Origin of the sequence: Catellatospora paridis, from assembly GCF_009720365.1 — a bacterium.
In the GTDB taxonomy this organism is placed as follows: domain Bacteria; phylum Actinomycetota; class Actinomycetes; order Mycobacteriales; family Micromonosporaceae; genus Catellatospora; species Catellatospora paridis.
The window spans coordinates 88,434-170,241 of the sequence record NZ_ML769323.1; the positions used below are offsets into that span (position 1 = coordinate 88,434).

Sequence of the window (81,808 nt, forward strand, 5' to 3'; positions counted from 1 at the left end):
CCGGCCAGAAGGAGGCCCAGAACCTGCTGCAGGCGCTGCCGAAGATCGACGCCGTGTGGAACCACGACGACGACCAGGGCATCGGCGTGCTGGCCGCGATCACGGCGGCCAACCGCAGCGAGTTCTTCATGGTCGGCGGTGCCGGCTCGAAGAAGGCGATCGAGGACATCGCCGCCGACAAGACCGTGCTCAAGGCCACGGTCACCTACAGCCCGTCCATGGCGTCGTCGGCGATCTCGCTGGCCCGCCTGATCGCCCAGGGCCGGGGCATGTCCGACCTGGTCGAGCTGCAGGTGCCCAAGGAGGTCATCCTGGCCTCTGAGACGATCACGAAAGAGAACGCGAGCACGTACCTGAAGCTCGGTTTCTAAGCCCGACATGGTTCGCCCGCACCAGCGGGCTCGGTAACGGAGGAGCCCACCCCGTGTCCACAAACGACAACAAGGAACTGCGGGTCGGCATGGTCGGCTACGCGTTCATGGGCGCTGCGCACTCACAGGCGTGGCGCACCGTGAACCGCGCGTTCGACCTGCCCCTGCGGGTCCGGATGGCGGCGGTCTGCGGCCGTGACGAGGCCAAGGTGTCCGAGGCGGCTGACAAGCTCGGCTGGGACGGCTACGTCACGGACTGGCGGGAACTGATCGCCCGGGATGACATCGACGTGATCGACGTCTGCACGCCCGGCGACAGCCACGCGGAGATCACCATCGCCGCGCTCGCTGCGGGCAAGCACGTCATGTGCGAGAAACCGCTGGCGAACTCCGTGGCGGAAGCCCGGGCGATGGTCGATGCCGCAACCGCGGCGCGGGAGTCGGGTATTCGTACGCTGTGCGGGTTCAACTACCGGCGCGTGCCGGCGGCGGCGCTGATGCGTCAGATGGTCGCCGCCGGCAGGCTCGGGGTGATCCGCCACGTGCGTGCCGTGTATCTCCAGGACTGGATCACCGATCCGCAGTTCCCCCTGGTCTGGCGGCTTCAGCAGGAGCGCGCGGGGTCCGGGGCGCTCGGCGACATCGGCGCGCACATCATCGACCTGACCCAGTACGTCACGGGCCAGCAGATCACCGGGGTGAGCGCGCTCACCGAGACGTTCATCAAGGAGCGGCCGATCCCGAGCGAGACGAGCGGCCTGGCCGCCACCTCGGCCGGCAACGGCCAGGCCTTCGGTCAGGTGACCGTCGACGACGCCGCGCTGTTCACGGCGCGGCTGTCCGGCGGCGCGATCGCCACGTACGAGGCCAGCCGCTTCGCCATGGGCCGCAAGAACGGCCTGCGGGTCGAGATCAACGGCTCGCTCGGCTCGCTGGTGTTCGACCTGGAACGCCTCAACGAGCTGGAGTTCTACGACGCGACCAGGCCGGCCGTGGAGCAGGGCTTCAACCGGATCCTGGTGACCGAGCCCGAGCACCCGTACCTGTCCGCCTGGTGGCCGCCCGGCCACATCATCGGCTACGAGCATTCCTTCACCCATCAGATGCGCGACTTCGTGCAGGCCGTGGCGGAGGGCTCCGACCCTCACCCGTCCTTCGAGGACGCCCTCGGGGTGCAGCTGGTGCTCGAGGCGGTGCAGAGTTCCGCCGCGTCCGGGTCCGCCTGGACGCAGGTGGCGCACCCCGCCGTTCCGGTCGCGGCCTGACCGCACCGGCACCGAACGTGGGAGGGCCGGTCGGACGCCGACCGACCGGCCCTCTCGCCCAACGACTTCCGTTCGACGCACCTGCACTCCCGCACATGATCGGAGAGCGAACACATGCCTCGACCCATCACCCTGTTCACCGGCCAGTGGGCGGACCTCCCGTTCGAGGAGGTCTGCCGGCTGGCGTCCGAGTGGGGCTACGACGGCCTCGAGATCGCCTGCTGGGGCGACCACTTCGAGGTCGACAAGGCGCTGTCGGACGAGACCTACATCCAGCGCAAGCGCGCCCAGCTCGACAAGTACGGGCTGAGCGTGCACGCGATCTCCAACCACCTGGTCGGCCAGGCGGTCTGCGACAACCCGATCGACGAGCGGCACAAGGGCATCCTGCCCGCCCGCATCTGGGGCGACGGTGAGCCGGAAGGCGTACGGCAGCGCGCCGCCGCCGAGATGGCCGACACCGCCCGCGCCGCGGCCAAGCTCGGCGTGAACACCGTCGTCGGCTTCACCGGCTCGCCGATCTGGCACTTCGTGGCCATGTTCCCGCCGGTCCCGCAGTCGATGATCGACGCCGGGTACGAGGAGTTCGCCCGGCGCTGGCACCCGATCCTCGACGTCTACGACGAGGTCGGCGTGCGCTTCGCGCACGAGGTGCACCCCAGCGAGATCGCGTACGACTACCACACCACCCGCCGCACCCTGGACGCGCTGGGCAACCGGCCCGCGTTCGGCCTGAACTGGGACCCGTCGCACATGGTGTGGCAGGGCTGCGACCCGGTGAACTTCATCCTCGACTTCGCCGAGCGGATCTACCACGTGGACTGCAAGGACACGAAGGTGCGCATGGGCGACGGCCGCCGCGGCATCCTGTCCTCCCACCTGCCGTGGGCGGACCTGCGCCGGGGCTGGGACTTCGTGTCCACCGGCCACGGCGACGTGCCGTGGGAGGACTGCTTCCGGGCGCTCAACTCGATCGGCTACGACGGTCCTATCTCGATCGAGTGGGAGGACGCCGGCATGGACCGCCTCGTCGGGGCTCCCCAGGCGCTGCAGTTCGTGCGTGGCCTCCTCTTCGACCCGCCCACCGCCTCGTTCGACGCGGCTTTCAGCTCGGACTGAGTCTCGTCACCCGCCGGCCGCTGCTCCCACGTGACGGCCGGCGGGCCCGCACCACCCGTGTGAAGGCGCCCAGCCCGGCGCCCGGACAACTGCACAGCCAGCAAGCGCACCACCGCCCGCCTCGCAGCGGGTGAGCTCCTCCGAACACGCACCCCCGTGTTCGTCCCCGGGGGACGTGATCGGCGCACGGCCCCTTCCGTCTGCACAGGAAGGAAAGCCATGCCCTCCGTCCGCCCCTCCAGGCGGCGAAGGCTGCTCGGCGTGCTGCTGTCCACAGCGCTCGCCGTCACCGCAGCCGCCGCCTGGCCCGGCACCGCCAGTGCCGCACCGGACTTCACCGTGCTGGTCTTCTCCAAGACCGCAGGCTTCCGGCACGACGCGATCCCGGCCGGCATCGCCGCGATCCAGGCTCTCGGCACCGCGAACAACTTCGCGGTCGAGGCGACCGAGGACGCGGCCCAGTTCAACGACGCCAACCTGGCCCGCTTCAAGGCCGTGATCTGGCTGTCCACCACCGGCGACGTGCTCGACCCGACGCAGCAGTCGGCGTTCGAGCGCTACATCCGCGCCGGTGGCGGCTACGTCGGCATCCATGCCGCCTCCGACACCGAGTACACCTGGCCCTGGTACGGCAACCTGGTCGGTGCGTACTTCGCCAACCACCCCGCGCCCGCCAACGCGACCGTGAAGGTGGCCGACCACGTCCACCCGTCGACGGTCTCGCTGCCGGAGCGCTGGAACCGGTTCGACGAGTGGTACGCCTACCAGTCCAACGTGCGCGGCAAGGCGCACGTGCTGGCGACGCTCGACGAGACGTCGTACAGCGGCGGCACGATGGGCGTCGACCACCCGATCGCGTGGTGCCAGAACTACGACGGCGGCCGGGCCTGGTACACCGGCGGCGGCCACACCCAGGAGAGCTACGCGGAGGCCAACTTCCGGGCACACCTGCTCGGCGGCATCCGCACCGCGGCCGGCGCCGTGGCGGCCGACTGCACGGCGACCGTGAGCAGCAACTTCTCGCAGGTCACGCTGGCCAAGGGCGTCGCCGAGACGGGCGAGCCGATGGGCCTGACCGTGCTGCCCGACCGCGGGGTGCTGCACACCTCGCGCGACGGCGTGGTCCGGCACACCGACGTCAACGGCAACACCAAGGTCGCGCTGACGCTGGCCGTGTACTCCCACGACGAGGAGGGCCTGCAGAGCGTCAAGGCGGACCCGAACTTCGCCACGAACAGGTGGGTGTACCTGTATTACGCGCCCCCGCTGTCCACGCCCGCCGGGGACGCCCCGTCCACCGGCACGGCGGCGCAGTTCGCGCCGTTCAACGGGGTGAACCGGCTGGCCCGGTTCACGGTGCGGGCCGACAACACCATCGACCCGGCCACCCAGGTGACCGTGCTGGACGTGCCGACCAGCCGCGGCATGTGCTGCCACGTCGGCGGTGACATCGACTTCGACGCCCAGGGCAACCTCTTCCTGTCCACGGGTGACGACTCGAACCCGTTCGACTCGGCGGGCTTCTCGCCGCTGGACGAGCGCACCGACCGCAACCCGGCCTACGACGCGCAGCGCACGGCCGCCAACAGCAATGACCTGCGGGGCAAGGTGCTGCGCATCAAGCCGTCCGCGGCGGGCGGCTACACCATCCCAGCGGGCAACATGTTCGCGCCGGGCACGGCCAACACCCGGCCCGAGGTGTACGCCATGGGCTTCCGCAACCCGTTCCGGATGAGCGTGGACAAGGCCAACGGCGTCGTCTACCTCGGCGACTACGGCCCCGACGCGGGCACCGCCGACCCGAACCGCGGCCCCGCGGGACAGGTCGAGATCGCCCGGATCACCTCGCCGGGCTTCTTCGGCTGGCCGTACTGCTCCAGCTTCGGCGACGCGTACAACGAGTACACGTTCCCGTCGGGTCCGTCGCTGCCGAAGTACAACTGCGCGGGCGGGCCGGTCAACAACTCGCCGAACAACACCGGCATCACCCAGCTGCCCCCACTGAAGCCCGCGTGGGTGCCGTACAACGGCGGGACCCCGGCCGACATGGGCGGCGGCGGCATGGCGCCGATGGGCGGGCCGGTCTACCGGTACGACCCGAACAACACCAGCCCGGTGGCATTCCCGGCGTACTACAACGGCACGTACTTCCACGGGGAGTTCGGCAGCCGCTGGATCAAGAACTTCGTGATCGACAGCGCCGGCAACTACCTGAAGATCAACCCGTTCCCGTGGACCGGCACGCAGGTCATGGACATGGAGTTCGGCCCGGACGGCGCGCTCTACGTGCTGGACTACGGCACCTCGTGGTTCGGCGGCGACGCGAACTCGGCGCTCTACCGCATCGAGTACGCCCGCGCCGGCCGCCCGCCGATCGCGCTGGCCGCGGCCAACCGCACCTCGGGCGGGGCCCCGCTCGCGGTGACGTTCTCCTCGGCGGGCACCTACGACCCGGACGGCAACCCGTTCACCTACGCCTGGGACTTCGACACCAACGGCACGGTCGACTCGACCGCGGCGAACCCGAGCTTCACGTACACCACGGTCGGCCAGCGCACCGCGACCCTGACCGTGACCGACAGCACGGGCAAGTCGGGCAACGCCAGCGTCGTCATCACCGTGGGCAACTCGGCCCCGGTCGTGACGCTGACGACGCCGGCCAACGGTCAGGTGTTCAGCTTCGGCGACCTGGTCAGCTACTCGGTGACGGTCACCGACGCCGAGGACGCCACCATCGACTGCAGCCGGGTCAAGGTCAGCTACATCCTCGGCCACGACACCCACGGTCACCCGGTCACCAGCAAGAACGGCTGCTCGGGCACGATCCAGACCACGCAGGACGGCGAACACGACACCGCGGCGAACATCTTCGGGGTGTTCGACGCGGAGTACACCGACAACGGCGCGAACGGCCAGCCGGGTCTGACCACCCACGCCACCAACGTGGCGCAGCCCCGGGTGCGCCAGGCCGAGCACTTCGGCGCGAGCCAGGGCATCCAGCCCAGCGCGAACGCCGGGGCCAACGGCGGCTCCGCGGTCGGCTACATCGACAACGGGGACTGGCTGTCATTCACGCCGTACCACCTGACGGGGGTCAACACCGTCTCGGCGCGGGTCGCCTCGGCCGGGGCGGGCGGCACGATCGAGTTCCGGGCCGGTTCCGTCACCGGGCCGCTCGCGGGCACGTTGACGGTCGCGCCGACCGGCGGCTGGGCCAACTGGGTCACCGTCACCGGCACGATCACCCCGCCGGCCGGGTCGAACACGCTCTACGTGGTGTTCAAGGGCGCGGCGGGCTCGCTGTTCGACATCGACGAGTTCACCTTCGGCGGCGGCGGCACCCAGCCGCCCGACCCGGGCGGTGACCTGGCGCTGAACCGTCCGGCGGTGGCGTCCAGCACCGAGAACGCGACCTACCCGGCCTCGGCCGCGGTCGACGGCCAGGCGGCCACCCGCTGGGCCAGCGCGTTCAGTGACCCGCAGTGGATCTACGTGGACCTCGGCTCGTCGAAGACGATCAACCGGGTGAAGCTGACCTGGGAGGCCGCCTACGGGTCGGCGTACCAGGTGCAGACCTCGAACGACGCGACGAACTGGACCACCGTCCGCAGCGTGACCGGCGGGGACGGCGGGGTCGACGACCTCACCGGCCTGACCGGCACCGGCCGCTACGTGCGCATCAACGGCACGACGCGCGCCACGGCCTGGGGCTACTCGCTGTTCGCGTTCGAGGTCTACGGCGGCGGCACCACGCCGCCGCAGCCGGTCAACGTCGCACTGAACAAGCCGACGCTGACCTCCAGCACCGAGTCGGCGGCCTATCCCGGCTCGGCGGCGGTGGACGGCAACGCGACCGCCACCCGCTGGTCGAGCGCGTTCGCGGACCCGCAGTGGATCCGGGTGGACCTCGGCCAGACGTACAGCATCTCCCGGGTGAAGCTGACCTGGGAGGGCGCGTACGGGTCGGCGTACCAGGTGCAGACCTCGGCCGACGGCACCACCTGGACCACCATCCGGTCCGTGACCGGTGGCGACGGCGGCGTCGACGACCTCACCGGCCTGACCGGCAGCGGCCGCTACCTCCGCATCAACGGCACCACCCGGGCCACCGCCTGGGGCTACTCCCTCTGGGAACTGGAGGTCTACCCCTCCTAGCCAGTTGAAGGAAGGGGACCTTCTTAACGCTCCGCGTTAAGAAGGTCCCCTTCCTAACGCCGCTGAGGACATGATCGCCGTTTCCGGTCGAAACCCGCGGTTGAACGCCACCTCGCGACCTGAAACAGCGATCTTCCCGGCTGCCCGGTGGCGGGGTGCGGGCTCGACGGGCCTAGGATCGGCGGTGGCCTGGGCGGTTGTGCGGGCGGCAAGGGTGTGGGGAGTAGCGGCGGTGCGGCAGGCGGGTGTGGCGGGCGGTCGTGCCGACGCCGACCTGGACCGCGAAGCGATGAGGCGCTCCGTCGCGGACGGCCGCACCGCGCCCATGGACCCGGACCGCGAGGCGAGGGTGCGTTCCGCCGCGGTCGGCCGAAAGGAGGCCGCGCCGATCCCCGCGGAGCTGGCGCAGGCGTATCGCCGCTGCCAGGACCTGCACCGCCGGCACGGCCGCAGCTACTACCTCGCCACCCGCCTGCTGCCCGCCTGGAAGCGCCCCCACGTGCACGCGCTGTACGGCTTCGCCCGGTATGCCGACGAGATCGTCGACCGCACCGACACGGGCACCCCGCGGGACCGCGCCCGGCGGCTGCGCGACTGGTCCGGCCGCTTCCTGGCCGGGCTGCGCGGCGAGCCCGTGGACGATTCGCTGCTGCCCGCCGTGCTGCACACCGTCGAGGTCTTCGACCTGGCCCCGGCCGACTTCGCGGCGTTCCTGGACAGCATGGCGATGGACCTGACCGTACGCCGGTACGCCGACTACCCGGCGCTGCTGTCGTACATGGAGGGTTCGGCGGCGGTCATCGGCACCCTGATGCTGCCGGTCCTGGGCCCCGCCGACGCCGTCGCGGCGCGCGAACCCGCCCGCCAGCTCGGCCTGGCGTTCCAGCTGACCAACTTCCTTCGCGATGTCGCCGAGGACCTCGCCCGCGACCGCGTCTACCTGCCCGAGGACGACCTGGCCCGGTTCGGCGTCACCATCGCCGACCTGCACACCGCCGCTACCGAGCGCCGGGCCACCCCGCAGCTCAAGAGCCTGGTCGCCTACGAGATCAGCCGCGCCCGCAGCCACTACGCCGCCGCCCTGCCCGGCCTCGACCTGCTGCCCGGCCCGTCCCGCACCTGCGTCCGCGCGGCCTACCTGCTCTACGGCGCGATCCTCGACGAGATCGAGCGCGCCGACCACGATGTGTTCACGCGCCGCGCCGTCGTCCCGGTCCACCGCCGCGCCCGCCTCCTCGCCCGGGCTCTGCGGGGCTGAGGCGGTGCGCCTTCCCCACGGCGGTCTTCCGCCGCAGCGCAAAGCCGGTCAGACGTGAGGAAGGGCACCTTCCATAACGCGGCGCGTTAAGAAGGTGCCCTTCCTTTGCACTAGCAGCGGGGGACGCCGGGGATGAAGCCGTCGTATCCCGTGTAGACGTAGGCGTCGGAGATGAAGCGGCCCGAGCCGATCCGGTCCCAGATGGTGCTGGTGCCGTACGTTCCGGTGACCGAGGTCCCGGTGGTCTGGCACTGGATGGAGACCGTCGCGCCGTCGTTCACGGTGCCGACCGAGGCGTAGCCGGTGCCGGGGCCGGAGCGCACGGTCAGCGGGGAGCCCGCGGTGTTGACGGTGCCCTGCGCCGCGCCGCCGCCGCAGCCGTTGTCGCTGGTGTAGTTCTTGGTGCCCCAGTAGAGCGCGGTCACGCCGTTGAACTTGACCTGGATGGCGGAGCCGCCGGAGCGCTGCTCGTAGTGCAGGTGCGGGCCGGTCGAACCGCCGGTGGTGCCGACGTATCCGATCACGGTGCCGTACTTCACGGTCTGGCCGACGGACACGGCGAAGGAGTTCAGGTGCGCGTAGTACGTCGTGTACCCGCTGCCGTGGTTGATCCGCACGTACTTGCCGTAGCTGGTGTCACCGAGGTTGGTGACCACGTCGACCGTGCCGGGCGCGCTGGCGACGACGGGGTCGCCCGTGTCGTCGGTGCGGTTGAAGTCGACGGCGTTGGCGGGGCTGTGGTTGGTGCGGGTCTGCCCCGACCACACCTGGTTGCAGGGGAAGGGGACCTTGAAGGTCGGGGCGGCCAGCGCCGGGGAGGCTTCGACCAGGACGGCCGCGCCTACTGTCACGGCGGCCAGGGCCAGGCCCAGGACACGCTTGATGTGCATGGGTTCTCCAATCGGGTGCGGTGCGTGCGGGGGCGCAGGGTCAGGCGCAGTGTTCGAAACCGGAGGTGTAGCTGGTGCCGCCGGCGCTGCCGCCCCACTTCACGCAGCTCGGCGCGGTGCGGATGACCGGCCCGGCGTAGTAGGAGAAGCTGCCGGAGTCGGTGGTTCTGTTCGACCCCTGCGGTTCCAGGAACGCGCTCGTGGTCGTCGGGGTGCCGACGCTGGCCATCTTGAGGGTGATGACGCAGTTCTGGCCGGTGGAGCCCTTCCACAGCAGGTTGGTGGTGCCCGCCGTGCCCAGCTTCACCGAGTCGATGATCTGGAACCCGCTGCCGCACTCGGCCGCCGGGTCGTATGAGGTGGCGCAGTTGTTGCTGGTCACGTTGGCCGAGCCGTAGCCGAAGGTGCTGCCGTTGAAGACGGCCTTGATGATGTGCGACTGCGACCGGTCCGGATAGCGCACCTCGTAGTGCAGGTGCGGCGAGATGCCGTTGCCCGGCTTGCTGGTGTTGCCGACCGAGCCGATGGCCTGGCCGCGCAGCACCGCCTGGCCCGCGGTGACGGCACGGGTGTCGAGGTGGGCGTAGTAGGTGAAGTAGCCGCCGCCGTGGTCGATGACGATCAGGTTGCCGTAGCCGTTGACGGAGCCCTGGTGGGCGGAGACCTCGACGGTGCCCGCGGCGGCGGCGACCACGGTGTCACCGAGGTCGGCGGTGGCGGTGGAGCCGCGGTTGAAGTCGATCTCCCAGGAGACGTGGGCGCTGCTGTTGCTGCTGTTGCCGTTCCACGTCTGGCCGCAGGGGAAGGGCAGCTGGAAGGCGGGCGCGGCGTGGGCCGGACTGCCGAGCAGCACCGAGCCCGCCACGCCGAGGATCAGCGCGGCGATGCCGGAGAGCAGCTTCTTCGGTCGCATATGGACGGTTCCCTTCCGTGGGGTGGTGGAACAGGAAGCCCGATACTGCGCGGGGTGACCACAGCGTCGCGACAAGCCCTCCAACGTTTCTCCAGAACCACTACAGCCGTTCAGCTCAGTGCTCTGGTCCGATCAGTCGAGCACGCGTAGGCTCAGGCGATCGATCACGGATCGTGTGGGTGGTTGGACGATGTCGGACCGGCTGGAACTGCGCATCCTGGGCTCCTTCGAGTTGACCCTGGGCGGCGCCGACGCACCCGTGGGCGGCGTGAAGCCGCGTCAGCTGCTGGCCACCCTGGCGCTCAACCATGGCCGCACCGTGTCGGTGGACCAGCTGATCGAGGTGCTGTGGGGCGAGGACCCGCCCCGGTCCGCGCTGGCCAACGTGCAGACCTACGTCAGCGCGCTGCGCACCCGGCTGGGCGAGGACCGGCTGCGCCGGCAGGCGCCCGGATACCGGCTGGAGCTGGACTGCGCCGAGCTCGACCTGCTGCGCTTCGAGGAGTACGCCCGGGGCGGTGACCCGGACAGCCTCGACGCGGCCCTGGACCTGTGGCGCGGCGAGCCGGTGGAGAACCTGCCCGCCTCACCGCTGTGGCGCGCGGAGATCGATCGGCTGGTGGAGCGCCGGCGGGCGGTCCGGCAGACCCGGGCCCGGCTGCGCATCGAGGCCGGGCAGCCGGCGGGGGCCGTCGACGAGCTGCGCCGGCTGGTCGCCGAGGAGCCGCTGCGGGAGGAGGCGTGGTTGCTGCTGGTGACCGCGCTGCGCGACGCGGGGCACCGGGCCGAGGCGCTGTCGGCGTACGCCACCGCGCGCCGCACGCTCACCGAGGAGCTGGGCGTGGAGCCGGGCGAGCCGCTGCGCCGCCTGCACCGCACGCTGCTGGTCGAGCAGGAGGGCCCGGCGGTGCTGGGCGCCCGGCTGGACGGCGCGGCCGCGCTGGTGCTGCGGGGCCTGGCCCAACTGGGCATCGCCGCCACCCCGGCCTGGGTGCCCGCCGCGCTGCTGGACCGTCCCGATGCGACGGGGGTGCTCGCCGCGCTCGACCGGGCCCGGCTGCTGCGGCCCACCGGCACCGACGAGCTGGACCAGCCGCGATACGGGCTGCCGGTGCTGGTCGGCCTGCTGGCCCCGGACCTGCCGGGGGAGGCGATCGGCGCGGCCCTGACCCGCGCGCTCGGCGGATACCTGGCCCTGGCCGAACGTGCCGCCGCGGGGCTGCCGCCCCAGGTGTTCGGCCCTGGGGTCACCGTCGCCGCGCGCTGGCCGGTGCCCGGCGCGGCGGAGCTGTGCCACGATCCGGTGCGCTGGTTCGCGGCCGAGCGGGAGGCGCTGCTCGGCGCGGTCGAGGCGGCCGCCGCCAACGGGCTGTCCGATCTGGCCTGGGAGCTGGCCCACGCCATGGTGGCCTGGTGCGACATGGGCGGGCACACCGCCGAGTGGGAGCAGACGCACCGCACCGCGCTGTCGGCCTGCCGGGCGCAGGGCAACCTGCTCGGCGAGGCGGTGACCCTGCGCGGGCTGGGGCAGCTGCACCTCTACCGGGACCACTACGAGGAGGCGTCGGAGGCGTTCAGCCGGTCCCGGCTGCTGTTCGCCCGGCTGGGCAACCTGTGCGGGCAGGCCGCGGCGCTGGCCGGGCTGGGCACCGGGCACCGCATCCGGTCCGAGCACGGCGAGGCGCTGGACTGCTACCGGCAGGCGCTGGAGGCCTACCGGCTGCTCGGGCACCGGCACGGGGAGGCGTACTCACGCGGCGCTCTGGGGATGGTGTGGCTGGCCAAGGGCGACCTCGCCGAGGCGTACCGCGACTTCACCGCGGGGCTGGCCATCGCCGAGGAGATCGGCGACGGGCACCGGGCCGCGCTGCTGACCCGCCAGCTGGGCCTGGTCCGGCTCCGCAGCGGCGATCCCGCCCACGCGCGGGCGGACCTGATCGCGGCGCTGGACCGGTTCGCGGTGCTCGGCGACGCGCACTGCGAGGCCTACTGCCTGACCGACCTGGCCGGGCTGGAGGCACCCGAGGTGGCGGTGCAGCGGCTCACCCAGGCCTTGGAGATCTTCGAGCGTATCGGCGACCGCCGCGCCCAGGCGCAGACCGCGCGCCGCCTCGGCGAACTGCACCGCGGCGACGAGCGCTTCGGCCTGTCCGACGCCTACCTGGCCGAAGCCCGCCGCCTCCAATCCACCGTCGAGATGTCCCGCACCCCGCTGTAAGGAAGGGCACCGTCGTCTCGCGTCAGCGAGACGAGCTGCGATTCCGCACATCGCCATGGGTGGAGGAAGGGCACCTTCTTAACCTCCGGGCCACGCCTGGCTGCGGGAATGTCAGCGGCCGCGGAACGTGCGCCGGTACGACGACGGCGAGGTGCGCATGCACCGGCTGAAGTGGTGCCGGAAGGTGGCCGGTGAGTCGAACCCGACCGCGGCGGCGACCTGCTCCACGGGGGAGTCCGAGGTCTCCAGCAGGGCCAGGCTTGCCGCCACCCGTTGGTCGATGAGCCAGCGGATCGGGCTGGTCCCGGTGTGCCGGGCGAAGTGGCGCAGGAAGCTGCGCGGCGACATGCGCGCGTGCGCGGCCAGCAGGTTCACCGTGAGCGGCTCGGTCAGGTGGTCCAGCGCCCACGCCATGGCGCGGGCCACCCCGTCGTCGTCGATCACGTCGCGCACCGGCAGCTCGATGAACTGCGCCTGCCCGCCGTCGCGGTGCGGCGGCAGCACCAGCCGCCGGGCGACCGTGTTGGCGATCTGCGCCCCGTGGTCGCGGCGCACCAGGTGCAGGCACAGGTCGAGGCCGGCCGCGCTGCCCGCGCTGGTGATCACCTGGCCGGTGTCGACGTAGAGCACGTCGGGGGTGACCTCGACCAGCGGATGCCGTTCGCGCAGCAGCGGGGCGTACTTCCAGTGCGTGGTGGCCGCGCGGCCGTCCAGCAGGCCCGCCGCGGCCAGCGCGAACGCCCCGGAGCAGATGGAGACCATCCGCGCGCCCCGGGCGGCCGCCGCGCGCAGCGCCTCGACCAGCGCGGGGGAGACCTGGGCGCGCACGTCCGCGACCCCGGGCACGATCACGGTGTCGGCGGCGGCCAGCACGTCGAGGCCGTGCCGGGCGGTGATCGAGAAGCCGCCGACGGCGGGCAGCGGCTCCGGGGACTCGGCGCAGACGTCGAGGTCGTACCAGGCGAGGTCGAGTTCGGGGCGGGGCAGGCCGAACACCTCCACGACGCAGCCCAGCTCGAAGGGCGCCATCCCGGCGAAGGCCAGCACCGCGATCCGGTGCCGGGTGCGGGTCTCCAGTGCCACCGGCGTACGCATGGCGAGATCTTAGCGGACAGCGGCGTTCTCGCCACTTCTGAGCGTTCCGCCTGCTCGACAGGATGGAGTCAGCGATCGACCAGAAGGAGTTGCGCATGTCCACCGCAGTCACCACCTCCGCAGTGCTCAGCACGCCCCCCGCCGCCACCGACGTGGCCGCCGCCCACTTCGCCGCCCGCCTGTCGTTCGAGGCCGACGTGTCCGACGTGCACGCCGACCTGGCCTCGGGAACGCCGGGATTCGTGCTCGTCGACTCCCGCTCACTGGCGGCGTGGGAGCAGGGCCACCTGCCCGGCGCGGTGCATCTGCCCACCGCCCAGATCGCGGCGCGCGCCGCCGAGGTCGTGCCGGCCGGCAGCGTCGTGGTCACCTACTGCTGGGGGCCGGGCTGCAACGGCGCGACCCGGGCCGCGCTGGCCTTCGCCCGGCTGGGCTACCAGGTCAAGGAGATGCTCGGCGGGTACGAGTACTGGGTGCGCGAGGGCTTCGACGCGCAGACGTTCCTCGGGCTCCGCAAGCACGATGTGGACCCGCTGACGGCTCCCGCGAGCGGTGCTGCCTGCGCCTGCTGAACCAACGCATCGACATCGGTGAGGGTGGGCCATTGACGACACGCCGAGCCTATATGGGGGCGCTTTCACCGGGGTGCCACTAGATGTAGTGTGAGGACATCGCTGGTCCACCCCTCCGGTCCCCCTCGGGACCGGGTCTCGGGGTGCGCGCGAGCTGCCGCAGGGCGGCCCGCGCAGAGGGAATCCGGTGCGATTCCGGAGCTGCCCCGCAGCGGTGAATGGGAACGAAGCCGTCCCGCGCCCCTCCCGCGAAGAGGGATGTGGACAGCACTGGGCCGGTCCGGCCTGGGAAGCGACGGCGTAGGGGGTCTACGGCAGCACGGCGTCCAGCTGTGCGGCCCGGCCGTGCCCATGAGCCCGAAGACCTGCCGGCGTGCGCGCCGCGGACCATTCCGCGACGCGCCCCGACCCATCCGCGCCCAAGCCCGGCACGCCGCGACGCGGCGTACAGGGCCGGACCCGTCCCGCAGCGTCGCCCTCGCGACCGCCGGGAACCGGGGATCCGTCGGCGTGGGCAGGGACGGGACACCGGGCCGCGCGGGATGGTCCACGGTGGACGGCACGCACCCTGGATCATCGGGGTGGTGCTGTCCGCGTGCTCTCCCGCGCTTCGACGAGGGGGAGCGCACGCTTTGACCAGCACCACCTTCCGCAACACGGCCGAGACCGGCGAAGCCGGCTCCGGCTCGGAGACCGCAACCAGGTCGCAGCAGGCGATGCCCACGGAGTCGCTGGCGGGCCTGCTCGCCGCAGCGGCGCAGGGGCTGCCCGACGTGGACCACACCACCGTGCTGAACCCCGTGGCGGCCGGCGTCTGGCCCGGGGCGACCGAGGCCGACCTGCGGCTGCGCGCCATCGAGACGGCCGCCGCCCTGGTCGCGCAGGAGCCGTCGTACAGCCGCCTCGCGGCGCGGCTGCTCACGGTGCACATCGCCGCGGAGGCGGCCACCCAGGGCGTGACCGACTTCCCGAGCTCCGTGCGTGCCGCACACGCCGCCGGGCTGCTCGCCGACGACCTGGCCGCGTTCGTCGCGAGGCACGCCGACGAGCTGGGGGAGCTCGTCGACCCGGCCGCCGACGAGCGCTTCGAATACTTCGGGCTGCGCACCGTCTACGACCGCTACCTGCTGCGGCACCCGGTGACCCGCAAGGTGCTGGAGACGCCCCAGCACTTCCTGCTCCGGGTGGCCTGCGGCCTGATGGGCGAGGTCGGCGACGCGGGCACGGCCGGTCGGCGGCTGGCCGGCAGCACCGCCGAGGTGGCCCGGCTGTACGCCATCCTCAGCCGGCTGGCCTACCTGCCCAGCTCGCCGACCCTGTTCAACGCCGGCGCCCGGCGTCCGCAGCTGAGCAGCTGCTTCCTGCTGGACTCGCCGCGCGACGAGCTGGAATCGATCTACGAGCGCTACGGGCAGATCGCGCGGCTGTCGAAGTACGCGGGGGGCATCGGGGTGGCCTGGAGCCGGATCCGGTCCCGGGGATCGCTGATCCGCGGCACGAACGGGCTGTCCAACGGCATCGTGCCGTGGCTGCGCACCCTCGACGCCAGCGTCGCCGCGGTCAACCAGGGCGGCCGGCGCAAGGGCGCGGCCTGCGTCTACCTGGAGACCTGGCACGCCGACCTGGACGAGTTCCTGCAGCTGCGCGACTCGACCGGCGAGGAGAGCCGGCGCACCCACAACCTGCACCTGGCCAACTGGGTGCCGGACGAGTTCATGCGCCGGGTCGAGGCCGACGCGAGCTGGTCGCTGTTCGACCCGAAGGACGTGCCCGAGCTGGTCGACCTGTGGGGCGACGAGTTCGACGCCGCCTACCGGGCCGCGGAGGCCGCCGGGCGCGCGGTGCGCACGGTCCAGGCCCGGGAGCTGTACGGCCGGATGATGCGCACCCTGGCGCAGACCGGCAACGGCTGGATGACCTTCAAGGACGCCGCCAACCGCGCCTGCAACCAGACCGCGGTCGCCGGCAACACCGTGCACCTGTCCAACCTGTGCACCGAGATCCTGGAGGTGACCAGCGACGGCGAGACCGCGGTGTGCAACCTCGGCTCGATCAACCTGGCCGCCCACCTCGGCCCGGACGGCGTCGACTGGGACGCCCTGCGCGACACGGTGCGCGTCGCGGTACGCGTGCTCGACCGCACCATCGACCTGTCCTACTACCCGACCGGCGAGGCGGCCGGGGCCAACAACCGGTGGCGGCCGATCGGCCTGGGCGTGATGGGCCTGGCCGACGTGTTCGCCAGGCTGCGCCTGGACTTCGACTCACCCGAGGCGCTGGCGCTGTCCACCCGCCTCGCCGAGGAGATCGCACTCGCGGCCTACGACACCAGCGCCGACCTGGCTGCCGAACTGGGCGTGCACCCGTCGTACGCGGACACCCGCGCCGCCCGCGGCGTGCTGCACCCCGACCACTACCCGGACGCGACCCGCACCCGCCCGTGGGCGTGGGACGAGCTGGCCGCGAAGGTCGCCCGCACCGGCCTGCGCAACTCGCTGCTGATCGCCATCGCGCCCACGGCCACCATCGCCTCGATCGCCGGCTGCGCCGAGTGCATCGAGCCGCCGGTCGCCAACGTCTTCAAGCGCGAGACCCTGTCCGGCGAGTTCCTCCAGGTCAACCGCTACCTGGTCGAGGAACTCAAGGCCCACGGCCTGTGGACCCCGGCCCTGCGCGAACGCATTCTCGCCGCCGAAGGCTCCGTCGCCGCCATCCCCGAAATCCCCGCCGAACTGCGCAAGCGCTTCCGCACCGCCTGGGAACTCCCGCAACGAGCCCTCATCGACCTGGCTGCCGCCCGCACCCCCTTCATCGACCAGTCCCAGTCCCTGAACCTCTTCATGGCCTCCCCCGACATCGGCAAACTCTCCTCGATGTACGCCTACGCCTGGCGAAAGGGCCTCAAAACCACCTACTACCTCCGCTCCCGCCCCGCCACCGCCATCGCGCAGACAACAGTAAGGAAGGGCACCTTCCCATCTGTTTCTGTGGAGGAAGGGCACCTTGTTAACGCCGCATCCGCCGCGAGTTCGGCGGATGTCGCCGTGGCAGGCGGCGCGTCTGGACAGCCGCTGCTGACCGCGGCGAGTCCGATCAACCTGAACCTGGAAAACCCCGAGATCTGCGAGGCCTGCCAGTGACGACCGACACCAAGAAGATGCTGCTCGACCCGGGCCTCGACCTGACCCTGCGGCCGATGCGCTACCCGGACTTCTACGAGCGCTACCGCGCCGCCATCCGCAACACGTGGACGGTGGAGGAGGTCGACCTCGGCAACGACCTGCCCGACCTGGCCGGGCTCAGCGCCGGGGAACGGCACCTGGTGAACCGCCTCGTCGCGTTCTTCGCGACCGGCGACACCATCGTCGCCAACAACCTGGTGCTCAACCTCTACCGGCACATCAACGCCCCCGAGGCGCGGCTCTACCTGAGCCGCCAGCTGTTCGAGGAGGCGGTGCACGTCCAGTTCTACCTGACCCTGCTGGACACGTACCTGCCCGACGACGAGGAGCGGGCCCAGGCGTTCGACGCGGTGGAGAACATCCCGTCGATCGCCCGCAAGGCGCAGTTCTGCTTCGAGTGGATCGACTCGGTCTTCGACGTGCCCGAGCTGACCACGGCCGACGACCGGCGGCGCTTCCTGCTGAACCTGATCTGCTTCGCGGCCTGCATCGAAGGCCTGTTCTTCTACGGCGCCTTCGCGTACGTCTACTGGCTGCGCTCGCGCGGCCTGCTCGACGGGCTGGCCGCGGGCACCAACTGGGTGTTCCGCGACGAGTCCATGCACATGGACTTCGCCTTCGCGGTCGTCGACACGGTCCGCGCCGAGGAGCCCGAGCTGTTCGACGACGAGCTGGGCAAGGCCGTGACCCGGATGCTGGAGGACGCGGTCGACGCCGAGCTGGCCTTCGCCGAGGACCTGTGCGGCGCGGGCCTGCCCGGCATGACGCTGGCCGACATGCGGGAGTACCTGCAGTACGTCGCCGACCAGCGGTTGGCCCGGCTGGGCCTGCCGGCCCGGTTCGGCTCGCGCAACCCGTTCCCGTTCATGGCCCTGCAGGACGTGCAGGAGCTGGCGAACTTCTTCGAACGCCGGGTCACCGCCTACCAGGTGGCGGTCACCGGCACGGTCAGTCTCGACGAGGACTTCTGAGCCTCAGCTTCCGGCCAGAATGGCGGAGAAGCGCTTCTCGGCGAGGTCGAACTGGGCGAAGATGTGCGCCTTGACCTCGCCGAGAAGCGGCGTGTCCGGCCGGGCCACCAGCTCCCGCAGCAGTGGGACCAGGGGCTGGTACTTGGTGGCGGCCCGCAGCACCTTCGGGCCGATGGTGTGGATGACGCCGACGCCGTTGTCGGTGAAGTCGGAGACCTTGATGATCCGCGCCCACGGGTCCACGTCCAGCGACTCCACGACGTGTTCGCGATACTGCTCGTCCTTGTCCCGGTCGAGGTCGTACTCCGGGTTGGTGACGGCGTTGACCAGCTGCGCGACCCGCGGGCCGAAGCGTTCGGCGAGCACGGCCAGGGCCTGCTCCCGGGGCGGCGGGCCGCCGCGGTGCGCCCGGCCGACGATGCCCCACGGCTGGTCCTCGACCGAGTCGTGCAGCAGGGCGGCGACCAGCACGTCCCGATCGGTGATCCGGTAGTACGTGATGATCCGGATGGTGACGCGCAGCAGGTGGTTGAGATACGGCTCGCGTACCCGCCGCTGCTCGGCGTGCAGCCCGGCGGCCAGCTCCAGCGCCTCGGCGAGCACGGCCTGGTCGGCGGCGGGCAGCCGCTGGATCTCCAGGGCGAACCGGTCACGCAGTCCCTGCTCGCCGAGCACCTCCGTGATGGCGTGCAGGGGCATGGTCATGAGGTATGCCGGGGCGTCCATGCCGCCGTTTATATCGGATCAACGCCGCTCGCGCGCTCCCTCCGATCTGGACCGAGGTGACCGCCGGGTCCCGTGTCGGTGTTGCGACACGGGACCCGGCGGTCAGCGGGGCGTTCGGCGGTCAGCGGGGGATCTTCGTGCGGTTGCGGTCGGCCAGTGACCGGGCCAGGCTGAACGGCGGGTTCACCGGCGCGGGCTGGTCCGCGTTCGCCCGCGGACCGGGGATGACGGTCCCGGGGACCTGCGCGCGGTGGCGCACCCGGTTCGCCTCCACGCCGTCGAACTCCTCCTGCGTCATGGCCTGCAACGCGTTGAACGTCACACCGATCAGGCACAGCGCCGACAGCAGCACGATCGGCACGATGAGCACGAACGGGCTGAGCCCGGAGACCTGCCCGGTGCCGCCGGCGTCCAGGGTGATCCGGATGGCGGCCATCCCGGTGTAGTGCATGCCGCAGACGGCCAGGCCCATCACCGCCGCGGCGGCGATGATGGCGCGCATGGTGGAGACGGTCACGGTGAACCACAGCGCCACGGTCGCGGCCACCACGGCGATCACCACGGACGCGCCGACCAGCCCGAAGTCGTAGCTGACATGCCCGGCGACGCGCATCGCGGCCATGCCGCTGTAGTGCATCGCGACCACGCCGAGCCCGGTGAAACCACCGCCGGCCACGATCCGGGTCGCCGAGCGGCGGCCCTGGCCCGCGATGAACAGGCCGATGCCCACGGTGACGACCGCCAGCGCGAGGCTGATGAACGTGACGACCGGGTCGTAACGGACCGGGCTGTCCGGCACGTCGAAGCCGATCATCGCCATGAAGTGCATGAGCCAGATGCCGGTGCCGCCGATGGAGAGCGAGGCGATGACCAGCCAGCGGGCCCGGCGGCCGGTGGTGGGCGCGCGGCGGGCGCGGGCTGTGCAGACCAGGCCGAGCAGTGAACCGATGAAGGCCATCAGGTACGCGGTCACCGGGTTGAACCAGCCGTACGCGAAGTGGTGCACTTCTGCCATAGGAGCGCCTCCGAGCGTTGAGGAGGATGCCATTGCGCCACGAATGTTGCTCACGCAATCGCACAGCGTGTCCGTGTCCGCACTGTCGATCACCGCTGGCGCACGCCGGGTAGCGTCAGCGGCATGGCAGGCACGAGTGCGTCGGTGGTCGCCCTGGTCGGCATCGACGGCTCGGGTAAGACCACCCAGGCGATACGGCTGGCCGCGGCGCTCTGCGCGGCCGGGGTCACCGCCCGGTACGGCCGCAACGCCGGCGGCCGGCGCTTCCTCGGGCGGGTCGCCCGCAGGTTCGGCCGCGAGGATGCGGTCTCCCTGTTGGGTCGTCGCGGCCTGCTCACTGTCGAGGCGGTGCTGCGCTGGCTGGCCATCGCCCGGTCACTGGTGACGGCGCGGCTGACCGGTGCGACGGCGGTGATGGACCGCTACACCCCCTGCCAACTGGTCAGCATTCGGGCACATGACGGCGGCAAGTGGCTGGCCAGGACGGTACGCGCGGCGTATGCCCCGTTCCCCCGGGCGGCTGTCATCATCTTTCTCGACGTCCCGCCCGAGGTGGCATACCACCGGGTGGAGCAGCGTGGCGAGGACCACGAAGACATCGAATACCTCAACGCGAGCTACGCGGCCTACAAAGACGTACTGTCGGATGCGGTACACGTCGACGGCAGCGGTGATCCGGACGCGGTCGCTCAGGCCGTCTGGGCGGTCGTTTGGCCGGTGGTGAAACGCGGTTTGGCAGTTGACGCGGGGCTGTCATGAAAGTAAGTTTCAACCGTGGCGAAGAAGTCGAAAGTTTCCGAGGAGAATGACGGCGCTCGCGCCGGTCAGGAACCGGCCGGGCTGATCGTTCAGATCAACGGTCTGCTGCCCGCGCTCTCCCCGGCCGAACAGCGCGTGGCACGGCTCGTGCTCGCCGATCCGGCCGCCTCGGCCCGCCGCACCATCACCGACCTGTCCGCCGCCGCGGAGACCTCCGAGGCGACGGTCATCCGCTTCTGCCGCTCCATCGGCATGTCGGGCTACCCGCAGCTGCGCATCCGGCTCGCCGCCGAGGCCGCGCGCCGGGTCGAGCCGACCGACTCCCGGGTGGTCGGCGGCGACATCCCGCCCGGCGCCGACATGGCGCAGATCATCGCCACCATCGCCTTCAACGACGCCCGGGCGGTCGAGGAGACCGCCGAGCAGCTCGACCCCGAGGTCTGCGACAAGATCGTGGACCTGCTGGTGAAGGCGTCCCGGGTCGAGGTCTTCGGCGCCGGCGCGAGCGGCTTCGTCGCCGCCGACTTCCAGGCCAAGCTGCACCGCATAGGCCGCATCGCGTACTACTGGCCGGACCTGCACACCTCACTCACCTCGGCGGCCCTGCTCGGCCCCGGTGACGTGGCGCTGGGCATCTCGCACACCGGCACCACCGCCGACACCATCGACGTGCTGGAGCGGGCCAAGGCGGCGGGCGCGGTGACCGTGGCGCTGACCAACTTCCCCCGCTCGCCGATCTGCGACGTCGCCGACTTCGTGCTGACCACCGCGGCGCGCGAGACCACCTACCGGTCCGGCGCGATGGCCAGCCGGCTCGCCCAGCTCACGGTCGTGGACTGCCTGTTCGTCGGGGTGGCCGCGCGCACCCGCACCAAGGCCCGCAAGGCGCTCGAGGTGACCGCCGAGGCGGTGCGCGGACGACGCCTGGGCACCACGCGCCGCCGGTCCGGCGATGCCTGAGCTGCCCACCGGCTCGCTCCCGGTGCGTGTCGACGCCCCGACGGAGCGGCGCTACGCCCCCAGCGCCGATCTGGACCTGCTGGACACCCGCCAGATCCTGCGCGTGATCAACGAGGCTGACCGCACCGTCGCCGAGGCGGTCGGCGCGGTGCTGGACCCGCTGTCCGTGGTGGTCGAGGACGCCGTCGCGGCGTTGCAGCGCGGCAACCGCGTGCACTACGTGGGCGCGGGGACCTCCGGCCGGCTCGGCGTGCTCGACGCCGCCGAACTGCCGCCGACCTACAATGCCCCGCCGACCTGGTTCTGCGCCCACATCGCCGGCGGCCCCGGCGCGCTGCTGGCCGCGGTCGAGGACGCGGAGGACGACGCCGTGGGCGGCGCGGACGAGCTCTCCCGCTGCGCCCGCACCGGGGACGTCGTCGTCGGCATCGCCGCCAGCGGCCGCACGCCGTACGTGCTCGGCGCGCTGCGGGCGGCGGGCGAGTTGGGCTGCCGGACCGCGCTGATCGCGGCCGACCCGCACGCGACCGCGTCGGCCTGGGTGGACGTCTTCATCGGCGTCGACACCGGCCCCGAGGTGGTCACCGGGTCGACCCGGATGAAGGCCGCCACCGCGCAGAAGCTCCTGCTCAACGCGTTCTCCACGGCGGTGATGGTGCGCCTGGGGCGGGTGTTCTCCAACTTCATGATCGACGTGGTGCCGACGAACGCCAAGCTGCGCGGCCGCATGCTGAGCATGCTCGTCGAGGCGACCGGCCACGACGAGGAGGACTGCCGCCGCACGCTCGACGCGGCCGGCGGCGACCTGCGCGCCGCACTGGTCGCCCTGCTGGCCGGCCGTGAGGTGGCGGCGGCCCGCGGCGCCCTGGCCGGACACGGCAACCGCGTCCGCGACGCCGTAGCCGCCCTCACCGAATAAGCCCCCCGGCCCGCCCCACCTCTTGGTGGCTGCGGAATGCATGATCGATGTTTTGTGTCGGAATCTGTGCGCTGACCGCAGTTTTCGGCACGAAACAGCGATCACCCCCGAAAGGCCGACGATCACCGGCCGAAGAGCGGCCGATCCCGGCTGAAAGGCCCCCTGGGCGGCGCCGAAAGAGGGTCGATCCCCGTTCGAGTGCCGTCGGGCGGCAGGCGGGTGATCCCCTTTCGCGGGTTCTTCGTGGCCGAATGGGTGTGCTTCTCACTCGATGGGGTATGTGCGTCCTGCGTTCGAGTGGGCGAGATGTGGAACCGTGCAATAGCGCGCGGGCTCGAGCGTCACAAGAAATGGCGACGCAGGTCACAGCGTTGTAGTGAGGTGGATCGCTGTATGCTGTGACGCTCCGTGGTGTCATAAATAGGGCATTGCGGACCGGTTGGCTCGCTTCCAGCGAGCCGCTATGTCGGTATCAGCGAGTTCACAGCTTTTCGTGACAGTTTCGATGGGCAACGCGGAATCATCTCCGGGCGTCATCTGTTGTGAAGGTGTCAGTACCGCAAGGCCCTGCGGCGATTACGTGGGAGGGACCCGAACGTGGAGAACATGACCATGCTGCGCACCGACCAGGTGGCTGAGGAGCGAGACCTCGTCGGTGTATATCTGCACGAGATCTCGCGTACTCCGCTGCTCGACGCGGCGCAGGAGGTCGACCTCTCTAAGGCGATCGAGGCAGGACTATATGCTGAGCATCTGCTGGAGGCCGACAAGCTCAAGCGCGGGCTGAAGCGCGACGAGCTCGAGAAGCTGGTTGCCGAGGGCAGCCACGCGAAGGACCTCTTCATCCGCGCGAACCTGCGCCTGGTGGTGTCCATCGCCCGACGTTACGTCCGCTCCGGCATGCCGATGCTGGATCTGATCCAGGAGGGCAACACCGGCCTGGTGCGTGCCGTCGAGAAGTTCGACTACGTGAAGGGCTACAAGTTCTCCACTTACGCGACCTGGTGGATCCGGCAGGCGATCAGCCGTGCCATCGCCCAGCAGGAGCGCACCGTGCGGCTGCCCGTCCACCTGGTGGAGGACGTCAACCGCATGCGCAACGTGACCCGGCAGCTCACCCGTGAGCTGGGCAGCGACCCGGAGCCGGACCAGATCGCGGCCGCGCTCGGCGTGACCGTCGAGCGGGTGACGGAGCTGATCCGCTGGTCGCAGGACACCGTCTCGCTCGACACCCCGGTCGGCGACGACGGCGACACCAACCTGGGTGACCTGGTCGCCGACCGCGACACGCCCAGCCCGGAGGAGATCGTCCTCTCGGCGCTGGAGCGTCAGCGGATCGAGGGCCTGCTCAACCACCTCGACGACCGTTCCGCCGGCATCATGCGCGCGCGGTACGGCCTGGAGGACGGTCGCGAGCACTCGCTGACCGAGGTGGCGTCGCGGTTCTCGCTGTCCCGTGAGCGCATCCGCCAGCTGGAGATCCAAGCACTGGGCCGGCTGCGCGAGCTGGCCCGCGCGGAGGGCCTGCAGTCCGTCTGACCTGACCCTCTCCCTACTGACGAAGAAGCCCTCTCCCGAGGCCGGGAGAGGGCTTCTTGCCGTGCTGATCCGGGTTACAGGCGCACCCGGCCGTAGCCGTAGGGGCTCATCATGTCGACGCTCGCGACCTTGACCACCTCGCCGCTGGTGGGCGCGTGGATCACCTTGCCGCTGCCGACGTAGATCGCCACGTGCCCCAGGCCCGAGTAGAAGACCAGGTCGCCTGGCAACAGCTGAGAGCGGCTGACGTGGGTGACCTCGCGCCACTGCGTCGCGGCCTGGTGGTAGAGGCTCACGCCCGCGGCACGCCACGCGGCCAGCGTCAGACCCGAGCAGTCGTACCCGCTCGGCCCGTCGGCGGCCCACACGTACGGCTTGCCCAGCTGCTTGTACGCGAACGCGACGGCGATGCCGGCCTTGCCCGTGTACTGGGGAATGGAGCCGGTGTAGGTGGACGACTTCTCGTCGACCAGGCCCGCCTTGCGGCGCAGTTCCTTGAGTTTGGCCAGGTCCCGCTCGATGCCCTTGCGCTGGGTCTCGACCGCGGTGAACCGGGTGGTCTGCTCCTGCAGCCGCGCGTCCAGCGCCGCCTTGACCTCGAACCGGTCGCCGGCCGCCTGGTGCGCCTCGTCGATCTGGGCCCGCTGACTCGTCGCGAGCTGGTCCAGGGCGCTCAGCCGGGCCAGCAGCTTGCCGTCGCCGGCCGAGTCCAGCAGCGCGTTCAAGCCGCTGAACGATCCGGTGCGGTACGCGGTCACCGCGATCTGCGCGACGTTGCCCTCCGCCTGGTCGGCCTTGACCTCCAGCGGGCCGAGTTCACGTTCGAGCGCGGCCGCCTCGGTACGGGTCTGCTTGAGTTGCGTGTTGAGCTTGTTGTACTGCTCGACGACCTTCTCCAGCTGGTCGGACTTCTCCGAGATCTGCTTGCGGAGGTCGGCGGCGCTGGGCGCGGCGTGCGCGGGCGCGCCGGTCGCGAGCAGTCCGATGATCAGTGCACCGGCGGGGGCGAGCAGGCGCGCGGCAGCGCGCCAGCCCCTGCCATGGGGGGATGACAAGGTGTGGCCCTTCTCCGTAGCCGCCTACCGAGTTAGCTGACGGGTTCGGGCGAAGGGCGCCCTACTGCGATCACGGAAAGTGACCGCTGATTCACCCCGATAACCTGGGTCCCCGGCTCGCCCCACCCACACGGGTATCGATCTTCACGATCGCTTGGCGACTCGGCGGCGCTGGTCCGGTGCCACCCGGGGGTGGGCGGCGGACAACCGTTCCAGTGCCCGCCACGGTAACCCCGGGATCGGGCAGGCCCAAGTGCGTAATGGGCGAAGTGCCCGAGCTGGTAATGGATTGCGGGAAAAGTTCCGTCACATTAGGTGATTCCTGAACGCACATTAGGTTCAAGGAACGTGCCAATCTGACAGGTGGCTGATTGGCAGACTTCACAACGATGCCTGTCTCGGTCACACTGAGGTCACGAGGCAGCCGGGAGTCCACCGACGGACGGCTAAAGCGGCGGCTCGCGAACGCGAAAGACCGACACCCGGCGGCCACCGGATGTCGGTCCACAGCTCCACCACACGCCAGGTGTCGCCACCTCCGCGGGCACCACCACCAGCCGGGCCCGCGCATCGAGCAGTTGGGAGACTTCCATGGAGCCTACACGGGCGCCGGAACGGCCACCAGAACAAGCGATCGTGACCATCCGCCCCGGGCTGCACATCTCGTCGACCTGCTTCCAGGTCGGCGGGCGTCACTTCACCCTCAGCGCCATCGAGAACGTCCACACCCGACAGGCCGGGCACGACCCGCTGACGCGTCGCGCCGGAGCGATGGCCGTGGTCGGCATGGTCCTGCTCGGGGCGTTCGCGCCGCTGCTGCAGCCGACCGGCATCGTCGCCGCGGTCGCCGTGCTCAGCGGCCTGGCCGTGCTCACGCTGATCAGCGCGCGGCGGCGGCCGCGGCGGCTGGAGCTGTGGGCCGACTACCACGGGCATCCCACCCAGCTGTTCGTCAGCGACGACTGGTGGCTGTTCCACGCGGTGGAGCGCTACCTGCGCCGCAGTCTCGTCGAGGCACGGCTGGGCCACCTGACCCTGCCGCGGCCCCGGCCGAGCCGCGGCGTGCCGCACCCCTCGAACATGCACCCCTCCCGGCTGACCCCCGGTGGGAGCCGGGCCGGCTGGGAACGCGCCGCCTGACCTCTTTGCCTCAGCAGACGGGACGTCGCCGCACACCGCGGTGACGTCCCGTCCCCCGTGCGGGGCAACTGCTGCCGCTCACTCGGTTCTGATGACGGTGAACGCCTCGGCGACGCGGCCGGGCAGGCCGAGCGACTCCGCCAGGCCACCCAGCCGCTCGCGCAGCATCACGTCGAGTTCGTGCAGGTGGGACGTCTGCGAGACGTGTGCTCGCAGCGCGGCGAGCTTGCGGTCGAAGGTGTCGGTCACGTCGACCGCGTGATCGGGGTCCGGGCCGCCCGAATACCAGATCTCCCGCACGGTCCAGGCTTCCAGGCCGGCCGCGCCCAGGTCGGGGTGCGCGAACGGGTTGCGGGCGTCGGGGTAGACGGCGCAGGTCACCGCCTCGCCCACGGCCAGGTGGTCGGGGTGGCTCGGCCCGGCGATGCGGTCCCAGCGGCGCAGCGGGGCGCTGGTCAGGATGCGGTCGGGCCGGGCCCGCCGGATCGCGGCGACGAGGTCCTTGCGCAGGCCCAGGCTGGGCGTGACCGAGCCGTCGGCGTACCCCTCCAGGAAGTCGACCTGCTTGACCCCGACGGCGGCCGCGGCGGCCCGCTGCTCGGCCTCGCGCAGACCCGGCATCTCGTGCCGCGGCGTCTCGTCGAAACCGCCCGCGTCACCCCTGGTGACCAGCAGATACGACACCTCGATGCCCTCGTCCACCCAGCGGGCCACCGTGCCTGCCGCGCCGAAGTCGACGTCGTCGGGGTGGGCGAAGACGCACAGCACGCGCTGCACGTCGTCGCAGGGTGTGGCGGAGACAGGGAAGCTCATGCCGCCGAGCATATGCCGCACGCTGCGGCGGGCCGCCAGGCGGTGATCAGCGGATGTCCCCGGCGACCTCGGCGATGAACGCCAACGAGTCGGCCTCGTTCAGCGCGATGCCGTTGAGTTTGCGGAAGGTGTCCCGGTACGGCGCGGCCACCTCGCCGCGGTCGAGGAACTGGCCCCGGTCGGGATCGCCCGCCAGCGCGCTGTTGAGCTCCAGGTAGACGACGTCCTCCCCGAACGGGAAGGACAGCAGCACGAACGTCGACTCCATGGTGTGGATGCCGGTGGCCAGCGGCAGCACCCGCAGGTGGATGTGCGGGGCGGCGCCCAGGGCGACCAGGTGCAGCAGCTGTTCGCGCTGCACGCCGACGCCGCCGTTGATGCGGCGCAGCACGGCCTCGTCGAGCACCGCGTGGATCTGCGGCGGGTCCTTGCGCTGGAGCACGTTCTCCTGCCGGCGCAGCCGGATGTCGAGGTAGGTGTCGTGGTTGAGGCTGTCCTGCTCGGGCATGCGCAGCCCGGCGATCACGGCCCGCGCGTACGCCTCGGTCTGCAGCAGCCCGGGCACGACCAGCGACTGGTACATGGACAGCGCCGAGGCGCCGTCCTCGAGGCCGATGTAGGTGGCGAACCGGCCCGACATGACCTCGCTGCCGTACTGCGTCCACCACGAGCGCTGGCGGGAGGCCCGGACCAGGCTCTCCATCTCGGACATCTCCGAGGCGTCGTCGATGCCGTAGAGCTGCATCAGCGCCCGCACGTCGGTGACGGTCATCCGGACGGTCCCGTTCTCGATCCTGATCACCTTCGAGAGGGACCACTCGAGTTCGGAGGCGACCTGCTCCTGGGTGTAGTCGGAACTCTCCCGGGCGGAGCGGAGTGCGTGTCGTAGCCTGAGACGGGCGACCGCCGGGCTCTGCGCGCTCACGTCGATCTCCGCCTTCCGTCCCCGCGCCACGGATGGAACCGCTGGCGAAACGCCGTATGGCTACTTGCGACCATTCTTTCGGACGAGTTTACTGTGGGCGCAGCCCTGCGCGCCAACGACAGGTGTGCCACCTAAGGCGCCAGGGCTGAAACTCTTTATACATTCTGACCTGGAGTGAACCTATGACGTCTGTGCTGGGCGCAGCATGGCGCAAGAGCGACCGCTGCGAATCGGCCCACTGCGTGGAAATCGCAGACCTGGGCACCACGGGAGTCGGTCTTCGAGACTCGGTGAGTCCGGCGCAGCATCTGGTCGTGTCGACGGAGGCCTTCCGCGCCTTCGTGGCCGGCGTGAAAACCGGAGAGTTCGACCTGCGCTGACCTCGCTGGGATGAACAGGCTCCGGCCGGCACGCGTCGACGACGTGCCGGCCTTTTGCTTGTCCCGGACGCGAACGTGAATGTCCTCGCGCGAGTGGCCGTCGTTCACGACTCATGGCATGTTCGTGCATTCGCGGATATGTCACAGTGATGAACGGGGAACCGGAACGAGGCGTAAGGCGGTAGGCCATGTCCGAGAACCAGGACCGCCACTGGCGGCGGTCGTCCCGGTGCGAATCCGGGCATTGTGTGGAAGTGTGTTTCGACGGCGAGCTGATCCTCGTGCGCAGCTCGCGAGAGCCGGACGGCCCGTGGCTGACCTTCGACGCCGACGAGTGGCGGGCTTTCACCGCCGGACTCGCCGACGGAGAGCTGCGCGGCTGAGCACTAGTGCAGGGCGTTGCCGACGATGGTCCACAGTCGCAGCGACGCCTCCCGGGCGCTGGGCCGCGCCAGCGAGTTCTTGTCCATGCAGGCGCGGCACAGGTCGGAGACGGCCTGCGGCAGGCCGGGCACGGCCAGCACGGGGGTGGGCGCCAGCCGGCGCAGCGCCGTGGTGCCCTGCGGGCTGCGGTTGTGCCCGGCATACGGCGACTTGCCGGTGAGCACCTGGTAGAGCAGCGCGCCGAGGGCGTACACGTCGTCGGAGGGGTTCGCGTACTGCGGCATGCCGGTGCTGACGATGAGCTCGGCCAGTCCGAAGTCGACGACCTTCGGCCCGGTGGTGGTGATCATGACGTTGCCGGGTGTGAGGTCGCGGTGCACTACGCCGCGCCGGTGCGCCACGGCGAGCACGTCGGCGGCGGTGGCGGCGACCCGCACCGCGCCGGCCCACGGCAGCGGCCCGTCCAGCAGGACGCTGGTCAGCGCCTCGCCCTTGAGCAGTTCCAGGGCCAGGTAGCCGATGTCGCGCCCGTCCGGCCCGGTCTCCACGCCGACGTCGAGCACCTTGGGCACGTGCGGGTGGCGCAGCCGGTCGGTCATCGCGGCCTCGTGCCGGATCAGCCCGGAATAGCGGTCGTCGACCACCTTCACCGCGAGCCGGCGGCCGGCCGTGGCATCCACGGCCTGGTACACAGTGGATACTCCGCCGCGCGCCAGAGGCCTGGTCAGCACGTATCGCCCTGCCAGCGCCGTACCGATCGGGACCTCCACGGGCGGGATTCTTCCGCAATCAACCGCACAAAGCCATCAGACGTACTTGAAATCTTCGCTAAATGATTATCCGCCGACGCAGCTTCCCCACAGGCCACGCCGCTGCGCCCGCGCCTGCTCGACGGCGTCGTGCAGGTCCCGCTGGTGCGCCAGGTTGGGCCGGATCGCCAGCTCGCGTACGGCCCCGAGGGCGGCCAGTTCCCCGTTGACGAAACGGCCGTCGGCGGTCCACGCGTAGACCAGGCGGCGGCCGTACGGGTCGAAGCGCTCGGTGTCGGGCAGCAGCCACAGCCGCGCCCCGTTCGGGGCCAGCCGGTGCAGCTCGGTCCGCGCCGTCTCGGCCCAGCACTGCGGGCTGCCGTCGGCGCCGTGCAGCTCGGGCGCGTCGATGCCGAGCAGCCGCAGCTGGACCGGCTCGGTGACGTCGATCACCGGACCCGGCTGATCCGCGCTGACCTGCAGCGAATCGCCGTCGAGTGCGAACTCCACCCGCACCGGCTGCGCCCCGGCGGGCGGCCCGGTGGGGCGGGCGGACGGGCTCGGCGAGACCGTCCCGGACGGCGGCGGGGCATCGGGCCGGCTGTGGGCGTACCACAGCCAGCCACCCGCGGCGAGCACGAGCACCACCAGCCAGAACAGCGTCGCCCGCCACTCACGGCGTCGCCCGGTTTGTCGTGTTCGCACCACCGGCCCATCGTCGCACTGCCGTCCGGTGCCGCGGGCTTCGTCGCCCGTGCACGGGCGGGCTGCAGTTTCGGGGAAACTGCAGCCTCCGCCGGCCCGATACCTGCAGTTTCCCCGAAACTGCAGGCGCGGCAGGAGCGTGGAGTGACTTTGGTCGCGCAAGGTTTGGTTGTGCACAACCAAAATCATCGTTAGGTTCGGGGCATGACTTCTCTTTACACGGCTGTTGCGACGGCTACCGGTGACGGACGTGACGGCAAGGTGCGCAGCTCGGACGGGCTGCTGGAGGCGGCCGTGGCGACGCCGGTCGAGCTCGGCGGTGCGGGCGGGGCCACCAACCCGGAGCAGCTGTTCGCCGCCGGATACGCCGCCTGCTTCCACTCCGCGCTGCGGCTGGTCGCGCGGCGGGCCAAGGCCGACGTCGACGGCTCGGAGGTGACCGCGCACGTGGGGCTCGGCCGCGACGGCGCCGGGTTCGGCCTGTCCGTCACGCTGGAGGTCGCCCTGCCGGGCGTGCCCGCCGACACGGCACGCCAACTGGTGGACACCGCGCACCAGGTCTGCCCCTACTCGAACGCCACCCGCGGCAACATCGACGTGCAACTCGTGCTTCGCTGAGACCATGACCCGCGCCGACCGCCCGGAACCCGGTGACCTGGACCTGCAGAAACAGGTCTGCTTCGCGCTGTACGCGGCCAGCCGCGCGCTGACCGCGGTCTACCGCCCCGTGCTGGAACGGCTCGGCCTGACCTATCCGCAGTACCTGGTGATGCTGGTGCTCTGGGAACGCGGGCAGACCTCGGTCAAGGCGCTGGGCGAGTCCCTGCAGCTCGACTCGGGCACGCTGTCCCCGCTGCTCAAGCGACTGGAGGCGGCCGGTCTGGTGGACCGGGCCCGCGACCCGCGCGACGAGCGCTCCGTGGTGGTCAGCCTCACCCCGGCCGGCGACGGCCTGCGTGCGCAGGCCACCGGCATCCCGCGGGCCATCGCCGAGGCCACCGGCGTGCCCGCTTCCGAACTCGCTTCGCTGCGTGACACGCTGCGCAAGATCACTGAGGCGGCCACGGCCGCCCCGGACAAGGAGACGACGTGACCGTCGGACGTGAGATCCACCTGGCTTCGCGCCCCGTGGGCATGCCCACCCCCGACAACTTCCGCCTGATGGAGGTGGCGGTGCCGGAGCCCGCCGAGGGCCAGGTGAAGGTGCGCAACCTGGTGATGTCGGTGGACCCGTACATGCGCGGGCGGATGAACGACGTGAAGTCGTACGTGCCGCCGTTCGCGGTGGACGCGGTGCTCGACGGCGGGGCCGTCGGCGAGGTCGTCGAGTCGCGCTCGCCCGACCTGAAGCCCGGTGACCTGGTGCTGCACGGCTACGGCTGGCGGGAGTGGGCCGTCGACGACGCCCGGCGCTTCCGCAGGCTGGACCCCGTGGCCCCGCCGAGCGCCTTCCTCGGCGTGCTCGGCATGCCCGGCCTCACCGCGTACGTCGGCCTGCTCGACATCGCCGCGATGAAGCCCGGCGACACGGTGTTCGTGTCCGGCGCGGCGGGCGCGGTCGGCAGCCTCGTGGGCCAGCTCGCCCGGCTCAAGGGCGCCGCCCGCGTGATCGGCAGCGCCGGCAGCGCGGCGAAGGTCGCCCACCTCACCGGCGACCTCGGCTTCGACGCCGCGTTCAACTACCGCGACGGCGACGTGTCCAAACTGCTCAAGCAGGCCGCGCCGGACGGGATCGACGTCTACTTCGACAACGTCGGCGGCGACCACCTCACCGCGGCCATCGCCCGGGCGAAGCCGTTCGCCCGGTTCGCGCTGTGCGGCGCGATCTCGGCGTACAACGAGCCGGTGCCGGGGCCGGACAACATGGCGCTGCTCATCGGCAAGCGGCTCACCATGCGCGGCTTCATCGTCTCCGACCACAACGACCGCATGCCCGACCTGATCCGCGAGGTCGGCGCCTGGTACGCGGCCGGCGAGATCAAGGCCGAGGAAACCGTGGTCGAAGGACTGGAGAACGCGCCGGAGGCGTTCGCCGGCCTGCTGCGCGGAGCGAACACCGGCAAGATGGTGGTCAAGCTCTAGCCGTCCGGCGGTCGTCACGGGGCATCGCACAGCGTGACCGGTCACTAGGATGCCCCGGTGACGATCATCGGCCTGCCCGCGCCGTCCCCGGCGGCTCACGCCGTGGCCTTTCCCGAGGTCGAGGACGCGCGGGCGTGGTGCCGTGAGGGTGACTGGAACGCGCTGTCCGCCATGTTCGCGCGGTTGCGGACGGTCGACGACGTCTACTTCATGGCCCGGATCGTGGGAGACCTGCCGGAGGCGGACGCCTTTCTCTCGGACGTCGCGTCGGCGCAGCCGTCGGCGCCGCTGCCCAAGGTGCTGCTCGCCGCGCGTGCCATCGGGCTGGCCTGGCAGGCCCGCACCGGCGCGCGGGCGCAGCATGTCAGCCGGTCGCAGCTCGACCAGATGCACGAGCACCTGCGCCGTGGCGAGCAACTGCTGATCGAGGTCACCGCCCGTGACCCCGCCGACGGCGCCGCCTGGGCGCTGCGCATCACCAACGCGCGCGGATTGGAACTCGGCCAGGCCGAGGCCAGGCGGCGCTACGACCGCCTCGCCAAGCACCATCCGCACATGCACGGCGCGCAGGCGCAACTGCTCCAGCAATTGTGTCCGAAATGGAGCGGATCGTGGGAGTCGGCGTTCGCATTCGCACGGGCATGTGCCGCCGATGCGCCCGAGGGCGGCCTCAACGCGGCGCTGATCGCCCAGGCGCACATCGAGTACTGGCGGGAGCTGGACGGCAGCGAGCGGTCGGCCTACTTCCGCCGCCCCGACGTCGGGCAGGAACTCGCGACGGCCGCCGCCCGGTCGGTGCTGCACCCGTCGTACCGGCCGGTCTACGGCTGGGTGACCGCCCACCACCACTTCGCGGCGGCCTTCAGCCTGGCCGGTGACCACCGGCGGGCGCGCGCGCACTTCGACGCGCTCGGCGACCTGACCGACCGCTTCCCCTGGGCCTACCTCGGCGATCCGACCGCGCAGTTCGCCGAGCACCGTGCCCTCGCGGCGGGGAAGGGCTGACCCGTGCTCGAACTGACCGAGGTCGACGGGGTGCCCACCCTGGTCGCGCCGTCCTCCGGGCAGGCGGCGGCAGGTCTGATCTTCCGGGTCGGCCAGGCCGACGAGACGCTGCCGCTGCACGGCGTCACCCACCTGGTGGAGCACCTGGCACTGCACGACAGCGGGTTGTCCGACTACCACTACAACGGCGAGACGACATCCGTCTACACCCACTTCCACCTGCGCGGTTCCGAGTCCGATGTGGTGGGATACCTCGGCAAGGTCTGTGCCGGGCTGGCCGACCTGCCGATGCACCGGCTCGAGATCGAGAAGGAGATCCTGCGCACCGAGAGCCGCAGCCGCGGCGGCACCACCACACTGCCCCTGCGGCGGTACGGCGCGCGGGGCTACGGCCTGCCCAGCTACCCCGAGTGGGGCCTGGCCCGGCTGCGCCCCGAGGACCTGCGCGAGTGGGTGGAGACCTACTTCACCCGCGACAACGCCGTGCTGTGGATCGCCGGCAGCGGGGTCCCGGCCGGCCTGCGGCTGCCACTGCGGCCCGGGGTACGCCGTCCCGCGCCCGCGCCCACGTCGGCGCTGCCGGCGACGCCCGCCTGGTTCGCCGGTGACGACACCAGCGTGGTCTTCAGCGCCGTGGTCCGCCGCAGCACGGCCGCCAGTGTCTACTCCGGAGTGCTCGAACGGGAGCTGTTCCGCGACCTGCGGCAGGAGGGCGGCTACTCGTACACCGCCACCGCCACGTACGAACCCCGCGGCGACGGCTTCGCCACGGTCACCGCGTACGCGGACGCGCTGCCGGAGAAGCAGGGGGCCGCGCTCGGCGGCTTCGTCGACGTGCTGGCCCGGCTGCGGCACGGTGCCATCGACCCGAGCGGCGTCGCCGCCGTACGCACGAAGTCCCTGGAGAAGCTGAACCACCCCGAGATCGAGGCGGCCCGCCTGCCCGCACACGCCCTGAGCCTGCTCACCGGCCAGCGCAACCTGACCGTGGACGAGCTGCGGGCGGAGCTTTCGGCCGTCACCGTCGAGCAGGTGCACGCGGTCGCCGCCGAAGCCGTCGCCGCCGGGCTGCTGCAGACGCCCCACCGCACCACGGCCGACTGGGCCGGGTTCGCCGCCGCCCCGACGTCGTCCGCGCACGAGGCCGACGGCAACCGCCACCCGCACCGGGAGGACGGGGAGGTGGAGCTGGTCATCGGGCCGGACGCGACGAGCATCGTCCGCCCCGGCTCGTGCGCCACGGTCCGCTACGACGCGTGCGCGGCCATGCTGACCTGGCCCGACGGGGCTCGGCGGCTGATCGGCGACGACGGCATCGTGCTGCACCTGGAACCCGCCATGTGGACGGCGTCGCCCGTCGAGCTGGCCGTGCTGGACGCCGTCGTCGAACCGTCCCGGCACCTCCCGATGCCACCGCGCGATCCGGCCGCGATCCCCAGGCCCGGTGCCGGGCGGGCCGCTGCCGCCCGAGCCGGCGCCGGTGGCCGCGACAACCCGGGCGAGATCATCGCGATCGTGCTGCTCCTGCTGGTCGCCGTCGCACTGGGCGTGTTCGGCGTGCTGCAGGCCGTCATCGCCGCCACCACCGGCGGCAGGCCGCTCGACCTGTCGCTGCTCGGCGGCGCTGCGGTGGGCGCCGCCCTGTTCGCGACGCCGGTGGTGCTGCTGCTGCGCCGCCGCCGATGACACCGCGGCACCGGACCTGAGACGCACCGCGCGCCGGCCGACACCGCGGGGGGACACCGCCCAGGAAACGAGGTCCTGGGCGGTGTCGCGGGCTCAGCCCTTGAGCTTGCCCGTGCGTGCCGGGTCGAAGCTGGCGATGCAGGTCACCGCGCGGTCGCCGCCCGCCCAGCTCTCCGCCGTCGGGTAGAGGTAGTACGTGTCCACGGCCGGGTCGTCCACGGCGGCCGGGGCGTACGACTTCAGCAGGTCCGCGCAGCGCGGGTCGGCCTTCTTCTCGATCGCCTCGATGCCGGGGAAGCTGGTCTCGGTCAGCTTGAACTCGGCGTAGACCTCACCGTCGTGCGGCTCGGTGCACGGCACGACCGGCAGCTCCTCGATCTCGTCCTCGGTGCTGAGATCGTTGAGGCAGTCGCCGATGCGTAGCGAGTGCACGGACGTGTCGTCGCCGGTCGTGCCGGTGGTGCCGGTCGTACCGGTGGTGTCGGTGTTGGCGGCCACGATCGCCACGCCGATCACGCCGCAGATGACCAGCGACCAGATCGTGCTGAGGACCAGGCCGGCCACGGCCATGCCCTTGCCGTTCTGGTTGCGCTTCTTGATCTGCGACAGCGCCACGAAGCCGAAGATGAAGCCGAGCAGGACACCGCCCATGACGCCGAAGACCAGCGAGGCGATGGCGAAGCCGTTGGTCCCCGACGGCGCCGGGGGCACCTGCTGGTAGGGGACGCCGTAGCCGGCGGGCGGCGTCTGCTGCGGCGGGGCGCTGAAGGGCTGGTTCCCGCCGTACTGCTGGCCGGTGCCGTACTGCGGACCCGTGCCGTACTGGGGGTTCGTGCCGTACTGCGGATCCGTGCCGTACTGCGGGTTCGTGCCGTACGGCGCGAAGGGGTCGGCGGGCGGGCCGGACTGTGGCGCGGCCGGCGGCGGCACCGGAACCTGCGGATATGGCGGCTGCCCGGATGGCGGCGGAGTCGGTTCAGGAGAGGGGTAGTTCACCGACGGAAGTTATCACCGCGGACCGACGCCACGCGCGTACGTTCTCGCGTGGCTGGACGGGTGAGCAGGTATTACCCGGCCCGCCCGGTGGCCGTGTGGAGGTGGTGCGCCCGGCAGGACTCGAACCTGCGACCTGAGGATTAGAAGGCCCCTGCTCTATCCAGCTGAGCTACGGGCGCGCGATTGAAGGCTACCGTGCGGGACGACCGGCGTGATCGGCTACCCGGCGGAAGTTGACCACGATCCTAGGGCAGCGACACGCCGCCGAACAGCGACTTATGTTCATGATCGACCCGGGTGGCCGGGGGTCAGCGGAGCTGGGTCTGGAGCCAGTGGGCGGACTCGGTGAAGAAGCGGTCGCGGGCGGGCTGGCGGGACAGGGTCAGGTCGTGCTTGCCGCCCTCGATGCGCACCAGGGTGACGTCGCGGCCCAGCGCCGGCGCCCAGCGCACGATGTGGTCGACGTTGAGCACGGCGTCGGTGTCGTGTGCCAGCTCCGACCACTGCCGCTGCCGGTATGAGGCCGTCGAGCAGCCGACGAACACCGGCACCTGCAGCCCCAGCCCGGCGTGCAGCCGGCGCTGGCCGCTGCGGATCGCCTTGAGCCAGGCCACCCGGACCGGGAAGCCGCTCACGGGCTTCCAGTCGACCCGGTAGTCCCACTCGCCGTCGTGGTCGCGGTGCAGGCTGCGGCCGTACAGGCCGGGCAGCTTCAGCGGCACCACCCGGTACGGCGCGCGCTGGGCCAGCGAGCCGACCGCCGACACCGCCGGGCGGCGCATGATCCACGGCGCGTTGATGTCGAAGAACGGGCTGTTGAGCAGCAGCCCGTCGACGAGCCGGGCGCCGGCGCGGGCGTGCGCCCACAGCGACGAGATGAGGCCCCCGGTGGAGTGCGCGGCGACCACCATCGTGTCATGGCCGTCCTCCTCGCGGATGATCCGCGCCGCCTCGTCCAGCTCGGGGAAGTACTCGTCCATGCTGCGGGTGAAGTTGGGCGTCTGGTGCGGCAGCAGGCTGCGCCCGTACTTGCGCAGATCGAGGGCGTAGAAGTCGTAGCCGCGCTCGACGAAGAAGTCGGCCAGGTGTTTCTGAAAGAAGTAATCGGTGAATCCGTGCAGGTAAAGCACCGCGCGGCGGGTGCTTTCGGGCGCGCGCCGACTGACCAGGGTCGCGACGACCCGGCCCTGGTCGTCGTCGGGGAGTTCGATGACCCGCTGCAGGTACGGCTCGCCCAGGATGTCGGTCTGCACGCCGCTATGTTACCGCGAAGTAGGGCCAGCCTTAACAGATCAACTCCATGATCAGGCGGTTATCCCCAAGGCGGGCGTCGTCCACAGCTCGCGGCGCGCGGCGATGGCTCGCCACCGCGCTCCCGGCGCACCCTCTGAGGCATCGGACGCCGAGAGGAGAAATGACAGTGTTCGACACGAACATCACGATTGTCGGACGCTGTATATCGCCCACCCGTTGTCGCAGGTGGGACGATATCTAGCCCTTTTCGTCGACCACGTGTTGTTCGACGACAGCAAATGTATGGCCACTGTTGGTCAAGGAGCGGACAGACCCGCTGGCGAATCAACGTGAAGCTTTTGCGGCAAGCGGATCTTCCGACTCCCAGCCGCGATTGAGCGAGTGGCTGGCGTTGATGCAGAATGACTGGATGCACTCGAAGGGTAATCGTGGGTGGTGGGGTTTGTTCGCTGCCGTAGTGGCCCTAACTGTCCTCGGCCTGTCCGGGCTGGTGTGGTTTCTTACAGGCGAGGGCTTGGCACGCTCCGATCAGTGGGCGAGTGCGATCGGGCTGCCATTGGCTGTACTGGTCGCCGTGATCCCTCTGCTGGTGTGGATCGTTCGGCGAGCCCGCGCCGAACCTGCGGTGCAGCCATCGAGTTCCGTCACGGAGCCTCGTGCCAAGTTCCACGTCTCGGCTGGGCGGGATGCTTACACGGCCGAACAGATGATCATAAACCGAAACAGCGCGAACTCGGCCCGCGAAGAGTCGGAGCAGTAGGAGCAACGTCGAGCCGAGCAACGGCAATCGTGCGACGGACCGCGGTGACCTCGTACCGAGCACCATGCTAATGAGTGATCTGACGAACGAAGCGCTGTCGAATCGAGGACACAAAATCGCGATCATGGTGTCGCTAGTGGAAAATTCACGAGTCTAAGCGACCGTCGGGTGGCACCCAGACGTCAGGAGACATTGTGGATCTTACCGTAGCGGAGATCGCTTGGACCGCGGCAAACGGGCTAATTCAAGCAATGACCAACGATGCATGGCTCGGCATCAAGTCGCGCATCGCGAAGATACTCGGTCGCGGGTATGCCACAGAACCACAGGCTGAGGCGCAACTGGAGCACACGCTACGAGCCCTGGCCAGTAGCGACACAGACGCTGACGTCCGAAAGATCGAGGTCGCAAGGTGGGCCGGACGCTTAGAAGCAATCTTCGCAACTGAGCCCGAGATATCGAAACACTTGAGCGAAGCGCTCGCCGAGCTGATTCCCGGCCAATTCCCTGTAGTGCACCAAGACGTATTGGCAGGACGAGATGCGTATACCGCTGGCAGGGATCAGTACATCAGGGGCGATGCGCGCGACTAGTCTCCAAAAGCCGTGATGTTTCAGATCGCCGAAGCGAGTCGAGATGCCTTTACGGCGGGCCGAGATCTTCACCTGACTTTTGGAAGTCCGGGCATACTACCGCAGCACGCCTCGAACCTTCGCGTGCGGCCGATTTTCATTCAATATCTCAATCCCGAAGTCCTGGCCTGCTATGGCATTGGTCGCGCGGAACCTTCCGTCCTGCCTAGGGCGTTGCATGCAACTCGCCTGGCGGTTCTCGCAACAGAAGGGCACCTGATCCTGCCTGCATCGTATCTATTCGAGGTGCCTTGCATGCCGAGGTTTCTAAGCAACGTATCTGCGTTGATTGAAGCGAGAGTGCTCAGATACTCTTCGCACCTCTCGGACCTTAATGAATATGTGCAACATAAAGCGAGCGAGTATCGGGCCGATAGCATCAACCCATACACCGGCCGGTTCGCTAAAGGGTCATTGGCTCGAATTGCCTGGCAGCCGAGATACGCAGCCGACACCGCCTCCGACATAGCACGGGAGTGGGATAGCGCCCTCACTCAGGGACTCCTAACGCCGTTGCTAACTAGCATTACCGCCCGCGAACCATCCCGCGCTCTTCAGTCAGAGCGGAGCCTAAGAGAGGTGCCAAATAGATTAGCCGGCCAAGCATTCATCGGCCGGTTTGTTCGAGACAGTCTTCCGTTCAGAATCAATCCGCATGAGCGAACAAAGATCGATCACTTTTTGTCTCGCGCCTATCTCTGTAGCTATCTTTCTGACCTTGACGCGAATCTGTTATCCGAATTCAGCTTTGGGCAACTAACGTGCGGCGTCGAACGTACGACCGAAGAGTTCGCTGGTCGTGTCCTCTCGGCGCATCTTATCGACCTGACGCTAAAGTGGCTAAGAATATACGAATATATTCACAAGGTGGCATCTTGGCCAGAGCTACTCTTGCTACGCGACACACCTGAGTTCGCGCTTGTTATGACTAAGGCGTTTGGGGCTAGTTCGGAACTGCGCATAGCCGCGGTTCGCGCCAACCAAAGACGACGGCAGGAACGCGCAACGACGTTCCAGGATGTTTTGGCGTCGGTAGAAGGCGTCGCAACCGAGCTAGCTCGTTTCTAAAGAGGACTGGCGTCGTTAAGTAGGCGGCGCTACAATCCCGACGAACCTCTACAAAGGAGATCAGATCTATGCTGCTGTCAGTTTACTGCTCTGGATCGATCATGAAAGGCAAGAGCGACGCCAAGAAGCTTTGTTGGACGGACACCGAGAAGGACGAGGTCAGGAACGGCGCTGCACCGAGTGAGGTCGTTTTCCTCAACCCTGACGATCCCATCACCGACCCCAACAACTCTCTCGGGCAGTTCGGAAGGGACATGTTCCAAGTCATGACGGCGACGGCGATTATCGTCGATGCGCGTGAGCGCCGCGGCATTGGCATTGGAGTGGAGATGGCGGCGGCCGCAACATTCGGCACGCCAGTCATTGTTGTGGCACCACGGAACACACTATACCGCTCGGATGTCCTTGAGTATCGAGGAACAACCGTCTCGAACTATGTGCATCCGCACGTTGCCTCGCTGGCTTCTTTTCTCGCCGATGATTTCGAGGAGGCTGGACGGTTCCTCACACAAGTACCGGTACACAAAGAGCCGCCTGTTAATACTCCTGAGTGGCTTGATCGCGCCATCGAAGAGTATCGGGAGAATGTGTTGCCCGGCGATGAGCCCATGCTGCAAGCGATGAAACTGCTGATGTCGACGAAGTAGGAGCCCCCGGGTGATTTCCGATAATGGCACGAGTACGGCAAAGGAAGTTGATGAAATAGCAGGTCTCTACATCGTAGAAAACCCTGCACTTGAACATCTCCTTTTCGACCGAAATTTGATGGGGATCGAATTTCGGAGAGCGTGTGCAGAGAGCAGCCGGCTAATGGTCGGCCATCTCCTCGACGAACTCGATCCCGACGTCACGGAACTCGTGATCCTAGGCAAAGGACTTGCTTATCAACTTGCATCGGCGTTCGATTCGTACGGGTTGAACTTGCCGACGAACCTTCTAGCTACAAGTCGCAAAGACGTGGAGGGCGACTCCGCATCAGTCGTGGTTTCTTACCGATCCCTCGATGCTGCTGGTGACAGCATAATTATCGGAGATACTGTCGCTTCCGGCGCTACTGTCGTAACGGCACTCAACGAGTATCGGAAGGTTCATGAGGTGCGCAGGCTACACCTGCTCTCCTTTGCGGGTGCGGTAGGAGGCGCGCGCGTGATCCTGGATTATTGCAGACGTCACGCTATCCAGGCTAAGTTGCTCTACGGATTGGCAGCGTTCGGGTTAGCTAAGAATGGTTTCGACCTTTCGTTCCTACATCCAGACACGCTGACAAAAGACGCCTATCGACAGAGGGCTGCAGAGCAATTTAATTCTAAGCCGGTGTCTGCAGTCGGTTGGGACTTTGGCTCACAGTACATGGCTCCCGATAAATACAGAGCCTTGTCGTGGGTCGAAGCGGAAATATGGGGACTCAGGGGCCACGAATCCCTCGCAATAGCTAGCCGGCCGCGTAGCTTCTCGGTCGTATCGAAAGAGTCGGATGCATTTGCCGGTATGGCGGAGTATCTCCGTGATCCGAGTGAGCTTCCGCCTAGCGATCAACCGTGACCTTCAACGAGGAGCAACCTATGTCAGGCGATCCGAGCCAATCGGCTGCTCGAGCTTTGGTCCGTACATTGAATTCGGACGCGTGGCCACGTACCCGGAATGCCACGCTTGCTTTGTTCGCGCAGACCGGGCAAGCCGACGAAATCGAACAACTGCTCGACCGATCTCGCAAGGAACTGGAGGAGAACGGCGGGTCCTTGTCAGTCCTACACCGCCTGGAGTTGGCGTGGGCGGCAACGTTCTCCGAACTTGCAAGGCGCAACGATCGCCCCGAGTACCTCCCGCAGTTTGCTGCGTCGCTTGAGAAGCTAGCTGAAGCACCTAGCCGCGGTGGCTTGATACAGCAGACCTTCGCTGCGCGAGATGCCTATACCGCTGGTGGCGATCAGCACTTCTCGGATCGTCGTGGGGAAAAATGATCTTCGTTGTCTACATGTCACAGAGGAACCTGATCGCGGCTTCTGCATCATGAACCTTCGTGAAACGCCATAGCGAATTAAAGTACGTGGCAATTTTACTTGCTTCTTGGTCTTCGGACCTGTAGCGCCTAATGAATTCGGCAGATGCGTCGTCGGGGCGAGGTGTCTTCGTTGGCATGGTGCAGCATGCCGCATTGCCCTCGCTTCCGCATGTACTGCAGAAAACCCTAGATTTAACGCGGGATATTGCAGTTGCCTCGTCAACCACCAACTGAATCCCGACAACCGTATGTTGCCCGTATCCGGCTTCCTGAAGTAGGCCCGGAATTGCTTTGGTCTGTGCAAGTGTTCTCGGAAATCCGTCAAACGCCAGTAAATTAGTTGTTGGCCTTTGCTTAAGTGCTTTGGCAGCTACTGTGACGTAAATCTCGGCTGGCATTGGCGTGCTCGTGAGCATGTTTTGCTTGATCTGGCTGCGAATCCCTATGTCGATCGCAGGATTGGTTTGCGCCTCTCGCAAAATTCTACTGCTATGTACGGTCTCGGCACCGATTTCGGCCGAGATTCTCCTGACTACTGTTGTTTTCCCGGATCCTGGCGAGCCGAAAACGAATAGGACGATACGGTCCAGGGAAGTCATGTCGGTCCTCGTTCGTATTGGTGTCAGATTCAAGTTGATTCGTACGCAAATTTTAGGCGACTAGACTACTGCCGTCCCTTTCAACCTTCGGGTTCCATAATCGTGCGATCTGTAACTCTATCGTGAGCGGGCGGACGCGGGACCTGCTGGCGGATGACGCCACGTGCATTCGGACTTCCTTCCTGGTCTGAACTAACCTGAATAGTTGACCACGCCTGAAACGAGGGTTAGGTGAGTGATCGTGAGGCGGCTGAATATCCATTCCTCATCGCAGGGTTTCGCCGCGAGTGGGGAGCATGGCGATCTATGCTCCTCACTCGGGGCGAAGATCCTGCTTACCACCGAGTAACTGGCTGAACCTTCTCGGGACCGAAAGGCCCAGGTTGGATCACGATGCGGTGTAGGACCGCTTTGAGGGCGTGGTGCCGTTCCTCCGTGGTAAACCGTCCCCACTCATCGCGGATGGTCCGGAAGGCGGGTAGAGGGTCTGCTCCCTCCGTGGTGAGCCGCTCCTCTTCTGCGTCTAGTTCGGCCGACGTCGCGGAGATCGCAAGCTTGATCTCTTCGCGCTGCTCTTTGTAGTCCTCCTCGTCTACCGCCCCATCGGTGTATGCCGCAAGTAGCCGCTTTCGCTTCATGACTAGCCGCGATAGCTCTCCCCGGAGGCGACCCACCTCTATTGCCGTTGCATCGGCCCGCGCGAATCGTCCAGCCTCTTCATCAACGTCTCCGTTGTTTGTCGATTCACGCTCGATCCATTCCATGACTGCCGACTCAAGGCGAGCGTTGGAGATTGTGTTGGAAGGATGCACCTTGGTGTCTTTTGCGTACTTGCAACTCCAGTTGAGATAATTCTTGCGACCAGATTTAACGGCAATCATCGGTCTGCCGCAAGCTTCATGACCGCAGACGAGGAGGGCGCTAAATGCGTGCGTCGCACGTCGATGGCGCACAGGTAGGCGGGCAGTCTCGGCGCGCCGTCGCTGGTACGCCTTCCATACACCCTCGGAAATGATCGGCCGATGAGCGCCCCTGCGCCATCTGTCGAAGTGTTCCGGGCGTCGTCCCGCCTGCGTGTCGCTCCGCTCGCGTATCAGGCCGGCTGCGAAACCGTTGTCAAGCATGAGCCGAATTGATGTGTCGGTCCATAGCTTGTTTTGCGTCGTTCGTAGTCCCCTGGCGTTCCACTTGGCTGCCAGTGAAACTAGCGACTTACCGGAGACGTACTGCTTATACGCGTCGCGCACTAGTTCAGCCTCGTCCTCTTGAACTATGTACCCGGTCTCGCGATTGTATGTGTAGCCCAGCCTCTTTTGTGTCGTGTGCGGCAATCCATCACGACGGCGCTTGCTGTGTGCTTCTTTCCAGCTATCGCCCATCTGGTTGCTTTGCAGCTCAGCGATGAGCAACATCTGATCGCGCGTGAAGCGGCCGACGCTTGTCGTTGGATCAAAGTCTTCCGTCGCCGCGCGGACGACGCCGCCTGCCTGCTCGGTGATTGCAAGATATAGGAGCGATTGCTGGAGATTTCGCCCCCATCGCGACCACTTCCAGAGAATCACGTACTTCCACTGGGAGGATTCAATGCCTGCGATCAGTTCGTCGATGCGGCGCTTGGTGAAGCTACGCCCGGATCGGTCGATGTCCTCGACCCGGTGCACGATGTCCAGGCCGTTGCGCTTGGCGAACGTTTCGATCTCGAACATTTGCAGCTCTGGGGAGATCATTTCTTCCCGGCCCATCACCGCTGAGACGCGGATGTAGGCAACCGCCTTCTTGTTGCCGCTCACGTCCGTCGTCCTCCTGCCCGCGCCAGGCGTTCGCGCCGGTGAGCCGCCGCGTGCGCCTTAGCCACGACGGTCCAGAACTCAGCCCAGCATTCAGCCTTGGCCGGAGGTGCGAGAGCTTCGCGCCGGATGGTGTGTGGGTCGAGGCCGCGACCAGCGTTGCCCGCGCACTGGATCGCGCTGCGGGGGGTCCTACGCATCGGCGGGACGCGCTTAGCCGCCTGAGTGCCACTCTGGGCCATGATCTCGCCTACTCGGGTGGTGGGGGGGTATAGGTCGGTTACGTGAGGGCTGGTCACGCATGCCTCCGGATTCGGATGTGGAGCGCGCCCGTGCTGTGGGCACGGGCGCGCTGGTGATCAGTTGGGGTTGATGAGACGGAGGTGGCGGGGGGTACCCGTACCAGCCGTACCAGCCGTACCACCGCTGGTGAAGGGTGGTACGGGATCTTGACTGGTACGGCTTGGGCCGTACCACGGGCCATCGCCGGGACCGTCGGTTTCGGGGTCGTTGCCGGGGTTCTCGCTGGTCGGCTGGCAGTAGCGCACCCATGCGTCTGTAAAGTCGGCGGCGCGGTATCCCTTGGCCTGCTCGATGGGCTTGCCGCCAACGTGGAAGGCACCTCCGAACCGGATGGTGTCGGATGCGATCTCGTAATCGCGCAGCAGCCCTGCGAGCTTCATCGGAGTGAGTCCGTTGTTCTCGTAGCGCGCCCACGGCGCTTCCTGGTCGGCCTTGAGCCGTTCGATCAGGGCCGCGGTCGGCAGCGCCTCGTCGGTGCCGAACGCGGTCCGGCAATCGGTGAGCAGGCGTACGCGGTCGGACTTGACGGCGTTCTTCTCGGCCTCGCCGGTGAGGACCAGGGCGGCGGCGCGGGCGCGGGCGGGCCAGGTGCCGCCGGCCGAGTCGGCGATGACGATCAGCGGTTCCCAGGTGTCGGCGGCGCGGTCCTCCAAAGGCATGACCGGCTCGGCGCTCTCCAGCTCGGTCAACAGCGGCTTGAGCCAGGCCGACAGCTCGGCGGACAGCTTGAGCATCTGGGGTCGGTCGCGCTTGATCCGCCAGGGCTTGACGGTCTCGTCGGGGGCGCGGCGGCGCATCTTGACGACCACGGCCCGGTCTTCGATCGTGTCGGGCATCTGCCCGATGCCCGCGAGGGCGGCCATGCAGAACGTTTCGATGGTCTCCACGCGTTGGGTGTTGGCGTCGTAGCGGATGGCGGGTCGTCCGCGCTGGTGGCCTGCGTTGAGCAGGCCGCGCAGGTCTTCGTTCTCACCCGCTTTCGGGCCGAAGATGGTGTCCGCCTCATCGACCAGAAGTGTGAGCGCGTCGCCCGCGCCGATGGAGCGGTAGACAGCGGCGGGGCTCGCGTTGACGGTCATGAGCGGGTTGTGGCTTGCGCCCTCAACCACGTCCAGCAGTCGGGACTTTCCGCAGCGCTTCTCTGGGGCGCGGATGACCAGGCGGGGCGCGTACGCCCATGCGTCCTGCGCGTGTGTCGCGGCGATCCAGAGCGTGACCGCGTCGGCGGCCTCCGGGCAAGGCAGGATCACGTAGCGCACGATCATCGCGTGAACCCGGTCGAGCAGGTCACAGCCGTCGATGTTGGGGCGTGTCTTGGCTGGTCGGGTCACACTGTCACTCCTTCTGCGGCGAACCCGTCTCGGATCGCGTTGGGCGTGGACTTGGCCCACGGCCAGCCTGCGGCGTCGCAGGCCGACACGAGAGCGTCGTAGGCGTCGGTGCTGGTGAGGTGGCCTGCGGCGACGATGAGGGCGGCGCCGCGTGCGCAGCCGTACAGCGTCACGCGGCGGCGGCCGTCCGGGGCCGCGCTGATGCGGGCGACCAGCGCGGCCATGAGTCGGTCGGGATGGGATATGGCCCCCCCGCTGCGCGGGGCCATCGGTTGGACAGCAGGACGTACGGGCGCGCGCCGCCGGACCTCGGCGACACAGGCGTCCACCAGCGCGGGGGCCATATCCCTGACCGGCTCGCTCGGGTCGTCCCAGCGGTACGGACGACCGGTGACCGGATGCGCCGATGGCGGCGCTACGACGTACCCGCCGTCAGCGCGTACGTCGATGCCCGGTCCGAGGCGCTTGCCCTGGTCGCACGGCACCGGGCGGCCGGGGTGGCGGTAGTACAGGTGCAGCCCACCGGAACCGGTGCGCACCCATCTAGTGGGCCGCGATACGCCCTGGGCGACCAGGGCGCGTAGCGATGCCATGCCGCCCGCGTCGGGGTCGATGTCGATGACGACCAGGCCGGAGGGTGCGCCGGTGCGGATGGCCAGCAGGCCGCGCGGGATACCGGCCACCATCGCCCGGATGCGTTGCGGGTCGGTGGTGGCCGCGTAGAACCCGTGACAGGTCAGGCACCGGCACGCCTGCCGGTCGTGCGGGACGCCGTCGAGCTTGGCCGCTTCGCAGGCAGCGCAGTTCGCAACGGGCCGTTTGGACCGGCCGAGCAGGAACACCGGCCAGCCGTTGGCGGCGTAGCGCAGCGCAGCCGCCAACAAGGAGTGAGCCGCCGCAGGCGGCCTTTCTGTACTTCGGGTCGGCGCGCTCACCGCGGGCGCTCCTTCGGCTCGTCGGCCGGGCCGAAGACGCGGTCGACGACGACGCGCGTCACGGCCAGCAGATGGCGGGCTTGAGCCCGGGCAATGTCCTCGTCGTCGGCCAGGTCGAGCACAACGCGTAGCTCTACCCGGTCGACTCCGCGCTGGTCGCGGTAACGGGTGGCGACGAACCGGCCCACGTCGGTGACCCACACCTCCGGGATGGAGGCGTGCTCTCCGCCGGGCAGGCGTCGGGCGGTGCAGTGGTGGGCGCGGGCGCACCAGCCGGGGCAGCGCTTCTCGCTGTCGGGCCGCACGGTGCGCCGGCCGGTGGTGAGTGCGTGTGTCATGTGGTCACCTCCAGGGCGGTGAGCAGGTGTTCTCCGATGAAGTGCGTGAACGCGGGTGGGATGGCCTGGGTGATGGCTTCGCGGTCGGTGGTCCAGCCGATGCCCATGGCCTGCTGCCACTGCTCGGTGGTGCCCTTGCCGCCTCCGTCGCCGTACACGGCGAACATGTCGCCCTCGTGCCGGACACCGGCCCGCCATCCGGCGACGCGGTGTCCCCGGTGGGCCGGGTGCGGCGGGACCAGCGTGGCGAAGCCGTGGGTCTCGAACAGGCGGTGACGGAACACGCGCAGCCCGAACATCAGCCCGCACAGGACCAGGTCGGGGCGCAGCGTCGCGCCGACGACGTTCTCCATGACCCACGGCCGGCCCGACGCGGTCAGCGCCGCCCGGGTGGGCGGGATGAGGTCGACGTGCTGGTCCGTCCAGCCGTCCCGGGTGCGGTTGGAGCGGGTCAACAGGCTGTGGTCCTGGCATGGCGGGCTGGCATGGATGGCGTCGAACTTCGCGCCGTGGGCCAGGGCGAACGCGACCGCGTCGCCCTGGTGGAAGTCGTCGCCGCAGTAGTCGGGGCGCGGCACCTGGTCGACGCCGGTGACGTGCCATCCGGCCCGCTGGTAGCCGCGGGTGGCTCCGCCGGCGCAGCAGTACAGGTCGAGCAGCCGGGGCCGGTTCATCGCGCGCCGCCCTTGGCTCGTGCGGCGCGGGCCGCCTCGGTGTTGGCGTTGTGGAAGGCGTTGTAGACGCGCCGGCCGATCCGCAGCCGCATCCGGGCACCCTTGCAGCGACGGCAGATGGTTACTCTGCGTAGAAGGATGGTGCGTCGGATGCCCGTTCCGTGGCAGGCGCGGCAGCGGGCGAACGGCAAGATCCAGCACAGGAGGACATAGACGAACGTTGCGGCTATGAGGGTGAGGGTAACGATCACTTCGGGTGTCACGGGGGGCCTCCACGGGCGGTTTTCGGGCCTATATTCGGCATGGCGTTACCCGTTACCTGGTCAGCGTTGTGGCAGGCAGCGGGGCGGTTGGAGGGGTAACGGCACGGGTAACGGAGGCGTTACCTTCACCCGTGCCGTTACCGGCGGCGTTACCTGGTTTCCGGCTGCGCCCGGCGGGCGAGGATCTCGGCCACGTCGGCCCGCCGGTAGCCCTTGAGGACCTTGCCGGAGATCTTCACTCCCTGTGACGGAACTGCGAGGGCGCGTGCCATGTCCGACAGCGCCTCAGCCGTGATCGACGGGTACGCGGCGGGCCAACGCTCGGTCAGTGCCGGCGCGGCCACCGACCAGTGCTGCCCGTGCTCGGCCGACACTTCGAGCAGGTCGGCCAGCAGGTCACGGGCCTTGGGCAGGTCGTTGCCGACCGGGCGCGCGCCGCCGCGCAGGGCGATGGCGCGGGCGATGATCGATGCGGCCTGTTCGGTGGTCGGGTACTGCGACAGCACCGACACCGGGGCAGGTCCGCCGGTCATGACACCCCAGCCCGCATCGTCCACGGGCTTGTAGACCGTGCCGGTGATCCCGCGCTTGTACATGCCAGTACCGAGGATCATGTCGTTCTCGACCTGGCCCTGCACCGACAGGCACCACCGGTTCGTCACGCACCGGGTGATGTTGGGCGGCAGGCTGTTCTTGTCCGGGATCTGCGTGGCCAGGACCACGATGATGCCCAGCGCGCGCGCCCGCTTGATCAGCCGTTCCGCCGCGTCAGCGGCGTCCTTGTCGGCGGCGAACAGCTCGTGCGCCTCGTCGATGATGATGACGATCGGGTGCAGCCCCGACCCGCGCTTGCGCGCGAGCTCCGGCGTGACCTTGCCCTCCGGAGCCTCCCCGCGCTGCTTGGCGGCCAGGATGCGCTTACCGCGCCGCTCGGCCTCAGCCAGCGCCCACGCCAGGATCGCCCCGCCCTGGCGCAGCGCCTCGTCATCGACACCGACGATGTACGTGGAGCACAGCGGCTCGAAGTCGAGGAAGTCACCCGTGCCCTTGAACTCTGCGATCTTGAATTCCACGGTGGGGTCGAGGGCGAACATGAGCGCCAGGGCGCGGGCGGCGTAGCTCTTGCCCGATCCGGGCTGGCCACCGATCAGGAACGAGCGGGCGAAACCGCTGGTCTTGACCGGCCGCTGACGCTCGTCGGAGCCGAACTCCTCGATGTTGAACACGCTGGTGACGGCGTTGTCGGCCAGCAGCGACCAGCGGGGCTTGCCCATCTTGGACGCGGGCTGGTAGCCGACCCACAGGTCGAGCTGTCCGGCGTGCTCAGGGCCGGGCGCGGGCCAGACCTGGTCGATCGGCAGGCGCAGCGCCGACGACAGCGCGGCGCGCTTCTCGATGGCCTTGACCGCCTCCACGCCCAGCGGCAGGTTCACCCTGGCCAGCCAGCCCGGACCGTCGCGGTGGATCGGAGACGGGAAGTCGAGCTGGCCGGGGTCGGTCAGGCCTTGGAGCTTGACCGCGACCAGCGCCGCGCGGACCTGCTCGGCGGTGAGCTTGGTGAACTTCGGCGTGTTCGACACCCGGTCGGTGATCGGCCGGTCGGCGGGCTTACCAGCCTGCGCCGCGATGGCGACCGCGCCCGCGGCTGCGGCGTACCAGCCGATCGGCGGGACCGCGCCGGACAGCTCCAGCACCACACCACCCATACATGCCGCCGTGCCGGCCGCGCCGAGCAGCATCCAGCGGGGCTTGGACTCCTTGGCGCGGGTGCGGTTCAGCGACTGCCAGGTGTAGGCGTCGTTGTGGTCGGCGGCGTGCTGGCGAAGCTTCCAGTTGCCCTCTTCCGCCTGCGCCCACACCAGCGCCCGGCGGGCGATTCGCCACGCCCCGCGCGGGGCGTAGAAGGCCATCTTGAGCCCGTATTTCGGGCCGCGCAGGGCGTGAAACGCCGCGTAGTAGCCGAGATCGTTGGACAGGGCGCGGATGGTGGCGCGGCGGGTGTCGGCCGACAGCATCCACGCTGGCACGAGCGGCACGCGGCGCGTCCGGCTGGTCACGTCAGCCCACGTCACCGACGCGGCGACGCTGTCGGGCTCGTCGACAGGCGCGCCCTGGTCGGGCCGATAGACGGTGTAGGACTCGGCGTCGACGGGCGCGGCCTGGCCGGGCACCGTGCGCTGGGTGGGCTCGTCGTCGTCGTTGAAGACAACAGGGGTCAGTGCCATGGCGCTACCTCCGGTCAGCGTCGATAAGGGCAGTGATCAGGCGTTCGTGAAGCTGGGTCAGCAGCCGGCCGCGCGGCATCATGGGCTGCTCGGCCTGCTCGCGCATGAGCAGTTCGGCGGCGGCGACCGCGCCGCGCAGCTCGGCGAGGCGGTTGGACAGCCACGTGCACATCTGCTGAAGCTGATCGATCAGGGCGCGCTGGTGGGCGATCTCGGCGTGCAGCGCCGGACACTGCCCGCACGGCTGCTGGTCGCTCACGCGCAACCCCCGATGTTCGGGGTGAAGGTGCTGGACATACTGGGTGCGCTCCTTCTGTGAGGGGTAGCGGGATACGGCCTGTCCGTAGAGAAGCCGGGCCGTGTCCCGCCTGATCACTTGGTTGACGCGGGTGATGCGGGGTTGTGGGACTATCGGCGAATGTCCGGACTGGAATTCGTCGCTGCCATGACCTCGGCGCTCATTTGGCCGGTGATTGTCTTGGCGCTCGTGCTCGTATTTCGCGGAACGATCAAGAACTTGCTGGCAGAACGCCCCACCCGTTTCCAGGCAGGTCCCGTCACCGCCGAGTGGGACCGTCAGGCCGTAAAGGTCGGCGAGGGTATTGACCTGGAGAACGAGACGCCGACCTCGCGCGCCGAACTGCGTCCCGAGGCTCGGCCAGCAGAGGTCATCGAGCTGGCGCACAGCAGTCCACTTGGCGCGATCATGGAGAAATCCGTGGAGATCGAACGAGAGCTGACGGAGAAGTTGAAGTCAGCCCAAGTCGAGTTCCGATTTCCAAGCACCATGCGGGGCCTAGCCGACATAGCTGCGAGGACCGGCCTCATCACCATGGGCCTCTTCAGCTCAATCGTCGGGCTTTCCCGAATGCGTAACATCGCCGCCCATGGCGAAATAGACGTGACACCGTCACAGGCCGTCGAGTTTGTAGTGCTGGCGGACGCCGTACTGACCGAGCTGCGTGGAACCTCGTGGTTCGTGCGCGGCGCATGACCCCAGACGGAGGCTCGCCGCGCACGGTGGTAGCCGGTCGGATCAGAACGGCGGCTCGTCGCCGCCGTTGGTCTCCCACGGGTTCGCCTCACCGGACGGCGCGGCCGGCGCGCCGCCGCCCGTGCGGGTCAGCTTGTTGACCTGCGCCGTCGCGTAGCGCAGCGACGGGCCGACCTCCTCCACGTCCAGCTGGAACGCCTGGCGGTTCTCGCCCTCCGGCGTCTTCCACCGGTTGAGCTTCAGGCGGCCGGTGACCACGACGCGCGAGCCCTTGACCAGGGACTCAGCGATGTTCTCGGCCATCTCGCGCCAGGCCGAGCAGTTCATGAACAGAGCCTCGCCGTCCTTCCACTCACCCGTGCCCTTGTCGTAGGCGCGCGGGGTGGACGCAACGGTGAACTTGCACAGCGCCGCCCCGGCCGGGGTGAAGCGCAGCTCAGGGTCAGCGGTGAGGTTGCCGACCAAGGTCAGGGTGGTCTCGTTAGCCACGAGCAGGCTCCCTTCGGGACTGTCCGCCGGTCTGGCGGCCACCGCTGCGGGCCAGGGGTGATGAGCCCTGGCCCGCACGGAGGCGGTCAGCGCCGGAGCAGCGACAGCGGCTTCGGGGCGTGCGGATCGGTGTGGCTGGCAGCGTCCGGGCGACCGCCAACAGCGGCGAAGTCGAGGTCCATGTCGGCCAGCCGGGGCGCGCCGTGCCAGGGCCGGGCGGCGCTGACGTAGCCGTCGAACAGCCCGATGAGGAACGCCGTGCCGGCCGCGCCGATCGGGCCGACCGAGTGCGCCAGCATCGGCCCGATCTGCTCGGACCAGTGCACGCCGGTCGCCCAGCCGCCCACGATGTTCAGGGCGAGGGACGTGGCCAGGGCGGTCCACTCGATGGCGTCGGCGCGCCAGTCGGTGTCACCACCGGCCGAGCGCAGCACCGCCCGCCCGATGATGATCAGGCCGACGATCGCGATGAGCGCGGGCTCCATCGCCCATGCCGACCACCAGCCCGGCGACCCGCCGGTCAGGCCGAGCAGCCGCGCCACACCGGCCTGCACGCCGGTCGTCGACCAGGCCGCGAACGCGGCCAGGACCGGGACACCGGCCATGAGGGTCACCGACCGCACGCGGGCGATGCGCAGCGCCCGCATCTCGGCCGATCCCTGGATCTGGGCTCGGAGCCGCGCCCGGGTGCCGGACCGCTGTGCGCGCCGGTACAGCGCCGACAGCGCCGCCGCGTCTGCTGCGTCACGGGCTCGCTCGCCGCGTGCGCGCTGGGCGGCGCGCGCCTGCTCGCGTACGTCGTCCATCGCGATGCGGTGCTCGGCCTCCATCGCCCGCCGGGCCAGGGTGTCTTCACGCTGCACGCTCAGCCGGTTGCGCTCGCTGTCCAGCTTCGCCGCGATCTCATCCACCGGGCCGCTGTCGACGTGCCCGGGGTGGGCAGGCTCGGCGGCGACCGGCATCACCGACGCGGCGGGTGGTGCGGGGTTGATCTTCGGCTCTGGGTCTACGTCAACCGCCGTCAGCGGCGACGCCTCAACCATGATCGGCGCGGTGGACACGTTCAGCACGGTGTCCGGCGCGGTGGTCTCGGCCACCGGCACCGACTCTGCGGCCGAGGCCGCGATGGGGGCCGGGGTGGTCATGTGCTCGGTCGGGGCGGGCGCGGTCAGGGTCGCCAGCAGCGCTCGGGCCTTGTCGCTGCCAACGCGGAACTTGGCCTTGGTGGCGTTCTGGGACGGGGCGGTGCCGAGTTCGGCGGCCCACTTGTGGAAGTCGTCGACCAGGTCGGCGACGGCCAGGGGGTACGCGCTGGTGGGTGCGGTCATTTCGAGCCTCCTGTGAGCGGGTGTCGGCGCTCGGCGGTCGCGTACACGCGCACCACGCCGGGCCGGGAAGTCGGGTAGGGGTCGGAGACGTCGGTCAGCGTCGTGACCTCGTCCAAGACGTTCAGCAGGTCGGCCACGTCAGGTGTGCAGCCGGTGAGCCGCACCTTGACGGGCTCGTGCTGCTCGCCGAGGGTGTCCAGCGCGGCGCGGTAGAGCGCCTGGCGCTGCCCAGCCCGCAGCCGCGCCGACATGGCAGCGGCCTGGCCGGGGGTCAGCTCACCGCGGGCGACGCTGCGGGCGATGTCGCCCAGCGCGCGGCCGGCACGAGTGCGAGGCATCAGACCTCCACCTCCGTGTCGGAGGACTGGCGGTCCAACTTGTGCGGCTCACACAGGTACGCCTTGCCCGCCGCGGTCTCGCGGCTGCTGCTCGCCTTGCGGCGCAGCGGCACCGCGGTGCCCGCGTCGTTCGCGTCGGCCTGGGCCTGCCAGCAGTCGTCACAGTCACGCGTGCCGCCGAAGCTGAGGTAGCGCACCTGGCGGGGCTCCAGCGGCGGGCGGACCGCCCGCCGCACGCTCACCACCGGCACGGGCTCCACCTCGGCGACCGCGCCGGTGAACAGGTCGATCTGGCCGTTCACCGCGCTGCCTCCCGCCGCACGGCGGCGGCGCGGGAGCATACGAACCAGTAGGGCCGGTTACGGCGGTCGCGGATCGCGGACAGGCGGCGGCGCACCTCGGCGCGCTCCAGCTCGGTCAGCTCCACCGGCTCATCGCGCATCGCGCGCCGCACGGCGACCTCGTCGATGTAGAACGGGTCGGGTTCGACGTCGAGCGGCAAGCCGCACTCCAGCGCGAACATGAAATCGTCGTGCAGGGCCTTGGCCCATGCGGCGCCGCAGGCGACCCCGCCGACCAGGTCGGCCAGGTCGGGGGTGTGGTCGGCCAGGTCGTGGGTGTGGTCGGCGCAGTTGCGGGCCGCGACAGCGGCCAGTGGGTGGGCGATGGTCAGCCGGGCGTGTGCCGGCTCGTCGGCCGGGGCCGAAGCGATAGCCTGGGCAGGCATCGTGATTCCTCTCCTAGCAGGTGGGTTGTGGTGCGAAAGACCCCGGCGGGGATGGCCCCCCGCCGGGGTCACTTGCTCGACGGTCAGCGCAGACCAGCGCGGCTGTTGACGTTGATGCGGCCAGCGCCGTCGACAGTCAGATCACAGCTGCCGGTGACGGTGAAGCTCCCCGACCGGCCGTAGACGTCCACCTCGGTGCCGGTGTCGCCGATGCGGTAGCGGCCGGCCGCGCCGCCCTGGACGCTGACCGGAGTACCGGCGGAGACCGCCACGGTCACCGCGGCGGGCTCATCGGCCGACGACTGGCCGGCCGCAACCGGGTCGCCGATGGACACGCCATCGACGCTCACGCGGCCGGAGCCGAAGTTGATGACGCCACCGTGGATCGATCCGAGTTGCACGCCAACGCGGGCATTGCCGGACGCCACGTTGATCCCCGTCCCGGGGCCTGCGGCCCGCGCAGCGGGCCGGGTCGTGATGACCAGTTCGCCCCGCGCGGTGTGGACCTCGATGCTGTCGGCCGGGCCGGTGATGCTCACCCGGATCGTGTCCGGGCTCAGGCTGTCGTCGATTTCCACGGTTGCGTCGACGAGGTTCGCCAGGTGCAGTGACCTGGCCTGATAGATCTGGGTCACGCGCGCTTCTCCCTGGTCAGTAGGAAGCCCCGCCCGATCGATGTCGGGGCGGGGCTGACGGCTGGTCCGCCGTCTGGCGGCCACCGCGCGGGCCGGGCAGGTGCCCGGGGCCGCACGGAAGCCGTCAGCGCGAGCGATACCGGCGAGACCGGGAGGGCTTGCGGCAGTCGTTGCAGCGCCCGTCGTCGGCAGGCTGCGAGGTCAAGCGACCGCACTGGCACTCACGCCAGCAGGCCGACGAACGGATCGAGACACGAACAGATGCGGCGAGCGTCATCACGACACCCCTTCCAGCTCAGACGCGGTGTGGGCTAGATGCCGCCGGGGCGCGGCCACATGGACCGCGCCCCGGGCAGCAGAAACGCTCGGCCGATAAGCGGCCAGGTGATCTGTGCAATCAGCGCCCGCTACTCCGCTCGTTCGCCCCGCTCGCCCGGGATCTACCGGGGTCGGCCACCGTGTGGCTCATCGCAGGGTGTTGGCCGGAACGGCCGTAGCCAGCGCCTTTTCCTGTCGCTATGAAATTCACCAACGAACAAGCGAGCACCAGCAGGTGGGCGACGCCGCGCTAACGGCCTTCCCTGGCCCGCCGGGACCTCGGCACCAGAGGTACCGAAGAGAATCCGTGTTGCGATTCTCTGTTGCGCAACAGAGTAGCGATACGAAGGTGGGTTGCGCAAGTGGGTTCCGCTACCCTCATGCGGTGACTGATGTGAGAGCCGAACTTGCTGCAGCTACAAGGCGCTACCTCAAGACTGAGGCGGACCACGAGGAGGCCCGTCGCGGTGCCATTTCCGCCGCGCTCGCGGCCTTACGCGCAGGGGTGGGGCCATCCGAGGTCGAACGACTTTCGCCGTTCACCGGGGCCTACCTCCGCAGGCTCGCTCGGGAGGAGGGAATTCCGCCGGCGGCCCCGGGGCCGAAGCGCTCAGCCTGATCGGGTGTCCAAGTACTCATGCTGTCGGTCATGCATCGATCAAACGCCAGACATCGCGGGCGTTCCCACCGCACGGGTTTCCCATCCTGGTGCATTTGACGGATCATGTTCATGTCCCCGAATGCCCTCACGAGGATGGTTGTGTCCAATGGCGAATGAGCGTCTACGTGGAGTCATGCAGACTGCCGGGCTGACCACCCAGAAGTTGGCCGGCGAGCTAGGCGTCGATCCCAAAACGGTCGAACGCTGGATCACCCGGGACACCGTTCCGCATCGGACAACGGCCCTGAGCGCCGCCCGCTTGCTCGGAAGTCAGGCCGCCTACCTTTGGCCGGCGCTGGAGGACAGCCGCACTGCGGCCTCGGAGGCCGAGGTAGTCGGGTTCTACCCGCACCGGCACCTGGTGCCGAAGTCCATGTGGTTGGACCTTCTGCGTGGTGCTCAGCGAGAGATCGTGCTCATGGCGTATGCCAGCCTGTTCCTGCCCGAGGACAACCCGGAGTCCATCCGATTGCTGCGTGAGAAGGCCGCAGCGGGAGTACGCATTCGTATCGCGCTGGGGGACCCAGAGACCCCGGAGATTGCTCTCCGGGGGGTCGAAGAACAGCTGTATGACGGCTTAGTTGGACGGGTACGTATGGCGATCGCCTACTACCGCCCGCTGCTTGGCGTGCCGAACATCGACTTCCGCCTACACCGGACGACGCTCTACAACTCCGTCTTCATGTACGACGAGGAAATGCTGGTCAACCAGCACGCCTACGGGGTGTACGGCTATCGCGCGCCGATCCTGCATCTTCGACGGTGCGAGGGAGGCGATCTCTTCGACATGTACGCCGAGTCGTTCGAGCGCGTGTGGGAAACCGCCTACCCTCATGAGGCCGTCAGGTCGCCGTCAGCGAGCGTCCAGGAGGCCGCGGGCCGATAGGACCGCCTCCACAACACGGGCCGTGTCGCATAGGTCAGACAGGACCACGTCAGCCCCGAGACCGGCCAGGGTGTCCGAGTCGAACTTCCCGGTCGCTACCGCAACCACATATGCGCCGCCGACTCGGCCAGCCTCCACGTCACGCGGGGTGTCGCCGATGAGCACGGTTGTAGCTGGCGTGAACTCGACCCCGTACTTCCTGGCTGCCTTTGCGCGGGCGGCGGGCACCAACTCCGCCCGCACCTCGTGATCCGAACCGTACCCGCCCACCTCGAAGTCGAGGCCACCATGCAGGCCAAAGGTCGCAACCTTGGTGAACGCATTCGGCGCGATGTTCCCGGTCAGCACAGACTGCGTGATGCCCACTTCCTTACCCAGGGCGTCAATCGCAGCACGGGCTCCTGGCATGGCATGGCCGCGCTCGCGCAGCTGCGGCACGAGTGATTCCAAAGCTGTGGGCATGACCTTGTGTGCTTGGGCAGCCAATTCGGGTGTGAGCACCAGGCCGTGGCGTTCGAACAGTGACCGCATGATGCCCGTATCGGTCATGCCGTCTGTGATCACCTTCTCCACGGGGCTTTTGCCTGTGAGGAGCTTGAAGCCCAGTGCGTAGGCCTCCTTACTCACGCCGCCGTTGTAGATCAGAGTGTCGTCAACATCCCAGAGAACCAGCAGCGGCACAGGGGCAGCGATGTCAGTCATGAGGTAGACGGTAGGCGTCGCACGAACAGCAGAACACCGCACGCAGGGGACGTTGGGGTTCCAGTGCCTTAGACGCGATGTCTTGGAAACGTCCCCCAACGCCCTCTGGGTGGGCCGACAGGCGTCTCCATCGTGCGCACAGCCTTGATCGATCGATCTACGCTCGCCTCCATGGAGATCAACACAACTTCAAGGAGGGCACGAGTGGGGGCCGCCGCTGGCGGCCTCCTCGCGTTCACGCTGGCCGCCTGCGGCGGCGGCCTGGGCGGCGGGGCCGTGGGGTTGCTGCGGCTGTTCGGTGAGACGAAGCTCGGCGCGGTCGGGGTGTTCGCGCTGTGCAGTGCGCTGATCGTCGGTACGCACGCGGTGGTGTGCTGGTGGGCGTTCGCGGCGCGGCCGGCGCATGCACGAGTGGTCGCCACACAGGTGCCATACCTGCTGACGTACGCGACGTTCGCGGTGTGGTGGCCCGATCCGTGGTGGCCGCTGGGCTACCTCGGTTGGGCGTGGTGTGCGCTCGTCGCCCTGGGCGTCATCACCGCATGGTGGCTCGGCGGCTCTCGCGGGAGGGGCCGCCGGTCGCTGGTCTACCTGGTCGCCGTGGCGGTGCTGCTCGGCGGCAACGGCGCGGCGCTGGGCTGGCACGTGTGGACGCGCACGCGCGGCTTCGGGCTGGTCGGTGAGCAGACCCCGGAGGCGGCCGTACGCGCGCTCGAAGCCACCTCGTGCCTGTCGGACACGGGCCGGTGGTACCACAAGGCGGGGGAGCTGGTGGAGGCTGACTGCCCGGAGGGTCAGAGCTACAGCCTGCGCTACCAGGGCGTACATGACGAAGAGTTCGACACCCTGATCACCGACCCGCAGCCGCGGGGAGCGTTCGCGCGCTGGTGGGACGTACAGAACACGTACGCGTACCTGATCACCTTGCAGCTCTTGCCGAAGGATCGGCGCGACGACGGGGACCGGGTGGTGCTCACCTACTCGGTGGAGTTCGCGTCGGAGGGTCGGTTCATGCCAGGTGATCGGCGTTTCCAGATCGACAAGACCGCCGAGACGTGGGTGATCACCGTAGAGCGGGTGACGTTCGGTGGCTGGAAAGTCGCCATGATCGAAGTACGTGAACCGATAGTAATCACCGATCGCGGGATCATGCCCTAAGCGATCTTGTGGGACGGCTCAACCCGTCCCACTCAAGATCCCGTCCCAGGGTTGAGCTGCTCTGGGACGGGTGGGACGGGTGGGACGGGTTACCCCCTCCCTTCGGGACAGAATTAGCGCTCCACTGCTCCTGAGCAGCGCGTAATACCGCCAATATGTTGTTTAGTGACGCTGCGTCACTGCTAACGACGAGCCAGAGCGCCGATAGGACGGCATGGGGCACGACCCAAGTGACAGCCACGGAGAGCTAACCACCAAAGCTGGATATGACGGCAGTCGGCTGTAGCTGTTCTCCCGAGGTCCCGTTTGCGCCAGCAAACCACAATCGAAGCTGTGTCACAGTACCTAGGGCCACGATACGTCGAAGAGGAAATCTCGTGCCAATTGTAGAACAATATTGGGCAGGCGCCCTGACTCGCGTTAATGCGGAGGTGCAAACATTCACTCGGCTTATACAGCACAATCTTCAACGTGGCGAAGAGAATGAGGCAGTCTTCGCCCGCTTGCTCGAACGGCTCCTGCCCAGGAAGTACAGCATTGGTACTGGGATGGTCATAGACAGTGATGACCAATACAGCAATCAGATTGATATTGTGGTTTACAACCCAACCGACTCGGTTAGCCTATTCGCGCAGTCCACAGAGCTTCTTTATCCGGTCGAATGCGTCACCGGAGTTGTAGAAGTGAAGAGCAGATTGAGCACCGACGACCTCACAGACATTCGCCGAAAAGCGCGCAGGTTACGAGAGCTGAAGCCCGCCGATGGCTCTTCAGATCCACTCGATCGTTACGAAGGAGGGCTTCCCTACTTCGCGGTACTGGCGTACGAATCAAGAGTATCGGAAGAGACAATCATTGAAAGGTTTGCAGCCGCGCCGCGGGTGGAGCAACCGGACCTGGTATGTGTTATTAGCAACGCACTTGTCGCCTGTCGAAACGGAGAGCTGGTGGGGTCCCAACTTGACTCGTTCTTCGGTGGCGTCTGCTTAGAGCACAGATATGACAAGGCCGGACGGATGCAAGGACAGTACGAGGTGGCCCAATCTGGTGATGACGGGTTCGATGTCGGAAGCGTCAGCTATCGAGTCGAAGCGGCTCGGGCTCTACTTTTATACCTACAGGCTCTTAGTGGCTCACTAGACAAGCGATTGCCGCCCAAGGCGAGCACGCTTGATATGTATCTGAAATCGCCGGTCGACGAAATTCAGCCGATCAACCCCTAGGCCAGATTCCGAGCGTGCCCAGCACTTCCATCATGCCAAAGCGAGGAATTTCAAGTTCATCTGCTGCTGCGGCCAGCGATATGAGGGGTGGCATCTTTCGACGGTAGTCCTCGGTGATTAGCGCCACGCTCCGACCGCTCTCCATGAGTTCTTGTGCCTGCGCCAACACATAGGGAGCACATATCTCGCGGCGCTCATTAACGTCTACGAACGTATAGCGCCTTAGAATCCGCTTCACGATTTTGTAGTCTGCTCCCTGATGGAAGCAGTCGCTCTTGCCCTGCTTGGCAAAAAGGTGAGCAGTATTCTTGTTGCTAGTCCGTTCGAGTTCCGTCACAACCTGCTCGCAGATAACGAAACGCTCCTCGGGCATGAGGTCTGCGAGATCAATAAATACGCCGGATTGAGCATCAGCTGGAACCATGCGCTCAATCTCGACTAGTGCTGAAGCATCGGCAACATAAACGAGGGGTCGGGCCACGTTAAACCACGCCCGAAGCTATTGAGGACTCTAGCTCCTTGGTCTGCTCATTACTCATGTCGAGGTGCCGAAGGACGTCGTAGTGGCCGATGATGTCCTCGTCACGCGCTCTGAAGAGTGCGACAGGGAGACGCGGACCTATTTCCCTGAGCTTGCGCTGTGCTGCTCGCTCACCTCCACCGGGCTTCGCCGGTGGCTTGAAATCGACGTCTTTTGTCTCTTTAACTACCTGCTCGTACAGGTCCCAGTTAGCGGCTCCGATTTCTATACAACGGAGAGCCACTGCACGAACGCTGCATTTCGTTCGGCGCGCTGCAATACGGACGTGTTCGGTGTTCAGTTCCTCGTTGCGCACAATCTGGCGGAGGAGTTGCCGGAATGGAACCTGCGGAAGGAGCACGTTCGCAGCGAAGGATTCCGCCCACCGTTCATGTTCTGACTTCGTGTTGCGAGTGCTCCAAACGTCGCAAAGGATTGCGTCTCTAAGAATTAGATGCGCACACTCATGAAAGAGGGTGAAAATTCGGGCTGGCTCAGTGAACGCCGAGTTCAGTACTACGATCGGAGCCGTGTCGCTCGGGAGGCAGAACCCGCGTGTGTATTTGGCCTCATTCGGGAACTGCATCTGGAACACAAACATCCCGAGGCGTTCCTCCGCCGCTGCACGCCACGCCTTCAAAGACTTGGCAGCGTCCGGAAATGCGAGCTGCTCGTTGAACGAAACAGCGAGGGTCGTCCGAACCTTGTCCGCTACGAGTTGAGGAGAGGCACTTCGCGGATCAAAGACGACAGGTAGCGGAGACTGCTGGCTTTCATCGAGTTCCGCCAGTATCCACTCAGCCACGGCTTGGTACCGACGTGCGTCCCGCAGCGGCTTCAGCTCGTCAGGGTTAATCAGACCAGTCGCTTCAGAGGCACGCCGAAAGCTCGCTTTGAACGCCCCAGCAGGCGGGGGGGTGTCCAGGAAGAAGATTGCCGACGGTCGCCGCAGAGTCGCAGTCAACTTCTTGAACTGCGTTTTGGTCGGCTGCGTAGTCTCTGTCTCCCAGCTCTCCACGTCGATTGGTGCGACATTCAGCTTGAAGGCTAGTTCGGCCCGAGACAGACCCGACTCCTTGCGCGCCCACTCCAGCACCGGCCCCGTGATGGGGATGCGGACTGTCCGGGACATGAGCCGATCGTAGTCGTTTTGAGCCGTGAACCGCGTCACCCAACATGCCAGTTGCCCGGGCTTGCGGGAACAGACTAGGGTGTCAGGCTTTTCGATGAACCGAGGCTTGCTCGACGCCCCGCCAGACAGGAATTCGCGCCAAATGCGCGCCAAAATTCCGTGCGATCTGCTTCGAGTCGTACAACACGGCAGCTCAGCGACACTCGGCTAGCGCAGGGGCGTGGGGTCTAACCGGCCGTATCTTGTCGAACGTATGTTTGACCGGTGGATCGTATGGCGGACTACCAGGGACCTGACGACTACACCAGGGCGCGCGCCCAGATCCCTGACGCGAGCCTCGCGGACGGTATCCGCGTAGCGATGGTTGCGGTGTGGTGGTGGTTCGATGCGTGGTGGCCAGAGCGGCGAGCAACAGCCAGCAAGTACGACCGGAAGCGCGCAGAGATGATCCAGGACGCTCGGGATGCGGTCACGGCGAAGGGTGCCGGCATCACCGTTGAGGAACTGGTCCGGATCGGCTCACCCCTGCTGGGAGAGTTCTGGCCGAAGTCGCCCGAGCCGGAAGCAAGCTTGGCGGCAGCCATCGACGGCCTGCGGGATGCCCTGCTGTTCAGAGTCGCGTCAGTTCGCCATGCTCGCGATGACGTCGCGAGGTGGGACGGCAAGAGGGTTCTCCGAACGATGTAGCGGGAAGGTGTGGGGTGGCCGGACCATGATCCGGGGAATACGCGGGGAAGAAAGCGTTCCGCAACGCATCTAGGCTGGTCGGAGCGAGTCTCACGCCTGGGCTGGCACTCCGCCTCTGGTGTGTGTGTGTGTGTGATTGGCGGCGTCGTCGCGTTTAGGAGGCCGCCTGCGCTGCCTACGCGCTGTGAAGGATCTCCTCGGGCCGCCGGGATGTGATGGCGTCCTTGTACTCGCTGGCAACAGAATCAAGGACTGCGCCGACATCCCCGCCGTGATCGGCGGCCGCCATGCGGAGCACCTGTTCGGCAAGGGTCTTCCCGTCGACCAGCACGAGGGGGTACTGATCCTCGTGGACCTCGATCTGAGCCTGTCGTGAAAAGGTGCCGGTAGTGACGAAGACGCCGATCCAGCCGCGTCGTAGACGCGCTACCACGCGGGCGACCTGGTCAGGGCTTATCGACGTGCTCGGTGTGACGCATTTGGCCTGGCCAAGTACCACGAGCGGCGTGTTGCTCCCCGGCGTGCCCACATCCAGGCGACCGACGAAGTCCATACCACCGTCGCCGCCGGGTCGTGTCAGCCAGCCATCGTGATATCGCGCCCCCGAGCTCCCCAGTATCTGTGCGCTCACTCGCGCTGCGAGGAGTTCGAAGGCGTGTTTACGGCCGTCGAAGAACTCGTACAGCTGTTTGAGGGTCAGTTCTTCAGCGGATCCGGCAGCGGGGGTCTGGGCCTCGGTCGTCTTGACGCGGGAAGAGACCACCCGTCGGCGTACGCGCGGAATCGCGCTGTGGCCGTTCTTGACCCACACCTTCCAGGTGTCCGGAGCGTGCCGTTCGGTCTGGTGGAGGTCGAGTGTCGGGTCGCGGCGGTCGTCGATCCACCGCATGTCGAGGGCGTCCCCACTCTTGGCGAGGTCGAGAACTGCGAGATCGAGGACCAGGTTTGGGAAGCTGCGCCCGGTCTTGGTGTCGCGCTGGACGACGTGCTCGATCCTCTCGATCACCGCGACGCCACAGAACTCCACGTACCCCTTGAAGATAGTTTTACCGCCACGGTTGACGGTGACTGCTCGGTATACGAGCAGGGGCGGTGCCTGCCGTCGCTCGTCGGCGGTCGTGGCCGCGTGTAACGGCCAGGCTTCCAACAGTGCTTGATTACCGGCGGTGGCACCGGGTAGCCCTACCGTCGTGACCTTGTGATCGCCGTAGTACCTGACATGTCCGTGATCGAGGTCGAACTCATCGTGCCAAGGGTTGCTTTCATGGCCGGCCTTCCAGGGGCTCGACCTGATGCCGATCACCGGTCGGCGCGCATTGCCACCGGCGTTGATCGCGGCGGCGGGGTTTATGCCTTTTTCCAGCATGAGCTTCGAGGACTCGGTGTCGCCTGGCCGAGTGGTGAGGAAGTGGTAGTTGGGGTAGCCGTCGATCTGAATGTCGGTCTGGCTGGCGCCCTGCGCGTAGCGAAGTACCTGGTGTACGGAGATCATGCGGGCGCTCATCGGTACATCGTCGACAGGGAGATCCACGTCTGGTATCCACCGCACGGCCGACCGGCACAACATCAAGCCCACGTGCCAAGCGCGCTGCCGTGCGATCGTCGAGCCGCCGGGCGAAAACGCCACTGTCGCTGTGGCCGCTAGATCGTAAGAGTGCCCGATCCCGTCACGGTTACTGTGAGCATCTCTTCGATACAAGGGCCTTTCATGATCAATGAGTTCATCTCGTGGTGGAACGTAGACAGGGCAGCTGCGGTGGTGGCGGTAGTCGCAGCCGCTGTCGCCTTGCGGCAGGCGAGACTGAGTGGTGACGCGGCTCGGTCGGCAAGGGAGCAGGCCGAGTCGGCAAGGCGGCAGGTGGAGCTGCTTCAGCTTGAAGATCTCCGCGAAGAGGAGCGAGACAAGCGTGCCCTGACTCCCGAACTTGATCTCAAGCGAGTCTGGAGTAGCGCACCGAAACTGGAGCTCCGCCTAGACGGCCCGCTGAGTCTCACCACGCTGAGAGTGAGGTTGCGGGCGGCGACAACCGGGGGTCCGATTCCAGTCACGTTCGAGAATGGAGAGTTCGAACTTGACCTTGGCCTCACAAAGCTTCAACAGGTACATGAACTGGCTCTTAAGGTGACGGGCAAGCATGAGGGGGCAAGCCTCGTGCTCGACTGCATCTGCGAGAACGATCATGGTGACTGGATGGTCTCGCGGCCGTTCGAGATTCCCAGGCCAGCACGAGTGCATTCCCCGGTAACGCGCCGGCTCAAGGCGGGCTACCGCACGTTTGGGGTGGACGACAAGTAAGGGTTGATGGGCCAGCAGGCGGACGATGTGCAGCCGGCGTTGAGCGCTCGGGGCGTACTGGGGGAACGCCGCTTCGTGGCCTCCGCTCGACGCATGATCGGGCCGCCGCTCCTGCCTAACTGGGCTGTTCGATGCGTACGGGGAATGCCCGGGGAAAAACCCTCCACGCCAGGCGTTATGCCTGTTCGTGGCCGGTTTGTGCCTGGGCTGTAAATCCGTCGCGACCTTCAGTCGTTCGAGTCCCGGTACGAGGTCTTGATGGCCTGAGGCGTGGGGTTGTCCACAGCCTGTCGATGACCATGGCTTGTGAGGCCGGGATGCCGTGTCCCGAGCTGTGGACCTCAACGGTGGTCCGGTGTGGCGGCTTATCCGTCAACGCGATCCGCCGCAATGCCACCTGCTGCAACGGCAGACCCGTCGACAGCACCTCTGCGAACCCACCGCAGCAATGGTACGACTCAAGCCGTACCAGCCAAGATCCCGTACCGCATCTGACCTGCTCCGGTACGACTGGTACGACTGGTACGGGTACCCCTCCCCGCCTGGGACCTCGGTGTGTTTACGCCATCCAACGATCATGGATCGGTGACTGACATTGCCGTGACCTGCAAGTGGAAGCGGTCCCTTTGGGCGGCCGATCCGATCCGTTGCGTTGATGTTGGTTGATGTTGTGGTCGGTTGAGATGTTGTGGTGGTGGGTTCTGGCGGGTCGGGGCGTTCAGGTGCTGTGAGGCGTTGGTGGGTGCCGTTATTGCTGGCGTTGTGGTCGGCTCCGGTAGCGACGCTGGCCGCGGTGGCTGTGAATGCGGCCACCGATGTGGAGTCAGGTTGGCCGGGGCCTCTGGGGTGGGTGCAGGCGCATCCGTGGCGGTGGACGGCCGGACTGACTGCAGTAGCCGCGCTGACGACGTTCCTGACGTACCTATGGCAGTTGCGGATGGAGCACACCAACAACGCCAACGAACCAGCTGGGGCCGACGGTGGTGCGCCCGCCCTCGTCGTGTCGGGCGGTACCGCGGGAGTGGCCGGACTGGTGTCGGGCGGCACAGTCACGGTCAACCAGCAGAACGTCGCCCAGCAGCATGTCGTCCAGCACATTCATCCGTCACCTCCGACTCAATTTGCCCCTGGGCTGCTGGGGATGACGGTCAACCTGCCGGGCCGTAACCCTGACTTCTCCGGCCGCGAGGATCTGCGATGCGAGGTCGAACGGATCCTGGGTGCTGGGCCCGTGGCGGTCGTCGCGGTGCAGGGCATGGGTGGCATAGGCAAGACGCAGCTGGCCTTGGAACTGGCGCACCGTGGCTGGGCGGTCGGCCGGTACGAGGTGGCGTGGTGGGTGCGAGCCGAGTCAGCGCTGACGATCGCCGAGGACCTGGCCGCACTGGCACCGGGTCTGGGTGTGCCGGTGGTCGCCGACCAGGAGCGGGTGGTCACCGGAGTCCGTGCTGCGCTGACGAAGCGCAATGACTGGCTGCTGGTGTTCGACAACGCCCCAGACGCGGCTGGTGTGCGGGATTGGCTGCCGGCGGGTCCAGGGCACGTGCTGATCACGAGCCGATCGCTGGACTGGAGTGGCTTGGCGGTATCACTGCGGGTGGACCTGTTCACCCCAGAGGAGTCGAGCACGTATCTGAGACAGCGAACCGGCGAGACGGGCCCCACGGTGGCGGAGCTGGCACAAGCGCTAGGGCACCTACCGTTGGCGCTGGCGCAGGCCGCCGCTTACATGGAGCGCCACGGCCGACTGTCGGTACAGCGATACCTGGCGCTATACCGCGATCGGCGAGGCGCTGGTGATCTGTTGGCGGAAGGTCTGGGCGGCTACCCGGCGAGCGTCGCGACGACATGGTTGATCCATTTCGAGTGGCTGGAGCAACATGCGCCAGCTGCCTTGCAACTGCTGCGGTTGTGCTCGTTCCTGGACCCCGACGACATCAACCTGGCCCTGCTGCTGTCGCAGCCTGAGGTTCTGGCCGGTGACCTCGCCGGTGACCTGAAGCGCGCTTGCGGGTCTCAGTTCGATTGGGAGCAGGCTGCCGGGGCTCTACTAGGTACGGCGTTGGCAACGAGGGTCGGTGATGACCGGGTGCGGGTGCACCGGCTGGTGGGCGAGGTAACCCGTCACCAACTCGCCGAGCATGGCAGCGATTTGCCGGAACGCTGGGCAGGGCTCGCCGTCGACCTCCTAGTCCAGCTGACGCCTGAGCGGCCGTGGGAGCCATCAGCATGGCCGGTAATGGTCGATCTGGCCTCGCACGTGGCCGCGGCCACAGACCTGGCGCCCGCCGCTGCCAACACCGCGACAGTGTTAGGCAGGCTCGGGCAGTACCTCGAAATCCGGGCCGAGTACGCGGCGGCTCGTGCCCATCAGCAGCGCGCCCTGGCCATCGAAGAGGCCGTGCACGGGGCCGACCACCCCGAGGTCGCCCGCACCCTGGGCAATCTCGGCAACGTCGAACAAAATCTGGGTAATCTAGCGGCTGCCCGTGCCCATCAGCAGCGCGCCCTGACCATCGAAGAGGCCGCGTACGGGCCCGACCACCCTGACATCGCCCAGACCCTGACCAACCTCGGCATCGTCGAAGAGCAGCTAGGTGATCTAGCGGCTGCCCGTGCCCATCAGCAGCGCGCCCTGACCATCGAAGAGGCCGCGTACGGGCCCGACCACCCTGACATCGCCCAGACCCTGACTAACCTCGGCATCGTCGAACGGCAGCTAGGTGATCTAGCGGCTGCCCGTGCCCATCAGCAGCGCGCCCTGACCATCAAAGAGGCCGCATACGGGCCCGACCACCCCCAGGTCGCCATCACCCTAAGCAATCTCGGCATCGTCGAATACCAGCTTGGTGATCTGACGGCTGCCCGCGCCCATCTGCAGCGCGCCCTGGCCATCTTCGAGGCTTTTCACGGGCCCGACCACCCCCATGTCGCCGGTACCCTGACCAACCTCGGCGTCGTCGAACGGCAGCTGGCCAGCGAACAGGACTAGCCAGGCAATACCTGCGACAGATGGTGGGTCATTCAGGTCATCCAACGATCTTGCGCACGTATCTGACAAGGGGTCGGCTGGCCGTGCTTGATAACGGCACGGTCGGGTTGGAGGTCCGGCCCGTTGCGTTGATGCCCGTTGATGTTGTGCTGGGTTGAGATGTTGGTGTGGTGGGTTCTCGGTCTGGGCGTTCGGGCGCTAGAGCGCGGCGATTGTTGGTGCCGGCGGTGTTGGCGTTGTGGTCGGCTCCGGTGGCGACGATCGTCGCGGTGGCGGTGAACGCGGGGACCGAGACGAAGGGCGCTTGGCCGGGGCCGTTGGCATGGGTGCAGGCTGAGCCGTGGTGGTGGGTTGTCGGCGCGACCGTGGCGGCGGCGCTGGGCACGTTCGCGGTGTTCTGGTGGGAGCTGCGCACAGAGGAGGACGACGACGCCAACGAGCCCGCCGCTGTGCGTGAGGACGGGCCGCGGGTGGCCGTGTCGGGCGGCAGCGTCGGGGTCGCGGCCGGTCAGATCTCGGGCGGCTCGGTCACCATTAACCAGACGATCCACCAGCCGCCGGAGCCCCCCTCTGTCCCGTCTCCGGTGTTCAACCTGCCTGCCCGCAATCCGGACTTCAGCGGCCGTGAAGATCTGCTGCGTCAGGTCGAGCAGGGTCTGGCGGCAGGGCCGGTGGCGGTGGTCGCGGTCAAGGGCATGGGCGGGATCGGCAAGACCCAGATCGCCCTGGAAGTCGCCCACCGCGGCTGGGCCATGGGCAGGTATGAGGTGGCGTGGTGGGTGCGGGCGGAGTCGGCGTTGACGATCGCCGAGGACTTGGCCGCTCTCGGGCCGGGGTTGGATGTGCCGGTGGTGGCCGATCAGGAGCAGGTAGTTGCCGGGGTACGGGCCGAGCTGGCTGAGCGGGGCCGCTGGCTGGTGGTGTTCGACAACGCCGTGGATGCCGACAGCGTCAGGGCTTGGCTGCCGACCGGTCCCGGGCACGTGTTGGTCACGAGCCGGTGGTTGGACTGGCGGGGCTTGGCCGCGGTGTCGCTGTCGGTGGAGCAGTTCACCCCACAGGAGTCGGGGGTGTACCTGACGCAGCAGACCGGGGAAACCGGCCCGCAGGTGGCAGAGCTGGCGAAACTGCTGGGACATCTGCCCCTCGCTTTGGCGCAGGCTGCCGCGTACATGGCCCAACACGGCGGCTTGTCAGTCAGCCGATATCTGGAGTTGTTCCGCGACCGGCAGGCGGCCGGCGCACTACTGGCGCACGGCCTGGGTGGCTACCCGGCCAGTGTCGCCACGACCTGGCTGATCCACTACGGGTGGCTGGCGGAGCGGTCGCCTGCGGCGCTGCAGCTGCTACGGCTGTGCGCGTTCCTCGACCCCGACGACATCAACCTCAGCCTGCTGCTGTCGCGACCCGAATCGCTGGCTGAAGACGTCGCCGGAGACCTTCGGCAGGCGTGCGGGTCGCAGTTCGGGCGGGAGCAGGTTATCGGTGCTCTGATCGGTACCGCGCTGGCGATTCGGGTCGACGACGACAGGGTGCGGGTGCACCGGCTGGTGGGCGAGGTCACCCGCCACCAGCTCACCGCCCTAGACACCGACCAGCACGACCGCTGGGCCAGTCAGGCAATCGAACTGTTGAACGAGCTGGCACCTGAACGGTCGTGGGAGCCCGCTATGTGGCCGGTGATGGCAGACCTAGCCGCGCACGTGACCACAGCCGCAGCCACGGCAGCAGAAAATCCGGCCACCGCGAATGCGCTAGGGACTCTCGGCTCGTATTTGTATGGCCGGGCCGAGTACGCGTCGGCCCGCACCACCCTGCAGCGCGCCCTGGCCATCAAGGAGGCGGTCTACGGCCCCGACCATCCCCAGGTCGCCACCACTCTGGGCAACCTCGGCGTCGTCGAGCAGCAGTTGGGTGAGCTTGCTACGGCCCGCGCCACCCAGCAGCGCGCCCTGGGAATCTCCGAGGCTGCGTACGGCCCTAACCACCCCGAGGTCGCCCGCACCCTGGGCAACCTCGGCATCGTCGAGCAGCAGTTGGGTGAGCTTGCTACGGCCCGCGCCACCCAGCAGCGCGCCCTGGGAATCTCCGAGGCTGCGTACGGCCCTAACCACCCCGAGGTCGCCACCATCCTCGGCAACCTCGGCAACATCGAGCGCGAGCTGGGTGAGCTCGCCGCGGCCCGCGCCACTATGCAGCGTGTCTGGGCCATCTTCGAGGCCGCGTACGGCCCCGACCATCCCCAGGTCGCCACCACCCTGGGCAACCTCGGCAACATCGAGTGGGAGCTGGGTGAGCTCGCCGCGGCTCGCGCCACCCAGCAGCGCGCTCTGGCCATCAAGGAGGCGGTCTACGGCCCCGACCATCCCGAGGTCGCCATCACCCTGGGCAACCTCGGCAACATCGAGCGGGCGCTGGGTGAGCTCGCCGCGGCCCGCGCCACTATGCAGCGTGTCTGGGCCATCTTCGAGGCCGCGTACGGCCCCGACCATCCCCAGGTCGCCACCACCCTGGGCAACCTCGGCATCGTCGAGCGGGCGCTGGGTGAGCTCGCCGCGGCCCGCGCCACCCAGCAGCGCGCCCTGGCCATCTTCGAGGCCGCTTACGGCCCCGACCATCCTCAGGTCGCCACCATCCTGGGCAACCTCGGCATCGTCGAGCGGGCGCTGGGTGAGCTCGCCGCGGCCCGGGCCACCCAGCAGCGCGCCCTGGCCATCTTCGAGGCCGCTTACGGCCCTGACCACCCCGAGGTCGCCCGCACCCTGGGCAACCTCGGCAACATCGAGCGGAAGCTGGCCGACGAACAGGCGCAGTGAGGGCATTAGCTGCGAGTACGGGTGGATTGTTTAGAACGACCGACGATCGTGTGCATGGTGCTGACGACGGGCGAACCCGCAGATAGCAACGGCCGGTCGCCCTCTACTGTGTGTGGGTCGCCGCGGCGGCTGGGATGGCAGTGGGCCGCTCGGCGGTGGCCGGCGACGACGAGGTGGCAGTCGTTCCACCGTTCTTCCGAGCACGTCGTTCCTTGAACGCCTCGTACTTCGCAGCGAAGACGTACACGTAGTCGAGCAGAGCCTCGGCTAGTTCGAGAGCATCGCGAGCGTCGTTGAGGCTGATCGGCTCGCCTGTGAAGTGGGCTCCGTCATTCCGAAGCGCCCGAAGTCCATGCGCCCACTCCACGAGCCTCTGATCGATGATGCCGTCGGTGGCCAACTTCTCCAACGCAGCGTTCAGCGGCCTAGTGCTCACACCCTTATCGATGCAGAAGCCCTCCAGGGCGCGGCCAACCATGACTGCCGTTGCGATGTAGGCCTTCGAGTTGAAGCAGGTACGCGCCTCTTCGAGTTCTCTCCTGACTGGTGCCGGGATCGCAGCGCTCAATGACCTTGGGCCAGCCGGCCACAAAGTGACCGGGGGCAGCCAATCTTCGGTGAAGGCCTCTTGCGCCTGCATGGTCAGGAACGGCTGGGAGCAGTGCTCACACAGGGCGAGGGAGTACAGCACCGGTTCGGTGAACAGGCCATGCCCGCTCGGCTGGACAGCGCCGAACACTCGCGATGCTGACGGCTGCTGGCAGCTCGGGCAGATCGTTCCAAGGGTCTGCATCGAACCATCATGAGGCCACAGGCGTGATCCGTTCCATAAGGTTTGTAGGCCGTGGCGGAGGGGGCTATAAGGCAAGAACCCGCCATGTGCCGTTCCGGTCCGGGCAGACTGCGTGCCAGGAGACTCAGTCTTTGGCACGCGCCATCTCCAACGCTGGGAATGAGCGGGCGCATGCACCTGGCGCGCCATGCAGCGCCGGGCCAGATGCTGGCGAAGACAACGGCCCAACCTGGCGTCCTAGCCGAAAGGCTCTACTAGACGGTCGCCAACAACAGATCCGCCTGACGGTCTGAAGATCTGATCCGCGAGACGATCAGCAAGATCCTTACTCTCCGGTAGCGACGTTCAACGCTCAAGGTTTGCTCAAGTCTTCAGCAGGACCTTGATAAATTTCTATATTTACGCGTTATTGACGTCTGTCGAAATGGCTTATACCTTCGCTCCGTCGTGGACATTCGGTCCACAACAAATTGGATCGGGGGATCCAGTGAAGTATCCAAGAATGGCCCAAGCCGCAGGGCTGGGAATCGCAGTAGCGGTGTTTGTTGCGCTAGCGCAGGCACCGGCTATCGCTGGGCAAGTGCAGGCCACCGAACAGGTTGTCGATCGCGCCGTGTCTCGCGCCGCCACCCTGGCGGCAGCCTCGTCTGCCAGCGTCAGTGCGCCCGGAACGGCAACCGTGTTTGGCGATCGGCCAGGCGGGTCGGTTACGGCTGGCGGTCAGACGGTCAGCCTGCGTCTCCAAGCGACCGGCAATTCGGGCGACCGCGCGGTCAAGGCTGGCACGCACACGTTCGGCAGCGTGGCACCCGACACTGATTCAGCCGTACGGGTCAGCAAGGGCGCGGTACAGGTTCTAGCCGTCATGCGCACAAACAGGGCGGCCAACGAACAACGCTACGCCCTCGAATTGCCCGCAGGTGCAACTGTGCACCCGAGCAATGGGGGATTCGTGATCGTAAGCGCCGATGGCAAAGCTGGCGGCACCATCGCCGCGCCATGGGCGATCGACGCGAACGGAAAAGTCCTTCGGACGGCCTATACCCTAGAAGGGAACACACTGGTCCAGCGTACCGACTTCACTGGTGCGACGTTCCCGGTCGTGGCGGACCCAAAGCTCACCTACGGTCTTGGGGTATACCTCAATATGTGGGGTTCAGAGCTGCGGTCGTTCGCAATTTCGGCCGTCTACGTTCTTGGTACCGGAATTGCGGTTAGCTGCACGCTGATCAGCTACCTGCCCCACCCAATTCTGCGAACGATCGCCACCTTGGCATGCAGCGCTGGTGCGGTTAATCTGCCTAAGGTCTTCCAGACAGCTGCTGCAATCTACAACAGCAACGGCATCAACAATAGCTCCTGCTATCAGATGAAGATCATCCCGACTAGCGGTGGCTGGAATTCAGTTGGTTACAGCAACTGCAGCTAGCAACGTAGCTTAGAACCGTGGCCAAGCTGGCATACCCAGCTTGGCCACGGTTCTGTACGCGTTCAATTCGGCCCACGCGCCTTTCGGGAGCTAACCAGGTCGGCGACTACAACAGGCCCAACCGCAACTATCCCCAATAAGGCCGCCCCCCACGCGGGAAGGTCAAGCCACAATCCTAAGCCAACAAGAGCTACTAGAACCGTTATGTAAGCGATGCGCGTTCGTGAAGTCATCCCAAGAACATACCAGAGCATTTCAACGCTTCAATGACAGCGATTCATGAGCTTTCGATCACGGCATCAATCGCTAAAATCACCTGTCGGCTAAACCGGCCCTGACCTGCAGCGCGGGAGGGCAGGCCCACACGGCCTGCCCTGACCCGCGCGTACCGAGAAGGTCGGGGGGTGTTTTAGCTCGCCCCACGATCTCCCGCACGGTGCTGACGACGAGCAAACCCGCAGGTAGCAGTTGCCTTGCCGTCGAAACTTTCCCTATGGGCGTCAACGCGGCCGCAAGGGGCCGCGCTGGGCACCATGGCGCTGGGATCAAGCTTGCGGATCAACCATCGCCAGTACCCCGGCAGGACAAAGTTCTGGCACTAGGCCACACGGTATGGCCCTGGCTGAGTGTCCCTCGGCGATCAACCGGCCATCGAGGGTCGACTTCGTCGGGTGTCATCGGGGCTGAGCATCTGGAGACGGTCGGCCAGCACCGGCTCGGATACGGCGGCCTCCCCGGCCGGGCCCCGGCCGCACCTCGCCAGCAGTCGGATCCGTTGTGCCGCAGGGCGACCCGTGAGCGGTCGGCGGGTCCTTGACATCAAACGGTACGTCTGAGACAGATGATGGATGTCTATCACGTTGGTTCCGCAATCCGGGTTCGTAAAGCTTCGACATGCATGGAACCGGCGCTACTTCATCGGGGTGCTGCACGAAACCAGACGCAGGCATGAACAATGGGAGGCGGACCTTCAGGACACGGCGATCCTCGACGACGCGGCTATCCAGCGATTCAGACCGATCCTGCGTACCCATGTGGTGCAGTGGGCCGCCTTCGCGTGCTGGCCCGGTTGGTGGCTCTACGCCGCGATGCGTCTGGTAACGGCGATCATCGCGGTTGCTACGCCGGTGGTAGGGCTCGTTCTCTGGGCGCCGGATTCGCTGTTCTGGGCATCACTGACCTGCTACGTGTGCGTGGGCACCATCTTCGCCTTCGCGTACGGGCTACAGCAGCACACGACCCGGGCTTGGCATCTCGCGCTGGCTGCCTCCGTCATCTCGGCTGGATTAGTGTCCGTCTGGCTTGCCGGGTCGCCAAACAGCCGCACGGCGCTGTGGCGTGCACTCGGCACTGGCGTGCTGGCGACCGGGGCGCTCCTCGTCCTGACCGTGGCACGGCTCGCCGCACTGCTGGCGACACGGGCGCGACTGCTGCGGCCACGAGCGATACGGCGTGCGGGGTGGCTACTGCCACCGCAGCACGCCGCGGTTCTGCTGCTCACCGTACTACTCACCTTCGAGCGGGCGCGGGCCTCCAATCGCCCTCCTGGCCGCCGCGTTCACTTTCTGGACTGGTTGGACTGGATGACTGACTTCATTCGATGGGAGGTCACCACCATGGCCAGTCTGGGGTTCTCTCGGCACCTGCGCGGCGACATCGCGGACAAGGCCGCCTGCCTCGCCACCTACCTCCGTCGGCAACAACGACGGCTCCTGCACGACAGCGGCCTGTCGGAATACGACGCGGTGACCGTGGAACTGGCCGAGGCCGTCACCGCGCTGGCCGCCGGCAATTGGACTCCCATCGAGGCCGTCGGCAGTGCAGCCGATGAGCCTTCCCGGCTCCTCCGACTTACCAGACGCCTGCTACCCGCGGTTCTACTCACCGGCACCGCTGTCAGCCTGCCGTACTTACCCGGCGTCCCCGATAGTGGCAATGCGCTCGTGGGTGTGCAGCTCGGCCTCGTGGCGGCTGCGGCACTGAGCCTGCTGCCGCCGCTGGAACAGACCCATCGCGATCAGATCACGACCGCTTTCAGTTCGGCGGCGAAGTAGGCCGTTCACGGTTGGTCGGTAATCCGCTCGCCCTTTGTTTCGTTGTCGGCCGGCCTCAGCTCCGCGCAATCGGCGTTGTCCAGGTGCTCGACCACGACCGGGTACCTAGGGATCTTGACCGAAGCGGGTCAGGGTGTTTAGAGCAACCCACGATCGTGGGTAATGTCCTGACCGCGCCGGAGTGGCGGCGCACCAGCCAGTCCGGGCAGCTCGTGGCCAACTTCAAGGTGGCCTCCACGGCCCGGCGGCTGGACCGGGCCAACAACCGCTGGGTCGACGGGAACAGCCTGCGCGTGCGGGTCAACTGCTGGCGACGGCTCGCCGAGGGCGTCGCCAGCTCGGTGATGGTGGGCGATCCCGTGGTGGTCGTCGGCCGCCTCTACACCCGGGACTGGATCGACGAGGACGGCCAGCGCCGCGTGATGTACGAGCTGGAGGCGGCGGCGGTCGGCCATGACCTGTCCCGGGGCCGGGGCCGGTTCGCCCGGACCAAGCCGGGCACCTCGACGAGTGCGGTCGAGGACGGCACGGGCGAGAGCCGGGTGGCCGGCGAGGAGACCGAGGCCGCGCCGGACATGCGGATCGGCCCGGACCCGAACGACCCGCTCTTCGCCGACGACGACGCGTCGTTCGGCGGGGCGTTCGACCTCGACGCGATCGCGTCGCTGCGTGGCGGCGGCCTGCAGGCCGAGCTCGTCACCGGCGAGCAGGACGCCGACGACGAGGACGATGACGACGACCTCGACGAGGACGAGGCGGCAGCCCGCTCGCGGGTGCCGGTCGCGGCATAGACCCCTGGGAGGGGGCATCGCCCGTCCCGCCGTCCGCGGTAGGGACGCGCGTCGGCGGCCCGCGGTAGCGGCGGGCGCGGCACCGGGCGGGTGATGTCGTGCAGGGGAGGGGCGACCGGTGGGCTTGCTGGGGAGGCCGGTCGCCCCGCTCCGGCATGACGGGCGGTCCACCGCGTTCCCCTAGGCTGGGAGCATGAGCGGGATCTTGATCGCCGGCACGACGTCCGACGCCGGCAAGAGCGTGCTGACCGCCGGGGTGTGCCGCTGGCTGCACCGCCGCGGTGTGCGGGTGGCCCCGTTCAAGGCGCAGAACATGTCGAACAACTCGGCGGTCGTCGTCGACGCGCAGGGCCGCGGCGGCGAGATCGGGCGGGCGCAGGCGCTGCAGGCGGTCGCCAGCGGGCAGGAGCCGCAGGTGCGGTTCAACCCGGTGCTGCTCAAGCCCGGCAGCGACCACACCAGCCAGGTCGTGCTGCTGGGGCAGGCGGTGGACACCATCGACGCGGCGAACTTCCGGCGGCTGAAGCCGGCCATGTCCGGCGCCGCGTTCGCCGCCTACGACGAGCTTCGCGCCGAGTACGACGTGGTGGTGTGCGAGGGCGCGGGCAGCCCGGCGGAGATCAACCTCCGGGACCACGACTACGTCAACATGGGGCTGGCCCGGCACGGGCGGATGCCCACGATCGTGGTCGGCGACATCGACCGCGGCGGCGTCTTCGCGGCCATGTTCGGCACCGTCGCCCTGCTCGACGCCGAGGACCAGGCGCTGGTCGCCGGGTTCGTGGTCAACAAGTTCCGCGGCTCGCGGGAGCTGCTCCAGCCCGGCGTGGACATGATCGAGGCGGCCACCGGCCGGACCGTGTACGGCGTGCTGCCGTTCGATGTGGACCTGTGGCTCGACGCGGAGGACGCGCTCGCGTACGGGCGGGTGCTCGGCCGGCCCGGCCCGGCCCGCGGGCAGGAGTGGCTGCGGGTCGCCGTGGTGCGGCTGCCGCACATCTCCAACGCCACCGACGCCGAGGCTTTGGCCTGCGAGCCCGGGGTGAGCGTGCGGCTGACCGTCGAGCCGGGCGAGATCGCCGACGCCGACCTGGTGGTGCTGCCCGGCACCAAGGCGACCGTGGACGACCTGCGCTGGCTGCGCGACACCGGGCTGGACCGGGCGGTCGTCGCGCACGCCCGCGCCGGGCGGCCGCTGCTGGGCATCTGCGGCGGCTTCCAGATGCTGTCCGAGCAGATCGCCGACGAGGTGGAGAGCCGCCGCGGCGAGGTGGCCGGACTCGGGCTGCTGCCGGTGCGGATCGTGTTCGCGCCGGACAAGATACTGTCCCGGCCGGCCGGGCAGGCGCTCGGCGCCGACGTGCGCGGCTACGAGATCCATCACGGGCGGGTGGCGTACCGGGATCCAGCGCTGGCGTCGCTGATCACCCTGCCCGACGGCGACACCGAGGGCGCGGCCGCCGGCAACGTGTTCGGCACGCACTGGCACGGCGCGTTCGAGTCCGACGAGTTCCGCCGCCGCTTCCTCACCCTGGCCGCGGGCCTGGCCGGGCGGCACGGGTTCGAGGTCGCGCCGGAGACGAGCTTCGCCGCGAAACGCGAGGCGACCGTCGACCGGCTCGGCGACCTGGTGGAGGAGCACCTGGACACCGAGCGCCTGTGGCAGCTGATCGAGAAGGGAGCGCCGGTGGGCCTGCCGTTCCTGCCGCCCGGCGCGCCGTCGCTCGGATGACCGCCGAGGTGGCCCGCGACGAGGTGGCCGGTGACGAGGTGGCCCGCGACGAGGTCGCGCGGCTGCTGGCGGCGCCGCCCCGGCTCGGGCGCAGCCGGCTGGTGCTGATCGACGGGCCGAGCGGAGCCGGCAAGACCTTCCACGCGGCGCGGCTGGCGCAGGCGCTGGGCGAGCGGCAGGTCGCGGTGGTGCACACCGACGACCTGCTCGACGGCTGGCGGGACCAGTTCACCTACTGGCCGCGCCTGGAGCGGCAGGTGCTCGCACCGATCAGGCTCGGCGCGCCGGGCGGCTACCACCCGTACGACTGGCACCTGCAACGCTTCGGCACCGAGTGGGTGACCGTGTGGCCCGCCGAGGTGGTGATCGTCGAAGGGGTGGGCAGCGCCCGCGAGCAGGGCCGGGCCTGGGCCAGCCTCACCGTGTACGTGGACGCCCCGCCCGCGGTGCGCCGCGCCCGCAGCGTGCTGCGCGACGGACCGGCGATGCAGCCGGCGCTGCGCGAGTGGCGGCGGCGCGAGTCGATCCACTTCGCCGCCGACGGCACCGCCGCGTTGGCCGACCTGCGCATCGACGGGGTCGGCTGAACCGGCGCGGACACGGGAGGCACCAGCCCCAACCGGCCGATCGCCGTGCAGGTCGTCCGGGGGCCGTGACAGGATCATCCTCATGACGACCCTCACTGTTGACGAGCTGCGCGCTGCGATCGAGCGCGAGCTCCCGGGGGTACGGGCCGACCTCGAGGCGCTCGTACGCATCCCCGGTATCGCCTTCGACGGCTTCGACTTCGCCCCGCTGGAGCGCTCCGCCCAGGCGGTCGCCGAACTCATGCGCGGCGTCGGGCTCGACGTGCAGGTCAGCCGGATCGGCGACGGGCACCCCGCGGTCATCGGCCGCCGCCCCGCCCCGGGCGGCGCGCCGACCGTCCTGCTCTACGCCCACCACGACGTCCAGCCGGTCGGCGACCTGAGCAAGTGGGAGTCGGAGCCGTTCGAGCCGACCGAGCGCGACGGCCGCCTCTACGGCCGCGGCGCCGCCGACGACAAGGCCGGCGTCATGGCGCACATCGCGGCGCTGCGCGCGTTCGGCTGCGGCACCGACGACGACCGGCTGCCGCTGGGCGTGGTCGTGTTCGTCGAGGGCGAGGAGGAGTTCGGCTCCGACTCGCTGCCCGCCCTGCTGGAGAAGCACAAGGCCGAGCTGGCCGCCGACGTCATCGTCATCGCCGACTCCGGCAACTGGGACATCGGCGTGCCCGCGCTGACGACCTCGCTGCGCGGCATCGTGAACAGCTTCGTCGACGTGCAGGTGCTGGAGTCCGCGGTGCACAGCGGCATGTTCGGCGGCGCCGTGCCCGACGCGCTGACCGTGCTGTGCCGGTTGCTGGCCACCCTGCACGACGAGAACGGCGACGTCGCGGTGCCCGGCCTGGTCAGCGGCGAGGCCGCGCCGCTGGACTACCCGGTGGACCGCTACCGCGCCGAGGCGGGCATCCTCGACGGCGTCGAGCTGATCGGCACCGGCCGCATCGTCGACCGGATGTGGACCAAGCCCGCGCTGGCCGTGCTCGGCATCGACGCCCCGCGTACCGCCGAGGCGCCCAACGCGCTGGTGCCGGCGGCCCGCGCCAAGCTGAGCATGCGGCTCGCCCCCGGCGACGACCCGAAGTCGGCGTACCAGGCGCTGATGGCACACCTGGAGAAGCACGTGCCGTGGGGCGCGAAGATCAGCTTCGAGTTCGAGCACGACGGCAACCCGTGCGTGATCGACGCCACGGGCAAGTACTTCGACGCGGCCCGCTCGGCGTTCGAGACGGCCTGGGACGGCACCGAGCCGGTCGAGATCGGCGTCGGCGGCTCGATCCCGTTCATCGCCACCTTCCAGGAGATGTTCCCCGGCGCGTCCATCCTGGTCACCGGTGTGGAGGACCCGCACGCCAAGGCACACGGCCCCAACGAGAGCCTGCACCTGGGCGAGTTCGCCCGGGTCTGCCTCGCCGAGGCCCTGCTCCTGCACAACGTCGCCGAGGCCGCCAAGGCCTGACCTGTCCCGCCTGTCCCCGCCCCGCGCCGCGTGCGCCGGGCGGGGACCTCTTTTTTATAGACGCTGGCCTATCTGGATGAGTTGGATCGCGAAATTCTCATCCAGATAGGCCAGCGTCTATCAGTGGAGTGCTGGCGGCGTGGTGCCCGCGTGGGCGGTGCGGAACCGCCGTTACAGGGCGGCCAGGGAGCGGGCGTAGTTGACCTGGGCGTGGATGTGGGCGACGACGCGCTGGTCGGTGACCGGGATGCGGACCACATACTGGCGCGGGCCGTTGGTGATGATGACCTGGACCGTGCCGGTGTACCGGGTCTCCTTGGCGAGCAGGAAGAGCAGGCTCAGGAAGCAGAGCAGGAAGAAGCCCACGACGGCGCAGACGACCGCCCACGCGGGGATGCGCTGCTGGGAGTGCCACTGATCGCTGACCGCCCACTGCGAACCGCGCAGCGGGATCTCGCCCGACGGCGTGTGGATCGTGGTCGAGCTGACCGACACCTCGCCGAGCTGCACGAGCACCGGCCCGGGACCGGCAGCGGGCCGGCCGGGGGGTGTGGCCGGGGGCCGGGTCGCCGGAGCTGGGGTGTGCGGCAACTGCAACCGCGGCGGCGCGGGCTGCGTCGGCTGCGTCGTACGCGCCGCGGGCGGTGGGGCGACAGGCGGCGGCGTGACCGGCGGTGCCACGGGTGCGACCGGAGCCGGTGGCGCGGCGACGACCGGCGGCGTCCACGGCGACGACGCGACCGGGGGAGTGGACACCTGCGCGGACCCGACGGCGGGTGCGGCGGAGATCGGGGCGGTGGGCGCGAGCGGTGGTGTGGACACCTGCGCGGATCCGACGGCGGGTGCGGCGGAGATCGGGGCGGTGGGCGCGAGCGGTGGTGTGGACACCTGCGCGGATCCCACAGCGGGTGCGGCGGAGATCGGGGCCGTCGGCGGGGTGGGGACGGATGCCGAGCCCACGGCGGGTGCGGACGGGATCGGCTGCGTCGGGTCGGCCGGCGGGGTGGCGAGGTAGACCACGGGCATGGTCGGCGGGGCCGGCGGCTCGCTCGGCGGTGCGGCGACGGGGACCTGGGCTGCGTCGGGCATCTCGGCGCGGGCGCGCGCGCCGAAGGCCTTCATCGGCTCGGTCGGCAGCGGCAGGGTCGGCGGCAGGTCGGGGCGCGGCTGGTCGGGCTGCTCGTCGGTCACACCGGCACGATAGCCGTTGCCCGTCCACGGCATCGGCTGCCTCGGACGCGCGCGGGTGCGCCCGCAGGTGTCCGCGGCGACGCCACGCGCTTCGGTGCGGCTGTCCGCACCGGACGGTCGGGGGTCAGGCGGAGGTGGCGGCGTCGGCGGGCTCGGGCGGGGACTCCGGATCCGGGCCCGCGCCGGGCTCGGCTGCGGCGCGCTGTTCGCGCTGGTCCTTGCGGTACAGGTAGGCCACGCCGACCAGCGCCCCCGCCGCGAAGATCCACCACTGGATCGCGTACCCGAGGTTGAGCCAGTCGTTCTCGTGGCCGACCTCGATCGCGGTCAGCCCCTGCGCGCCGGGGGTGTCGGCGTCGGCGAGCACGTACGCGCCGAGCACCGGGTAGGGCAGCTTGTCGGCGATGGCGGGCACGCTGACCCGGCGCGTCTCCCAGTGGCCGTTGCGCTGGTCGACGGCGCCCGCGCCGGACTCGGTCAGGTGCACCCGCCCGACGACGGTGACGGTGCCGCCCGGTGCGGCGGGGAACGTCGGTGCGGCGGTGATGCCGTCGGGGTGCGGCGGCACCCAGCCGCGGTCGACCAGCAGGGCCGAGCCGTCGGCCAGCAGCAGCGGCGTGAGGATCTCGTAGCCGACCTGCCCGTCGACGGTGCGGTTGCGCACCAGGATCTCCTGGGTGGCGTCGTACCGCCCGGTGGCGATGACCCGCGTCCAGGCCCGGTCCTCCCCTGGACCCGGGGCCGCGCCCTTGCCGCCGCCGGCGGCGGCCAGCACGTCGGTGACCGGCACGGGCGTGACCACCGTGCTGGCGTCGATCCGGTCGTTGATCGCGCTGCGCAGCTCGTACCGGCTCCACTGCCAGCGGCCGAGCAGCACCATCACGAAGGAGGCGAGCAGGGCGACGGCGAAGACGGTCAGCCAGCGGCGGGTGAGGAGGGCGTGCACCCGGGCAGTTTACCCACGCCCTGAGCTGTGAGTTCTGTCACGGCCGATCGGTGGAGCGGTCACTCGGGCGACCGGATGGCACAGCGGGTATGGTGCAGCTTCGGACAGCGGCCGCTCGTCCGAGGATCAGCTCTGTCGAGGATCAGTTCTGTGCTCCGCCGAGGCGGCCGCCCTTACGTCTGGAGTTTGTCGTATGTCTGCCAATCCCGATTCCGGCGTGGCCGGGCTGGGCAACGTCGCGGTGCGCCGCTTTCCGACGATGACCGTGCAGACGCCGCGGCTGGACGTGCGCCCGCTGGTGGCCGCCGACGCCGACCCGGTGACGGAGATCTTCGCGGACAAGCAGACGCAGCGCTGGCTGCCGTTCCCGAAGGAGTTCGGGCAGATCGACGGGCGCTCGTGGTGCACGGAGATGGCGGGGGAGCGCCGCGACAGCGGGGCGGGCGACCACTACGGCATCGTGCGGCGCGAGGACCAGCGGCTGGTCGGCTGCCTGTGGACCAAGCGCACGGACTGGGTCGGCCGGGTCACCGAGATCTCGTACGCCGTCTCCGCGGACACCCGCGGGCTGGGCATGGCGCCGGAGGCGGTGGACGCGCTGACCCTGGCGCTGGTGCTGGAGCACGGCTTCCAGCGCATCGAGCTGCGGGTGGCCCCGGGCAACACCGCGTCGCGCCGGGTGGCCGAGAAGGCCGGTTTCACCTACGAGGGCCTGCTGCGCAACGCCGGATACGTGCACAGCGGCCGGGTGGACCTGGAGGTCTGGTCCATCGTCGCGGCCGATCTGCGCTGACACGCAGAAGACGCTGACGTTGCAAAGACGAGGGGGCCCCGCCGATCGGCGGGGCCCCCTCGCTGTGTGGTGCGGTCAGGGGGGGTTGTTTTTGTTGAAGGTAGGGAGGGTGGCCG

At 68.5% G+C, this 81,808-nt stretch carries 74 protein-coding genes, 1 tRNA gene and 2 riboswitches (1 of these 77 running past the window's edge); of the genes, 41 read left to right on the forward strand and 34 right to left on the reverse strand.

All coding sequences use genetic code 11. The annotated features are described in order from the left end of the window. From F9C41_RS26460 to F9C41_RS26480, 5 genes are all read left to right on the forward strand, one after another. Positions 1 to 371 carry the end of a substrate-binding domain-containing protein gene (locus F9C41_RS26460; RefSeq protein ID WP_155389556.1) on the forward strand. It extends 685 nt beyond the left edge of the window, so 371 of the gene's 1,056 nt are visible here — the last part of the coding sequence; its start codon lies beyond the left edge, outside the window; its stop codon occupies positions 369 to 371. An 89-nt stretch (positions 372 to 460) separates the two neighbouring features. Next, positions 461 to 1,636, forward strand: a complete 1,176-nt coding sequence (locus F9C41_RS26465) for a Gfo/Idh/MocA family protein (protein WP_196279973.1) — start codon at positions 461 to 463, stop codon at positions 1,634 to 1,636. A gap of 114 nt (positions 1,637 to 1,750) precedes the next feature. Then, a complete protein-coding gene (locus tag F9C41_RS26470) occupies positions 1,751 to 2,755 on the forward strand; it encodes a sugar phosphate isomerase/epimerase family protein (protein ID WP_155389558.1) in 1,005 nt (334 codons plus the stop codon). 219 nt (positions 2,756 to 2,974) lie between these two features. Then, on the forward strand, positions 2,975 to 6,910 hold the full coding sequence (locus F9C41_RS26475) for a ThuA domain-containing protein (RefSeq protein WP_155389559.1): 3,936 nt from the start codon (positions 2,975 to 2,977) through the stop codon (positions 6,908 to 6,910). A 388-nt stretch (positions 6,911 to 7,298) separates the two neighbouring features. Continuing rightward, complete coding sequence (locus F9C41_RS26480; RefSeq protein ID WP_230690053.1) at positions 7,299 to 8,168, forward strand: phytoene/squalene synthase family protein; 870 nt, start codon at positions 7,299 to 7,301, stop codon at positions 8,166 to 8,168. Positions 8,169 to 8,278: 110 nt separating this feature from the next. Here the strand turns inward: F9C41_RS26480 and F9C41_RS26485 are convergent, their stop codons facing one another. Continuing rightward, complete coding sequence (locus F9C41_RS26485) at positions 8,279 to 9,058, reverse strand: M23 family metallopeptidase (RefSeq protein WP_155389560.1); 780 nt, start codon at positions 9,056 to 9,058, stop codon at positions 8,279 to 8,281. Between the two features lie 40 nt (positions 9,059 to 9,098). Further along, positions 9,099 to 9,971, reverse strand: coding sequence for a M23 family metallopeptidase (locus tag F9C41_RS26490; protein WP_155389561.1), 873 nt, complete (start codon positions 9,969 to 9,971; stop codon positions 9,099 to 9,101). A 190-nt stretch (positions 9,972 to 10,161) separates the two neighbouring features. Between F9C41_RS26490 and F9C41_RS26495 the strand changes: the two genes are divergently transcribed. After that, the gene (locus tag F9C41_RS26495; protein WP_155389562.1) at positions 10,162 to 12,189 is read left to right on the forward strand and encodes a BTAD domain-containing putative transcriptional regulator; all 2,028 of its coding nucleotides are present in this window, start codon (positions 10,162 to 10,164) and stop codon (positions 12,187 to 12,189) included. A 111-nt stretch (positions 12,190 to 12,300) separates the two neighbouring features. Here F9C41_RS26495 and ftrA read toward each other — a convergent pair whose 3' ends face one another. Beyond that, positions 12,301 to 13,284 carry a transcriptional regulator FtrA gene (gene ftrA / locus F9C41_RS26500; protein WP_155389563.1) on the reverse strand — a complete coding sequence of 328 codons (984 nt, stop codon included), beginning with the start codon at positions 13,282 to 13,284 and terminating at the stop codon, positions 12,301 to 12,303. A gap of 95 nt (positions 13,285 to 13,379) precedes the next feature. On the opposite strand from ftrA, the gene F9C41_RS26505 reads away from it, so the two are divergent. From F9C41_RS26505 to F9C41_RS26515, 3 genes are all read left to right on the forward strand, one after another. After that, positions 13,380 to 13,856, forward strand: a complete 477-nt coding sequence (locus F9C41_RS26505) for a rhodanese-like domain-containing protein (protein ID WP_155389564.1) — start codon at positions 13,380 to 13,382, stop codon at positions 13,854 to 13,856. A 177-nt stretch (positions 13,857 to 14,033) separates the two neighbouring features. Further along, positions 14,034 to 14,223, forward strand: a riboswitch (cobalamin riboswitch). A gap of 349 nt (positions 14,224 to 14,572) precedes the next feature. Further along, complete coding sequence (locus F9C41_RS26510; RefSeq protein WP_155389669.1) at positions 14,573 to 16,996, forward strand: ribonucleoside-diphosphate reductase subunit alpha; 2,424 nt, start codon at positions 14,573 to 14,575, stop codon at positions 16,994 to 16,996. A 17-nt stretch (positions 16,997 to 17,013) separates the two neighbouring features. Continuing rightward, positions 17,014 to 18,009, forward strand: coding sequence for a ribonucleotide-diphosphate reductase subunit beta (locus F9C41_RS26515; RefSeq protein ID WP_155389670.1), 996 nt, complete (start codon positions 17,014 to 17,016; stop codon positions 18,007 to 18,009). 3 nt (positions 18,010 to 18,012) lie between these two features. Here F9C41_RS26515 and F9C41_RS26520 read toward each other — a convergent pair whose 3' ends face one another. Continuing rightward, positions 18,013 to 18,735, reverse strand: coding sequence for an HD domain-containing protein (locus tag F9C41_RS26520; protein WP_155389565.1), 723 nt, complete (start codon positions 18,733 to 18,735; stop codon positions 18,013 to 18,015). A gap of 121 nt (positions 18,736 to 18,856) precedes the next feature. Next, complete coding sequence (locus tag F9C41_RS26525; protein WP_155389566.1) at positions 18,857 to 19,750, reverse strand: MHYT domain-containing protein; 894 nt, start codon at positions 19,748 to 19,750, stop codon at positions 18,857 to 18,859. Between the two features lie 144 nt (positions 19,751 to 19,894). On the opposite strand from F9C41_RS26525, the gene F9C41_RS26530 reads away from it, so the two are divergent. The 4 genes from F9C41_RS26530 to F9C41_RS26545 all read left to right on the forward strand — a co-directional run bounded on the left by F9C41_RS26530 (position 19,895) and on the right by F9C41_RS26545 (position 23,927). Then, on the forward strand, positions 19,895 to 20,509 hold the full coding sequence (locus F9C41_RS26530) for a dTMP kinase (RefSeq protein ID WP_230690035.1): 615 nt from the start codon (positions 19,895 to 19,897) through the stop codon (positions 20,507 to 20,509). A gap of 15 nt (positions 20,510 to 20,524) precedes the next feature. Beyond that, positions 20,525 to 21,469, forward strand: coding sequence for a MurR/RpiR family transcriptional regulator (locus F9C41_RS26535; protein WP_155389568.1), 945 nt, complete (start codon positions 20,525 to 20,527; stop codon positions 21,467 to 21,469). Next, positions 21,462 to 22,388 carry an N-acetylmuramic acid 6-phosphate etherase gene (locus tag F9C41_RS26540; protein ID WP_155389569.1) on the forward strand — a complete coding sequence of 309 codons (927 nt, stop codon included), beginning with the start codon at positions 21,462 to 21,464 and terminating at the stop codon, positions 22,386 to 22,388. The genes F9C41_RS26535 and F9C41_RS26540 overlap by 8 nt, the downstream gene beginning before the upstream one ends. A gap of 606 nt (positions 22,389 to 22,994) precedes the next feature. Then, positions 22,995 to 23,927 (forward strand): sigma-70 family RNA polymerase sigma factor, encoded by a 933-nt coding sequence (locus tag F9C41_RS26545; RefSeq protein WP_144125384.1) that lies wholly within the window; start codon positions 22,995 to 22,997, stop codon positions 23,925 to 23,927. A gap of 74 nt (positions 23,928 to 24,001) precedes the next feature. Here the strand turns inward: F9C41_RS26545 and F9C41_RS26550 are convergent, their stop codons facing one another. Next, positions 24,002 to 24,982: a C40 family peptidase gene (locus F9C41_RS26550; RefSeq protein WP_230690036.1), complete on the reverse strand. Its 981-nt coding sequence runs from the start codon at positions 24,980 to 24,982 to the stop codon at positions 24,002 to 24,004. A gap of 5 nt (positions 24,983 to 24,987) precedes the next feature. Continuing rightward, a riboswitch (cyclic di-AMP (ydaO/yuaA leader) is annotated at positions 24,988 to 25,128 on the reverse strand. Positions 25,129 to 25,618: 490 nt separating this feature from the next. Between F9C41_RS26550 and F9C41_RS26555 the strand changes: the two genes are divergently transcribed. Further along, positions 25,619 to 26,122 carry a DUF6232 family protein gene (locus F9C41_RS26555; protein WP_155389570.1) on the forward strand — a complete coding sequence of 168 codons (504 nt, stop codon included), beginning with the start codon at positions 25,619 to 25,621 and terminating at the stop codon, positions 26,120 to 26,122. Positions 26,123 to 26,200: 78 nt separating this feature from the next. Here F9C41_RS26555 and F9C41_RS26560 read toward each other — a convergent pair whose 3' ends face one another. Together F9C41_RS26560 and F9C41_RS26565 are read right to left on the reverse strand one after the other, a co-directional pair. Beyond that, positions 26,201 to 26,935 carry a PIG-L deacetylase family protein gene (locus F9C41_RS26560; RefSeq protein WP_155389571.1) on the reverse strand — a complete coding sequence of 245 codons (735 nt, stop codon included), beginning with the start codon at positions 26,933 to 26,935 and terminating at the stop codon, positions 26,201 to 26,203. Positions 26,936 to 26,981: 46 nt separating this feature from the next. Further along, positions 26,982 to 27,860, reverse strand: a complete 879-nt coding sequence (locus tag F9C41_RS26565; RefSeq protein ID WP_196279960.1) for a helix-turn-helix domain-containing protein — start codon at positions 27,858 to 27,860, stop codon at positions 26,982 to 26,984. A 182-nt stretch (positions 27,861 to 28,042) separates the two neighbouring features. On the opposite strand from F9C41_RS26565, the gene F9C41_RS26570 reads away from it, so the two are divergent. Together F9C41_RS26570 and F9C41_RS26575 are read left to right on the forward strand one after the other, a co-directional pair. Next, positions 28,043 to 28,240 (forward strand): DUF397 domain-containing protein, encoded by a 198-nt coding sequence (locus tag F9C41_RS26570; RefSeq protein WP_155389573.1) that lies wholly within the window; start codon positions 28,043 to 28,045, stop codon positions 28,238 to 28,240. Positions 28,241 to 28,428: 188 nt separating this feature from the next. Then, the gene (locus F9C41_RS26575) at positions 28,429 to 28,623 is read left to right on the forward strand and encodes a DUF397 domain-containing protein (RefSeq protein WP_155389574.1); all 195 of its coding nucleotides are present in this window, start codon (positions 28,429 to 28,431) and stop codon (positions 28,621 to 28,623) included. A gap of 3 nt (positions 28,624 to 28,626) precedes the next feature. Here the strand turns inward: F9C41_RS26575 and F9C41_RS26580 are convergent, their stop codons facing one another. Both F9C41_RS26580 and F9C41_RS26585 read right to left on the reverse strand, forming a co-directional pair. Beyond that, positions 28,627 to 29,394, reverse strand: coding sequence for a serine/threonine-protein kinase (locus tag F9C41_RS26580; RefSeq protein ID WP_196279961.1), 768 nt, complete (start codon positions 29,392 to 29,394; stop codon positions 28,627 to 28,629). Positions 29,395 to 29,460: 66 nt separating this feature from the next. Then, positions 29,461 to 30,081 (reverse strand): thermonuclease family protein, encoded by a 621-nt coding sequence (locus F9C41_RS26585; protein WP_196279962.1) that lies wholly within the window; start codon positions 30,079 to 30,081, stop codon positions 29,461 to 29,463. A 201-nt stretch (positions 30,082 to 30,282) separates the two neighbouring features. Here F9C41_RS26585 and F9C41_RS26590 point away from each other — a divergent pair, with 201 nt between their 5' ends. Genes F9C41_RS26590 through F9C41_RS26610 form a run of 5 tightly spaced genes read left to right on the forward strand, consistent with a single transcriptional unit; the run spans position 30,283 to position 34,851 of the window. Further along, the gene (locus tag F9C41_RS26590) at positions 30,283 to 30,696 is read left to right on the forward strand and encodes an organic hydroperoxide resistance protein (protein WP_155389577.1); all 414 of its coding nucleotides are present in this window, start codon (positions 30,283 to 30,285) and stop codon (positions 30,694 to 30,696) included. A gap of 4 nt (positions 30,697 to 30,700) precedes the next feature. Then, on the forward strand, positions 30,701 to 31,171 hold the full coding sequence (locus tag F9C41_RS26595) for a MarR family winged helix-turn-helix transcriptional regulator (RefSeq protein ID WP_155389578.1): 471 nt from the start codon (positions 30,701 to 30,703) through the stop codon (positions 31,169 to 31,171). Further along, on the forward strand, positions 31,168 to 32,160 hold the full coding sequence (locus tag F9C41_RS26600) for an NADP-dependent oxidoreductase (protein WP_155389579.1): 993 nt from the start codon (positions 31,168 to 31,170) through the stop codon (positions 32,158 to 32,160). Before F9C41_RS26595 ends, F9C41_RS26600 begins: the two co-directional genes overlap by 4 nt. Before the next feature lie 57 nt (positions 32,161 to 32,217). Further along, positions 32,218 to 33,165 carry a hypothetical protein gene (locus F9C41_RS26605; RefSeq protein WP_155389580.1) on the forward strand — a complete coding sequence of 316 codons (948 nt, stop codon included), beginning with the start codon at positions 32,218 to 32,220 and terminating at the stop codon, positions 33,163 to 33,165. 3 nt (positions 33,166 to 33,168) lie between these two features. Beyond that, on the forward strand, positions 33,169 to 34,851 hold the full coding sequence (locus tag F9C41_RS26610; RefSeq protein ID WP_155389581.1) for a peptidase M16 family protein: 1,683 nt from the start codon (positions 33,169 to 33,171) through the stop codon (positions 34,849 to 34,851). A gap of 93 nt (positions 34,852 to 34,944) precedes the next feature. Here F9C41_RS26610 and F9C41_RS26615 read toward each other — a convergent pair whose 3' ends face one another. From F9C41_RS26615 to F9C41_RS26625, 3 genes are all read right to left on the reverse strand, one after another. Continuing rightward, positions 34,945 to 35,847 (reverse strand): DUF4190 domain-containing protein, encoded by a 903-nt coding sequence (locus F9C41_RS26615; RefSeq protein WP_155389582.1) that lies wholly within the window; start codon positions 35,845 to 35,847, stop codon positions 34,945 to 34,947. A gap of 102 nt (positions 35,848 to 35,949) precedes the next feature. After that, positions 35,950 to 36,026, reverse strand: a tRNA-Arg gene (locus F9C41_RS26620). A 129-nt stretch (positions 36,027 to 36,155) separates the two neighbouring features. Further along, on the reverse strand, positions 36,156 to 37,100 hold the full coding sequence (locus F9C41_RS26625) for an alpha/beta hydrolase (protein ID WP_196279963.1): 945 nt from the start codon (positions 37,098 to 37,100) through the stop codon (positions 36,156 to 36,158). A gap of 955 nt (positions 37,101 to 38,055) precedes the next feature. Here F9C41_RS26625 and F9C41_RS26630 point away from each other — a divergent pair. From F9C41_RS26630 to F9C41_RS26645, 4 genes are all read left to right on the forward strand, one after another. After that, positions 38,056 to 38,454, forward strand: a complete 399-nt coding sequence (locus tag F9C41_RS26630) for a hypothetical protein (protein WP_155389583.1) — start codon at positions 38,056 to 38,058, stop codon at positions 38,452 to 38,454. 1,175 nt (positions 38,455 to 39,629) lie between these two features. Further along, positions 39,630 to 40,208, forward strand: coding sequence for a hypothetical protein (locus F9C41_RS26635; protein WP_155389584.1), 579 nt, complete (start codon positions 39,630 to 39,632; stop codon positions 40,206 to 40,208). 10 nt (positions 40,209 to 40,218) lie between these two features. Continuing rightward, positions 40,219 to 41,103 carry a hypothetical protein gene (locus F9C41_RS26640; RefSeq protein ID WP_155389585.1) on the forward strand — a complete coding sequence of 295 codons (885 nt, stop codon included), beginning with the start codon at positions 40,219 to 40,221 and terminating at the stop codon, positions 41,101 to 41,103. Continuing rightward, positions 41,100 to 41,522, forward strand: coding sequence for a hypothetical protein (locus tag F9C41_RS26645; RefSeq protein WP_155389586.1), 423 nt, complete (start codon positions 41,100 to 41,102; stop codon positions 41,520 to 41,522). Before F9C41_RS26640 ends, F9C41_RS26645 begins: the two co-directional genes overlap by 4 nt. A 10-nt stretch (positions 41,523 to 41,532) precedes the next feature. Here the strand turns inward: F9C41_RS26645 and F9C41_RS26650 are convergent, their stop codons facing one another. The 8 genes from F9C41_RS26650 to F9C41_RS26685 form a co-directional block, all read right to left on the reverse strand. Beyond that, the gene (locus F9C41_RS26650) at positions 41,533 to 42,162 is read right to left on the reverse strand and encodes a nucleoside monophosphate kinase (RefSeq protein WP_155389587.1); all 630 of its coding nucleotides are present in this window, start codon (positions 42,160 to 42,162) and stop codon (positions 41,533 to 41,535) included. 335 nt (positions 42,163 to 42,497) lie between these two features. Beyond that, positions 42,498 to 43,952, reverse strand: coding sequence for a recombinase family protein (locus tag F9C41_RS26655; RefSeq protein WP_155389588.1), 1,455 nt, complete (start codon positions 43,950 to 43,952; stop codon positions 42,498 to 42,500). A gap of 356 nt (positions 43,953 to 44,308) precedes the next feature. Further along, positions 44,309 to 45,583 carry a DUF3631 domain-containing protein gene (locus tag F9C41_RS26660; RefSeq protein ID WP_155389589.1) on the reverse strand — a complete coding sequence of 425 codons (1,275 nt, stop codon included), beginning with the start codon at positions 45,581 to 45,583 and terminating at the stop codon, positions 44,309 to 44,311. Next, positions 45,580 to 46,467 carry a bifunctional DNA primase/polymerase gene (locus F9C41_RS26665; protein WP_230690037.1) on the reverse strand — a complete coding sequence of 296 codons (888 nt, stop codon included), beginning with the start codon at positions 46,465 to 46,467 and terminating at the stop codon, positions 45,580 to 45,582. Before F9C41_RS26665 ends, F9C41_RS26660 begins: the two co-directional genes overlap by 4 nt. A 47-nt stretch (positions 46,468 to 46,514) precedes the next feature. Continuing rightward, a complete protein-coding gene (locus F9C41_RS26670) occupies positions 46,515 to 46,856 on the reverse strand; it encodes a hypothetical protein (RefSeq protein ID WP_155389591.1) in 342 nt (113 codons plus the stop codon). Beyond that, positions 46,853 to 47,530, reverse strand: a complete 678-nt coding sequence (locus F9C41_RS26675; RefSeq protein ID WP_155389592.1) for a DNA cytosine methyltransferase — start codon at positions 47,528 to 47,530, stop codon at positions 46,853 to 46,855. Before F9C41_RS26675 ends, F9C41_RS26670 begins: the two co-directional genes overlap by 4 nt. After that, positions 47,527 to 47,793: a hypothetical protein gene (locus F9C41_RS26680; RefSeq protein WP_196279964.1), complete on the reverse strand. Its 267-nt coding sequence runs from the start codon at positions 47,791 to 47,793 to the stop codon at positions 47,527 to 47,529. The genes F9C41_RS26675 and F9C41_RS26680 overlap by 4 nt, the downstream gene beginning before the upstream one ends. A 149-nt stretch (positions 47,794 to 47,942) precedes the next feature. Next, a complete protein-coding gene (locus F9C41_RS26685; RefSeq protein ID WP_155389593.1) occupies positions 47,943 to 50,018 on the reverse strand; it encodes an ATP-binding protein in 2,076 nt (691 codons plus the stop codon). On the opposite strand from F9C41_RS26685, the gene F9C41_RS26690 reads away from it, so the two are divergent. Continuing rightward, on the forward strand, positions 50,017 to 50,337 hold the full coding sequence (locus tag F9C41_RS26690) for a hypothetical protein (RefSeq protein WP_155389594.1): 321 nt from the start codon (positions 50,017 to 50,019) through the stop codon (positions 50,335 to 50,337). The genes F9C41_RS26685 and F9C41_RS26690 overlap by 2 nt on opposite strands. Positions 50,338 to 50,436: 99 nt before the next feature. Next, the gene (locus F9C41_RS26695; protein ID WP_155389595.1) at positions 50,437 to 51,012 is read left to right on the forward strand and encodes a hypothetical protein; all 576 of its coding nucleotides are present in this window, start codon (positions 50,437 to 50,439) and stop codon (positions 51,010 to 51,012) included. Between the two features lie 42 nt (positions 51,013 to 51,054). Here the strand turns inward: F9C41_RS26695 and F9C41_RS26700 are convergent, their stop codons facing one another. From F9C41_RS26700 to F9C41_RS26725, 6 genes are all read right to left on the reverse strand, one after another. Next, positions 51,055 to 51,501: a single-stranded DNA-binding protein gene (locus tag F9C41_RS26700; RefSeq protein WP_155389596.1), complete on the reverse strand. Its 447-nt coding sequence runs from the start codon at positions 51,499 to 51,501 to the stop codon at positions 51,055 to 51,057. A gap of 86 nt (positions 51,502 to 51,587) precedes the next feature. Then, positions 51,588 to 52,829, reverse strand: a complete 1,242-nt coding sequence (locus F9C41_RS26705) for a hypothetical protein (RefSeq protein ID WP_155389597.1) — start codon at positions 52,827 to 52,829, stop codon at positions 51,588 to 51,590. Then, positions 52,826 to 53,167: a hypothetical protein gene (locus F9C41_RS26710; protein WP_155389598.1), complete on the reverse strand. Its 342-nt coding sequence runs from the start codon at positions 53,165 to 53,167 to the stop codon at positions 52,826 to 52,828. Before F9C41_RS26710 ends, F9C41_RS26705 begins: the two co-directional genes overlap by 4 nt. Next, a complete protein-coding gene (locus tag F9C41_RS26715; RefSeq protein WP_155389599.1) occupies positions 53,167 to 53,469 on the reverse strand; it encodes a hypothetical protein in 303 nt (100 codons plus the stop codon). The genes F9C41_RS26710 and F9C41_RS26715 overlap by 1 nt, the downstream gene beginning before the upstream one ends. Further along, on the reverse strand, positions 53,466 to 53,894 hold the full coding sequence (locus F9C41_RS26720) for a hypothetical protein (protein WP_155389600.1): 429 nt from the start codon (positions 53,892 to 53,894) through the stop codon (positions 53,466 to 53,468). Before F9C41_RS26720 ends, F9C41_RS26715 begins: the two co-directional genes overlap by 4 nt. 83 nt (positions 53,895 to 53,977) lie before the next feature. Next, positions 53,978 to 54,529, reverse strand: a complete 552-nt coding sequence (locus F9C41_RS26725; protein ID WP_155389601.1) for a hypothetical protein — start codon at positions 54,527 to 54,529, stop codon at positions 53,978 to 53,980. 1,112 nt (positions 54,530 to 55,641) lie between these two features. Here F9C41_RS26725 and F9C41_RS26730 point away from each other — a divergent pair. Continuing rightward, positions 55,642 to 56,394 carry an XRE family transcriptional regulator gene (locus F9C41_RS26730; protein ID WP_230690038.1) on the forward strand — a complete coding sequence of 251 codons (753 nt, stop codon included), beginning with the start codon at positions 55,642 to 55,644 and terminating at the stop codon, positions 56,392 to 56,394. Here F9C41_RS26730 and F9C41_RS26735 read toward each other — a convergent pair. Continuing rightward, positions 56,362 to 57,096 carry an HAD family hydrolase gene (locus tag F9C41_RS26735; RefSeq protein WP_230690039.1) on the reverse strand — a complete coding sequence of 245 codons (735 nt, stop codon included), beginning with the start codon at positions 57,094 to 57,096 and terminating at the stop codon, positions 56,362 to 56,364. The genes F9C41_RS26730 and F9C41_RS26735 overlap by 33 nt on opposite strands. Positions 57,097 to 57,300: 204 nt before the next feature. Here F9C41_RS26735 and F9C41_RS26740 point away from each other — a divergent pair, with 204 nt between their 5' ends. Together F9C41_RS26740 and F9C41_RS26745 are read left to right on the forward strand one after the other, a co-directional pair. After that, positions 57,301 to 58,254 carry a hypothetical protein gene (locus F9C41_RS26740; protein ID WP_155389603.1) on the forward strand — a complete coding sequence of 318 codons (954 nt, stop codon included), beginning with the start codon at positions 57,301 to 57,303 and terminating at the stop codon, positions 58,252 to 58,254. Between the two features lie 377 nt (positions 58,255 to 58,631). Next, positions 58,632 to 59,477: a DUF6602 domain-containing protein gene (locus F9C41_RS26745; RefSeq protein ID WP_155389604.1), complete on the forward strand. Its 846-nt coding sequence runs from the start codon at positions 58,632 to 58,634 to the stop codon at positions 59,475 to 59,477. Here the strand turns inward: F9C41_RS26745 and F9C41_RS26750 are convergent. Continuing rightward, on the reverse strand, positions 59,467 to 59,958 hold the full coding sequence (locus F9C41_RS26750) for a hypothetical protein (protein WP_155389605.1): 492 nt from the start codon (positions 59,956 to 59,958) through the stop codon (positions 59,467 to 59,469). The two genes, F9C41_RS26745 and F9C41_RS26750, sit on opposite strands and share 11 nt — an antisense overlap. A 1-nt stretch (position 59,959) precedes the next feature. Then, entirely contained in the window at positions 59,960 to 61,129 is a 1,170-nt protein-coding gene (locus F9C41_RS26755) for an XRE family transcriptional regulator (RefSeq protein ID WP_155389606.1), read from the reverse strand. A 273-nt stretch (positions 61,130 to 61,402) separates the two neighbouring features. On the opposite strand from F9C41_RS26755, the gene F9C41_RS26760 reads away from it, so the two are divergent. Next, the gene (locus tag F9C41_RS26760; protein ID WP_155389607.1) at positions 61,403 to 61,816 is read left to right on the forward strand and encodes a hypothetical protein; all 414 of its coding nucleotides are present in this window, start codon (positions 61,403 to 61,405) and stop codon (positions 61,814 to 61,816) included. A gap of 175 nt (positions 61,817 to 61,991) precedes the next feature. On the opposite strand, the gene F9C41_RS26765 is transcribed toward F9C41_RS26760, so the two are convergent. After that, positions 61,992 to 63,320, reverse strand: coding sequence for a restriction endonuclease (locus tag F9C41_RS26765; protein ID WP_155389608.1), 1,329 nt, complete (start codon positions 63,318 to 63,320; stop codon positions 61,992 to 61,994). 204 nt (positions 63,321 to 63,524) lie between these two features. Between F9C41_RS26765 and F9C41_RS26770 the strand changes: the two genes are divergently transcribed. The 3 genes from F9C41_RS26770 (at position 63,525) to fxsT (F9C41_RS26780) (ending at position 69,920) form a co-directional block, all read left to right on the forward strand. Next, on the forward strand, positions 63,525 to 64,112 hold the full coding sequence (locus F9C41_RS26770) for a hypothetical protein (RefSeq protein WP_155389609.1): 588 nt from the start codon (positions 63,525 to 63,527) through the stop codon (positions 64,110 to 64,112). A gap of 742 nt (positions 64,113 to 64,854) precedes the next feature. Continuing rightward, positions 64,855 to 67,104, forward strand: a complete 2,250-nt coding sequence (fxsT, locus tag F9C41_RS26775) for an FxSxx-COOH system tetratricopeptide repeat protein (RefSeq protein ID WP_155389610.1) — start codon at positions 64,855 to 64,857, stop codon at positions 67,102 to 67,104. 218 nt (positions 67,105 to 67,322) lie between these two features. Continuing rightward, on the forward strand, positions 67,323 to 69,920 hold the full coding sequence (gene fxsT / locus F9C41_RS26780) for an FxSxx-COOH system tetratricopeptide repeat protein (protein ID WP_230690055.1): 2,598 nt from the start codon (positions 67,323 to 67,325) through the stop codon (positions 69,918 to 69,920). Between the two features lie 103 nt (positions 69,921 to 70,023). On the opposite strand, the gene F9C41_RS26785 is transcribed toward fxsT (F9C41_RS26780), so the two are convergent. Then, positions 70,024 to 70,713: a DUF4145 domain-containing protein gene (locus tag F9C41_RS26785; RefSeq protein ID WP_196279966.1), complete on the reverse strand. Its 690-nt coding sequence runs from the start codon at positions 70,711 to 70,713 to the stop codon at positions 70,024 to 70,026. 580 nt (positions 70,714 to 71,293) lie between these two features. Here F9C41_RS26785 and F9C41_RS26790 point away from each other — a divergent pair. From F9C41_RS26790 to F9C41_RS26815, 6 genes are all read left to right on the forward strand, one after another. Next, positions 71,294 to 72,142: a hypothetical protein gene (locus F9C41_RS26790; protein WP_155389613.1), complete on the forward strand. Its 849-nt coding sequence runs from the start codon at positions 71,294 to 71,296 to the stop codon at positions 72,140 to 72,142. Positions 72,143 to 72,990: 848 nt separating this feature from the next. Then, positions 72,991 to 74,196 carry a hypothetical protein gene (locus tag F9C41_RS26795; RefSeq protein WP_155389614.1) on the forward strand — a complete coding sequence of 402 codons (1,206 nt, stop codon included), beginning with the start codon at positions 72,991 to 72,993 and terminating at the stop codon, positions 74,194 to 74,196. Between the two features lie 152 nt (positions 74,197 to 74,348). Next, positions 74,349 to 74,987, forward strand: coding sequence for a single-stranded DNA-binding protein (locus tag F9C41_RS26800; protein ID WP_230690056.1), 639 nt, complete (start codon positions 74,349 to 74,351; stop codon positions 74,985 to 74,987). 193 nt (positions 74,988 to 75,180) lie between these two features. Next, a complete protein-coding gene (locus tag F9C41_RS26805; protein WP_155389616.1) occupies positions 75,181 to 76,719 on the forward strand; it encodes a cobyric acid synthase in 1,539 nt (512 codons plus the stop codon). Beyond that, the gene (locus F9C41_RS26810; RefSeq protein ID WP_196279967.1) at positions 76,716 to 77,306 is read left to right on the forward strand and encodes a uridine kinase family protein; all 591 of its coding nucleotides are present in this window, start codon (positions 76,716 to 76,718) and stop codon (positions 77,304 to 77,306) included. Before F9C41_RS26805 ends, F9C41_RS26810 begins: the two co-directional genes overlap by 4 nt. An 82-nt stretch (positions 77,307 to 77,388) precedes the next feature. Further along, complete coding sequence (locus F9C41_RS26815) at positions 77,389 to 78,762, forward strand: dipeptidase (RefSeq protein WP_155389617.1); 1,374 nt, start codon at positions 77,389 to 77,391, stop codon at positions 78,760 to 78,762. 171 nt (positions 78,763 to 78,933) lie between these two features. Here F9C41_RS26815 and F9C41_RS26820 read toward each other — a convergent pair whose 3' ends face one another. Continuing rightward, positions 78,934 to 79,953, reverse strand: coding sequence for a hypothetical protein (locus F9C41_RS26820; protein WP_230690040.1), 1,020 nt, complete (start codon positions 79,951 to 79,953; stop codon positions 78,934 to 78,936). A gap of 124 nt (positions 79,954 to 80,077) precedes the next feature. Further along, positions 80,078 to 80,899: an SURF1 family cytochrome oxidase biogenesis protein gene (locus tag F9C41_RS26825; RefSeq protein WP_230690041.1), complete on the reverse strand. Its 822-nt coding sequence runs from the start codon at positions 80,897 to 80,899 to the stop codon at positions 80,078 to 80,080. A gap of 193 nt (positions 80,900 to 81,092) precedes the next feature. On the opposite strand from F9C41_RS26825, the gene F9C41_RS26830 reads away from it, so the two are divergent. Beyond that, on the forward strand, positions 81,093 to 81,692 hold the full coding sequence (locus tag F9C41_RS26830; protein ID WP_144125229.1) for a GNAT family N-acetyltransferase: 600 nt from the start codon (positions 81,093 to 81,095) through the stop codon (positions 81,690 to 81,692). Positions 81,693 to 81,808: the final 116 nt, after the last annotated feature.

What these genes read in the sequence shown, in the direction of transcription:
- F9C41_RS26465 (WP_196279973.1), top strand. Translation starts at nt 461, where the DNA reads ATGGTCGGCTACGCGTTCATGGGCGCTGCGCACTCACAGGCGTGGCGC.
- F9C41_RS26470 (WP_155389558.1), top strand. Translation starts at nt 1,751, where the DNA reads ATGCCTCGACCCATCACCCTGTTCACCGGCCAGTGGGCGGACCTCCCG.
- F9C41_RS26475 (WP_155389559.1), top strand. Translation starts at nt 2,975, where the DNA reads ATGCCCTCCGTCCGCCCCTCCAGGCGGCGAAGGCTGCTCGGCGTGCTG.
- F9C41_RS26485 (WP_155389560.1), bottom strand. Translation starts at nt 9,058, where the DNA reads ATGCACATCAAGCGTGTCCTGGGCCTGGCCCTGGCCGCCGTGACAGTA.
- F9C41_RS26490 (WP_155389561.1), bottom strand. Translation starts at nt 9,971, where the DNA reads ATGCGACCGAAGAAGCTGCTCTCCGGCATCGCCGCGCTGATCCTCGGC.
- F9C41_RS26495 (WP_155389562.1), top strand. Translation starts at nt 10,162, where the DNA reads ATGTCGGACCGGCTGGAACTGCGCATCCTGGGCTCCTTCGAGTTGACC.
- ftrA (WP_155389563.1), bottom strand. Translation starts at nt 13,284, where the DNA reads ATGCGTACGCCGGTGGCACTGGAGACCCGCACCCGGCACCGGATCGCG.
- F9C41_RS26505 (WP_155389564.1), top strand. Translation starts at nt 13,380, where the DNA reads ATGTCCACCGCAGTCACCACCTCCGCAGTGCTCAGCACGCCCCCCGCC.
- F9C41_RS26510 (WP_155389669.1), top strand. Translation starts at nt 14,573, where the DNA reads ATGCCCACGGAGTCGCTGGCGGGCCTGCTCGCCGCAGCGGCGCAGGGG.
- F9C41_RS26515 (WP_155389670.1), top strand. Translation starts at nt 17,014, where the DNA reads ATGCTGCTCGACCCGGGCCTCGACCTGACCCTGCGGCCGATGCGCTAC.
- F9C41_RS26520 (WP_155389565.1), bottom strand. Translation starts at nt 18,735, where the DNA reads ATGGACGCCCCGGCATACCTCATGACCATGCCCCTGCACGCCATCACG.
- F9C41_RS26525 (WP_155389566.1), bottom strand. Translation starts at nt 19,750, where the DNA reads ATGGCAGAAGTGCACCACTTCGCGTACGGCTGGTTCAACCCGGTGACC.
- F9C41_RS26540 (WP_155389569.1), top strand. Translation starts at nt 21,462, where the DNA reads ATGCCTGAGCTGCCCACCGGCTCGCTCCCGGTGCGTGTCGACGCCCCG.
- F9C41_RS26545 (WP_144125384.1), top strand. Translation starts at nt 22,995, where the DNA reads ATGACCATGCTGCGCACCGACCAGGTGGCTGAGGAGCGAGACCTCGTC.
- F9C41_RS26560 (WP_155389571.1), bottom strand. Translation starts at nt 26,935, where the DNA reads ATGAGCTTCCCTGTCTCCGCCACACCCTGCGACGACGTGCAGCGCGTG.
- F9C41_RS26570 (WP_155389573.1), top strand. Translation starts at nt 28,043, where the DNA reads ATGACGTCTGTGCTGGGCGCAGCATGGCGCAAGAGCGACCGCTGCGAA.
- F9C41_RS26575 (WP_155389574.1), top strand. Translation starts at nt 28,429, where the DNA reads ATGTCCGAGAACCAGGACCGCCACTGGCGGCGGTCGTCCCGGTGCGAA.
- F9C41_RS26590 (WP_155389577.1), top strand. Translation starts at nt 30,283, where the DNA reads ATGACTTCTCTTTACACGGCTGTTGCGACGGCTACCGGTGACGGACGT.
- F9C41_RS26595 (WP_155389578.1), top strand. Translation starts at nt 30,701, where the DNA reads ATGACCCGCGCCGACCGCCCGGAACCCGGTGACCTGGACCTGCAGAAA.
- F9C41_RS26635 (WP_155389584.1), top strand. Translation starts at nt 39,630, where the DNA reads ATGCTGCTGTCAGTTTACTGCTCTGGATCGATCATGAAAGGCAAGAGC.
- F9C41_RS26650 (WP_155389587.1), bottom strand. Translation starts at nt 42,162, where the DNA reads ATGACTTCCCTGGACCGTATCGTCCTATTCGTTTTCGGCTCGCCAGGA.
- F9C41_RS26670 (WP_155389591.1), bottom strand. Translation starts at nt 46,856, where the DNA reads ATGACACACGCACTCACCACCGGCCGGCGCACCGTGCGGCCCGACAGC.
- F9C41_RS26675 (WP_155389592.1), bottom strand. Translation starts at nt 47,530, where the DNA reads ATGAACCGGCCCCGGCTGCTCGACCTGTACTGCTGCGCCGGCGGAGCC.
- F9C41_RS26690 (WP_155389594.1), top strand. Translation starts at nt 50,017, where the DNA reads ATGGCGCTACCTCCGGTCAGCGTCGATAAGGGCAGTGATCAGGCGTTC.
- F9C41_RS26685 (WP_155389593.1), bottom strand. Translation starts at nt 50,018, where the DNA reads ATGGCACTGACCCCTGTTGTCTTCAACGACGACGACGAGCCCACCCAG.
- F9C41_RS26695 (WP_155389595.1), top strand. Translation starts at nt 50,437, where the DNA reads ATGTCCGGACTGGAATTCGTCGCTGCCATGACCTCGGCGCTCATTTGG.
- F9C41_RS26705 (WP_155389597.1), bottom strand. Translation starts at nt 52,829, where the DNA reads ATGACCGCACCCACCAGCGCGTACCCCCTGGCCGTCGCCGACCTGGTC.
- F9C41_RS26710 (WP_155389598.1), bottom strand. Translation starts at nt 53,167, where the DNA reads ATGCCTCGCACTCGTGCCGGCCGCGCGCTGGGCGACATCGCCCGCAGC.
- F9C41_RS26720 (WP_155389600.1), bottom strand. Translation starts at nt 53,894, where the DNA reads ATGCCTGCCCAGGCTATCGCTTCGGCCCCGGCCGACGAGCCGGCACAC.
- F9C41_RS26730 (WP_230690038.1), top strand. Translation starts at nt 55,642, where the DNA reads ATGCAGACTGCCGGGCTGACCACCCAGAAGTTGGCCGGCGAGCTAGGC.
- F9C41_RS26735 (WP_230690039.1), bottom strand. Translation starts at nt 57,096, where the DNA reads ATGACTGACATCGCTGCCCCTGTGCCGCTGCTGGTTCTCTGGGATGTT.
- F9C41_RS26755 (WP_155389606.1), bottom strand. Translation starts at nt 61,129, where the DNA reads ATGTCCCGGACAGTCCGCATCCCCATCACGGGGCCGGTGCTGGAGTGG.
- F9C41_RS26760 (WP_155389607.1), top strand. Translation starts at nt 61,403, where the DNA reads ATGGCGGACTACCAGGGACCTGACGACTACACCAGGGCGCGCGCCCAG.
- F9C41_RS26765 (WP_155389608.1), bottom strand. Translation starts at nt 63,320, where the DNA reads ATGAGCGCCCGCATGATCTCCGTACACCAGGTACTTCGCTACGCGCAG.
- F9C41_RS26770 (WP_155389609.1), top strand. Translation starts at nt 63,525, where the DNA reads ATGATCAATGAGTTCATCTCGTGGTGGAACGTAGACAGGGCAGCTGCG.
- F9C41_RS26785 (WP_196279966.1), bottom strand. Translation starts at nt 70,713, where the DNA reads ATGCAGACCCTTGGAACGATCTGCCCGAGCTGCCAGCAGCCGTCAGCA.
- F9C41_RS26795 (WP_155389614.1), top strand. Translation starts at nt 72,991, where the DNA reads ATGTCTATCACGTTGGTTCCGCAATCCGGGTTCGTAAAGCTTCGACAT.
- F9C41_RS26805 (WP_155389616.1), top strand. Translation starts at nt 75,181, where the DNA reads ATGAGCGGGATCTTGATCGCCGGCACGACGTCCGACGCCGGCAAGAGC.
- F9C41_RS26810 (WP_196279967.1), top strand. Translation starts at nt 76,716, where the DNA reads ATGACCGCCGAGGTGGCCCGCGACGAGGTGGCCGGTGACGAGGTGGCC.
- F9C41_RS26815 (WP_155389617.1), top strand. Translation starts at nt 77,389, where the DNA reads ATGACGACCCTCACTGTTGACGAGCTGCGCGCTGCGATCGAGCGCGAG.
- F9C41_RS26830 (WP_144125229.1), top strand. Translation starts at nt 81,093, where the DNA reads ATGTCTGCCAATCCCGATTCCGGCGTGGCCGGGCTGGGCAACGTCGCG.